The organism is Plasticicumulans acidivorans, from assembly GCF_003182095.1.
Lineage (GTDB): Bacteria > Pseudomonadota > Gammaproteobacteria > Competibacterales > Competibacteraceae > Plasticicumulans > Plasticicumulans acidivorans.
Window position 1 is genome coordinate 372,148 of record NZ_QGTJ01000002.1, and the last position, 113,469, is coordinate 485,616.

A 113,469-nucleotide genomic window follows, 5' to 3' on the forward strand; every position below is an offset into this window, starting at 1 on the left:
TCGGCCTTGCCGTTCGGATAGACGCGGGCAAGCAGCGGAATGACGCTCGACAGGGTGTCGAAATCGTCCCAGTTGACGTGGATGCCGGCGGCCCGGGCGATGGCGACCAGATGCAGCGTGTGATTGGTCGAGCCGCCGGTGGCGAGCAGACCGATGATGCCGTTGACGATCGCGCGCTCGTCGATGATGCGGCCGATCGGCAGGTACTCATCGCCCAGTGCAGTGAGGCCGACGACATGGCGCGCCGCCGCCGCGGTCAGCGCCTCGCGCAGCGCCGTGCCGGGGTTGACGAAGGCGCTGCCCGGCAGGTGCAGGCCCATGATTTCCATCAGCATCTGGTTGCTGTTGGCGGTGCCGTAGAAGGTGCAGGTACCGGGGCCGTGATAGGACTGCACCTCGGATTCCAGCAGCTCCTCGCGCGTCGCCAGCCCCTGCGTATAGAGGTTGCGCACGCGCGCCTTCTCGTCGTTCGGCAGGCCGCTGGTCATCGGCCCGGCTGGCACGAAGACCACCGGCAGATGACCGTAGTGCAGCGCACCGATCAGCAGCCCCGGCACGATCTTGTCGCAGACGCCGAGACACAGCGCGGCGTCGAACATGTCATGCGACAGCGCGATCGCCGTCGCCATGGCGATGACCTCGCGCGAAAACAGGCTCAGCTCCATGCCCGGCGCGCCCTGGGTGACACCATCGCACATCGCCGGCACGCCACCGGCGAACTGCGCCACCGCGCCGACCTCACGCGCTGCGGCTTTGATGATGGCCGGATACGTCTCCAGCGGCTGATGCGCAGAGAGCATGTCGTTGTAGGCGGAGACGATGGCGATATTCGGCACGGCATTCGCACGCAGTGCAGCCTTGTCGTCGGCCGGACAGGCAGCGAAACCATGAGCGAGATTGGTGCAGGCCAGATGCCCGCGTTTCGGGCCGCGTTCGGCGGCGGCATCGATCCGGGCCAGGTAGGCACTGCGGCTGGATGCGCTGCGTTCGCGGATGCGCTCGGTGACAGCGAGGATCTGGGCATGAACAGTCATGGCGGCTCCCGGCAATGAAGGCCTGAGATTGTAGTTAAACTACAAAACAGTGCAAATCCCCCTGTGCCCTGATGCCGGGCACCCCTGCATGGAGGGTATCAATACCGCCACCAATTGCTGATAACAAGGGGTTTTTACAGGCAAACCGCGGAGTGGCAACAACTACAGACTATATTGTAGTTTTGCTACATTCATGCCTACGCCACACAGCCTCGGGACACGCAAACGTGCAGACCACACAGCCCTTCGACATGGTGATCTTCGGCGGCACCGGCGATCTTGCGATGCGCAAGCTGCTGCCCGCCCTCTACCACCGCCACCGCGACGGTCAGCTCGCCGAGGACGGTCGCATCATCTGCCTCGCCCGCGACGAGCTCTCGCGGGAAGAATTCCTGGAGCGGGTGCGCGTGCGTTTGCACGAATACGTGCAGGCGCACTACGTCTCCAGCGAACAGTGGGAACAGTACGCCCGCCGCCTCGATTACCTGCGCCTGGACGCCATGCAGATCGAGGACTTCGCCCGCCTCGCCGGCTTCCTCGGCGACGACCCCGAGCGCGTGCGCGTGTTCTATCTGTCCACCGGGCCGAATCTGTTCAGCGCCATCTGCAAGGGCCTCGGCACCGGCGGCCTGGTCACGCCGGGCGCCCGTGTGGTGCTCGAAAAACCCCTCGGCACCGATCTGGAATCGGCGCGGCGCATCAATGCCGAGGTCGGAGCGGTGTTCGAGGAGCACCAGATCTATCGCATCGATCACTACCTCGGCAAAGAGACGGTGCAGAACCTGATGGCGCTGCGCTTCGGCAACTCGATCGTCGAACCGCTGTGGCGGCGCACCTGGGTCAGCCATGTGCAGATCACCGTCGCCGAAACCCTCGGCGTCGGCAGCCGCGGCGGCTTCTACGACAAGGCCGGGGCGATGCGTGACATGGTGCAGAACCACCTGCTGCAGCTGCTGTGCATCGTCGCCATGGAGCCGCCGGCGAGCACCGATCCCGACGCCATCCGCGACGAAAAACTCAAGATCCTGCGCTCACTGCGGCCGCTGTGCGGTGCCGAGGTCGCCCGCCACTCGGTGCGCGGCCAGTACCGTGCCGGCGCCGTCGGCGGCGAGCCGGTCAAAGGCTATCTGCAGGAGGATGGCATCGATCCCGACAGCCTGACCGAGACCTTCGTCGCGCTGCGTGCCGAGATCACCAACTGGCGCTGGGCCGGCACGCCGTTCTACCTGCGCACCGGCAAGCGCCTGCAGGAAAGCATCGCCGAGATCGTGCTCTACTTCCGCGACCTGCCGATGACGCTGTTCCCCTCGGCCTCGCACGAACCCAACCGCCTGGTGATCCGCCTGCAGCCCGACGAGGGCCTGCGCCTGGCACTGCTCGCCAAGCAGCCGGGCGACGAGATGCGCCTGCGCCCGGTGCAGCTCAATCTGGCGTTCGCCGAGACCTTCAAGGCACGGCGCATCGAGGCTTACGAACGGCTGCTCACCGATGTCATCCACGGCCGCCTGACGCTGTTCATGCGCCGTGACGAACTCGAAGCCGCCTGGATCTGGGTCGAGCCGATTCTCAAGGCTTGGGAGGCCAGCGGCGAGCTGCCCAAGTCCTACACTGCCGGCACCTGGGGGCCGGCGGCCTCCACCGCGCTGATCAGCCGCGACGGCTTCGCGTGGCATGAGGAAATCTGAGAGGGAATCTGCTGATGAGTGTCGAGCTTCACGCCTGCCCCGACCGCGCCGCCCTCGATGCGGCGCTGGCCGCCGAACTCGCGGCGCGCCTCGCCGCCGGCATCATGGCGCGCGGCAGCGCCAGCCTGGTGCTGTCCGGCGGACGCACGCCACTCGGCCTGTTCGCCGCGCTCGCCGCGCAGCCGCTCGACTGGTCACGCGTCTGGATCACGCTGGCCGACGAGCGCTGGGTGGCGGAATCACACGCCGACAGCAACGCCGCACTGCTGCGCACTCACCTGCTGCAGGGCGCTGCCGCCGCGGCCCACTTCGTCGCACTGTACGGCGGCGAGGCCACACCGGCACTGGGCCTTGCCGCCGCCAGCACGCGACTGAGCGCGCTGCCGCGCCCCTTCGATGCCGTCGTGCTCGGCATGGGCGATGACGGCCACACCGCCTCGCTGTTTCCCGATGCCGCCGAGCTGGCGGCGGCCCTCGCCAGCACCGCCCCGCTCGCCGCGGTGACGCCAACGCTGGCCCCGCACCCGCGCATCACGCTGACACCGGCGGCGCTGCTCGACAGCCGCCAGCTGTATCTGCACATCGCCGGTGCCGGTAAGCGCACACTCTTCGAGCGCGCCAGCCAGCCCGGCGCCGTTACAGAGTTGCCGGTTCGCCTCGCCCTGCAGCAGGATGGCGTCCCCTGCGCCGTATGGTGGGCACCATGAGTGCGGATGAATCCGCACCGGCGGCCCGCTACGCTACTGGCGCGCCCGTGGAGGACTCCTGCGCGATGCTGAGCCGGATCGAGACTCTCAAAGACCAGATGCGCCGCTCCGAGCGCAAGGTCGCCGACTGCGTGCTGGCCCGCCCGCACGAAGTCATCAACGACTCGATCGCCACCCTCGCCAGCAAAGCCGACGTCAGTGAGCCGACGGTGATGCGCTTCTGCCGCGCCATCGGCTGCAGCGGCTTCCAGGAATTCAAGCTCAAGCTGGCGCAGAGCCTGGTCAGCGGCGTGCCCTACGTGCACAGCGGCGTCGCGCCCGACGACGGTCCGCAGGAACTGATTACCAAGATCTTCGAAAGCGCCGCCGCCTCGCTGCTGCGCACGCGCTCGCAGCTCGATCCGCAACGCGTCGGCCAGGCCGTCGACCTGCTCAGCCACGTGCGCCGGCTGGAGATCTGGGGTCACGGCGCCTCGGGCATCGTCGCCCTCGACGCCCAGCACAAATTCTTCCGCCTCGGCCCGCCGGTGGTCGCCTACACCGATGCCCACATCCACGCGATGTCCGCGGCGCTGCTCGAACCCGGCGACGCGATCATCGCCGTCTCCCACTCCGGGCGCAGCAAGGAACTGGTCGCCAGCACCCGCCTGGCGCGTGAGTCCGGCGCCGCGGTGATCGCGATAACGGCCGCCGATTCGCCGCTGGCGCAGACCGCCACGGTGACGCTGTCACCGGCCGTCGAAGAAGACACCGGCTCTTATATCCCGATGAGTTCCCGCATCGTTGACCTGGCCATCATCGATGTGCTGGCCGTGGGCGTGGCGCTTCGCCGCGGCCCGGAACTCGCGCAACGCCTCGAAAAAACCAAGCGCATCCTGACGGAGAAACATTTGCTATGAACCCCACCCGGCACGCTGCATGGACTGCCCTCGCCGCTCACCGTGACGCCCTCGCCGACACCACGCTGCGCCAGCTTTTCGCTACCGACCCGGATCGCTTCACCCGCTGCTCGCTGGAAGCCGCCGGCCTGTTCCTCGACTACTCCAAGCAGCGCGTCACCATGGAGACGATGGCACTGCTGGTCAAACTGGCCCGCGAGGCCGGCGTCGAGGCCCACCGCGATGCGATGTTCCGTGGAGACCGCATCAACAACACCGAAAACCGCGCGGTCCTGCACACGGCCCTGCGCGCCGCCGCGCCGGTACAGGTCGACGGCCGCGACGTGCTCGGCGACGTCTTCGAAGTGCTGGCGCAGATGCGCGACTTCACCGGCCGCGTACGCGACGGCCTCTGGCGCGGCGCCAGCGATCAGCGTATCCGCGACGTCGTCAACATCGGCATCGGCGGCTCCGACCTCGGCCCGCTGATGGCCTGTGCCGCGCTCGAACCCTACGGCCACCCGGAGCTGCGCGCGCACTTCGTCTCCAACGTCGACGGCACGCATCTGGCGACCACGCTGTCGCGCCTCGACCCGGCGACCACGCTGTTCATCATCGCCTCGAAGACCTTCACTACACAGGAAACCCTGGCCAACGCCCACAGCGCCCGCGCCTGGCTGGTCGAGGCCCTCGGCGAGGCCGCCGTCGCCCGCCACTTCGTCGCCGTCTCGACCAACGCCGCCGAAGTGTCGAAGTTCGGCATCGACACCGCCAACATGTTCGGCTTCTGGGACTGGGTCGGCGGCCGCTACTCGCTGTGGTCGGCGATCGGCCTGTCGATCGCGCTCTACATCGGCATGGATCACTTCGAGGAGCTGCTGGCTGGCGCCCATGCTCTCGATGACCACTTCCGCCACGCGCCGCTCGACGCCAACCTGCCGGTGCTGCTGGCCCTGCTCGGCATCTGGAACGCCAACTTCCTCGGCGCCCACAGCCACGCGGTGATCCCCTACGACCAGTCGCTGCACCGCTTCCCGGCCTACCTGCAGCAGCTCGACATGGAGTCCAACGGCAAGAGCGTGATGCGCAACGGCGAGCCGGTCGGCTGCGCCACCGGGCCGATCATCTGGGGCGAGCCGGGCACCAACGGCCAGCACGCCTTCTTCCAGCTGATCCACCAGGGCACGCGGCTGATTCCGGTCGACTTCATCGCGCCGATCCACAGCCAGCACCCGCTCGGCCGCCACCACACACTGCTGCTCGCCAACTGCCTGGCGCAGAGCGAGGCGCTGATGCTCGGCAAGACCGAGGCCGAAGTCCGCACCGAACTGACGGCACAGGGCCTCAGGGGGGCGGCGCTGGAAGCGCTGGTGCCGCACAAGGTGTTCACCGGCAACCGGCCGAGCAACACCATCCTCTGCGAGCGCCTGACCCCGACCACACTCGGCGCGCTGATCGCGCTCTACGAGCACAAGGTCTTCGTGCAGGGCGTGATCTGGGGCCTCAACAGCTTCGACCAGTGGGGCGTGGAGCTTGGCAAGCAGCTCGCCAAAAAGCTCGAAGGCGAACTCGAAGGCGCCCCGCTGCAACCGCACGACGCCTCCACCAGCGGCCTGATCGCCCGCATCCGCGCCGCCCGCGGCTGAGCACGGCCTTACGGCGGGCAGCCAGTACCCGGTGCCCGCCGCGTTTTTCGACTCCGCGGCTCAGCCCAAAGCCTCCCCCGCCTCACCAAACAGCTCGATCAGCACGTCGGCCACGGCACGCACGCGTGGTGAGCGGCGCAGTTCGGCGTGCATGACCAGCCAGATCGGGCGGCGCGGGGCGGCGGGCAGGTTGGGGACGGCGTGCAGGCGGGGATCGTCGCGGGCGACGAAATGCGGCAGGGCGGCGAGGCCGAGCCCGGCGGCGGCGGCGTGGTGCAGCGTCGTCAGGTCGTTGCTGCGCAGGGCGAAGCGCCGCCCCTGGGCGATCGCCTCCAGCCACTGCTGCTGCGGGGCGTGGCGCAGGCTTTCGTCGTAACCGAGAAAGCAGCAGGCGGCCGGCTCGCAGCCCAGCCAGTCCGCCGTGCCGTAGAGGCCGAAGCCGAAGTCGCCGAGCTGGCGCAGGCGGCCGAGGCGCGGCACCAGGAAGTGACTGGCCAGCGTCGGCGGCGCCGACAGGCGCACGCTGCCGTTGAGCGTGGCGACGCCGAAGGCGGCGCGGGCGAACGCCAGCGCCTCATCCTCCAGCCGCTGCGCCTGCACGGCCAGCTGCTCGCCCTCGGCGGTGAGCTGCCAGCGCCGCGGCAGGCGATCGAACAGGCGCACGCCGAGCGTTTTTTCCAGCGCCTCGATGCGGCGGGCGACGGTGCTGTGCTCGACGGCCAGTTCGCGCGCGGTGCGCGTCAGGCTGCCGTGGCGCGCCAGTGCGGCGAAGTAGCGGACGTCTTCCCAGTGCAGCGGGCGTTCTGTGCTTTTTTGCACCATCAGAGCGAAGCTTTTGCGAATTTTCGTGCGCAGGATAACGCGCCAGCATGCTGACGTCCGCAACCGAGGAAGTCACCATGCACACCGATGCCGTCCGTCTCCATCACCCCGGCAGCGCCGAGGCGCTGCGCTTCGAGCGCGTCGAACTGCCGCCGCCGGCGGCCGGCGAGCTGCGTATCCGCCACACGGCCGCCGGCGTCAATTTCGTCGATATCTATCAGCGCAACGGCGACTACCCCCTGCCGGCGCTGCCGGTGACGCTCGGCGTCGAGGCGGCCGGCGTGGTCGAGGCGCTCGGCCCCGGCGTCAGCGGCTTTACGCCGGGTCAGCGTGTGGTCTGGGCCGGACCGCCGGTCGGCGGCTACGCCGGGGCGCGCAATCTGGCCGCCGCACGGGTCCTGCCGCTGCCCGACGGCGTCGACGACGCCGCTGCCGCCGGCGCGCTGCTGCGCGGTCTTACCGCGCACCTGCTGTTCGACGAGATCCGCCCGCTGCGCGCCGGCGACACGCTGCTGGTACACGCCGCGGCCGGCGGCCTCGGCCTGCTGCTGGTGCAATGGGCAAAGGCGCTCGGTGCGCGCGTCATCGGCACCGTCGGCAGCGCGGACAAGGCCGAGCTCGCCCGCGCCCACGGCCTCGACCACGCGATCCTCTATCAGCAGCAGGATTTCGTCACCGCGCTGCGTGAGCTGACCGACGGGCACGGCGTCGATTACGCGATCGACGGCATCGGCGGCGAAACGCTGCGGCGCACGCTCGACGTGGTGCGCCCGAACGGTCTGCTGGCCAGCATCGGCCAGGCCGGCGGCGCGCTGCCGGCGCTCGACATCGCCGAACTCAGCGCACCGCGCGCCCTCACCTTCGCCCGCCCCAGCGTGTTCCGCTACCTGAGCGACACCGGGCGCTATCGCGCGGCGGCCCAGGCGGTGCTCGAACGCCTGCGCAACGGCAGCCTGCGGGTCACGATCGGCGCAGAATATCCACTGGCCGAAGCCGCCGCCGCGCACCGCGCCCTGCAAGCCGGGCGCAGCCACGGCGCGATCCTGTTGCGGCCGTGAACACTCGGGAGGGCAGATCCATGCTGTTCCTGATCGTCCTGCGCTACATCCGCCCGCTGGCGGAAGTCGAAGAACAGCTGCCGGCGCACCGCGCCTACCTGCAGCGCCATTACGCGAGCGGCCACTTCCTGCTCTCGGGCCGGCAGGAGCCGCGCACCGGCGGCGTGATCCTGCTGCGCGCCGCCGATCGCGCCAGCGCCGAGCGCATCGTCGTCGCCGATCCGTTCATCGGCAGCGGCGTCGCCGAGGCCGAGCTGATCGAATGGGCGCCGTCGCTGCGCGCCGACGAGGTGCCGGCACACTGGGTGCCGGACGCCGGGCTCGGTGATCCGCGACCGGGCTGACGGCTCAGTCGTGGCTGATGCGGGTGCCGAGCAGGGCGAGGAACTGCGCCAGCCACGCCGGATGCGCCGGCCACGCCGGTGCCGTCACCAGATGGGCGTCGGTGACGGCGGCGTCGATGGCGATCTCGGCGTACTCGCCGCCGGCGAGCCTGACCTCGGCGGCGCAGGCCGGATAGGCCGACACCCGCTTGCCGCCGAGGATGCCCGCCGCCGCCAGCAGCTGGGCGCCGTGGCAGACCGCGGCGATCGGCTTGCGCGCGGCGTCGAACTCGCGCACCAGCGCCAGCACCTGCGGGTACATGCGCAGGTATTCCGGCGCCCGGCCGCCGGGGATCAGCAGCGCGTCGTAGTCGGCGGCCTTGACGTCGCTGAAGCTCGCATTCAGCGCGAAGCCGTGACCGGGCTTTTCGGTGTAGGTCTGGTCGCCTTCAAAGTCGTGGATCGCCGTCTTGATGCGCTCGCCGGCGGCTTTGTCGGGGCAAACCGCATGCACGGTGTGCCCGACGGTCAGTAATGTCTGAAACGGCACCATCGTTTCGTAGTCCTCGGCGAAGTCGCCGACGATCATCAGGATCTTCTTGCTCATCACGGGCTCCTGGCGGGTCTTCTGAGGTGGGCGGTGGCTGCGCACGCACAAGCAAGCGCTGCGTTCATCACAGTAGCGGCTCAGCGGCAGCACGCCAATCCTTCGGCTTCATGGTCTGACCAAAACATCCGACTTAAGTCATCGGAAAAACACCGTTGCAGCATCATGAAGTCATGTTTCTGTTGTGTGGACCGACCACGCATCGCCAGAAGCACCCCGCCGTGCGCGCAGTCAGCATGCCCGCCTCTGCGCCCGGCCCCGGCGGCCGGCACGGCGCCTTGTCAGCCGCCGGGGACAGACTGATGGCCGCTACCAACCCTTCAAGTACTGGTGTCTTGTGTCGTGCGGGCAGGCGCCTTATGTTCGCCTGCGTGCCGCGGCACGGCCGATGCACGCTTCCCCCCACCTGCCCCCGTCCAGCACGGGCAACCCGATCGCGAGGGAAACCAGCATGGCGACTGCGACGACCTACACCATCATCACCAACGGCGACCGTCTGATCTGGGACTGTCTGCCGGAACCGTGCACCAACGCCCAGATCTACGCCGCAGTGCACGAGGCGGAAAACCGCCACGGCGACATCGTCGATGAAGAGGAAATCATCATCGTCTACGGCTGCACGCTGACCGACGTCGTCGAACCCGGCGATGAAATCAGCTGGGCCGCCGATGCCGGCGCTTCGCGCCCGTTCGACGCCGACGGCCGCAGCTACCAGTACGCCGTCGTGCGCCGCTTCGTGCCGGCCTGAGCGGCGCAGGGCTGCGGGCCACACCCGGCGTGAGCATCGGCGCGCGTGCCAGGCCGCGCCGATTTTTTTCTTCCGCCATCCCACCTCAGGAGCCTGGCGATGCAGCGTCACAACCATACCCACGGCCAGATCTGCGCGGTCTGCGGCAAGACCTTCACCGCGCCTGAAGTCATCGCCGGCGCGCTGGTGCGCGAGCCGATCAGCACGCTGATCCAGGCCGAACACCCGGACTGGAATGCCGAGTCCTGGATCTGCCGCACCGACCTCGCCCGCTACCGCGCGCAGTACGTGCATTCGCTGCTGGAGTCGGAAAAAGGCGAGCTCACCGACCTCGAACAGGAAGTCCTGCACAGCCTGCAGGCGCATGAGCTGATTTCGGTGAACGTCGATGCCGAATTCGAACAGCACGCCAGTTTCGGCGAGCGTCTGGCCGATCGCATCGCCAGCTTCGGCGGCAGCTGGAGCTTTCTGATCCTGTTCACGCTGTTCATCTGCGTCTGGATCGCGATGAATTCGCTGGTGTTGTTCTGGCGCCCGCTCGATCCCTTCCCCTACATCCTGCTCAATCTGCTGCTGTCCTGCCTCGCAGCGGTACAGGCGCCGGTGATCATGATGAGTCAGAACCGGCAGGAGGCTAAGGATCGCGCCCGCGCCGAGCACGACTACCAGGTCAACCTCAAAGCCGAGCTGGAAATCCGCCACCTGCACGAAAAGGTCGACCACCTGCTGTCGCATCAGTGGGAGCGGCTGGTGCAGATCCAGGAAGTGCAGCTCGATCTGCTCACCGAGCTGCGCCGCACGCGCTGAAGCGTCGCAGCCGGCTGCCCGATCCCGGTGCAGCCCTCGACACGCCCCGTGGCCAGACTGCGGGCAAAAAAAAGCGGCCGGGGGGGAATGGCCGCTAAAGAATGGGTTATCTGCAACCCGAGGAGAGAGAACCATCCGGCAGAATGGCCCTGGGTTTAGATTGTAGGAAAACTACCATCTCAACAAGTAAAAAAATCCATTGCTCGCATCAGGTGTAGTAACACTACACCTGTTCACATCCAGCGAAAGGGTCAGCCGGCGGCGTGCAGCGCCAGCGCAGTGTCGAGCATGCGGTTGGAGAAGCCCCACTCGTTGTCGTACCAGGACAGCACCTTGACCAGTCGGCTGCCGCTGACACGCGTCTGCGTCGACTCGTAGATCGAGCTCGCCGGATTGTGGTTGAAGTCGATCGACACCAGCGGCTCGTCGTTGTAGGCGAGGATGCCGGCCAGCTCACCGGCAGAGGCTTCGCGCAGAATGGCGTTGATTTCGTCTTTGCTGGTATCACGCGCGGCGGTGAAGGTCAGATCGACCACCGAGACGTTGATCGTCGGCACACGCACGGCAAAGCCGTCGAGCCGTCCGGCCAGTTCCGGCAGCACCAGACCAACCGCGGCGGCGGCGCCGGTCTTGGTCGGGATCATCGACTGCGTCGCCGAGCGCGCGCGGCGCAGGTCGCTGTGGTAGACGTCGGTCAGCACCTGATCGTTGGTGTAGGAATGGATCGTGGTCATCAGACCGCGCTCGACACCGATCTTCTCATGCAGCGGCTTGACCAGTGGCGCCAGGCAGTTAGTGGTGCACGAGGCATTGGAAACGATGCGGTCGCTGGCCTTCAGCGTCTGGTGATTGACGCCGTAGACGATGGTCGCATCGACGCCCTCGCCGCCCGGCGCCGAGATCAGCACCTTGCCGGCACCGGCCTGCAGGTGCGCACCGGCCTTGGCGCCGCTGGTGAACAAGCCAGTGCATTCCATGACGACATCGACGCCCAGTTCGCCCCAGGGCAGCTCGGCCGGGTTGCGCATCGCCAGCACGCGGATGTGGTCACCGTTGACCACCAGATCGTCGCCGTCGATACCGACATCCGCCGCGAAACGCCCGTGCACGGTGTCATAACGCGTCAGGTGTGCATTGGTCTTGACGTCGCCAAGGTCGTTGATCGCGACGATTTCGATGTCGCAGCTGTCACGTCCACGCTCGTAGAGCGCGCGCAGTACGTTGCGGCCGATGCGTCCATACCCGTTGATGGCCACTCTGACGCTCATTTCTCACTCCTTCGCGTAATCGCGACACGACGTTTGATACAGAAGGATGCTGTAGTAGCACTACAGCGAGGTCAAGAAAACCACGGCTGTTGCAACCGCTTTTTTGTAGCTCAACTACAAACCATCAGGAGTCCACACATGCCCTATACCCTTGCCCTGATCGCCCACGACGGCCGCAAGCAGCAGATGCTCGAACTCGCCGCGCGCTGGCAGACCCTGCTCGCCAGCCAGCACCTGCTGGCCACCGCGACCACGGGACGTCTGCTTGGGGATGCAACCGGCCTGCCCATCGAGTGCCTGCTGAGCGGCCCGCACGGTGGCGACCTGCAGATCGGCGCCCGCATCGCCGCCGGCAGCGTCGATGCGGTGATCTTCCTGCGTGATCCGCTGACGGCTCAACCGCACGAGCCCGACATTAGCGCATTGCTCCGAGTCTGCGAGGTTCATGACGTACCGGTGGCAACCAATCTCTCCGGCGCCACCATCCTGCTCCGCGCCGTGGCGGAAAACGCTTTGCCGACACGGACTTGAGCCAGGGCGACAGCGACCGTGACAAGTTGTTGAAGTGCACGATTCAGCAAGACGGGCTGTGATGCAACTCACTAAACTGCAGCGACCAATTGTCCGGCACACTCAGGCCGCCGCCGCAGCCTCCCCGCCAGTACGGGAGCGTCCCACCACTGCCCCAGGGAACGTTCGATGCTCACGCCCAAACTGCACAGCATCCGTTTGAAACTCATCATTGTTCTGCTGCTGATCGGCACACTGCCGCTGATCGTTGCAGCCGGCTTCAGCCTGCGCGACGCCGGGCGCAGCCTGCAGAGCCTGGCCGATGAAGGTGAAAGCGCTTTACGCCAGCGCGTGCATAACAGTTTGCAGAGCGCTGCCGAGCTCAAGGCCAACGGGCTCGACAACTACATCGAGTCGCGCATCGCCGCGCTGAATGCGATCAGCAAGGTGCCGACGCTGATCGAGGCGATGCGTGCCCTGCCGGCCGCCGTCAGCGAACTGGTTGCGACCGATCGTGCCGATCCCGCCCAGGCGCAGGCCAGCGACGCCGCCTGGCGCAGCTTTTACAGCGGCGAACTGGCAACGGTCTGGCAGCAGCAGCGCGGCAGCGCGCCGCCTGCACAGGCCTGGATGAGCGCGGCGGACGATACCGCCCGCGTGCTGCAGGCCCACTACCTGGCGGCCAATCCCAAGCCCTATGGCGACAAGGCCGCCTGGGACGGCAACGGTGGCAGCCGCAGTTACGAGCGTCTGCATGACCGTCTGCAGCCGCTGGCACGCGAACTGGCACGCAATCTCGGCTTTGCCGATCTGTCCTTCATCGATCTGCGCGACGGCCGCGTCATCTACAGCCTCGGCAAGAGCGTGGCCTTCGGCACCTCGCTGACGCAGGGGCCGTTCGTCGATTCGCCGGCCGGCAAGGTGCTGGCCAAGCTGCTCGAACAGCGCGATCCGAACATCACGCTGATCAGCGACATCGGCGCCTATCAACCCGATTTCGGCCAGCCGGCGGCCTTTCTCGCCACCTACGTCACCGACGGCGACGCCTACGTCGGCGTGCTGCTGGCGCGCCTGCGCCTCGATCAGATCAGCGCGCTGATGGCCAACCGCACCGGCATGGGCGAAGGCGCGCAGACCTATCTGGTCGGCGCCGACGGCCTGCCGCGCTCCGACCTGCCGCTCAATACCGATTACACGGTGGCCCGCGCGCTGGCCGAGCCGCAGCGTCTGCGTCTGGACGCCGCGCCGATCAGCGCGGCGCTGCGTGGCGAAAGCGGCATCGCCGAGGCGAACGATCCGGCCGGCCAGCCGGCGATCTACGCCTACCGCCCGCTACGCATCGGTCCGCTGGTCAACTGGGCGCTGATCGCCGAGGCACAGCGTGACAGCGCGCTGGCCGCCATCAGCCGGATGCGGCATGAAGCCGCCGATGCCGAGTCCGCGAACCTGCACACCACGGCGCTGGTGTTCGGCCTGTCGGTGGTGGCGATCGTGCTGGTCGCCGTGCTGTTCGGCAACGCCATCGCCCGCCCGCTGCAGCGCACCGCGCAGGTGTTGAGCGCAGTCGCCGGCGGTGATCTGCGCCAGCATGTCGAGGTGAAATCGCGCGACGAAATCGGCCAGATGGCCGAGGCGCTCAACGACACCGTCAGCGGCATCCGCCAGGCGCTGAACGCCGAACAGGTCGACTGGAACGCCGTCGCCGAAGCACGCAACGAGGTCGGGCGCATCAGCGCGATGGTCGAGAACGCCCCGCTCGGCATGATCTACACCGACGCCCAGGAACTGAAAGTGCGCTACACCAACCCGGCGGCGCGCGCCATCTGCGAGCGTGTCTGCCATCCGTACCTCGGCGTGCCGCTGGAGATGGACGGCTTCCCGTTCCTGCAGCTGCATCCGCAGCCGGAGGTCATGCGCCAGGCGCTGAGCGCCGCCGGGCGCGAGACCCAGCACGAGCTGCTGTCGGTCGGCCCGGAATTCGTGCAGCAGAGCCTGGCAGCGGTGCGCAATGCCGGCGGCACGATCATCGGCTACGCGCTGACCCGCCAGATCGTCACCGAGCGCGTGGCCGCCGAGCGCGCCGCCGAAGCCGCCCATGCCCGCGAGCAGGCCGATGCGGCAGCGCTGCAGGGCAAGGTGCAGCACCTGCTCGGCAGCGTCGAGGTCGCCAGCCGCGGCGATCTCACCGTCGAGGTACCGGTGCGCGGCGGCGATGCCATCGGCCGCATCGGCGAAGGCCTCGCCGAGCTGCTCGGGCGCCTGCGCGGCAGCATCGGCACCATCGCCAACAACACCCACGAAGTCGCCAGCGCCGCCAGCCAGCTGATCCAGCTCAGCGCCCACATGGGCGATGACGCGCGCGAGGGCTCGTCGCAGACGCAGAATGCCGCCGGTCTCGCCGACCAGAGCAGTGCGCGCATGCAGAGCGTGGCCGCTGCCACCGAGGAAATGAGCGCCAGCATCCGCGAGATCGCGCGCAACTCCAGCGAGGCGCGCCTGGTCGCCGACGAGGCCGTGGCATCGGCGCAGAGCGCCACCGACATCATCCGCCGGCTGGCCGAGTCGAGCGCGCAGATCGGCACCGTGGTCAAGCTGATCAGCTCGATCGCCGAGCAGACCAATCTGCTGGCGCTCAACGCCACCATCGAGGCCGCCCGCGCCGGCGAGGCCGGCAAGGGCTTTGCCGTGGTCGCCAGCGAGGTCAAGGACCTCGCCAAGGAAACCGCCCGCGCCACCGACGAGATCACGCAGTCGATCGCCGCGATCCAGACCGACAGCGGCGCCGCGGCACAGGCGGTCGACTCGATCGCCGCGGTGATCGCCCGCATCAGCGAGATCCAGACCACCGTCGCCGCCGCCGTCGAGGAACAGACCGCGGTAACCGCCGACATCGCGCAGAGCGTCGGCCAGGCCAGTGCCGACACCGCGACCATCACCCGCGGCATGCAGACGCTCAACGACACCACCGGGCGCACCGCGCAAAGCAGCGGCGAGGTCCGTGCCGCCGCCGATCGCCTGGCGCAGATGGCTGATGAACTCGGCCGGCTGGTCGAGCAGTTCCGCTACCAGCCGCGCGGTGCGCACGCCGCCGCCTGAGCCGGCGGCTCAGCAGATGCGCGGCAGCTGCTCGCCGGCCAGCCAGTCGAGCACACGGCGACCGCCGAAGGCGGTCTCCAGCTCGATGAAGTGCTGGGCATCGCTGACGCACTCGCCGATCAGCGCCGCCTCGCGGCCGAGCGGATGTGCGCGCAGCGCCGCCAGCGCGGCGGCGGCCGCGGCCGCCGGCACGATCGCCACCAGCTTGCCCTCGTTGGCGACGTAGAGCGGATCGAGGCCGAGGAACTCGCAGGCGGCGCGCACCGGCTCGTGCAGCGGGATCGACGCCTCGCGCAGGCGCATACCGACGCCGGAGGCGCGGGCGATCTCGTTGAGCGTGGCGCCGAGGCCGCCGCGCGTCGGGTCGCGCAGCACGCGCACGCCGGGCACGGCGGCAATCAGCGCGGCGACCAGCCCGTGCAGCGCGGCGCTGTCGGAGACGATCGGCACATCGAAGTCCAGACCGTCGCGGCAGGCCATGATGGCGACGCCGTGGTCACCGAGCGTGCCGCTGAGCAGGATCGCGTCGCCGGGCCGCGCCCGCGCGCCGCCGGTGTCGATGCCCTCGGCGAGCATGCCGACGCCGGTGGTGGTGATGAACACCCCATCGCCCTTGCCGGCCTCGACGACTTTGGTGTCGCCGGTGACGATGCTGACGCCGGCAGCGCGCGCCGCCGCCGCCATCGATTCGACGATGCGGGCGAGGTCGGCCAGCGGCAACCCTTCTTCGAGGATGAAAGCGGCCGCCAGATACAGCGGCACGGCGCCGGCCATCGCCACGTCGTTGACGGTGCCGTGCACCGCCAGGCTGCCGATGTCGCCGCCGGGGAAGAACAGCGGCGAGACCACGTGGCTGTCGGTGGCCATCACCAGCCGCCCGGCCGGCGGCGGCAGCACCGCCTGATCGTTGAGCGCCTGCAGCGCCGGATTGGCGAAGGCGGCGACGAACAGCTCCTCGACCAGCTGCGTCATCGCCCGCCCGCCGCCGCCGTGGACCATCTCCACGCGGCCGCGCAGATCGAGCCGGCGCGCAAAGCCGTGGCTCATGAGTTCACGGTCGGCACATAGGAGAACAGTTCCGGCTGACGCTTGCGGTGCTCCTGCAGCCACAGCAGCGTCGCCGGCGTCTGCGACTCGGCGGCATGCCACAGCACCTCGCGCTGCACCGCGCTCGAACTGCGCAGGCAGCGGCCGATCAGCGCCCAGGCATCCCACTCGATGCCGACCAGCTTCTGGCGCAGGTCCGGCGGCACCGCGGCGAGCCCGTCGCACATCTGCAGCAGCAGGCGGCGTACCTCGGCGCGGGTGATGCGCGAGCGCAGCAGCGTCGCTTCGTCGAAGGATTCGGTGAGGATCAGGATGTCCTTGCCGGTCTGGTCGATGAGGCCCAGGAGGGCGGCGTAACCGATCATGCGGATTCTCCCTGTGTCGTGCGGTCGCGGAAGCGGCCATAGCTGTAGTGAGCGGCGCAAGCGCCTTCACTCGACACCATGCAAGAACCGAGCGGATTTTCCGGCGTGCACGCCGTGCCGAACACTTTGCAGTCCTGCGGCCGCCGCTGGCCACGCAGCACCGCCGCGCATTCGCAGGCTTTGTGGTCGCAAAGCACACGCTCCGACAGGGAAAAACGCACTTCGGCGTCGAAATCCGCCCATTGCGGCGCGATCGCCAGCGCGCTGTGCGCCAGCCGGCCGAGCCCGCGCCATTCGAAGTGCGCCCGCGGGGTGAACACCTCGGCGACCAACTGCTGCGCGCGCAGGTTGCCGTCGCGGCTGACGGCACGGGTGAATTCGTTCTCGACCTCGGCACGCCCGCTGTTGACCTGACGCACCAGCATCAGCACCGCCTGCAGCACGTCGAGCGGCTCGAAACCGGCGATCACCAGGGCCTTGGCGTGCGCCGCGGCGCAGGCTTCGTACGGCCGCGAACCGATCACCGTCGATACATGCGCCGGGCCGATGAAGCCGTCGAGGCGCACCGCCGCGTCCGGCGCGGCGAGGATCGCGGCGATCGCCGCCGGCGTCAGCACGTGATTGCAGAACACGCTGAAATTGCCCAGCCCTTCGGCACGGGCGCGGCGGATCGCCACCGCGGTCGGCGGCGTGGTGGTCTCGAAACCGATGGCGAAGAACACCACCTCGCGCTCGGGATGACGCCGCGCCAGCGCCAGCGCCTCATCGACCGCATAGACCATGCGCACGTCGGCACCGCGCGCCCGCGCCTTGAGCAGACTGTCGCCGGCGACCGGCACGCGCAGCATGTCGCCGTAGCTCGCCAGGATCAGCCGCGGACGCTCCGCCAGCTCGATCGCCATCTGCAGCCGCCCGCCCGGCAGCACACACACCGGGCAGCCCGGACCGTGGATCAGCTGCACGTTCGCCGGCAGCAGATCCTCCAGCCCGTAGCGGGCGATGGCATGGGTGTGGCCGCCGCAGAACTCCATGAAGCGGTACACGCGACCGCTGACAGCCGCGCGCGCGATCGCCGCCGCCAGGCCGCGGGCCAGCCCGCCGTCACGGAATTCGTCGACGTATTTCATGGCGCTGCCTTCGAAGCGGCACCGTCGATCAGGCCGGCCTCGGCGAACAGCGCCAGCGTCTTCGCCGCCTCGGCAGGATCGAGGCGATTGAGGGCATAGCCGACATGGACGATGACGTAGTCGTCGACGGCGACCCCCTCGACCAGCGCCAGCGAGATGCGCTTGCGCACGCCGCCAAGCTCGACGAGCGCTTCCTCGTCGGCCAGCAGTTCGATGACCCGTGCGGGAATGGCGAGACACATGGCGAGGCTCTCCGCAATCGACCAGGCGCTATTTACACTGCCGCAGTTGCGCCGCGGGCGAAACCATCGCGTGACGGCCGTCAGCAGCGCTGGCCCCCGCCGCGGAACGCCTCCCCCCGCAACCCGTCGCAACCGTCCCCGTACAAGAAGACCACAGCGCCGATCCCCACCAAGGACAGGAACCATGCAAGAAGACGACAGCTTTCGCAGCGAAAAACAGAAAATGCTGGCCGGCGAGCTCTACGACGCCTCGGACCTGGAACTGCAGGCCGACCTGACGGCGGCGATGGACTGGCTGGCGCACTACAACGTCGCCGCCTTCACGCAGACGCCGCAGGCGCGCCGCGCGCTGCTGCTCGAACACTTCGCGGCGGTCGGTGAACACACCGTGGTACGGCCACCGTTCTACTGCGACTACGGCTTCAACATCTGCCTCGGCGCCGGTGTGTTCCTCAATTTCAACTGCACCATCCTCGACGTCGCGCCGGTGACGATCGGTGATCTGACGCAGGTCGGCCCCGGCGTGCAGATCCTCACCGCCGACCACCCGCGCGACCCGGCCATGCGCCGCCGCGGCCTCGAATACGGCCGCCCGATCAGCATCGGCCAGAACGTCTGGATCGGCGGCGGGGCGATCATCCTGCCCGGCGTCACCATCGGTGACGACGCCATCATCGGCGCCGGCAGCGTGGTGACGCGCGATGTGCCGGGCGGCGCGACGGTGGCGGGCAATCCTGCCCGCCTGCGCGAGTCGATCCCGGCGCCCCAACTGCACCCGTCCTGAGACGCGGCGCTACACCGACACCAGCGTCTTGCTCAGGCGCCGGGCATTGGCCGAGGCGCGGCGCTCGATCGGCGCCAGCGCGTGGTCGACGATGGTGAACAGCGCATGGCTGATGTCCTCGCCAGCGGCGGTGACGGCATGCGGCTGCGGCCCGAGCCACCACCACGGCCGCAGCGCCAGACGCAGGCACTCCTGATGGTATTGCGCCATCAGCGCCAGCCAGCTCTCGTGGAAGGCATCGAGCTTTTCCATGCCCATGCGCTCGAACTCACGCTGATCGCGCCGCGAGGGCAGCGGACCGGCGGTCAGCATGCGCTCGACGCGGATGGCGACCACGGTGGGTACCGCAGACCACAGCGCCAGCAGGCGCGAATAAAGTTGGTGATAGTCACCGAAGCTATCGACTGCCATTGCAGACTCCGATAAGGCGTTGTTGTTGTTTGTGAAACACGGAGCCGTCCTACGTCTGCTGCAGACCCAGCCAGAGCTGCCCGAAGGCGAGGCCGCCGTCATTCGGCGGCAGCTCGCGCGCTTGCAGCAGGCGCAGGCCACGGGTTTCAAGGGATGCGTGCAGCGCATCGAGCAGCACGCGGTTGAGGCAAACGCCACCGGCCACCGCCACACAGCGGATACCGCTCGTCTGCACCGCCCATTCGATCCATTCAGCGAGCGCAGCGACTAGCGTCGCATGAAATACCGCCGCCGCGTGTGCAACATCCTGTCGAGCACACAGCCAGGCCAGCAGCGGACGCAGATCGAGCACTCCACCGGCGTGCGTCCAGCCACCGGCGAGCGCCGCTGCCGCGCCATGGCGGCGGGCGGCGGCTTCGAGGCGGATCGCCGCCTCGCCCTCGTAACTCATCGTCGCACACACGCCGAGCAGGCCGGCGGCGGCATCGAACAGCCGCCCGGCACTGCTGCTCGGCGGACAATGCACGCCGCGTGCGAGCAGCGCCGCGACGGTGCGTGCCGCCGGCTGCGCGGCAAAGCGCACGGCGATCTCATCCGTGCGGCCGAGCACATGCAGCGCTGCGGCCGCCATGCGCCAGGGCTCGCGCGCCGCGGCGTCGCCACCGGGCAGCGGCAGCGGCCGCAGATGGCCGAGACGCTGGCAGTGCACGCCCTCGACGCGCAGCAGCTCACCGCCCCAGGCGGCGCCGTCATCGCCCAACCCGAAGCCATCGAGCGCCAGACCGAGCGCCGGGCCGTCGTGACCGTGCTCGGCGAGCACCGCGGCAATGTGCGCATGGTGGTGCTGCACCGCGTACACGGGCAGGCCGTGCGCGGCGGCGAACTCCGCCGCGGCGCGGCTGGAGGCGAAATCCGGGTGGCGATCGCAGACCACGCGCGCCGGCTGCACGTCGAGGACAGCGAGCAGATGTTCGAGCGCCTGCCACTGTGCGCGCCGTGCCGCCACCGAGCCGAGATCGCCGATGTGCTGCGACAGCCAGGCACGATCGCCGCGACTGATGCCGATGCTGTTCTTCAGATCGGCACCGAAGGCCAGCGTCGCCGGCCCGGCGCGCGGCAGGCGCAGCGGTTGCGGCGCCCAGCCACGGGCACGGCGCACGCAGCTGAAGCCACCGCCATGCGCCAGCACGACGCTATCGTCGCAGCGGGCAAGAATGGCGCGATCGCTGCCGAGCACGGCATCGGCGATGCCGGCCAGCGCCGTCACCGCCTCGGCATCGTCGATCGGCAGCGGTTCACCACTGGCATTGGCCGAGGTGCACACCAGCAGCAGCGGCTGCGGCTGCGTGGTCCACGCCATGCCGGCCGGGCGGCCGGCGGCCTCATGGAACAGCAGCCAGTGCAGCGGCGCGGCCGGCAGCAGACAGCCGAGGCGGTCGAGCCCCGGCGCGATGCCCGCCAGCTCGACGCCGGCGCGCTGCCGGCAGAGCACGATCGGCCGTGACGGCGCTTCGAGCAGCTGCTGGCTGGCCACGTCGAGCTCGACGAGCCCGGCGAACGAGGCTGCGTTGGCCGCCAGCAGCGCGAAGGGTTTGGCCGGGCGCTGCTTGCGCCGGCGCAGCTCGGCGACCGCCGCGGCATTGCGCGCATCGCACAGCAGCTGGAAACCACCGACGCCTTTGATGGCGACGATGCGCCCGCCGCGCAGCAGCGCCAGCGTCTCGGCGAGCACGTCGGCGAGCGGTGCACCGAGTTCCGCGGCGCGTGCCCGCCACAGCAGCCGCGGCCCGCACTGCCCGCAGGCCAGCGGCTCGGCGTGGAAACGGCGGTCAGCCGGATCGGCGTACTCGGCGGCGCACTCGGCACAGGGCGGGAACGCCGCCAGCGCGGTGTTGGCGCGGTCGTAGGGCAGGCGCGCGACGATGCTGAAACGCGGCCCGCAGTGGCTGCAGTTGATGAAGGGATAACGCCAGCGCCGCGCCGCCGGATCGAACAGCTCGGCGAGGCAGTCGGCGCAGACGGCAACGTCGGCGGCGATGCCGGTATGCGCCGCGCCGACGCGGCTGGCGACGATGGCGAAGCCGCGCGCCGCGGCCTGCAGCGGCTGCTCGCTGCACTCGACGCGCTCGATGCGCGCCAGCGGCGGCGGCGTGCGCAGCTCGGCGCGAAACGCCGCGAGTGCGGCGCGTGTGCCCTGCACCTCGATCAGCACGCCGTCACCGTCGTTGCCGACCCAGCCGTCGAGGCCGTGCCGCTGCGCCAGCCGCCAGACGAACGGGCGCATGCCCACGCCCTGCACCTGGCCGCGCAGGCGCAGCCGCCAGCGGGCAGACTCGCTCGCACGGGCATCCGCGGGTGGCAGCGGCGCAACGGGCTCGGCCAGTGACTTCATAGCCTTGTCCGCGCGCCGCGCAGCCAGTCGAGCCAGGCGTCCATGCCGGCGCCGCTGCGCGCCGAGACGCGCAGCACCGGCGCCTGCGGATTGACCTGCGCCAGACAGTCGAGCGCGCGATCGAGATCGAAGTCGAGGTACGGCAGCAAGTCGCACTTGTTCAGCAGCACCAGCCCGGCGGCGGCGAAGATATCCGGGTATTTCAGCGGCTTGTCCTCGCCTTCGGTGACCGAGAAGATCACCACCTTGGCCGCCTCGCCGAGATCGAAGGCCGCCGGGCAGACCAGATTGCCGACGTTCTCGATGAACAGCACGCCGCCGCGCGCCAGCGGCAGTCGCGCCAGCGCCTGACCGACCATGTCAGCGTCGAGGTGACAGCCCTTGCCGGTGTTGATCTGCAGCGCCGGCACGCCGGTGGCGCGGATGCGCTCGGCGTCGTTGGCGGTCTGCTGGTCGCCCTCGATCACCGCCAGCGGGCATTCGTCACCGAGGCGGCGGATGGTTTCGCACAGCAGCGTGGTTTTGCCGGAGCCGGGGCTGGAGACCAGATTCAGCGCCAGCACACCGGCCTGCGCCAGCTGCGCGCGGTTGGCGGCAGCGAAGTCGTCATTCCTGGCGAGGACGTCGATTTCGAGCTGGAGCAGCCGGCTCTGCCCGACGCCGCCGACGTGCACGCCGGCGGCACCGCGGCCGAAATCGAGCGTGGCGGCGGCGGGCGGCGGCGCTTCACCGGCGGCGGACGGCGGACCGAGTCGCAGAGGCAGGCCGGTCGGGTCGAATGTGGCTGCGCCCGCCGGTCGCAGCGGCGAGCGCTGGATGACGAGACCGTCGATGCGGGTTTCTCCCGCGCCGCAGCCGCAGACCGTACACATGGCGCCTCAGTCGACCTCCAGGTCCTTGATGCGCAAGGTTTCGCCGCCGGCCAGTCGCAACCGGTGCCCCCCGCAAATCGGGCAGGGATCGTAGCGCTGGGCGAGCGTGCAATACATTGAGCAATCGCAACACCACATCGTGCCCGGCCGCTCGATGATGTCGAGACTCGCCCCCTCGGCCCGCGTGCCGCGGGTGGCGAGGTCGAAGGCAAAGCGCAGCGCCTGCAGCTCGACGCCGGCGAACGGTCCAACCTCCAGACGCACGCGGCGCACATGCACGACGTGGTGCGTGTGCGCCGCCTCTTCGATCGTGCGCACGATGCTCTGACATAAGGCCAGTTCGTGCATGCCGATCCGTCCCCCTGCTGCCGTCACGCCCGCGCGGCCGACGGCAGCCGCGGCGCCTCAGGCGCCGGCCAGCAGCCAGACGCCGGTCAGGCCCATCGTGGCACCGATCGCGCGCAATGCCAGGCTGCGCTGCTCACCGAGCGCCCGGCCGATGAAGATGCCGGCAACGTGCAGGCCGCCGGTGGTCAGCAGGAAGCCCGCGGCATAGGCCAGCGGCAACGCCGCCTGCGGCAGCTCGCCGCCGTGGGCGTGGCCGTGGCAGACCGCGAACAGCGCCACCAGCAGCGCCCCGGCCGCCACCGGCAGCCGCACCAGGAAGGTCAGCAGCGCGCCGAGCACCAGCACCGAGGCGCCGATGCCGGTTTCGACGTAAGGCAGCGACACACCGGCAAAACCCAGCGCCGCACCGACGGCCATCGCCGCCATGAACGCCAGCGGCATCGCCCAGACCTGCTTCGGCGCCGCCCAGGCCGACCACAGGCCGACGGCGAGCATCGCCAGCAGATGATCGAGCCCGCTCAGCGGATGGGCCAGACCGGCGAAGAACCCGGCGCCCTCGGCACCGAAAGTGTGGGCCTGCGCCAGCGGTGCGGCGGCCAGCAGCAGGAACAGCGAAACGGGCTTGCGCATGGGAAGTCTCCGGAAAGTGCGAAGGTGGCCTGCGCACTTTACCGGAGCCAGGCGGCGAGGGAATCGCCTGCGCCCGCCCGCGAGGTTCCTCAGCCCAGCTCCACCGGCACGAAGATGCGCGCGTCGCCGCGCTGGATCAGCAGGGCGACCTGCTTGCCGGCTTTTTCCAGCAGGCTGCGCAGTTCGCCGATGCTTTTCACCGCGTGGCCGTTGAGGGCGAGGATGACATCGCCCGGCTGTACGCCGGCGCGCTCGGCGGCGCCGCCGACCTGCTGCACCAGCAGGCCGCCGTCGAGATCGCTGTCACGCTGCTCCTGCGGCGACAGCGGGCGCACCGCAAGGCCGAGGCGGCCACCCTGCTCACCATCGTTGCTGGCGGTGTCGACTTCCTTGTCACTGAAGCTGCCGACGGTGGCGCTGAGTTTTTTCTCCTCGCCCTGGCGCACCACGGTCAGCGTCACCGAGCTGCCGGGGCGGGTGTCGGCGATGCGCGGCGGCAGGTCGTTGGAGCGCTCGACGGTCTGGCCGTCGAGCTCGGTGATGATGTCGCCGGCCTTGAGACCGGCCTTGTCGCCGGCGCTGCCGGGCTCGACCGAGCTGACCAGCGCGCCGTGCGGCGTTTTCAGGCCGAAGGCGGCGGCCAGCGGTGCCGATACGTCCTGGATCGCCACGCCGAGGCGGCCGCGGGTGACCTTGCCGTGATCGATGATCTGCTCGCCGACCTTCATCGCCACATCGATCGGGATGGCGAAGGAAATACCCTGATAGCCGCCGGAACGGCTGTAGATCTGCGAGTTGATGCCGATCACTTCGCCGTTGCCGTTGAACAGCGGGCCACCGGAGTTGCCGGGGTTGATCGGCACGTCGGTCTGCAGGAAGGGCACGTAGTTGTCCTGCGGCAGGCTGCGCGACTTGGCGCTGACGATGCCGGCGGAGACGCTGTTCTCGAAGCCGAACGGGCTGCCGATCGCCAGCACCCAGTCACCGACGCGGGTCTTGTTCGGGTCGCCGAGCTTGACCGTCGGCAGGTCTTTGGCGTCGATCTTGAGCACGGCGACATCGGTCGGCTTGTCGACGCCGAGCACCTTGGCTTTGAGCTCGCGGCGGTCGGTCAGGCGCACGGTGACGGTGTCGGCGTTATCGACGACGTGGGCGTTGGTGAGAATGATGCCGTCGCTGCGCACGATGAAGCCCGAACCCTCGCCGCGCATCGGCTGGCGGCGCAGCGGTGCCGGAATCTGGCCGAAGCGGCGCAGGAACTCGCGCAGCGGATCATCCGGCGCCATCTGGTCGAGCGGCGAGACGGTCTTCACCGTGCCTTCGACCTGCACGTTGACCACCGCCGGGCCGTACTGCTCGACCAGCGCGGCGAAGTCCGGCGTCGCCACCCGCTCGGCGCTCGGCGCGGCATCGCCGAAGGCGTGCGCGCTGCTGATCGGGTTGAGCGTCGGCGCCACACAGCCGGCGCCGAAGGCGGCCAGCAGCGCCAGCGCCAGCGTGCTGCGGCGCCACAGGGGGGATGATTTGACGGATGCGTTCATAGCGGCGGCCCTCCAAACTCATGCCGAAGTTTCGATGGCGCAAGCATTGCGCGGGCGGCAGCGGGCAGGCTTAGACGAGACTTAAGCGGACGCCCGCCGGCTGTGAGCGGGCGCGCTGCCGCCACCTCGCGGCTGGGCTAGCCTTCACCCACCCTGCCCGCAGCCGCGGGTTCGATGGAGAGCGGCAACATGCTGATCGACGTACTGCATCAGGTCCCCAAGGAAGGCTACGGCCAGTTCAATACCGCGACCTGCTGGCTGGCCAGCTACCGCATGCTCTACGCCTGGTGGCAGCGCGACGAGCGCTCGATCCCGACGCGGCTGGGCGGTGCCGGACTCGACTACAAAGCGCTGTGCCAGCGCGGCATCTACCCGGAGGAATGGCCGCGCGCCGGCGCCTCGCTCGGCCTGTGCGGCTGGGAGGGGCGGCTGGTGAAAGCCTGGGACGACGAGCAGATCGTCTACGCGCTCAAGGGCTACGGGCCGCTGTATTTCACCTGGGACTACGGCAGCTCCGGTCACGCCGTGGTGATCGTCGGCTTCGACGCGAAGATGAAGCAGTTTCGCGTGCACAACCCCTACAACCGCAGCGAGCCGGGCACCGTCGACATCGACTGGTTCACGCCGGATGCCTTCCGCGAGCGCCTGCATGCCGGGCGCTGGGCACTGCAGGCCTGCTACGAGAGCTGAGCCGGCGCGCGTTCGCTGGCCAGGCAGACCAGCGCACACAGCGGCAGCGCACAGCCGAGGGCCTGCGCGCCGCTCCAGCCGTAATGGGCGTAAACCCAGGCGCCGAGCGCCGAACCCAGCGCGCCGCCGCAGAAAAAGATCGAGATGAACAGGCCGTTGAGGCGCGCACGCAGCTCCGGGCGCGAGGCGAACAGCGCACGCTGGCCGAAGATCAGGCTGGCGGAAACACCGGCATCGAGCAGCACCGCGGTCGCCGTCAGCAGCGCCAGCGCCGCCGTGCCGCCGGGCGTCGCCGCCAGCGGCAGCAGGAAGGCGAGCGCGCCGGCAAGCATCGCCAGCGCCGAAGCACCGCGGCCGACGCCGCGGTCGGCCAGCCGCCCGGCCAGCGGCGCAGCGATCGCCCCGGCGACACCGGCCAGACCGAACCAGGCGATGCCCCACTGCGTCAGGCCGAACACCGGGCTGGCCAGATACAGCGGCGCCACGGTCCAGAACAGGCTGAAGGCGGCAAACAGGAAGAACTGGTAGCAGGCGCGCCGCTGCAGCAGGCGCTCATGCAGCAGCAATTCGCCGAGCGAGCGCAGCAGCGCGCCGTAGCTGTGCTGCGTCTGCGGCTGGCGCGCCGGCAGTGTGCGCCCGAGCAGCAGCGCCAGCAGTGCGATGGCCACCGCCGAACCGGTGAACACCGTATGCCAGCCCCAGCGGTTGGCGATCAGGCTCGACACCGGCCGCGCCAGCATAATGCCGAACAGCAGCCCGCTCATGACCTGGCCGACCACCCGCCCGCGCACCGCCAGCGGCGCCAGATGCGCGGCATACGGCACCAGCACCTGGGCGACGACGGCACCGAGGCCGATGGTGAAGGCCGCAGCGAGGAACTGCGCCGGCGTGCTGGCAAACGCCGCGGCGAGCAGCGCCAGCGCGGTCAGGCCGAGGCCGCAGAGCACCAGACGGCGGTTCTCCAGCAGATCGCCGAGCGGCACGATCAGCAGCAGGCCGAGGCCGTAGCCGATCTGCGTCAGCGTCACCACCAGCCCGGCGGCCTGTGCGCTCATGCCGATCGAGGCAGCGATCGGCCCGGCCAGCGGTTGCGCATAGTAGAGATTGGCAGCGATCAGGCCGCAGGCGGCAGCGAGCAGCAGCGTCAGCCAGGCCGGAATGACGGCTTCGGCCGCCGCGGGCGTGGCGGTATCGGACATGCGTAAAACTCCAGGTGCTAACGGGCCGACGGCGGTACCGGGCCACGGACCCGCAAGCTTGCCTCACGCGAGAGCCCAAGCGATGACGTGATCTAGATCACGCTGCAATGCAATTTCGCATGGTCGTCACCGGCAAATCAGGTTATCCAGCGAAGTGGTTTGCCCGGTCACGACCGTGCCGCTGCGAAGTGTCTGACTTCGGGCGCTGGTGGTGCACGGGTAAGCTGTTGTTCTTTTTTCCCTTCGATCCGCTCGCCGACCGCCCGGCGAGCGCTGCCTGCCGCCAAGCGCCTACGCACTTTCTCAAGGAGAACGACCCGTGGCCATTACATGGACTGCCACACTGGAAACCGGTATCGAGGTCATCGATGCCCAACACCGTCGCATCGTCGACTACATCAATGAGCTGGAAACCGCTCAGAACAGTCACGATCGCGGCGCCGTCGGCCACGTGCTCGACGAGCTGGTCGATTACACGGTATCGCATTTCGGTTTCGAGGAAAGTCTGCAGGAAGAAGCCGGCTACAAGTACGCCAAGCCGCACAAACGCGTGCACGATCTGTTCATCAAGCGCGTCGACGAATACGTCCAGCGCTACCGCGGCGGCGAGGACGTCGCCGCCGAAGTGCACGCGATGCTCAGCAACTGGTTGATCAATCACATCCAGCACGACGACGCCGACTATGTCAGCGCCGTCAAGGCCAACGTGCACCACCTCACCACCAACCACAAGGAAGGCGGCTGGCTGGCGCGCACGCTCAAGCGCTGGTTCCGCTAAGCAGCAGGGTTCACGCCCGGCGCGAACACCACCTGCACCAGCAGGCCGCCGCCGGGTGCATCGAGCAGCCTGACCTGCGCGCCGTGGCGCTCGGCCACCGCCCGCACGATCGACAGACCCAACCCGCTGCCCGGCTGCTCCTGGCCGGCGCGGCGATAGAAGCGGTCGAACACCCGCTCGCGCTCGTGCGGCGGAATCCCCGGGCCGTTGTCGACGACCTCGATGCAGGCGCCGCCACCGGCGGCGTGCACGGCAACATCGACGCGCCCGCCCTGCGGCGTGTAGCGCAGCGCGTTACCGATCAGATTGGCGAGCAGTAACCGCAACCCTTCGCGTTCACCATCGAGGCGCAGTGCCGTGTCCGCCGCGGTCATGCCGAGATCGATGCCGCGCGCCTCGGCGAGGCTGGCGTGGTCGGCGACGACTTCCGCGGCCAGCTCGGCGAGCACCAGGCGCTCACGCGGCGGCAGCGCGTCCGGCCCCTGTCGCGACAGCCCGAGCAGCTGTTCGACCAGATGCGTGGCGCGCGCGATGCCCTCGCGCAGCTCGGCCAGTGCCAGCGTGCGCGCCGCGGCATCGGGCGCGCGTTCGAGCAGTTGCACCTGCAGACTCAGCGCGGTCAGCGGGCTGCGCAGCTCGTGGGCGGCATCGGCGGTGAAGTCGCGCTGCCGGCGCAGCGCGGTGCCGAGGCGTTCGAGCAGGCCGTTCAGCGCGGTGACCAGCGGCAGCGCCTCGGCCGGCGCACCGCTGAGTTCGACCGGCTCCAGCGAGTCGGCCCGCCGCCGCGTCACCGCCGCCGCCAGCCGCCGCAGCGGCCGCAGCGCCCGCCCGGTCAGCCACCACACCAGCATGCCGAGCAGCGGCAGCATCAGCAGGAACGGCGCCAGCGTGCCGAAGGCCGCGCGCGCAGCCAGCGCCTCGCGCACCGCCAGCGGATGCGCGACCTGGATCGCCTGGTTCTGCAGCAGCAGGCCGTACACGCGCCAGCGCCCCTCGCGAGTTTCGACGGTGGCGAAACCGGCCTGCACGCGGCTCGGCGGATCGACATGCGGGCGCGAGTAGAACAGCCGCGCGCCGTTGCGATCCCAGACCTGGATGATGTAGTCGAAGTCCGGATCGGGCGCCGGCAGCTCGCTGGCCACGCCGATCGCCAGATCGCGCACCGACAGCGCCAGCTGGCGCAGGTCGTAATCGAACACCGCGCCGATCTCGGCCAGCGCGCTGCGGTAGGTGGCGTAGGCGCCGGCCAGCGAGCCGAGCAGCAGCACGCCGAGCAGCGCCACCAGCAGTTGCCGGCGCAGCGAGCTCATGGCTGCTTCGGCACGAACCAGCCGACCCCGCGCAGGTTGCGGATCGCCTCGGCGCCGAGCTTGCGGCGCAGCGCGTGGATGTGGACCTCGACGGCGTTGCTCTCGACGTCCTGCCCCCAGCCGTAGAGCTGCTCCTCCAGCCGCGCCCGCGACTGCGGCTTGCCCGGCTCGCGCAGCAGCGCGTGCAGCAGTTCGAATTCGCGCGCCGACAGCGTCACCGGCTCGCCGTCGCACCAGACCTCGTGCGTCGCCGGGTCGAGCTTCAGGCGGCCGTGTTCGAGCAGCGGCGTGCGCACCGGCGTCCCGCGGCGCAGCAGCGCGCGGATGCGCGCGGCCAGCTCGTCGAGCTCGAAGGGTTTGATGACGTAGTCATCGGCGCCGGCATCAAGCCCGGCGATGCGCTCGGCCAGCGCATCGCGCGCGGTGAGGATCAGCACCGGCAGCGTCTGCCCGCCGGCGCGCAGCCCGCGCAGCACCTCAAGGCCGTCCTTGTGTGGCAGGCCGAGGTCGAGCAGCAGCAGGTCATAGCCGGTCTCGGCCAGCGCGCGCTCGGCGGACAGGCCGTCGAGCACCCAGTCGACGGCATGGCCTTCGAGCTTGAGGCCCTGTTCGACGCTGCGACCGATCATGCGGTCGTCTTCCACCAGCAACAGGCGCATGGCCGCTCCGCAGGTTCATGCCAGGACGGCGAGCCTAGCATCCGCGCCCGGCGCGGCGGCCGTCAGTGGTCGATCAGTTCATCGTAGGGCGGCAGATTCAGCTGCGTGCGCGCAGCCAGCCGGTGGACCTGCCTGAGCGCCTCGGCGGCCTGCAGGCGGTCTTCGAGCCTCTGCAGCGCCTCGGCCTCGGCCTCCCCGCTGGCCGCCGCCTGGCGCAAGGGCGCAGACCTCGGCATCGATCGACTGGATGGCGATGAGCAGGGTTTGATGGCTGATCTCGGGCATCGTCGCCGCTCAGCCGGCGACCTCGACGCGGTTGCGGCCGGCCTGCTTGGCGCGGTTGAGGGCGCTGTCGGCGCGGGCGATGACGTCGGCCGGGGCGTCGACCGGGCGCAGCGGCGTGACGCCGAAACTCGCGTGCACCGGCGGCTGCGGCGACGTGAGCGGCTCGCTGGCCAGCGACACGCGGATGCGCTCGACGCACAGCGCCGCTTCGGCGACGCCGGTCTCCGGCATCAGCACGACGAATTCCTCGCCGCCGATGCGCGCGACCAGATCGCAGCGGCGGCTGCGGCCGACCAGGCGGCCGGCAAACTGGCGCAGCACGCGGTCACCGGCGCTGCTGCCGAAGCGCTCGTTGAGCAGGCTGAAGTGATCGATGTCGGCCAGGGCGATGCTGCAGCTGACGCCGTAGCGGCGGCTGCGCTCGACTTCGAGCTCCAGGCGCTCGTGGAACTGGCGGTGGTTGGCGACGCCGGTCAGTTCGTCGGTGCGCAGCAGCTGTTGCACGCGCTCCTCGCTCAGCGCCAGTTCGCGCCGCCGCTGCGCCAGCTCGGCATGGGCCGCACTGAGTTCGTCCTGCAGGGCATCGAGCTGGCGGGTGAGGCGCCCGCACTCGGCGGCATCGCGCTCGGCGAGCAGCAGCCAGCCGCCGTCGCCGGCGCGGCAGATGCGCCCCGGCAGCAAGCGCCCCGCCTCGCTGCGGCCGATCCGCAGCAGGCCGCCGTAGAGCTCGGCACCGACCTCGCCGGCGCCGCTCAGGAGCCCGCTCACCGCCGGCTGCAACAGCCAGGCGCCGAGGTTCGCCGGATCGGCCACGCCGCATTCAGCGAGCAATCGTTGCAGGGCGGCATTGGCGCGGCGCAGCGTGCCGGCGGCATCGACTTCGGCGAACAGCACACCCTGCAGTGGCTCCAGCAGCCCGGCCAGCAGTCCTTCGCATGCGCTGTGGGCACTCCGTTCGCTGCCCGGTCTTGGCTCCGCGTCACCGCTCATTGCCACCTCACCCGTACCGTTCAAGCCCAGAGTGTTGTGATTTCTAGCACACTTTTGCGTCAGCAAACCGCATCGTGGGATCAGCTTGCATACCAGAGCACGGCAAAGAAGTGGCAGACGCTGCCGCCGAGCACGCTGACGTGCCAGGCCGAGTGCCGGTACGGCCGTTCGTCGCGGAAGTAGAACCACAGGCCGCCGGTGTAGAGCAGGCCGCCGGCAAGCAGCCAGCCGAGGCCGGCGCTGGGGATGCGCTCGAACGCCAGACGGCCGAACACCAGCAGCAGCCAGCCCATCACCACATAGAGGCCGACGCCGAGCTGCTGGCTCAGCCGCCCGCCGAGCAGGCGCAGGGCGATGCCGAGCAGCGCCAGCCCCCAGATGATGCCGAACAGCGTCCAGCCCCAGGCGCCGTACAGCGGCCCGAGCGTGAACGGCGTGTAGGTGCCGGCGATCAGCAGGTAGATCGCGGCATGGTCGAGGCGGCAGAACACGCGCTTGGCGCGCGATTCGTGCAGCGCGTGGTAGCACGTCGAACAGACATAAAGCAGCAGTAGGGTGACGCCAAAGGCAACCGCTGCCACCACGCTGCGCGCGCCCTGGGCCGCGGCGGAGACGACCAGCACCGGCAGGGCGGCGATGCTGGCGACGACGCCGATGCCGTGCGTGACGGCATTGGCGATTTCTTCGCCGGCCGATTGCTGTCTGTTGCCCATGACATTGCCCTCGCTCCCGCTGCGTACTGGCTCAGACCACGGCGCGCATTCGGGTTCCGGCCGCTGCGCGGACATGTCAAGGGTAAACGTTCCGCGGCGAGGGTGGTCACACCGACATGGTTCCGCCCTCCCCGTCCGATGCTCGCGACCGAGAAGGAGTCCTCGCCATGACGTCCGATCCGTTCAAGACCCTGCGCCCGCTGGTCACCCGTGCCGGTACCGTCGGTCACTACCACAGCCTGCCGGCCTTCGCAGACACCGGCAGCGCGATCGCCCGCCTGCCGGTGTCGCTGCGCATCGTGCTCGAATCCCTGCTGCGCCACTGCGACGGCCGCCGGATCACCACCCACCACGTCCGCGAACTGGCCGCCTGGCACCCCAACGCGCCGCGCAGCAGCGAGATCCCGTTCACCGTCGCCCGCGTCGTGCTGCAGGACTTCACCGGCGTGCCGCTGCTCTGCGACCTGGCGGCGATGCGCGATGCCGCCGTCGCCCGCGGCGCGGCGGCCGAACTGATCGAGCCGCTGGTGCCGGTCGACCTGGTCGTCGACCACTCGGTGATGGTCGATTACTACCGCCGCCCCGATGCGCTGGCGCTCAATATGCAGCGCGAGTTCGAGCGCAACCGCGAGCGCTATGAATTCCTCAAGTGGGGCATGCAGGCCTTCGAGCGCTTCCGCGTGGTGCCGCCCGGCATCGGCATCGTCCATCAGGTCAACCTCGAATACCTCTGCCCCGGTCTGCAGCACCGCGACGGCCTGCTGTTCCCGGATACGCTGGTCGGCACCGACTCGCACACGACGATGATCAACGCCCTCGGCGTGGTCGGCTGGGGCGTCGGCGGCATCGAGGCCGAGGCGGCGATGCTCGGCCAGCCGGTGTATCTGCTGACGCCGGACGTGGTTGGCGTCGAGCTGAGCGGCACGCTGGCCGAAGGCGTCACCGCCACCGATCTGGTGCTCAGCGTCACCGAACGGCTGCGCGCCGAGAAGGTCGTCGGCCAGTTCGTCGAATTCTTCGGCGACGGTGCAGCCAGCCTGAGCGTCACCGACCGCGCGACCATCGCCAACATGGCGCCGGAGTACGGCGCGACGATGGGGTTTTTCCCGGTCGACGCCCGCACCGTCGAGTACCTGCGCCAGACCGGGCGCAGCGCCGAACAGGTCGAGACCTTCGAGGCCTACTGGCGCGCGCAGCAGCTGTTCGGCATGCCGCCGGCCGGTTCGATCGACTATTCGCGGGTCATCGTCATCGATCTCGACGCCATCGTGCCGAGCCTGGCCGGGCCGAAGCGCCCGCAGGACCGCATCCCGCTGCCGCAGATGCGCGAACGCTTCACGGCTGCGCTCGGCCACGCGCCGGCGGCGCCCGGCACGGCGCTGCGCGACGGTGACATCGTCATCGCCGCGATCACCTCCTGCACCAACACCTCCAACCCCGGCGTCATGCTCGCCGCCGGCCTGCTGGCGCAAAAGGCGGTGGCACGCGGCCTGCGCGTGGCGCCGCGGATCAAGACCTCGCTGGCACCGGGCTCGCGCGTGGTCACCGAATACCTGCAGCGCGCCGGCCTGCTCGAAGCGCTGGACGCACTCGGCTTCGGCCTCACCGCCTACGGCTGCACCACCTGCATCGGCAATGCCGGCGAGCTGGCGCCGGAGATCGCCGCGGCGATCACGCAGAACCAGCTCAGCGTCGCCGCGGTGCTGTCCGGCAACCGCAACTTCGAGGCGCGCATCCACCCGCTGGTCAAGGCCAACTTCCTCGCCTCGCCGCCGCTGGTGGTGGCCTTCGCGCTGGCCGGGCGCGTCGACATCGACCTGACGCACGAGCCGCTCGGCCTCGACGCCGCCGGCCAGCCGGTATACCTGCGCGAGCTGTGGCCGCACAGCGCGGAAATCGAAGCCGTCCGCCACTGGGCCAGCGACCCCGACACCTACCGCCGGCTCTACGCCGACTTCAGCGCCGACCAGCCGCTGTGGAACGCCATCGACGGCCGCGGCGGCGCCACCTACGCCTGGCGCGAGTCGAGCTACATCGCGCGGCCGCCGTTCTTCGATGAGTTCGCGGCGCAGCCGGCGCCGCGGCCGCCGATCCGCGGTGCACGCGCGCTGCTGCTGCTCGGCGATTCGGTGACCACCGACCACATCTCGCCGGCCGGCTCGTTCCGCGCCGAGTCGCCGGCCGGGCAATACCTGCAGGCGCGCGGCGTGGCGGCGGCGGACTTCAACAGCTACGGCTCGCGCCGCGGCAACCACGAAGTGATGCTGCGCGGCACCTTTGCCAACGTGCGCCTGCGCAACCGCATGCTGCCGCCGGCCGCCGACGGCTCGCCGGTCGAAGGCGGCTACACGCTGCTCGATGGCGTGCAGACCAGCGTCTACGAGGCGGCGATGGCCTACCGCGCGCGCGGCGTGCCGACCCTGGTGTTCGCCGGTGAGGAATACGGCACCGGCTCCAGCCGTGACTGGGCGGCGAAGGGCACGCAGCTGCTTGGCGTGCGCGCGGTGATCGCGCGCAGCTTCGAGCGCATCCACCGCTCGAACCTGGTCGGCATGGGCGTGCTGCCGCTGCAGTTCGCCGCCGGCGACAGCATCGAGTCACTCGGCCTCGACGGCAGCGAGACCTTCGACCTCGACCTGCCGGCCGAGCTGCGCCCGCAGCAGTCGCTGCGTCTGGTGATCCAGCGCGGCGGCCGCCGCTACGAGCTGATGCTGCGCAGCCGCCTCGATACGCCGGTCGAACTCGCCTACTTCCGTCACGGCGGCATCCTGCCGTACGTGCTGCGCCAGCTGCTCGCCGCGCCGGCGGCGAAGGAGGCACGAACATGAACACGCACGTCACTCCCCTGACCGATACCCGGCTGGAGCATGACAGCCTCGGCGATGTCGCCGTCGACGACGCACGGCTGTGGGGCGCGCAGACGCAGCGCTCGCTGGAGAACTTCCGCATTTCCAGCGAGCGCATGCCGGCCGAGATGATCCACGCGCTGGCGCTGGTCAAGCGCGCGGCGGCGGTCGCCAACCGCGAGCTCGGCGTGCTCGATGCCGAGCGCGCCGGTGCCATCGTCACCGCCGCCGAGGAGATCATCGCCGGCGGCCACGCCGCGGAGTTCCCGCTCAGCGTCTGGCAGACCGGCTCCGGCACGCAGACCAACATGAACCTCAACGAGGTCATCGCCAACCGTGCCAGCGAACTGCTCGGCGGCGGCCGCGGCCGGCTGCGCCGGGTGCACCCGAACGACCACGTCAACGCCGGCCAGTCCTCCAACGACGTGTTCCCGACGGCGATGAACGTCGCCGCCGTCGACGGCGTCGAGCGCCGCCTGCTGCCGGCGCTGCGCGCCCTGCGCGAGACGCTGGCGCGGCAGAGCCTGGCGGCGGCGAACATCGTCAAGATCGGCCGCACTCACCTGCAGGACGCCACGCCGCTGACGCTCGGCCAGGAAATCTCCGGCTGGGTGCAGCAGCTCGACCACGCCATCGATCACCTCGACGCCGCGCTGCCGCACGCCTGCGAGCTGGCACTCGGCGGCACCGCGGTCGGCACCGGCCTCAACACCCATCCGCGCTTCGCCGAGCTGGCCGCCGGCGAACTCGCCGCCTACACCGGGCTGCCGTTCTTCAGCGCGCCGAACAAGTTCGAGGCGCTCGCCGCGCACGATGCGCTGGTGCACCTGCACGGCGCGCTCAAGGGCCTGGCCTGCTCACTGCTGAAGATCGCCAACGACGTGCGCTGGCTGGCCAGCGGCCCGCGCTGCGGCCTCGGCGAGCTCAGGCTGCCGGAGAACGAACCCGGCAGCTCGATCATGCCGGGCAAGGTCAATCCGACGCAGTGCGAGATGCTGACGATGGTCTGCGTGCAGGTCATGGGCAACGACGCCGCGGTCGGCTTCGCCGGCGCGCAGGGCAACTTCCAGCTCAATGTGTTCAAGCCACTGATCGCCCACAACGTGCTGCAGAGCATCCGCCTGCTCGCCGACGGCATCACCAGCTTCGATGCCCACTGTGCCGCCGGCATGGAGCCGGAGCAGACGCGCATCGCCGAGCTGCTGGAACGCTCGCTGATGCTGGTGACAGCGCTGAGCCCGTACATCGGCTACGACGCCGCAGCGGCGATCGCACGCCGGGCACACCGCGAGGGACTGACGCTGCGCGAGGCGGCGCTGGCCAGCGGCGAAGTCAGCGCCGAGCAGTTCGCCGCCTGGGTGCGCCCGGAGCAGATGGTCGGCCCGACCGCCTGAGGCGGGCGCCTCAGATCGTCCCGCCGTCCCAGCCGGAATGATTCCGGCGCCGGTCCCGGCCGCTGCGGCGATCGGGCTTCTGCAGCTCGAAGCGCAGGGCGGCGCGGCGGTCGACACCGCTGCGCCGCTCACCGCAGCGGCGTTCGGCGACGGACTCGTAACGGCAGGAGCAGTGCGCGCGGTCGCAGCCGTGCAGCGGCAGCGCCGGCAGCGCCGCATCACCGGCATAGAGGGTGCCGGCCTGCTGCCGGGCAGCCTGACAGGCGGCAGGCGCGGGGATGATCCGCTTTGCGCAAAAGCCGGGGTCAGCCGCCGGCGCCGGCGGCGCGGCGCCCGCCAGCGGGCGCACCGCAACCTCTGCCGGCGACGGGCCGGCCAGCCCCAGCCGTGCCAGCAGGCGATGCCACAGGGAAACCTTGCGGGGGGACATATCGGATCGATCCGCAGCAGAGCCAGCGCTCCGGCCGACGATTCGGGACTCCTGCCGCGAGACTAGCGCCGCGCTCCGCGTAAAGCTTCAGGCCGGTGACGGCGGCGCAATCGTTTGCAGATTCCCCCGCCCGCACCGCGCCCTGCGGCAGCGCCCTCTGCCACGCCGGCACGCGGCATTGATCAACAAGGATTGACAGTCCCGTAGCCGGCACCGAGGCTTGATGGTCAGTGTTGCGTCCCCCCGGGCGGACATGGACGATTCATCAAGCACAGGGAGTAGCAAGGAATGAGTGCCTTTTTCTTCCAGCGCATCAACGACCACATCCAGTACCTCAACCGCCTGCAGCGTGCGCTCGACAAAGCCGAGGACTTCACCTGTTCGACCTGCCACGAGTGCAAGCTCGGCATCTGGTTCGACCAGGAGGGCAAGGATGAAGTCACCGCCTGCGGCATGGACCCGCAGGCTCTCGCCGAGCCGCATACGGCGTTCCACGACGCCTGCTTCCGCGCGCTCGAATGCCGCCATGCCGGCGACGCCGCCGGCGAGCGCGCCGCCATCACCGAGATGTACAAACACTCCAACACGCTGATCAATCTGCTGATGGAGCTCGACAAGGCCGGGCAGGCGAAGAAGTGACGAGCCGCTAGCCGGCGACCACGATCTCCACCCACGGCAGACGCCAGCGCGACAGGCGGCGGCGGCCGCGACTGGGTTCTTCTTCGTCCTCCTCCCGCCGCCAGACCAGCGCCAGCAGGCGTGCACGGATGATGTTCTCCAGCCGCGGCGCCCACTGCTGGCAGGCTTTCTTCGACAGGCGGGCCAGACGGCGGCCCTGAACGTCGAGCACGAAGATCTGCTCGCCGACGGCCTGCAGGCTGACGGCATCGCCCGGCTGCGCCGCGGCGAGCGCGGCGTGGATCGGCGCGCCGGCCGCGAAGTTGGCGGCATAGCTCAGGTAGAGATCCTCGAAGGTCAGCCGCTCGATGCGCCGATCGAGCACCGCCGGCGGCAGCTCGACGAGCGCTGGCGTGCGCTCCAGGCAATCCCCGGCGCGCAGCTCGACCAGCGCCGGCGCCAGAGCATCGGCGCGCGCGCACAGTGTCAGGCTGGCGCGCGCGCGCGTCATCGCCACGTAGTACAGCCGCCGCTCGGCCTCGGCATCGTGGTCTTCACCGCGCACCCGCCAGTCACCGAGCACGATGACGTGATCGAACTCCAGCCCCTTGGCCGAATGCGCACTGCCGAGATAGACACCGGCGCCGTGGCGCAGGCCGCGCCGCGCCTCGTCCAGCCACTGCGTGAGCGCATCGAGCAGCAGCGCGGCAGGGATGCCGGCCGGCGCGGCCGCCGGGTCGTCGTCAGCGCCGTCGACCGGCGCAGCACGCTCGGCCGCCAGCTCGGCGAACAATTCGACGAGGCCGGCGCGCCACGGCAGCGCGGCGGGCAGCGGCGCCACCAGCGCCTGCAGCTCGACCAGACCGAGGCCGGCGGCGCGCAGCCGATCGAGCAGATCGACGATCTCGCAGACCCGCCACGGTGACGGCAGCTCGTCTTTGCCGGCATTCCAGCGCAGCGGTATGCCGAGGTGATCGAGCGCGGCGCGCAGCGCCAGCAGTTCCTGACGGGTGCGGGCCAGCACCGCACAGCGCTCCCAGGCCAGCGCCGGATCGAGCCGGTGCAGGCGCTGCAGTTCGGCGGCGACGGCGCGCGCCTGCGCCCGGCCGTCGGCGACGCGCAGGATCTGCACCCGCCCCTGCGTCAGCGGATCACCGGCACCCCAGGCGCCGCCGGCGGCGGCACCGGCGCGGGCCTGATCGATGCGGATCGGCTGCGCGGTCTTCATGCGCTCGCGGTTGTGCGCGATCAGGCGGTTGGCGGCGGCGATGATGTGTGCGCTGGAGCGGTAGTTCTCGACCAGAAAATGCTGCTCGGCGGCATAGTCGGTGGCGAAGCGGCGGATGAATTCGACGCTGGCCTCGCGGAAGGCATAGATGTTCTGGTCGTCGTCGCCGACGGCAAGGATCGACAGCTTGTGCTCACCCTCGTCGAGCGTGCGCCCGGCCAGCGCCGAGATCAGCGCGTACTGCTGCGCGTCGATGTCCTGATATTCGTCGACGAGGATGTGCTGGTAGCCGGCCAGCAGACGCTCGCGCAGCTCGTCGCCGGCGGCGCCGATCAGTTCGCGCTCGCCGTTGAGCAGCGCGGTGGCCTCGCTGAGCAGCGCGCCGAAATCAATCTCCTCGCGCGCCTGGCCGTCGAGCGCGCGACCGCACAGCGCCAGCGCCAGGCCGTGGAAGGTGCGCACCGTCACCGCACGCGCCTCGCGGCCGATCAGCTGCAGCAGACGCCGGCGCAGGTCGAGCGCGGCGTGGTGGTTGTAGCAGAGCACCAGCACCGCCCGCGGCGGCACCCGCAGCACGCGCAGCAGGTACGCGACGCGGTGCACGACGACACGACTCTTGCCGGAGCCGGGGCCGGCGAGGATCAGCAGGTTGCGTTCGGCCGGCGCGGCGACGATGGCCTGCTGCAGCGGATTGCCGAGCGCTTCGACGATCTCGTAGAACGACTCCGGCGCGGTCGGCCGCTTCAGCTCCTGCTCACGGCCGGCGAAGTAGCGCCTGATGAAGCTCTTGCGCTCCATCTCGAAGTAATCGCGCAGCAGCGCCAGCGCGCGCTGCATTTCCTGCAGCGCCAGACGAGCGTATTCGGCCATCACGTGGATCTGCAGGATGCGCTCGCGGTAATGCTCGCCGAGCGGCGCGTAGTCGCCGGCACCGTAGCGGCGGCCGCGCGCCTCGGGCAGCACGCGCACGGTCATTGCGCTGCGAAATACCGCCAGCCCCTGCTGCAGCACGATGATGCGCTGCTCGTGCAGGTAGAGCAGCGCGCACTCGATCGCCGCCAGCGGATCGCGCAACTGCTGGCCGAGCAGCAGATCGGTCGCCACCACCGCGCGCAGGTCTTCGAGGCCGAATTCGACCAGCGTCTCGCCACTGCCGGGACCGTCGGCCACACGCCTGAGCAGGCAGTCGAGCAGCAGCGTGGCGATGCCGTGGCGCACGCTGGCGGTGGTGACGATGTTGTCCCAGCTGCGCCGCGGCCAGATCTGCAGGCGCTCGTGGCCGGCGGCGCGCAGCTTCAGGCTGGCGATCTGGCGCTCGGCGAGGCCGAGGCCGTCACGCGCCAGCGAGCCGAGCAGCTTGCGCAGCAGCTCGGTATCGCTGGGCAGTCCGGCATCGCACAGGCGCTGGTTGAGCAGGCGCAGCTCCAGCGGTTGCCAGCCGGCCTCGGCGGCATCGGGCGCCGCCTCGCGCAGCAGCTCGAGCAGTGCCCGCTCGATGCGGATAATCTGCTCCAGCCGCGCCTTGGCACCGAGCCGGCCGCCGCCGCCGCGCGGCTGCACCCAAGCGCTGAGCTGCAGGCCGGCGCGCAGCAGGCCGGCGCGCTGCATGTCATCGAGCAGGCGCAGGATCGGCTTCGGCGGCGTGCCGTCCTGCGGGCGCAGCGCCGGCAGCTGCGCCAGCTCGTCGGTGCTCAAGCCCTCGTCGGGCGCGCACTGCCACAGCGCCAGCAGCACCGCCTCCCAGCGCGCGATCTCGGCCTGCGGCAGCTTGAGCTGCGCCATCTTGTCGCGCGCTTCGAGCAGCGAGCGCACCAGCGGCACGCCCTGGAACACGCGGATGTGGTTCTCGTCGCGGCTGACGAAGCCGGCACGCTCCAGCCAGGCGATCGCCATGCGCACGCGGGTATCGGCGTCGCGCTCGTCGGCATCGAAGCTGAGGCCGAAGTCACCGACGTTGAGCAGCTCGCCGGCGGTGGTCACTACCGGCCGTTCCGGGTGCTTCTGCTGCAGCCGGCGCAGCGCGCGCAGGATGGCGACGATGTCGCCCTGGCGCAGCTCGCTGCGGGCGCTCTGCAGGAACTGACGCTCGACGTCGTCCTTGGCGAACAGCAGCACGCAGTCGGCATCGGCGCGATCACGGCCGGCGCGGCCGGCTTCCTGCAGGTAATTTTCCAGCGAGCCGGGCACGTCGGCATGCACCACCAGGCGCACGTTTTCCTTGTCGATGCCCATGCCGAAGGCGTTGGTGGCACAGATCACCTGCGTCTCACCGCGCAGGAAGGCCTCCTGGATCGCGCGCTTGCGCGGCGCCTCCAGCCCGGCATGAAAGGCTTGCGCCGCCCAGTCCTGCCCGGCGAGGAATTCGGCGGTCTGCTCGCTGTGCTTGCGCGTGGTGCAGTAGACCACCGCCGCCCCCTCGCGGGTGCCGAGGTGTTCGCGCAGCAGGCCGTCGATGCGCGGGTATTTCTCCGCCTCGCTGACCTCCTGCACGGCAAAGCGCAGGTTCGCGCGCTCGGTGCCACCGGGGAACAGCGCCAGCTCCGTGCTCAACTCGCGGCGGAAGTGCTCGCGGATTTCGTCGACCACCTCGGGCTTGGCGGTGGCGGTCAGCGCCAGCACCGGCGCGGCCTGCAGCGGGTGGCGGGTGTTGAATTCGCGGATGAAACGCGCGCAGTAGAGGTAATCGGTGCGGAAATCGTGCCCCCATTTCGCCAGGCAGTGCGCCTCGTCGAAGATCCACAGGCCGATCTCGCGGCTGGCCAGCACCTTGGCAAAGCCCGGGTTGCGGAATTGCTCGGGAGCGACGTAGAGCAGCGCGATGTCGCCGAGGCGCACGCGTTCGAGCAGCGCGCCGCGCTCCGGCGGCGTCAGCTCGCCGTAGAGCGCGCCGGCCAGCTCGGCGCCGAGGCGCCGGGTCAGGCCGTCGACCTGGTCTTTCATCAGCGCGCGCAGCGGCGAGACCACCACGCTGAGCGCGCCCCGGCGCTGGTAGAGCGCCAGCGCCGGCAGCTGGAAGCACAGCGACTTGCCGCCGCCGGTCGGCAGGATGCCGAGCAGCGAGCCGCCCGCCATCGCGTGGCTGACGATCGCCTGCTGCAGGCTGCTGCCGTCGGCGGCGGCCGGCTCGGCACGAAACGCGTCGTAGTCGAACCAGTGCTTGAGCTGCTCCTGCGGGGAATGCGCGCTGCGGCACCAGCGGCACTCCGGGTCGCGGCAGGGCTGGTCGCGCAGCCGGCGCACGATCTCGCCGAGCTGCGGAAAACGCAGGCGCAGCCACGGTGGCAGCACCGAGTTGCCGCCGGCGACGCGCAGCCAGGCAACCAGCCAGCCGAGCAGCGGCCGCTGCCGTGCATCGGCGAGCAGCGGCGCCGTCACCGCCAGCCACTGCTGACGGCAGACGCGGCCATCGAGCAGCTGGCGCAGCGCGGCGCGCACATCGCTCTGCGGGCAGGCACCGAGCTGCTGCCAGAGCGCGACGAAGGCCGCCGCCGAGGCGCCCTCGCGGCCCAGCTCGGCATCGCGGTAGACGTGATAGAGCAGATCGATCCAGGCGCTGTCGGCCCGCGCCTGCTCGGCGAGTGCGGCGTACTGCTCACGAAACAGCTGCGCCGACAGGCGGGCGTCGGCCAGCGGGTCGTTGGCCGCCGAGCGCACCAGTTTGTAGTCCTTGACCAGCGCGTGGTACGGGTTTTCCGGGTGCGCCAGCGGCGACAGGTACAGCGTGTCGAGCACCGGCAGCGCCAGCAGCGGATGCGCCGGCGCCAGCGCGCGCAGCAGCGGCAGATCGTGATCGAGCAGGTTGTGGCCGAGCAGCCAGCGCGCCTCGCGGCCGAACTCGGCCAGCGCCGCCAGCGCCTCGGCCTGATCGAAGCGCGCGCCGGCGCCGCCGCGGCGAAATTCCGCACCGCGCCACAGCGCACCGATCGCGAACAGCCGGCCGTCCGGGGTCGCCTCGAAATCCAGCCAGAGCGCGTCGTCGAGTAAGGGAAGCGTTTCCATACGCAGCATCCACAGGCGGGGAAATCGGCAATGATGTTTGAAGGTATGGACTGCCGTCACGCAAACGTCACGCGGACAGCTATAGTCGCGCCGCCCCGCCGCCGAGCCCGTTTACATGCAGTACGACAACCCCGACGACGTCTTCCGCCACCCGCCCGACGAACAGCCCTTCATCTACACCGGCGACGGCCGCCTGAGCCTGCAGTTCGACGCCGGCACCGTGCAGAGCCGCATGGACCCGAGCGCGCCCTACCGGCTCGAACTCGGCTACACGCGCACGATCATGGGTTTCCTGCTGTTCGTGCCGCAGCCGCGCCGCATCGGCCTGGTCGGACTCGGCGGCGGTTCGCTGGTCAAGTACTGCCACCGCTACCTGCCGCAGGCGCGCATCGAGGTCGCCGAGATCAACCCGGCGGTGATCGCGCTGCGCGACACCTTTCACATCCCCGCCGACGGCCCGCGCCTGCAGATCGTCTGCGCCGACGGCGCCGAATTCGTCGCCCTCGCCGAGCCCTTCGACGTGCTGCTGATCGACGGCTTCGATCTCGGCGGCGTGCCGCCGCAGCTGTGCAGCCAGCGCTTCTACGACGACTGCCGCGCCGCGCTCGGCGCCGACGGCGTGCTCGCCGTCAACTTCACCGGCGACGATCCGCGCATCGACATCTACTGCGAACGCCTGCGCCGCAGCTTCGACGGCCGCTTCAAGCGCATCCCGGCACAGGCATCGAGCAACCGCATCGTCTTCGCCGGCCGCCCCCTGCACTGCCCGCCGCAACGCCTGCGCGCCAGCGCCCGCGCGCTGGCCAGCCTCCATGAAGAGCTGGCGCTGGAACAGACCGTCAACGAACTGCTGACGGCGCAGCCGGATTAGTCAGAGCCCGGCCCTGCACGCGACAGGCGCCGGGCGTCAGACGCGTCGGCCCCGTGCCTGACAAGGCGCAGGCGTGAGGGAAAAGCCCGGTGAACGTAGCGGCGCGCGCCCGTTGGCCGGCGGCCGCGGCGCGCCAAAAACGCCCGCCGCGGCGGCCCGGCCGGTTTGTGCGGAGAACAGGCCGGCGTGAGGGGACACGCCGGCGTGGTTCAGGCAGCCCGCAGCCATACCGCGGTGTCGTGGAACACCGCGCCGCCGTTGGGGGCGGCAGGTTCGGCGCTGGTCAGGGCGTTGATGCCATGACCTTCGGGGAAGGCGGCGGCGGGCCACAGGCTTTCGACGATGACCACGCCGCGCTGCACGCCGGCGAAGGCCTGCACATGCAGGCTCAGGCTGGCGCGGCGGTTGCCGATGCGCAGCGCGGCGCCGTCGGCGATGCCGAGCGCGGCGCAGTCGTCCGGGTGGACGAAGGCGGTCGGCCGCCGCTGATGGCGCTGCGCCGAGGCCGTCTCGGTGAAGCTCGAATTGAGGAAGTGGCGCGCCGGCGCGGTGACCAGGCGGAACGGATGCTCGCGGTCAGTCGGGTCGGTCACCGCCCAGTGATCGGGCAGCGGCGGCATGTCGGCGCCGCGCGGGCCGAGCGCGGCCCAGTCGGGCGCGAAGCGGAAACGGCCATCGGCGTGGCCGAAGCCGTCGAGGAAATGCGCGGCGCGGAAATCGAGCGCGCAATCGAGGCCGCCGGCGGCGTGGATGGTGGCGGCATCCGGGCGGCCGGAGGCGGCCAGCGTGGCGTCGATCAGCGCCGGGGTGTCGAGCGCGAAGCCGGGGTGGTCGGCGCCGAGGCGCTCGGCGAGGCCGGCGAGCACGGCATGGTTCGGCCAGCACTCGGCGTAGGGCTCGATCACCGGCCGGGCAACCTGCAGGAAGGTGTGGCCGCCGGCCTGGTAGAGATCGTCGTGTTCGAGGAAGGTCGTCGCCGGCAGCAGCACGTCGGCATAGCGCGCGGTCTCGGTCATGAACTGCTCGTGCACGCAGAGGAACAGGTCCTCGCGCATCAGGCCGCGCCTGACCGCCAGCGAATCCGGGGCGACCAGCGCCGGATTGGTGTTCTGGATCAGCATCGCGCTGACCGGCGGGCCGCCGGCGAGTGCCTCGGCATCGCCGCAAAGCACCGCACCGATGCGCGACTGATCGAGCGCGCGCACGCCGCGGTCGAGGCGGTCAAGACCCTGGATCAGCGTGCGGTCGAGGCCGTAGATACCGCCCTGGCTGTAGAGCGCGCCGCCGCCGGGATGCTGCCAGGCGCCGCTGACCGCCGGCAGGCAACTCGCCGCGTGCATGCTGACGGCGCCGTTGCGCGAGCGGGTAAAGCCGTAGCCGAGGCGCAGGTAGGCGCGCGGCGTGCGCCCGTAGAGGCGGGCGAATTCGCGGATCTGCCCGGCGGGCACGCCACTGATCGCCTCGGCCCACTGCGGCGAACGCGCGGCGAAATGCGCCTCGATGGCCGGCGAAAAATCGGTAAAGCGCGCCAGATAGTCGCGATCGGCGAGGTTCTCGGCGAGCAGCACGTGGATCACCGCGCAGGCCAGCGCGGCGTCGGTGCCGGGACGCGGCATCAGGTGCAGATCGGCCTTGGCGGCGGTCGGTGTGCGGTAGGGGTCGATCACCACCAGCCGCGTGCCGCGCGTGCGCCGCGCCAGGGTGATGTGGTGCATCAGGTTGACCTGGGTGTGCACCGGGTTGCCGCCCCAGACCACCACCAGATCGGCCTCGTGGATCTCGCGGGCGTCGACGCCATGCTTGGCACCGGTGCCGGCCAGCCAGCCGGCGTCGGCGATGGCGCTGCAAAACGTGGAATGCTGGCGCGACCAGCCCATCACGTGGCGCAGCCGCTCGATACCATCGCGCTGCACCAGCCCCATGGTGCCGGCGTAAAAGAACGGCCAGACGCTCTCGGCGCCGTGGCGAGCCATCGCCGCGCGCAGGCGCTCGGCGGTGAGGTCGAGCGCGTCGTCCCAGCCGATGCGCTCGAAGCGGCCCTCGCCCTTGCCGCCGACGCGCCGCTGCGGATAGGCCAACCGTGCCGGGTGATGCACGCGCTCGGCATAGCGTGCGACTTTGGCGCAGACCGCGCCGGCGGTGTACGGGTGCTCGGCACCGCTAACCTTGCCGATGGTGCGGGCGTCGAGTTTCTCGACGCGCAGCGCGCAGGTCGACGGGCAGTCGTGCGGACAGACGGAAGGCAGTATTTCAGGCATGGCGGCAAGCGACGGCGGCGGGGGGAAGGGATGATGATGAACCGTCGCCGTGCGCCGGCGGAACCGCTCGTGCCAAGATGCGCTCCTGCGCCGAACAGCCAGCTTGACACTCTCCCCGCGCAGGCACGCCGGGCAAGGAACTCCACATCGTGACGCACGCTGCCATCACCGCCGCCGGCCCGCTGCCGGTCGGCATCCGCGCCGGCGGGCGCGATCTGCGCCTGGACTTTTTCCGCGGTCTGGCCCTGCTCTACATTTTTCTCGACCACGTACCGTCGAACGTCGTCGCCTGGCTGACGCTGCGCAACTACGGCTTCAGCGACGCCACCGAGATCTTCGTGTTCATCTCCGGCTACAGCGCCGCGCTCGCCTACGGCCGGCGCATGCAGGCGCACGGCTTTGTCTTCGGCACCGCCAGCGTGCTGCACCGCGCCTGGGAGATCTACATCGCGCACATCTTCCTGTTCGTGCTGTATTCGGCGCAGATCGCCTGGATCGGCACGCGCTTCCACAACCCGATGTTCGCTGAAGAAGCCAACCTGCTGCGTTTTCTCGATGACCCGCTGGCGAACTTCGTCGAAGCGCTGCTGCTGCGTTTCCGCCCGGCGAACATGGACGTGCTGCCGCTGTACATCGTGCTGCTGCTCGGCTTCGCGCCGGCGCTGTGGTGTCTGCTGCGCCGACCGTGGCTGACGCTGACGCTGTCGGCGGCGCTGTACCTGGCGGCCGGCCTCAACAACTGGAACCTGCCGGCCTATCCGCCCGGCAGCGCCTGGTACTTCAACCCGCTGTGCTGGCAGTTTCTGTTCCTGCTCGGCGCCGCCTGCGCGCTGTATCCGGCACTGCCGCACGCCATCGAGCGCCAGGCGCGCTGGCTGCAGCCGCTGGCGCTGGCGATGCTGATCTTCGCGCTGGCGGTCACTGCGACCTGGCACCTGCCGGAATACGCCGAGCTGATGCCGGAATGGCTGGCGCAGCTGATCTACCCGATCAGCAAGACCAATCTCGATCCGCTGCGACTGCTGCATTTTCTGGCACTGGCCTGGCTGGCCGGGCATTACGTCGACGCCGACGCGCGCTTCCTGCGCGGGCGCTGGGCAGCACCGCTGGTGCTGTGCGGGCGGCATTCGCTGCACGTGTTCTGCCTCGGCATCCTGCTGGCCTTTGCCGCGCACTTCTACCTCGTCGAATTCCACGGCGGCACGCTGGCCCAGCTCGGCGTCAGCGTCGCCGGAGCGGGCCTGATGCTGCTGCTGGCCCTGCTGATGGAGTGGTACCGCCAGGCACGGCAACCCCGTCGCATCCCGGAGACCAGCCATGCCCGCGAGGACTGATACCGTGCGCCCATGCTTTCGCCTGCTGGTCGTGCTCGGCCTGACGCTGATCGCAGCGCCGGTGCTGGCCGCTGACGACGCGGCGCCCGCCACCGAGCGCTGCGAGATTCCCGACGGGCTGGCGAGCAGCCGCTACGCCTTCGAGCACGTGCGCGCGGCGCGCCAGGCCAAGCGGCCGGTGGTGATCATCGCGCTCGGCACCGCCTCCACCGCCGGCACCGCCGGCCTCAGCTCGCGCACCATCGCCTACCCGGCGCGGCTGATCGAATGGCTGGAGCGGCGCTGGGGGCCGGGCTCGGTGCAGGTGGTCAACCTCGCCCATTCCGGCGAAACCGCGGCGCAGCAGCTGGAGCGGCTGCCGCAGGCGCTGGCGCAGTACCACGCCGACCTGCTGCTGTGGCAGACCGGCACCGTCGATGCGCTGCAGGGCGTCGATCTCGACCGCTTCGGCGACGCGCTGGAAGACGGCATCGACGCCGCCGAAGCCACCGCCACCGATGTGCTGCTGGTCGATCCGCAGTACGGCAGCCAGGCCTTCGCGCTGGCCGACGTCGACCCCTACCTCGCTTACCTGCGCCAGATCGCGCTGGCGCGCGGCGCCGGCCTGTTCCGCCGCTACGAACTGATGCACCTGTGGTTCGAGGCCGGCCTGCTCCAGCTGCGTCCCGAAGACGAAGAAGCCCAGCAGCGCAACGCCGCTTTCATCCACGACTGCCTCGGTCGCGCACTGGCCGGGATGATCGACGAGGCCTCGCAATGAGACAACGCCCGCCACGCCCCCACCCGCCGCGCCGCGCACCGCGCACCACCCGCCGCCGCGAGCTGATGCTCGCCGGCCTGTTTTCCACGCTGCTGGCACACAGCGCCAGCAGTCACGCCGCGGGCAGTGAACATTGCGTGCTGCCGGCGCAGCTGGTGCATGTCAGCGGTCACCTGCAGCGCACCCGCGCCCACCTGCAGCTGCATCAGCCGCTCGACATCATCGCCATCGGCTCTTCCTCGACCGAAGGCTACGGTGCCAGCTCGCCCGATCACAGCTACCCGGCGCAACTCGAACGCCTGCTGCGCAGCCGCCATCCCGACACCGCGATCCACGTCTTCAACCGCGGCCGCGGCGGCGAGATCGCAGCGCAGACGCTGGCCCGCTTCGGCCGCGATCTGCTGCCGTACCGACCGACGCTGGTGATCTGGCAGGTCGGCGCCAACGACGTGGTGCGCAACGTGCCGCTGGCGCAGTTCGCGGCGACGCTCGAACACGGCCTCGACCAGCTCGCGGCCGCCGGCTTCGAAGTCATGCTGATGCCGCCGCAGTACGCCCCGCAGACCGCCGCCGCCCGCCAGATCGACGCCTACATCGACTACCTCGAAGACCTCGCGCACCGCCGCGGCCTGCCGCTGATCGAGCGCTACCGCCTGATGCGCGACATCGCCAGACGCGACGCCAGCCTGCTGCGCGCAATGCTCACCCCCGACGGCATGCACCAGAACGACCTCGGCTACTACTGCCTGGCCGCACAGGTCGCCTACGCCATCGACGACCAGCTGCCGCCGAGCGGCGCGGCGCTGATCGTGCAATCGAAGGAAAGGGGCAAGTAAGCGCCCTTACGGGTAACGGCGCCCGCAGCGCCACGGTGCGGCAGGCGACGGCCGCGTGAACACCAGGCGGTCGTGCAGGCGAAACGGCTTGTCCATCCAGAACTCGATGTAGACGGGGGCGATGCGGTAGCCGGTCCAGTACGGCGGCCGCGGAATCTCACCGATGCCGAAGCGCGCCGCCTCGATGCCGACGGCCTTGACCAGCTCCATACGGCTGGCAAGCGGCCGCGACTGCTGGCTGGCCCAGGCGCCGATGCGGCTGGCGCGGGCGCGCGAGGCGAAATAGGCATCCGCCTCCGCATCCGCGACCAGCGACACCGGGCCACGGATGCGCACCTGGCGGCGCAGCGACTTCCAGTGCAGCACGGCCGCCGCCTGCATGTTGTCGGCCAGCTCCTGACCTTTCTGCGACTCGGTATTGCTATAAAAAACAAAGCCGTCGTGATCGAAACTCTTCAGCAGCACCATGCGCACGTCGGGCAGCCCCGAGGCGTCGCTGGTCGCCAGCGCCATCGCATTGGCATCGTTGATCTCCTTGCCTTCCGCCAGCGCCAGCCATTCGCCGAACATGGCGAACGGGTCGTCGCCCTTGATCGCGTCGTCATCGTGTTCAAAGGCTTTGTTCACGTCATCGTTTGTTGGATTCATTTTTTGCACCATGCCATCGGGCTGCATGAGCGGCATCGACCCTGCAGGTAAAAAAGCATACCGCTAACGCCCGCAGCCGGCGGATGCCCTGAGGCCGCCAGCCTTCAGCCGAGCCGGGTGCTGCTGCTCGTGATGCGGCCGGCTTCGAGCTGGTAGCGGCGCACCTGCGTCGCCGAGTCCTCGCACCAGAAATATTCGATCGGGCCGAACAACTCGCGCAGCTGCCTGGTATCGAACGACGCAGCCAGCAGCGGGAACACGCGCGGATCGTAGAAGCGCATGTAGTAGCTCCTCTGCCCCGGCCCCCGGATCAGCAGCAGGCGGCGGCAGTGGTCGCGCAGGGCACGCAGCCCGGCGCGGCTGGTCAGCAGCACGCCCCAGTGCTCACCCCAGTGATCGAACACCCGATCGCGCCACGCCGGCGCACTGTCGAGGCGCAGCAGGTACGGCGCGACGGCCGCCAGCTCCGCCACCAGCTCGCCGCGATACAGGCAGACGTATTCACCGGCGGCCGCGACCAGACGTTGCGGCAGCTCACCGACGACGGCACCGTCGAGCAGCGCATACAGCGCATGCCCGGACGGCGGCGTGCAGAAGCGGGCCAACTGGTCGCGACGGCGACCTACCGGCTCCCCGCGGGCAGACGCAGCGACATCCCTGTCCATGCAAGACTCCTCCGGCCGGGCTGGCTCACGCGGCGACGCCGCGGCAGGCCAGGGCCGGCAAACGCAATCTGGAAATCCCCGCCGCCGAGCGCCAGCGCAGGCAGGCATCGAAATCGCCGCGACGCGCATACAGCGCCAGATCCGTCGTCGCTCCCAGCGGATTGGCATCGAGCAAAACCGCACGCCAGCTTCCCGCCGGCGTCGGCAGGCAGGCGACATCGAACGCCAGCGCCGCCGGCGGCGCCGCGGCGATCAGCGCCGGCAGCAGCGAGGCACAAGCGCCGAGCAACGCCTCGGCATGGCTCTCCAGCTCGGCAAAGCAGGCACCATCGGCATGCAGGGCCTGACTGGCGCCGCACCAGACGCCGTCCTGCACGAAGCAGCGCAGCTCGGCCCAGTCCGGAAAATCGAGCCACCGGCGCACGACCAGCGCCAACGGCACATCGAACATCAGCGCCATGCGCAGATCGACCGCGCAGCGCAGTGAGCCGGTGACGATCTGCGCCAGCGCCTGTGCGGCACCGCCAACGCACAGCCCGTGCCGCTGCGCCTGCAATGAATCCTTGGGGCTGCGTGAACTCAGGCGCACGCAGCAGCGGCCACCGAGCTCGGCAATGGCGGTATCGAGCCAGCGGATGAGCCGCTGCAGGCGCTGCGCCGGCAGCGGCGCGAACCAATGTCCAAGCCCGCCGATCTGCGCACCCAGCGCCTGACACTCGGCCGTCGTCAACGCCAGCAAACGCATCTCCGGCGCGCGCTCGACCCACGCCACCGGCCAGGCATCGATGAAAGTCGCCCGCGCAGCATGAATGTCATACGGCGCCCGCCAGACAGCGCACGAATTCACGCCGGGTACACCCGTTTGACCCAGTCCTCCAGCGGCTCATCTTCATCAGGCTCTTCTCGCAAGGCCAGCAGGAATTCCACGAAGGAATCGGCGACATAGGCAATATTGCTGTCGTCAGGGATTTCTCCTTCATAAATATTCGCGTGACATCCATATCCCCAAAAGAAGATCTTACCAAAATTGCTCTCCCCGATACCAATCAGGAAAAGACTGCTGCCAGGATTACAAGCAAAGCACAAATAATCATTTGGGATATAGTTTTTGAAATCATTCCAGTTTTGCAGAAAATCAGCACCCAGATCTGAGTTAATAATTAACAGCTCTGACAAAATGACAGCCGGCCCGACAGATACCGCAACCGAGCCTGCAGGCCACTCGACCCTGACCCAAGCGGTACTCGTCTTCGGGATATCTATTGGCAATGGCAGACCACCATTCCACTTGAGATAATAGCTCCTCAATTGCGGTGGCAACCTGATATGTATCTGTGCTTCGAAAGCGCGCAGTTCTTCCTCGCTCAGAGGAGAGCCGTGCTCAATTACCTCATATTCCCTGCCATTCAGTACAAAATCCATTTCCTGACTCCTCCTGGAACGACGTTACCGGCCTCCATCCGCTGGCAGCCAATCACGGAAAATAGCGGCGCCTATCCTGGATACATCCGGTTGACCCAGTCCTCCAGCGGCTCATCTTCATCAGGCTCTTCTCGCAAGGCCAGCAGGAATTCCACGAAGGAATCGGCGACATAGGCAATATTGCTGTCGTCAGGGATTTCTCCTTCATAAATATTCGCGTGACATCCATATTCCCAAAAAAAGATCTTGCCAAAATTGCTCTCCCCGATACCAATCAGGAAAAGACTGCTGCCAGGATCACGGGAAAAGCATAAATAATCATCTGGAATATAATTTTTAAAAGTATTCAAAGCCTCCAGAAAATCTGAATGCGATTCAGAGTTAATGATGAATAATTTCGAAAAAATAACAGCGGGCCCGATAAGCTCCGCCGCCGATCCCACGGGCCACGTCACCTTGACCCAGACACTGCTATTCATCGGGATAGACGCTGGACTGGGAAGACCACCATTCCACCGCAGGTAATAACTTCTCAGCTGTGGCGGCAACCTGGTGTGAATCTGCGCTTCGAAGGTGCACAGTTCTTCCTCACTCAGAGGATGGCCGTGCCCAAGTACCTCATATTCCCTGCCATTCAGTACAAAGTCCATTTCCTGATCCATCCTGGAATACTGTTACCGACCACCATCCGCTGGCAGCCAATCATGAGAAATGACGGCGCTATTCTGGATACATTCGTTTGACCCAGTCCTCCAGCGGCTCATCGTTATTGGGCTCTTCTCGCATCAACAATAAAAACTCCGTCACCGAGCCCACAATAAAAGCAAGTTCCGTTTCTGTTCGACTATCATCACCATCAAGCCCTCCACCAAACTGCCTAGGCCAAAAAAAAATCTGCCCTAGGCTGCGCTCTTGTGTACTGATCAAAAAAAGACTACCCACTGGATCCTGTGAAAAACATAGATAACCTTTAGGAATATGCTTTTCATAAGCACTCCAAATACTAAAAAAATCTGTCTCTCCTTGCGCGTTTATAATAAAAAACTTACGCACACTCGTTGCCTGATCGAGATCGGCATTGAGTATTTTCACAGGCCATTGCAGTTTTACCCAGACACTAGATCCCTCCGGAAGATCGCTTGGACAGGCTAGTCCACCATTCCACTTGAGATAATAGCTCCTCAATTGCGGTGGCAGCCTGATATGTATCTGCGCTTCGAAGGCGCACAGTTCTTCCTCACTCAGAGGATGACCGTGCACAAGCACCTCATAATCTTTGCCATTCAGCACAAAATTCATTTTCCAATCCGTCCTGGAATACTGTTACCGACCACCATCCGCTGGCAGCCAATCACGGGAAATGACAGCGCCTATTCTGGATACATCCGTTTGACCCAATCCTCCAGCGGCTCATCTTCACCAGGCTCTTCTCGCAAGGCCAGCAGGAATTCCACGAAGGAATCGGCGACATAGGCAATATTGCTGTCGTCAGGGATTTCTCCTTCATAAATATTCGCGTGATATCCATATTCCCAAAAAAATATCTTGCCAAAATTGCTCTCCCCGATACCAATCAGGAAAAGACTGCTGCCAGGATCACAAGCGAAGCACAAATAATCATTTGGAATATAGTTTTTTAAATCATTCCAGTTTTGCAGAAAATCAGCACCCAGATCTGAGTTGATAATTAACAGCTCCGACAAAATGACAGCCGGCCCGACAGATACCGCAACCGAGCCTGCAGGCCACTCGACCCTGACCCAAGCGGTACTCGTCTTCGGGATATCTGTTGGCAATGGCAGACCACCATTCCACTTGAGATAATAGCTCCTCAATTGCGGTGGCAACCTGATATGTATCTGCGCTTCGAAAGCGCACAGTTCTTCCTCGCTCAGAGGAGAGCCGTGCTCAATTACCTCATATTCCCTGCCATTCAGCACAAAATCCATTTCCTGACCCCTCCTGGAACGACGTTACCGGCCTCCATCCGCTGGCAGCCAATCACGGAAAATAGCGGCGCCTATTCTGGATACATCCGTTTGACCCAGTCCTCCAGCGGCTCATCTTCACCGGGCTCTTCTCGCAAGGCCAACAGGAATTCCACAAAGGAATCGGCAACATAAGCAATGCCGCTGTCGTCGGGTGGGTGGCCTTCACAGCCCTCCGTCTGGTATCCGGGTCGCCAAAAAAATATACGGCCAAAATTATTGGGTGCGATACCGATCAGAAAAAGACTGCTGCCGGGGTTCCGCGCAAAGCACAAATAACTATCTGAAAAACAGCTTTTGAAATCATTCCAAGTTCTCAGAAAGTCTGTACCCAAATCTGAATTTATAATGAATAACCCAGATAAAATAACAGCCGGTCCTGTAGACGCCGCGGCTGCACCTACCAGCCACGTCACCTTGACCCAGACACCGCTATTCATCGGGATAGACGTTGGACTGGGAAGACCGCCATTCCACCGCAGGTAATAACTTCTCAGCTGTGGCGGCAACCTGGTGTGGATCTGCGCTTCGAAAACGCACAGTTCTTCCTCACTTAGAGGATGACCGTGCCCAAGCACCTCATAATCTGTTCCATTCAGCACAAAATCCATTTTCCAATCCATCCTGGAATACTGTTACCGACCACCATCCGCTGGCAGCCAATCACGGGAAATGACAGCGCCTATTCTGAATACATCCGTTTGACCCAGTCCTCCAGCGGCTCATCTTCACCAGGCTCTTCTCGCAAGGCCAGCAGGAATTCCACGAAGGAATCGGCGACATAGGCAATATTGCTGTCGTCAGGGATTTCTCCTTCATAAATATTCGCGTGACATCCATATTCCCAAAAAAAGATCTTGCCAAAATTGCTCTCCCCGATACCAATCAGGAAAAGACTGCTGCCAGGATCACGGGAAAAGCATAAATAATCATCTGGAATATAATTTTTAAAAGTATTCAAAGCCTCCAGAAAATCTGAATGCGATTCAGAGTTAATGATGAATAATTTCGAAAAAATAACAGCAGGCCCGATAAGCTCCGCCGCCGATCCCACGGGCCACGTCACCTTGACCCAGACACTGCTATTCATCGGGATAGACGTTGGACTGGGAAGACCACCATTCCACCGCAGGTAATAACTTCTCAACTGCGGCGGCAGCCTAGTACCTATCTGAGCTTCGAAAGCGCATAGTTCTTCCTCACTCAGAGGATGGCCGGCCCGAAGCACTTCATAATCTTTGCCATTCAGAACAAAGTCCATGATCGCCATCTCCTAAAACTGTGAACCACTACCATCAACGATACTGACACCACCTGTATGTGCAGCACCCGATATCGCTTTATTATGGACCTTTTCATTAACTAATATCATCGTGACACCATCCTCTTTATGATGCCATGTGTATTCTTCAGGAGCAGAATCTTTACTGCCGGGCCAATTTGAATCTCCAATCTTTTTCCGCATCGCATTACGCGCTTTTATAAAATCCGATTTATTACCAGCCATTTCGACCTCTACAATGCCCTCCTGATCGCCACTGCGATAAACCGATGGCGGATTACTGGTCGAAAAGTCGGGATAGCCCTCTTTGTAATCCAGCGATACATCACCGTCGTCGGACGTCCAGCGGGAATGCCCCTTCTCGCCGCTCCAGCTGCCAGTCTTTGGTAATTGCGAGCCGAAGCGGTTGCAACTGGCGCATTTGGCGTTACCGACATGGCGCTGGGCGGCTGCTTTGACGCGGCGGGCACGTTCGGCGGCGGCGGCCATGCGGCGCTGGGCGAAGCGGATCGCGGTGTCCTGATAATGGGCGACCTGTTCGGCGAGGGCTGCCGCCTGCCGCTCGATGGCGGCGATCGCCTTCGTGCTGCGAGCCACTTTGATCGGTTTGGCAACGGCATCGCCCAGGTAGGGGATGAAACTGACGCCGGAGAGGAATGCCCCGACCCAGTCCTGTTCCGCGACGCTCATCGCCAGCGAGATGGCATCGGAAGTCGGCGTCGGATCGACGATGCCGGCGGCATCGGCTGCAGTCTTCGCCAGTTCCCATTCGCGACTGCGCTGCAGCGCCGCCAGCTGCTGTTCCGCATCGGCGAGCGCTTGCGCCGTATCGTCTTCGATACGTCCGAGGTACTGCCCCACTGCACACCTCCTTGTGTGCCGATCGTGATCGAGTACGCGGGATCAGGACTCCGGACCGAGCCAGGCCTTGTGATCGTAGAAGGTCGGGTACGCCGCCCGCTCCCAGGCTTGCGTCAGCTCCGGCGTGTCGGCGAACAGCGCCTCCCAGCGCTCGGCAGCGGGACGGCTGCGGTCGTCGAGAATCGCGCGCAGCGTCGGTTCTTCATCGAAGTTCGGCGCGATCTCGAACATCAGGCCGACGAAGCCCATGACCTGCTCGTCGCTGTCGAAGCCGTGGCGGCGTGCGCGCGCGATCGCGGCGGCGATCATGTCCAGCATCAGGTGTTCGGGAATGCCGCGCATGGCGCCGGGCTGGGTATCGCAGAGGAAACGGTAGGTCTCCGCAATGAAGCCCTGCGGATCGCCCTGCAGCAGACGGTCGTACTGGTCCTGGTCGATGGTGATCATCGGGTCACTCCTCAGGTGTGTGCCATGCGGTGAAACCGCGGTTGCGCGGCCGTCACTGGCCGCAACGTTCACAAAACGGAATGCCAAAGCGCGCAGCGTCCAGCAGCACCCGCGCCTGCTGGCGCTGGCGCTCGGCGGCGGCGGGGCTGAGGCCGCCGTGCGCGGCTGGAGCGGCTTCGAGCGGCGGCTGTGCGGGTTGCGGGCTGCAACCGGGACCGCTGCCGGTACTGCCACCGCTGTTGAGCGCGATCGGTGCGCCATTGATGAAGACGCCACTCGGGCCGACCACGATCGAGGCGCCACCGGCCTTCAGCGTGATGCTGGCGCCGGCTTCGATGACGACGTGCGTCCCCGCCTGCAGCTGCAGAATCTGCCCGGCCTCGTAGGCCTGATCGGTGCCCGCTTTGACGTGGATGTCCTGACGCACGTCCAGCGACTCTCCACCGTCGATACGCGTCATCCGATCGCCGCCGACCTGCTGGTGTAGATCGCGCGCTACACGCTGGTAACGGTCGCGCTCGATGAGCACGTGCTGGTCGCGCAGGATGCGTTCGATGCGGTCGTTCTCGATGCGCAGGCGCAGGTCTTTCTGTGCATGCAGCCAGATTTCCTCGGCGCCGGTGCGGTCCTCGAAGCGCAGCTCGTTGGCACCGGCCGCCCCTGGCGTCGAGGCCGTGCGCAGGCCCGATTGCGTGGCGTGTTCGGGCAGGCTCCAGGGCGGGCGCAGATCGGCGTTGTAGACGCTGCCGGTCACCAGCGGCTGATCCGGATCGCCTTCGAGGAAGTCGACGATGACCTCATGGCCGATCCGCGGGATGAAGGTCGCCCCCCACTGCCGGCCGGCCCAGGACTGGGCGACGCGCAGCCAGCACGAGCTGTTTTCGTCGGCCTCACCTTCGCGATCCCAGTGAAAACGCACCTTGATCCGGGCGTGCTGGTCGGTCCAGATCTCCTCGCCGGGCGGACCGACGACGATGGCGGTCTGCGGCCCGGCGATGCGCGGCACGGGGGTCAGCCGGGGCGGCCGGAACGGCTCGTGCGCCGGCAGCGCTTCGAGCGTGACGCGAAATTCCGGCGCCTCCCCCGCCCCGGAACGATAGGCACCGCTGCTGAAGGCGTACTGCGCGGCCGCGACCAGATACTCGGCATTGGCCGTGGCCTCGGGGCAATTGCTCAGGCTGAACAGATCACCGCTGCCGAGGCCGCGCACATTGCCGGAAAAACGCCAGCCGTGGCGGCCGCTCTGCAGGGCCTCCAGCTGCAGGCGCGCCGCCCGCTCACCGCTGGCGCCGTCGCGGTGCGGGCTGGGGTAATCGTAGAGACCGAGTGCGCTCAGGTCATGGGCATCCGGGGCACGGCTGCGCGCAAGCAGCGTGGCGCGCGGTTTGAGGTAATCGAAGGCGTCGAGGCTGACGCAGCCGGTCGCCACGCGGTGGCTGGCCGACCAGTCGCTGAAATGCTCCTGCGCCCGCCGCTGCTCATTGCCCGGCGGGTAGTAAGGCAGCTGCGCGTAGCCGGCGACCGTGTGGTGCGCGGCGTAGGCGTCGGCGAGCAGCAGCACATGGCGGCCGTTTTCATGGCGGAAGAAGTAATAGATGCCCTCGGCTTCCAGCAGCCGGCAGATGAAGGCGAAGTCGGATTCGCGGTACTGCACGCAGTATTCGCGCGGCGCGTAGTCGGCGCTCAGGTGCAGTTCCAGATCACTGAAGCCGTGGTCGTCGAGCACCGTGCGCACGATCTCCGGCACGCTGCGCTGCTGGAAGATGCGGCAGTCGGCACTGCGCGTGAGAAACCACAGCCAGGGCCGCAGGACGATGCGGTAACCCGGCATGCCGCTATCCCACGCCGTCTGCACCAGCTCGGCGACGAACCCGTTGAACCAGCGCTGGCTGCCGTCCGCCCGCTCCAGGCGCACGCTCAGGTTGTGGCCGAGCAGTTGCCCGACGGCGATGTCGCGGCGGCTGGCGAGCACGTCGAGCACGTACTCGAACGGCGCCGAAAGCGCGTCGCGCCCCTCGAAGGCGCGCAACAGCAGCGCATCGTCGGGCAGCGGCGATTTGAGCGCCATCACCCGCTGCTGCTGGGTGGGTTGCCAGCTCATAGCGTGTCCTTACGCGGCCGGGAATCCCCCCGGCGTGACGCGCCACACTCCGGTGGCGCGGAGTCAGTCCTCAGCTCAGCGGCGCGAACAGGGCTTCCAGATCCTCATCGGCCAGCACACCGCTGCTTTCCCGCTCGCCGAGAATACCGTCGACCAGCGCACGTTTGCGCAGTTGCAGGTCACGGATTTTTTCTTCGACGGTGCCTTCGGTGTAGAGCTTGTAGACGAACACCGGCTTGTCCTGGCCGATGCGGTGGGCGCGGTCGCTGGCCTGATCCTCGGCGGCGGGGTTCCACCACGGGTCGTAGTGGATGACGGTGTCGGCGCTGGTCAGGTTGAGGCCGGTGCCGCCGGCCTTGAGGCTGATCAGGAACACCGGCACCTCGCCATTCTGGAAGCGGCGCACCGGCGTGTCGCGATCGTCGGTGGCGCCGGTGAGGATGACGTAGGGCAGGCCGAGCTTCTGCAGCTCCTTTTCGATCAGCGCGAGCATCTGCGTGAACTGCGAGAACACCAGCACGCGGCGCCCCTCGTCGACCAGCTCCGGCAGCATCTCGGTGAGCAGTTCGAGCTTGGCCGAGCCCTTGACCGCACGCGCGCTGCCGAGCTTGACCAGCCGCGGGTCGCAGCAGACCTGCCGCAGCTTGAGCAGCGCATCGAGGATGACGATATGGCTGCGCGCCAGGCCCTTGCTGGCGATTTCGGCGCGCACGCGCTCCTGCATCGCCAGGCGGATGCCCTCGTAGAGGTCACGCTGCGTGCCGGCCAGCTCGATGGTGCGCACGATCTCGGTCTTCGGCGGCAGGTCGGCGGCGACCTGCTCCTTGGTCCGGCGCAGCAGGAACGGGCCGACGCGGCGCGCCAGGCGCTCGCGGGTCGCGGCGTCGAGGTCTTTTTCGATCGGTTTGCGGAACAGGCGCTGGAACTGGCGGCTGTCGCCGAGCAGGCCCGGCAGCAGGAAATCGAACAGGCTCCACAGCTCGCCGAGGTGGTTTTCCATCGGCGTGCCGCTCAGGCACAGGCGGTGGCGTGCCTTCAGCGCGCGGGCGACCAGCCCGGCCTGTGCCGTCGGGTTCTTGATCGCCTGCGCCTCATCGAGGATCAGCAGGTGGTAGTCGTACTTGCCGAGCGCCTCGCGGTCGCGCGGCAGCAGCGCGTAGGTGGTGAGGATCAGGTCGTGCTGCGGAATGCTGGCGAAGTGCATCGAGCGCTCCGGCCCGCGCAGCGCCAGCACCCTCAGTCCCGGTGCAAAGCGCGCCGCCTCGGCGGCCCAGTTCGGCAGCAGGCTGGTCGGGGCGACGATCAGCGCCGGACGGTCGAGGCGACCGGCGGCATGCTCGCTGGCGAGGTGGGCGAGCGTCTGCACGGTCTTGCCGAGGCCCATGTCGTCGGCCAGCACACCGGCGAGCCCGGTGGCGCGCAGGAACTGCAGCCACTCCAGTCCCTGCTGCTGGTACGGGCGCAGCGTGGCGTGGAAGCCCGCCGGCAGCGCCAGCGGCTGCGGCCCGCTGCGCAGGCGCTCGGCCAGCTCGCGCAGATGCTGGCCGCCGTGCCAGTGCAGCGGCCGGCCGGTCAGCGCGGCTTCGAGTTCGGCGAGACGCCCGGCGTGGACGCGGCCGAGCGAGAACTCGCCGCGCAGGTTCAGCCCTTCACCGTCGTAGAGCTCGACCAGCACGCCGAGGATGGCGCGGATGCGCGCCGCCGGCACCGGCAGCAGGCGACCATCGGGCAGCGGCACCATCACCCGGCGCTCATCGCCGAGGCTCTCCAGCCAGTCGCGGCCGCTGCCGCCGGGCTGGCGGGCGATCAGCTCGACCAGGCAGGGCAGCAGATTGACACGCTGGCCCTGCACCTCGACGCCGAGCGCCAGGCCGAACCAGTCCTCGCCGGCGGCATCGTCGAGCTCGGCGAACCAGTCGTCGGCCTCGACCAGGTTGAAGCGGAAGCCGGGTTCGATGTCGACGGTCCAGCCGTCGGCGCGCAGCCGCGGCAGGGTGTCGAGGACGAATTCGCCCCAGCGGTCGGGATCGTGGAAGCCGTAATCGTGGCGGCATTCACGCGGCAGGCGGTCGCCGAGGGCGACGGTGCGCACCGGCACCAGGTCGGCGGCGCACAGCTGCTCCAGGCAGTCGTGCTCGAAGGCGCTGGCGCGCGGCAGGCGCTGCACCACACCGTCGACATAGCGGCTGATCTCGGTGGTGGCGTCATTGAGCGCGAGCCACTGCTCGCCATAGCCGAAGTCCAGGTGCGCGCCGTCGACCGGCACCGCCGCCGGCGTGCGCCCGGCGCGCGGCGCCGGCGGCGTGACCTCGCGGGTGTAGAGCCGCAGCCGCGGCTGCGGCCGGTGGCTGCGGGCGACGGCAACGGTGAGCTGCGGCGGCGGCGGCAGGCTCACGCCCGGCAGGTGACGCTCCAGCCAGGCGGTGACGCGCGGCAGCTCCTCGGCGGCCAGCGTCGGCGCAGTGGCGATCGCCGCCGCCAGCGACGGCGGCAGCGGCGTCTCCAGCGGGCCGGCGCTGCCGGCCTCGACATCGATGTACCACGGTGGCTCCAGCGCCAGCACCACGCTGCTCGCCGGTGCGCACACCAGCGCCAGACGGCTGCGGCCGCTGTCGTCGACGCACCATTGCGGCTGTGCCGGGCGCGGTGCACCGACGCTGAGCAGCGGGCCGGTCTCGTCGTGCCAGTGGCAGCGGCCGCTGGCGAGCAGGCGCGCCAGCAGCGCGGCACCGCGCTCGTCGCGCAGCGGCAGCGTGCGGGTGTAGGTGTCGCGGGTCAGCGCCAGCTCCCGCAGCAGCGGCAGATCATCGATCGCGAAGCGCGTGGTCGCGCCGGGCAGCAGCGCATCGCCGGGGTCGAGCTGGCGCGGCCGGCCATAGCCGCCCTTCTTCAGCGGCCGGGCGGCGACCACACGCACGCAGACCGGCTCCTCGGCACGCGCCGGCGGCTGCAGCAGGTAGAGCAGGCGTTCGTCGCCACCGGTGACCGGCGGCGGCAGCGCCGCCGCGGCCAGGCGTTCGAGCCAGGCGCCGAGCGCCGGCGACACCGGCGCCGAACCCAGCGGCAGCGCCGAGCCGTCGGCGAGGATCGGATCGCTGGCCTGGAACAGTTGCAGCAGCGCGGCGACGACATGCTTGCAGCCGCCGCCGAGCGGGCATTCACACTGCGCATCCAGCCGCTGTGCCTCGTCCCGACCGCTCAGGCGCAGGCGCACGGTGTAGCGCGGCGCGTAATTGCCGCGCACCTCGGCGCGCACGCCGCCGTCGCTGGTCGACTCCAGGCTGAAGACGCCGCCGGTACGAAACAGGGCCTCGCCGCGCACGATGGTCAGCGGGTCGAACCACAGGTTCAGATTCGGGCTTGAGGTGGTCTCGGTCATGGGGGCTCAAAGCAGGCGCAACAGGAGCATGCAGGTGGCGGTGCCGGCGGCGATGCTGGCGAGCGACTGGCGCCAGAGCAGATGCACGACAACGGTGACGACGACGCCGAGCAGCTGCGGCAGGCCGTGGTCCGGCGCGCCCGGATCGATGCCGCGCAGGCAGTAGAGCACCAGCACGCTCATCACCGCCGGCGGCAGGTAGCGGCCGAGAAAACGCAGCCACGCGGCTTCACGATATGCACTCAGCAGCCAGAACGGCGCCAGCCGCGTCAGCAGCGTGGCCACGCCCATCACCGCAACGGCGCCGAGCAGATAGGCGGTGTTCATGGATGCAGGCTCCGCGCGACCAGCAGGCCGGCCAGGGTCAATGCCAGCGATACCAGCAGGAATTGTGCCGGCGGCGCCAGCCACCAGCCGCACGCACCGGCGACCAGCGCCACCAGAAACGGCCAGGGCTCGCGCACCGCCCGCCATTGCTCGACCACCAGCACCACGAACAGCGCCGTCAGTGCGAAGTCGAGGCCGCGCGTGTCGACATCGAGCCAGCGCCCGGCGAGCGCGCCGAGCGTGCAGCCGAGCACCCACCAGAACTGGTTGAGTGCCGCAATCGCACAGTCGTAGCGCACGCGCTCGACGCCCGGCGGCGGTGCGGTGGCGGTCAGCAGCGACCAGGTTTCGTCGGTCAGGCTGAAAATCTGGTACCAGCGCCGCCAGCCGCGCGCCGGCACGCGTTCGAGCATGGCGAAGCCGTAGAACACGTGGCGCAGGTTGAGCAGCAGCGTGGCCAGAAAGATGTCGACCAGCGCGGTACCGGCGGCGAGCAGGCCGACGGCGAGGAACTGCGCCGAGCCGGCGAACACCACCAGCCCCATCAGCGTCGCCAGCCAGGCCGGCTGGCCGCTGTCGACCAGCAGCAGGCCGAAGGCCATGCCGAGTGGCACGTAACCGCAGGCGACCGGCAGACAGGCACGCAGGGCAGCAGCGAAAACAGGGGCGGACATAAACACTCGCGACGTCGCATCCAAACGCGCAAGGGTACCGGATGCCTTGTGCGAACGCTGCCCGCCCCGGCTTGATCCAGGTCAAGCCGCCGCCCCTTCGGCCGGGTCGTGTCAGGCTTTTCTGCCGCAGCGCGCCATCGTCGGCCCGCACCCGGCGGCGCGCGATGGCCGTACCCGCCGCCGCGGGCAGACCGGCCGCCGCCGCATGCGCGCCGGGCTAGCCAGCCGCACGGCGGCGCGCGACGATAAACACTTTTGCTGTGCACACCGCGTGAACCAGCGGGCCGGATACCGGCTCAAAGCCCCTTTCCACCCGGAGCGCCACGGCGCTCCGCCCTCTACCGATTATCGAGGAATTGCGTTGATGAACCCGCGCCTGCTCCTGCTCGCCGCCTGCCTGAGCCTGCCCACTGCCGCCTTTGCCGGCAGTACGATCGATGCCGCCATCGGCGGCGGCATCGGCGGGGCGGCCGGTGCCGCGATCGGCAACGAAGTCGGCGGCCGCAGTGGCGCCATCGTCGGGGGCGCCATCGGTGCCGGCGTCGGCGCCGCGATCACCACGCCGCAGCCACGCCACCAATCCGCCCCGCGCTATGCGCCACCGCCGCCGCGTCACCACGACAACGGCAGGCACAAAGGGCACTACAAGAAGCGCTATTACGACTGAGCCGGCGGCGCGGGCGGCGCGCTGACGTCGCCGCGCAGCCACTGGCCGAGCAGGTTCTGCATCACCGCCAGCAGCACCGGACCGATGAACACGCCGATCAGACCGAAGCTCAGCGCACCACCGAGCACGCCGAGGAAGATCAGCAGCATCGGCAGGCGCACGCCGCGGCCGATCAGCACCGGCTTGAGGATGTTGTCGATGGTGCCGACCACGCCGGCGCCCCAGATCACCAGGAAGATCGCCCAGCCGGTGTGGCCGCCGTCATAGAGCTGCCAGGCCAGCGGCGCCCACAGCAGCGCCGGCCCCATCGGCACGAAGGACAGGAAGAAGGTCAGGAAGCCGTAGAACAGCGCGCTGCCGGTACCGGCCAGCGCGAAGCCGAGCACGGCGAGCAGCGCCTGCGCCAGCGCGGTGCCGATCAGCCCGGCGACGACGCTGCGCACGGTGGCGGTGGCGACGGCGAGCAGCAGGCGCGTGCGCGAACCGGCGATCAGTTCGAGCAGACGGTGCAGGCGGGCGCTGTGGCTGGCTGCGTCACTCAGCACCACCCCCATCACCACCAGCGACAACGACAGTTCGAGCAGGCCGGCGCCGAGCTTGCGCAGCGCCACCAGCAGGAAATCGCGGGTCGGCCCGATCAGCTTGCGCAGCGCATCGACCAGCGCCGCCTGATCGTTGAGCAGCGTCTCCAGCCAGTCGTGCAGGTCCGGGCCGAACAGCGGCAGATCACGCAGCCAGTCCGGCGCGTGCGGCGGGCCGCTGGCCAGCCAGGTCTCGATGCGCCCCGACAGGCTGGCGAACTGGCTGACCAGACCGTCGCCGAACACGAACAGCGGCAGCAGCACCGCGCACAGCGGCAGCAGCGCGACGATCCACGCCGCCGCGCCCGCACCGACCCGCCGCGCCAGCCAGCGGTGCACCGGCGCCATCGACACGGCGAGGATCACCCCCCAGACGATCGCCGAAATGAAAGGCCATAAGGTCAGCGCGCAGCCGACCAGCAGCAGCACGAGCGCGCTCAGACCGAGCAGGCGCACGATCAGCGCGCGATCGATGACTCCGGTGGGTTCGTGCATCGGGCGTCTCCGTGGGATGGCTCGCGCAGCCTAGCAAAGCTTTGAAGAAAGCCGGGTTTCCCGACGCTGACGGCCCGATGCCTCGGCGGCTTGCAAACGCCCCGGGCCGGAGGCGCCCGCCCCGGCCAGCGAGCAATGCAGCCATCAGCGGAGCCGGTTCACGGATGATCCATCACCTCGATGAGGTTAAAAAACGGCAGCGCCAACAGCCGAGCCGGCCGGCCGCGCTGTGCCAACAACCAAACCGCGTTCGCCACCGGCGCCTGAGCCGCGCGGACTGGCCACCGGCAGCACCACCTGACGCGCTGTCCGAATTGGCACAGGCGCAGCCAGCCCGGGCCGCAGCCGCCAGCCGCAAAGCCACGCCGAGGCTATGAGCGGAAGCGCGCGAGCAGCCGGCGCAGCCACGATTGCCGGCGCGGCGGCCGACTCTGACGCCAGGCCGCGGCATCGGCGGCATCGGCGGCGACGTCGAAGGGTGTGTCCAACTCCTCGAAGTAAAAGCGGATCGCCGCGCGCCACTCGGCGGAGGCCTGCCAGCAGTCGAGATAGCGCGCCCGCTGCGCGGCATCCAGCGCCCGCCAGAACGGCCGCCACTGCGCATCGATCCACTGCTCCTCGGCCCCCTGCGTCGCCGGCAGTGCCTCGGGACGCAGCCGCGGGAAGGCGACCCACGGCGGCACGCAGGCGAAATCCTCGCGCCCGGCGCCGCCGTCAGTTTTCATCGAGGTGGTCGGCGATCCAGTCGAAGCCGAAATAGCCGGCGGTGCCGCCGACCAGGCCACCGATCGCCGCGGACACCACCGCGCCCGGGCCGGTTTCGATGCCGAGCAGCGCGCCGCCGGCGGCACCGAGCTTCATGCCGGCCCAGGCCGCTGCCCAGCCGCCGGCCTGGCGAATGCTCTCGGCGGCAATCGGCTTGATCGAGCCCTGATCGATGGATTTTTCCGTGGCGTGGGCGAGGTTCACCGCAGTCATCGCAAAGCCGACGATCTGCACGCCCTGCAGCACGCGGGTGGCGCCCATCGCCGCCGCGCCCTTGACCGCGCCGGGCGGCACATTGCCGCGCACCAGCGCTTCACGGTCGCTGCGCACCAGCTCGCTGATGGTCTGGATGCGCTTGCGGGCATCGACCGACTGCGTCTTCTGCGCGATGCGTTCGAGGTCGCTGACGATTTCTTCGGTCTCGTGCAGCGTGGCGCCGGCATCGATGGCTTTGTTGACGTCGATCCAGAATGGCTCGCCGGTAAAACGCGTGGCGCCCAGCGGCTTGCTCGACGTGGACAGGAACGGGCTCGGCTTCATGCCCAGCGCATGCCGCCCCGCCGGCAGCCTGGAGGCGGCGTCGGTCGGCTGGAAGCCGAAGCGCTCCGGGTTGGGGAACACCGCCAGCGGCCGGCCGAGCTGCTGCCCGGCCGCAGCCGCCATCTGCGGATTGACCAGCACCCGGCGCACCAGCTTGCGGCTGAGCGGATTGATCTCGTCGGCGAGCACGAACACGTAGGACACCAGCGGAATCCGCGCCTGACGGCTCACCTCCGAGCTGACGGCCGCGGTACTGATGAAGCGCTCCGGCTCACGCTGGCGGTTGCTCCCCTGCATCTCGTCGCGCAACTGCAGCACCTGGCCGACCAGCAGCGCATTGGGATTGGCCAGCAGATTGTCCTCGGCGATCAGACGCCACTTGGCGCCATCGCCGTAGTGCTTCCGGGCGATCAGCCACAGCGAATCCCCGGGTGCGACAACGTAACGCATGACGCTTCACCTCCCTGTCAGCCGGCTCAGCTCCGGCGCGCGCCCAGCACCACGCCCAGCGCCAGCAGGCTCTGCAGCAGATAGATCGAGGCGGCGATGCCGTGCAGACGGGCGAATTCGCCGCCGCTGCTGACGCCGGCGGCCTTCAGCGCCTCCATCGCCGGCTGCAGCCAGAACTCGCCGACGGCCACGAGCACGAGCATCGACAGCAGCAGCAGCGCGCGCCAGCGCCCGCCGCCGGCGCGCCAGCGCAGGCACTCGATCAGCGTGAGCACACCGCCGCCGAGCAGGCCGATCCAGGCGACCGCCCTGAACAGATGCCCGGCGACCAGACCGGCGAGCACGCGATCGGGAATCACCGAGAACAGCACCGGCGCGACCAGATAGCCCACCGTCCACATCGAACCGAACCACACGATCTGCAGCAGCCGCTCCAGCGCGCGCGCGGCGCGTCCTTCGACCATCTCTTGCATCTGCAATGTCCAGACGTTGAAAGCGCCGATGCTGGCACTGCCGCCACGGCAGCGGCAATAGCGCGGCCGGCGCTACGGGCCGGCGTCGATGCCTGCACGCTGACGCGCCGCCAGCGTCGCCACGTCGAACAGCGGTGCCGTCGGCTGCGCCAGTGCCAGCTCAAGGGCCGCACCGGCGCGCTCGCGCTGACGGGCGCTGCGCAGCGCGAAGCGGCAGGTCTCGGCATCGAGCGGGCGGCCGCACAGGTAACGCCGGCCGGCCTGGAAGCGGCGGCCGTTGCTCTGCCACCAAGCACTGAGCGCCGCCACGTCGGGCCACGGCAGATGGCTGTCGGCATCGAGCTGGATCTCGTCGGCGGCGGCTTCGGGCTCCTGCTGCGGCGGCGGATCGCTGAGGCCGGCGGGTTCGAGGTCGAGCCCGGTGATCCAGGCGATGCTCTCGGCGGCAAGGCGCGCATAGGGCGGCTCGGCGGCGCGCGCCAGCAGCCAGGGGATCATCTGCGGATCGCCAAGGTGGGCGCCGCCGCGGATCAGCACGCGCATCCAGCCCGGCTGGCCGTTGAGGCTGCGCAGCCAGTCGACCGCCTGCCGCGGCTCCAGCGCGCGCACCAGCAGGGCCAGTGCGCTGGCAGCGAAACCGCTGCCGGGACGGATGGCGCCAGCCAGCGCCGGCAGGGCCTCCGGCGCGCCCAGGCGCACCGCCGACCACGCCGCCCAGGCGCGCAGCGCCGGTTCGGCATGCGTCAGCCGGCCGAGCAGCTGCGGGCACAGATCGGTGCGACCGAGTTCGCCGGCGGCGCGGGCGGCGGCGGCGGCGAGCGTGAGATCCTCGGCGGCCAGCGCCGCGGCCAGCGCCGGCCCCGGGTCGGCGCGGTGGCGGGCATGGGCGGCGAGGCCGAGCCGGCGCCAGTCGGCCTGCGGCTGTTCGAGCAGCGGTCGCGCCCAGGGCTCGGCCCGGCGCCAGCTCACCCAGGCCAGCGCGTCTTCCAGTGCCTGCCGGCGCAGCGGGCCGCTGCCCGCTCCCGCGAAGGCCGCGCTCACCGCCTCGCGCCGGCCGCTTTCCAGCGCCAGCACCGCGGTGGTGAACAGCGCGCCGCCGGCCTCGCCCTGTGCCGCGGCGGCCTCGACGAAAGCCGTCGCGCTGGCGCCGGCGACGCTCAGGCCGTCGAGCTGCGCGCCGAGGCGTTCATCGAAGGCCAGCAGGTCGAACAGCCGGGTGTGCGGCAGCGCCAGCACGCGCGCGCGCTGCCGCCAGAGGAAGGCGGCATCGCCGGCCTGCCGCGCCAGCACCGCCGGCAGGAATTCGGGCTCGTCGTCGCAAGGCGCCATCACGTTGCCCGCAGCCACAGTGCCGCGCGCTCGCCGCTGTCGTTGCCGAGCGTCAGCAGCAGTTCGCCGCCGGGGGCATAGCCGCGGCGCGTGGCGGTGGCGGCAACCGTCGCCAGCAGCGCGCCGGCCGCGGCGCCGGTATCGCCGAGCAGTTCCGCCGGCAGCCACAGCGGCGGCAGCGGCGCGCCGTTGCTGCCGACGCGGCACAGCGCCATCACCGCCTCCTGCCGGCGCAGCGGCTCGCTGGCGAAATCCGCGAGCAGCAGCGCCGGCGCCGTCGCGCCGGCCTCGTCACGGGCCTGGCGGATGGCGGTGCTCAGACCCTCGGCACGCAGCGGTACGGCGTTGTCGGCCGCGGCGTTTTCGCGGCCGAAGCCGAGGCCGACCAGCGCCAGCGGCGCCGGCGCATCACTGAGGCCGAGCAGCAGCGCGGCGGCGGCCTCACCGGGGATGCAGGCGCCGCGCTGCTGCGGCGAAGCCAGCGCATTGGCGGCGGCGAGCGCGTCCAGCGTGCCGGTTTCGAGCAGGCTGTCGACGCCGACGACGAGCACCGCGCGACAGCCGCCGGCTTCCAGCAGCTGGCGGGCGCGGTGCAGCGCGATGGCGACGCCGACGCGCCCGCGCGGGATCAGCGCCGAAGCGGCGTGCGCCGGCAGTTTCAGTTCAGCCTGCAGCGCCGGCAGCAGCGCCGGCTCGACACAGGCGCCCGGACGGCCGCCCTCGGCGACGGCGAGCAGCAGCGGGATCGGCTGCTGCGCCAGCGCCGGCCAGCCGGCCAGGCATTCGCCGGCGGCGCGGGCGGCCAGCCGCAGCAGGCGGGCGGCGCCGCTGACGTGGCGGGCGAACGGCGCCTCGGCGACGAACACCGCGGCGCCGTTGGCGCCGAACGGACGGGCCTGCCAGCCCTCGATGCCGGCACGCAGCGCCGCGCAGCTGGCCTGCGCCGAACCACCCAGCGCGCTGACCAGACCGCAGCCGAGCAGCACCGGGGCGCTCATGGCTGCGGCTCCAGCAGCTCGCCGCGGCAGTCGACGGTGAGTTCGGCGATGTCCCCGGCGCCACGTGCCAGCGGCTGGCAGACGCGCCAGACCAGCGACAGCGTGCCGGCAACGGTGTCGATGGCGATGGTGTCGATCAGCGCGCGGCGCAGCTCGCGACTGCCGCGCGCCGGACGCAGGTTCAGTTCGACGGCGATGCGCGGCAGCAGGCAGCGGTAGCGGCCCGCCGGCGTCAGGTTCAGCAACTGGATCTCCTCGCCGCCCTGCGGATAGGGCATCTGCTGCTCGGGCGGTGCGCACTGGTGATAGCCGACGTCGAAGTCGCGCGGCGGCAGCGGAAACACCTCGCGCCGCCAGGTTTCGTCATAGGTGCCGGCGAGCGCCACGCGCGGCGCCCAGCCGCGACCGAGCGGGCCGAGCGCAAGCGGCGCCAGCAGCTCGCCGGGCGCGGTGATCGGCCGCTCCCAGTCCTCGGTGGCCGGCAACAGCTGATCGAGCAGGCGCAGCGGATCGCGCCCCGGCGCGCAGTAGCCGCGGCCGAGCGGGTTCTGCGCGCAAAAGGCCGGCGGCTCGCCGTCGGCCGCCGGATCGGCACCGCCGAAGGCAACCGTGTAGTCGCAACCGCGCTCGACGAAGGGTTCGGCGGCGGACGGCTGCAGGCTGCCATCGCCGGCGTGCTGCCAGCGGCGCTCGCCGCAGACAGCGAAGATGCGCCGCAGCGGTCCGCAGGCGACGCCGACCGCCACCCGCGCCGCCGGCTGGCCGCCCGGGGCGTGGGCGTGGGCGTGGATGATGAGGTCGCAGGCGCGCTTGCCGGGGGCGAAGTCGTGCTCGTAGCGCGGCACGCCGCGGCCGTGCTCGGCGCCCTCGCCGCTGCTGATGTCGGCGATCGCCGGCGGCATCTGCTGCGCGGCGAGGTGCAGCGTGCCGCCGCCCGGCGACAGGCGGAAAGTGCCGCGCACCACCGCCACCAGCACCGGGCGTCCATCCGGCTGGGTGACGACGGCACTGGCAGCGGCAAGAGGCGTGGGGTTGTGCAGTTCCATGGCAACCACGTCCGTGCGCGAGAGCGTTAGTTGATCTTCACCATGCCGCCCTTGAGCGTCAGCATGCCGCCGCCATCGACCTCGGCCGAAGCGCTGGCGCTGGCCTTGAGCGTGGCACTGGCGCTGATCTTGAGCTGCACGCCGCTGATCTCGATGGTGCCGTCGGACTTGAGCACGATCGACGCCGCGCCGGTGGTCAGCGAAATCTCGGTACCGGCGGTGATCGTCAGCTTCTGGCCGACGTCGAGCTTGTCGTTGGTGCCGACCTTGGTGCTGCGTTCGGTGCCGACGTCGAGTTTCTGCTTGGCCTTGATGGAGATGCTTTCGTTGTTGCCGACACTCTCGGTGCGATCGTTGCCGATGGTCACGGTCTCGTCGTGATCGACGTTCTTCTTGCGATCGTTGCCGACCCAGTGGGTTTCGTCGTGCTCGACCTCGATCATCTGGTCCTTTTCGGCATGGATCAGCAGATGCTCGGAGCCGGATTTGTCCTCCAGGCGGATCTCGTTGCAGTTGGCCGCCGCGCCGCCGGTGCTGGAGCGCGAGCGGATACCGCTCTGCGTGGCGTTGTCGGGCAGGCCGAAGGGCACGGTCTGCTCGCCGTTGTAGACACGGCCGACGATGATCGGCTGATCCGGGTCGCCTTCGAGGAAGTCGACGATGACCTCCTGACCGATGCGCGGGATCAGCATGCCGCCCCAGCCCTTGCCGGCCCAGGCCTGGGAGACGCGAATCCAGCAGGAGCTGTTCTCGTCGCGCTGGTCGTGGCGGTCCCAGTGGAAGTGCACTTTGACGCGGCCGTGCTGGTCGGTGTGGATTTCGGCGCCGCTCGGGCCGACGACGACGGCGGTCTGCGGCCCGGCGATGCGCCCGACCGGCGTCAGCGGCAGCGCGCGGAACGGTGCCTGCGCATCCTGCGTGCGCAGCGAAACGCCGAAATCGAAGCCGGCGCCGCCACCGCCGGAGTGGAAGTCATCGAGCTGCAGCGAGCAGTTCAGCGCGGTGATCAGGTATTCGATGTTCAGCGGCTCACGCGGGCAGCCGCTCAGCGTGAACAGCCCGCCGCAGCCCAGGCCGCGGGCATCGCCGCGGAACACCACCTCGGTGGCACGCGTGCGCAGCGCCTCCAGCGAGGTGCGGGCGTAGTGATCGCCGGCCCCGGTGTCGATGTAGGCGCCGGGGTAGCCGTAGCGGGCGAACTGCAGCGAGGAGGCCGGCGGCGTCGCCGTCGAGTTCGACAGCAGCGCCGCCGACGGCCGGGTGAAGTCGTAGTCGTTGAGCGTCAGCTTGGTCGACTGCACCTCCAGCGCCTGTGACCACTCCCAGAGGTGGTCGCGCTTGCGCCGGTTGTGCGCATCGGGCGGGAAATACGGCACCTCGGCGTAGCCATCCGCATTCTTGTGACCGGAGTAGTCGTCGGCCAGCACCATCACGTGGCGGCTGGCTTCATGGCGGAAGTAGTAGTAGATGCCTTCCTTTTCCATCAGCCGGCTGACGAAGTCGAAGTCGCTCTCGCAGTACTGCACGCAGTATTCGCGCGTGGCGTAGCTGCCGGCGAGCTTGTCCTCGAAATCGGCGAGGCCGTGTCCCTCGAAGACCTCCTTGATGATGTCGGGGACGGTCTTCTCCTGAAAGATGCGGCAGTCCGAGCAGTGCGTCAGCAGCCACAGCCAGGGCCGCAGCGTCGCCCGGTAGGTGGCCAGGCGGCCGTCGCCGCTGGTCTGGCCGAAACGGGCGACGATGCCGTGAAAGTAGCGCTCGCCGCCGGCCGGCAGCAGCACCTTGACCGCCAGCGACTGGCCGAGCACGGTCGCCGGATCGATGGAGAAATCCTCCGCGGCGAATTCCAGCTCGAAGGCGAACAAGCGCCCCAGCTCCTCGTGCGTCTCCATGCGCCGCAGCAGCAGTTTGTCGGTATCGAGCTGCGTGCAGCTGACCGTGACCGCCCGCTGCGCCTGCGTGATCGCCATCGTGTATCTCCCGAGCCAAGCCAGCGAATGACCGCGCGAGTGCCAAGAATAGAGCGACGGGCCGTCGCGCGTCTGCCGCTCAGCGCCGCGCGATGGCGAGCAGGCCCGACACCGGCAGGCCGGACTCGACGCGCAGCTGCACGATCTCCAGACGCAGCGGCCGCAGACCGGCGCCGCGCAGCACCGCCTCGACGTAATCGGCACGGTGGCTGTAGCGGCCGTTGACGTTGAGCCGGTGCGCCGCCTCGGCCTCGTGGCACTCGACGGTGAAGCCGAAGCAGCCGCCCGGTCGCAGCGCCTGCGCCGCCGCCGCGCACACCGCCTCCAGCGCGCCGAAATAGCACAGCGTGTCGGCGGCGGCGATCAGGTCCCAGGCGGCGCTGGCGGCCTGCAGATGGGCGCCAAGCTCGGCGGCGTCGAGCTGATCGTAGACGGCCTGCGCCGCGGCATGGGCGAGCATCTTCGGCGACAGGTCGACGCCGTGCAGCCTGCGCGCCCACGGCCGCAGCAGCGGGCCGCACAGGCCGGTGCCGCAGCCGGCATCGAGCACGTCGAGCGCGGCACGCGGCGGGCCGAGCACCAGGCTCAGCGCATCGGCCAGACACTCCGGTGCGCGGTAGTCGAGCCGCTCGCGCAGGTGCGCGTCGAAATGGTCGGCATAGCTGTCGAACAGGCCCTGCACGTAGGCGTCGGCGCAGCGCTCCGGTGCCGGCGCGCCGCCGCAGGCGGCGAGGCGCGCCTGCGCCAGCGGGTGCCCCGGTTCGAGCGCCAGCCAGCGCCGGTAGGCGGCGACGGCCTCGTCGAGGCGGCCGAGCCGGCTCAGCAGGTGACCGCGGGCGCGCACCGCGCCGAGGTGGCCGCCATCGAGCGCCAGCGCGTGTTCGCATTCGGCCAGCGCCGCCGCCCATTCGTGGCAGCGTTCGAGCAGGCTGGCGAGGTTGTAGTGGTCGTCGGCGCTGCTCGCTTCGAGTTCGAGCGCGTGGCGGTAGGCGGTAACGGCTTCGGCGATGCGGCCCTGCGCGCGCAGCACCACGCCGAGGTTGTTCCAGGCACCGACGTGCGCCGGCTGCGCGGCGAGGGCGGCGCGATATTCGTTCTCGGCCGCCTGCAGGCGACCCAGCGCCTGCAGCACGTTGCCGTGGTTGCTGCGCAGATCGGCATGCGCCGGCGCCAGTGCCACCGCCGCCGTCAGCGCCGCCAGTGCGCCGTCGGCATCACCGCGCTGGAAGCGCAGCAGACCGAGGAAGTGCAGCGCATCGACCTGCTGCGGGCTCTGCGTGAGGATCTGCAGGTAGACGCTCTCGGCGGCATCGAGCTCGCCGGCACGCTGCCAGCCGACTGCCATCTCCAGCGCCGCACCGACGCTCATCAGCTGTTCTGCATCGTCGTTCGCCATCGTCATGCCAGCTCCGGTGCACGCGCGAGCACGATCCAGCCATGCACCGGCTCGCCGAGTTCCTGACGCAGCACACCGGCTGCGAACTGGATGTCGACCAGGCCGGCGGCGGCCAGCGTGGCGCGCACGTAATCGGCGTGGTGGGCATAGCGACCGTGCGGGCGGATGGTGTAGCCGGCCGCCGGCGGCTCATCGAGACGCTCGACGCTGAAGGCGAGCAGGCCACCGGGGGCGAGCCCGATGCGCGCCGCCGCGGCGAAGCCTTCGAGCGCGCCGAAGTAGCACAGCGTGTCGGCGGAGACGATCAGACCGAAGTTGCCGGGATAGGCCGACAGGAACGCCGTCAGCTCGGCGGCGAACAGGTGATCGTAGCCGCCGCGGGCATCGGCCTTGCGCAGCATGCCGACCGACAGGTCGATGCCGATCAGCACCCGCGCATAGGGCTTGAGCCACGGCCCGCACAGCCCGGTGCCGCAACCGGCATCGACCACGGCGAGATCCCCACGGCCCTCACCGAGCGCGGCAGTGACGGCGGCACGCAGCAGCTCGGGGGCGTGGTAGTCGAGGTTTTGCAGCAGCACCTCGTCGAAACTGTCGGCGAAGCCGTCAAAAGTGCGGGCGACGTAGTCGTCGGCGGCACGTTCGGGCACGTCCTCGCCGGAGAGCGCGGCGAGCATGTGGCGGGCGATCGGGTTGTCGGCATCGAAGGCGATCCAGTCGCGGAACACCTGCGTCGCCGCCTCGCGCTCGCCGGCCATGTACAGCATGTAGCCAAGGTTGTAATGCGCCTGCGCATGGTGCGGATCGAGCTCGATCGCCCGCTGCAGCGCCTCGACGACGTCAGCCAGCGTGCCGCACTGGCGCAGCACGATACCGAGCTTGAAATAGGCGTCGGCGAAATCCGGGGCCAGCGCAGCGACACGGCGGTAGGCGTCGGCGGCAGCGGCGGCCTCGCCGCGCAGGCGCAGCATCACCGCCAGATTGTTCCAGGCGCCGACGTGCTCGTCGTCGTGTTCGAGCGCGCGGCGGTAGGCGGCCTCGGCCTGCTCGTGGCGGCCGCTTTCCTTGTGGATGTTGCCGAGGTTGACCCAGGCGTCGACGTATTCCGGTGCCTGCTGCAGCGCGCGCTCGATCAGCTCGACGGCCTCGTCGCTGCGCCCCTGCTGGTGGCGCAGCACGCCGAAAAAGTGCAGCGGGTCGGGGTGCTCGGGGTGATCCTCCAGCGCCGCGGCGTAGAGCGCAGCCGCCTCCTCGAAGCGACCTTCGCGATGCAGGCTCACGGCCAGCGCCAGCCCGCCTTCGGGCGGCGTGGCATCGGCACGGTTGAGGGATGTGGCTTCGATCATCGCAGGGCTCCGCAAAACAGGGGATTGCTGACAGTCAGTAGGCCGATGCCATCAGCCGGCGGCCATGCGCCCGGCGTCGGGCGGATCGTCGGTGCGGACATCCGGCAGCTCGGCTGCGAACATGCGCATGGGGCTCAGGGGCTGGGCAACGTCGGCGCGCAACGAAGATTCCGGCCAGTGACATCGCCGCGCGCGTCACCCGCCCGCGGCGGTAATCGTTGACAGGCAGGCCGCCGGACAGGCGAAGCCGATCGGTCCAGCGCTGCACACCCGATCGCCCGCCCTCTCGACCTCGCCACAGCCCGCCCACGCGCCGGCGCTCTGCGTCTCAGACCAGCAGCGACAGCGCCATGCCGGCCATGTTGCTCAGGCCGGCGTACAACAGCCCGAGCACCCAGCGCACGAAGGACAGCGTCAGCGAGGCGCCGGCGACGACGGTGCGGCCGAGGAAGCGGAAAATCGCCACGATCAGCGTGCCGACGTAGTTCGACACCTCGATCGACAGTTCCGCCCCCCTGCTCAGCAGCCAGGCGAGCTGGTCGAGCACGGTCATGCCGGCGGTCAGCACCGAGCCGAGGGTACCGATCAGCACGCTGCCGATCTTCTTCATCACCCAGGCCAGCGCCCGGCCGATCATGCGCAGCGTGCGCGCACCGAAAGGAATGATGCCGCTGCCGGCAGCGACTTCGTCGAGCCAGGACTGCACGCGTGCATCGTTGAGCTCGTCCCGGCAGCGGTGTTCGAGGCCGGCCCAGTCGTCCTGACCGACGCCGGGAATATAGCTGCCGGCCATCGAATGCGCGGCGACGCTGATCAGTCCGCCCTGGCCGTTGCCGAGCTGGTAGCCGCTGCTGTCGGCCGGTACGTGAAGGAACGGGAACAGCGGGATCTTCGGCACTGGATCGGCGTGATGGTGGACGCGGTGAATGTTCTCCGCACCGAGGCGCCGGCGCAGGCTGCGCGAAAAGGTCAGTGCTCCGGTACGCGGCGAGCCGAAGGTGTACAGGCGCACCGCACCGGCGCGGATGTTGGAGAAATAGTCGGCATTCAGGGTCGCCAGCGCCCCGCCGAGGCTGTGGCCGACGCAGTGGATCACCGACGGGTTGCGCCCGCGCAGGAACTCGGCGAGGTCGCCGGCAAAGGATTTCCAGACTTCATGGAAACCGGCGTGCACCGGATGGCCGCCGGGGCCGATCTGCATGCCGATGTTGAAGTTGCTGAGCCAGTCATAACCTCCTGCATTCACCGTACCGCGGGTCGCCACCAGGATCTCGCCCTGATGCTGCCCCTCACCCTCGGCGATATAGCCAAAGCCGCTCAAGCGCTTATAAACGATCAGCCCACCAGAGCGACCGCTGAGGCGAGAGTCTTCTTCAACGGTAAACATGCCCTCGCATCCCAGCAGATCACCACGCATACGCGCCTGGCCCACGGTTTGGTCAAACAGGCTGTAAACCCCCCTCGCAATCCCTGCCGCATGCTGTGGGCTCAACGAAGTCATAACTAATCTCCTTATCGGACAAATCCGTTCAGGCTCACTGCGGTTCGCAGATGCCGAATACCCCATCACGGTGGGCCGGCTCAGCTTCGAGCCTGCAGACCAGTGAGATGGGCCGGCCGCCCAGCTCGCCGTTTTCGGCATATTCGCCTTTATTGAACATCCAGGCTTGATAGGTCTTGCCTGCATGGTGGATCAAAATCGTCTGGCGGATGAACGGCTCGTGGGGCAGCAGTGACGCCAGCAGCGAACGGCGAAAAATGACCGGCAGACTGAAACTGCCCCGCGCATCGGTATGGGTTTCATCGACGCCGGTTTCACCATTGCTCTGCCAGGTGAAAGAGCGCTCGATCCTCGCCCCTTCGACCGGTTTGCCGTGATCGAGGACGACTCCGCTCAACGCCGAGAACAGACACAGATTTCCCATCGCTTGGGCCTCTTGAACGTGGAGCAAAAACAGCGCACTGGCAAAAGCGACCGCAAGCCCGCCCGCCCGCATCTCAGACATGATCGACTTTCACCGCGGATTTACCCTCACCTACAGCAGCGGAAAAGCCCTCGCACACCCGGCTTTCACGCGGCCACCGCAGGACTTCAGCAGACACGGCAAGCGCTGTCACAGCGCGCTCTGCGCGCAGAGACAGACCTCACTATCGCGCGCCAGCGCGGCGTCCAGATCACAGCGCAGTGAAATCGACCGGCCCTGCAGCTCGCCGTTTTTGTCGTAGTTGCGCTTGTCGAACGTCCACGCCCTGCAGCTCCGGCCATCGTGATGGATCAGGATGGTCTGCTCGACCATCGGCTCGTGCGGCAGCAGCGAACCGAGCAGCGAGGAGCGCGCGATTTCCGCAAACGCGAAACGCCCGCCGGCATCGGTCACCGCCGACTCGCTGCCGCGCTCATCCTTCCAATGCCAGAAGAACGAACGCTCGACGCGGCAGCCGGGCAGCGGTTTGCCCCGACGGGTGACGACGCCGTCGACGGCTGAAAACAGATACATCGGCCCCATGGCAAAAACTCCCTCGGAAACCAGCGCCAGGCTGAGGCACACGGCACGTGTGCGCTTGAGCCCAAGCGATCGATCCCTGTCCATCATCCACTGACTCCGACACGGCGCAGCCCCGGCAGGCGCCGTCCACCACACAGCGGCCGGCCGCCGGCAAACCAACGCAGGAGCCTCACCGCGCCCGTACGGTGCGTGTGGCGAGGTCGAGCGTGTAGTGGCGGTCGAGCTCGTCGACGATCTCCAGCGTGCGGCCATGCGGTCCCGCGCGCAGCGAGCGGATGTAGACGTCCTGCACGTCCTGCTCCAGCTGACCGTCGTAGGCGGTGGCATAGATGCGCAGCCGCCACAGCTCGCGGCCGCTGCGGGCATCGCAGGCGACGATGTAGCCGCCGGCCTGCTCGTCGCCAAAGTCGCGGGTATCGGCCGGTGCCTCGTAGCGCACGCCGTCGAGCGTGAGCGGGGCGACGCTGGGCGCGGCGACGCGCTTGCCGGCCGGCGCGTCGAGCCCCTCGGCCAGCGCCGCATGGCTCCCGGCGAGCAGCAACGCCACCAGCAGCGCCCGGCCGCGCCGGCTCATTTCTGCGTCACCGTGAGCGTCGCCAGATCGACGACAAAGTGCCGGCCGTTTTCATCGACCACTTTCAGCGTGCCATGCGGGCCGGCCTTGAGCTTTTCGATGAAGATGTCCTGCACGTCCTCTTCGAGCGTCGGGTCATAGTCGATCGCATAGATCTGCAACACCCATTGCCGGGCACCGCTGGCGGCGTCGAAGGCTTCGACGAGGCCGCCGTTCTGCGGCAGGCCGCGCTCGCGCCCCCAGTGCAGGGCCTCGAAACGCAGGCCGCCAATGGTGACCGGCGCCACCTCCGGCGGTCCGACCCGCTTCGGCTCCGGCATGCCCGGAGCGTTATCGTCATCGTTCATCATGGCCGTCTCCTCGACTGCACAGACTCATCTCACTTCAGCGTCTTCTTGCGATCCGACTTCGACAGGTAGCCAGCCAGATCGAGCGCGAAGTAGCCCCAGCTGTCGGCGTTGTCGATGGCCTTGGCATAGGGCAGCGTCGCTTTCGCCGGCTTCAGGCCGCTGCTGTCGTAGCGGTGATCGCGGGTGCTGACCTCGTGGTGGGAGAACTCATGGATGATGGTTTCAGCGCACAGCCACATCTTGCCGCTGTTGCCGGTCAGGCGCGTGAACGCCCCTTCCAGGTAGATCACCGGAAAGCCGCCGCCCTCGCCACCGCGGAAGGCCGCGCCGAAGTATTTGTTGCGCGTCGTGATCCAGTCGGCGTAATCGGCGAACACCAGCTTGTCGGAGGCGCAGGCCACCGCGATCTTCTTGAAGCCGTCGAGCAGCTTGGTACGCGCCTCGGTCAGCTGCGCGTCGCCGCTGTCCTCATCGAGGAACCAGCGCCGGATCACGTCATCGGTTTCGGCCTGCTTGCCGACCGCGCCGCTCAGCTTGGCCTTGGTGTCCTCGACGATCTTCAGTGCCACGGCGAGCGCCGAGGCCATCCAGCGCATCTCGGTGCTGGAGAAGATCTTGGTCTCGTGGTTGAGCTTCGGCTCCAGCGCCTTCGCATCACCGCTCAGCTCGTCGAAGATCCATTTCGTGTAGGCCTTCGGCGGTGCGTACACCCAGACGTTCTGCGCACCTTTCTTCACGATGTGATAGGTGTGACGCAGCATCTTCAGCGTCGCTGCCCGTTCGGCGAGCGTCCCGCTCGACACCGGATTCTGCGCCGCCTCGACGATCACCGCGCCGATCTTGTGGTTGTCGCTCTTGCATTTATCGCGCAAGCGCTTGCGGATCCTGTCGAGATCAGCGGCGCGATCCACGGCCAGGCCGCCGGCCGCGAACAGCGCCCGCGCCTGGCAGTCGGCGAACAGAAATGCCTGCCACTGGCTCTCGAATACCTGGTTTTCCAGCACGTCCCTGGCTTTGGTGTACGCCTCCGTGAACTTGTTCATGCCTACCCTCCCCATCCGCTCTGCAAATCCGGCACCTGCACCGGGTGGATTCAAGTTCAGACGTTCGGCCGCCGGGCGTACCCGAACACCCCACCATCAAAGACGGCGCCCATACGCTTCACGCCAGTCCCCCTGAAGGCGTAGCTGAAAGCGCCGGCAAGGACCAAGGCCCGGCGCACACGAGCGCGACAAGCTCAACAGACCGGCACCCGGCATCCAGCCCATGCCCGGCACCTGCGACGACGACAACGCACCCGCCGGCACGGGTCTTCAGTCGAAGGCGTAGCTGAAGTCGCTGTCGACCACCGAGACGTGCACCCGCGCGATCTGGCCGCCTTCCATCATCCGTTCGAGGAAGGCGCGGCTGATGTCGGGCAGCATGGTGTTGGTGAGGATGGCGTCGATCATGCGACCGCCCGATTCGAGCTCGGTACAGCGCGAGACGATCAGCTCGACGACGGCATCGTCGTACTCGAACGGCACCTTGTGGTGCTCCTCGATGCGCTTCTTGATGCGGCCGAGCTGCAGGCGGACGATCTTGCCGAGCATCTCGTCGGACAGCGGGTAGTACGGGATCGTCACCAGACGGCCGAGCAACGCCGGCGGGAACACCTTGAGCAGCGGCTCGCGCAGCGCCTTGGCGATGTCGTCGGGCTCGGGCATCAGCTCCGGGTCCTGGCACAGGCTCATCAGCAGATCGGTGCCGGCGTTGGTGGTGAGCAGGATCAGCGTGTTCTTGAAGTCGATGACGCGGCCTTCGCCATCCTCCATCCAGCCCTTGTCGAAGACCTGGAAGAAGATCTCGTGCACGTCCGGGTGCGCCTTCTCGACCTCGTCGAGCAGCACCACGGAATACGGCTTGCGCCGCACCGCCTCGGTGAGCACACCGCCTTCACCGTAGCCGACGTAGCCCGGAGGTGCGCCCTTGAGCGTGGAGACGGTGTGCGCCTCCTGGTACTCGCTCATATTGATGGTGATCAGGTTCTGCTCGCCGCCGTACAGCGCCTCGGCCAGCGCCAGCGCGGTCTCGGTCTTGCCGACGCCGGAGGTGCCGGCGAGCATGAACACGCCGATCGGCTTGTTCGGGTTGTCGAGGCCGGCACGCGAGGTCTGGATGCGCTTGGCGATCATGCGCATGGCGTGATCCTGACCGATGACGCGCTGGCCGAGGGTATCGGCGAGCTTGAGCACGGTTTCGATCTCGTTGCGTGCCATGCGCCCGACCGGAATACCGGTCCAGTCCTCGACGACGGTGGCGACCGCCTGGTAGTCGACCGTCGGCAGGATCAGCGGATGCTCGCCCTGCAGCGTCACGAGCTGCGTCTGCAGCGTCGCCAGCTGCTCGCGCAGCGCCGTGCTCTCGGCGTCGCTGAGCTGCGGTGCCGGTTCAGCGGCGGGCTCGCTGGCGCTGGCGTCGAGCGGCTCGATGTTGGCGCGCAGTTTGGCGCGGGTGTCGAGCAGTTCGTCGACCAGGGTTTTTTCCTCGCTCCAGCGCGTTTCCAGTGCCGCCAGCCGGCTGCGCTCGGCGTCGAGCAGTTCGGCGGCGGCGGTTTCGCGGGCGGCAGTGTCGAGGCCGATGGCCTTTTCACGGGCGATGATGCGCTGCTCGGTTTCCAGCGCGTCGATGCGCTTGCGACTGTCGTCGACCTCGGCCGGGGTGGCGTGCAGGCTGACGGCGACACGCGCGCAGGCGGTGTCGAGCAGGCTGACCGACTTGTCCGGCAGCTGCCGCGCCGGGATGTAGCGGTGCGAAAGCTTGACCGCCGCCTCCAGCGCCTCGTCGAGGATCTGCACCTTGTGGTGACCCTCCATCGTGCTGGCGACGCCGCGCATCATCAGCACCGCCTTGCGCTCGTCGGGCTCTTCGACGTGCACGCTCTGGAAACGGCGGGTCAGCGCCGGGTCCTTCTCGATGTATTTCTTGTACTCGGCCCAGGTGGTGGCGCCGATGGTGCGCAGCGTGCCGCGCGCCAGCGCCGGCTTGAGCAGGTTGGCGGCGTCGCCGGTGCCGGCGGCGCCACCGGCGCCGACCAGCGTGTGGGTTTCATCGACGAAGAGGATGATCGGCTTCGGGCTGGACTGGACTTCCTCGATCACCGAGCGCAGGCGCTGCTCGAACTCGCCCTTCATGCTGGCACCGGCCTGCAGCAGGCCGACGTCGAGTGCGCGCAGCGTCACCTCCTGCAGCGACGGCGGCACGTCGCCGCGGGCGATGCGCTGAGCGAAGCCCTCGACCACCGCGGTCTTGCCGACGCCGGCCTCGCCGACCAGGATCGGGTTGTTCTGCCGGCGGCGCATGAGGATGTCGACGACCTGGCGGATCTCCTCGTCGCGGCCGACGATCGGGTCCATCTTGCCGGCGCGCGCCTGCTCGGTGAGATCGGTGGTGAACTTGTGCAGCGCCTCCTGCTTGCCCATCTGCGCCGGCGCGATCGCGCCGCTGGCCTCGCCGGGCGCCGCACCACCGCCCATCTGGAAGCCGTCGGTCGCCGACTGGCCGTTTTCCGGCGAGCCGGTGACGTACTCCTCGAAGCGCTCGGTCAGCGCATCGGCCTTGAATTTGTCGAACTCGCGCGAAATGCCGAGCAGCGCGTTGCGCAGCGAGTTCGACTTGAGGATGCCGACCACCAGATAGCCGGTGCGCACCTGCGCCTCGCCGAACATCAGGCTGCCGTAGACCCAGCCGCGCTCGACCGCCTCCTCGACGTGCGAGGACAAATCGGTGATCGAAGTCGAGCCGCGCGGCAGGCGGTCAAGCGCCTCGGTCAGGTCCTTGACCAGCACCGAGGGATTGACGTTGAACTGCTTGACCAGGCGGTGCAGGTCGGAGTCCGGCAGCTGCAGGATCTGGTGGATCCAGTGCACCAGCTCGACGTAGGGATTGCCGCGCATCTTGCAAAAGACCGTGGCCGCCTCGATCGCCTTGTAGCCGAGGCTGTTGAGCTTGCCGAACAGTTTGACCCGACTGATTTCCGCCATGACATTCTCCGGGTGGGGTGACGGGCCACGGTCCGACGGCAGCCCGGCATGTTGTTCTAGAGGGCCTCAGGCCGCCGGACGCTCGCGTGGTGCCTGCAGGCGCAGATCATCCGGATCGCGCTGCAGCGGTGGCGCGCCGAGCCAGCTGGTCCAGCCGAGCCGGGTCGTACCGCCCAGGCGCAGCGCCGGCACCTCGGGACGGCTGAGGATCAGCTGCACGTCCCAGGCGAATTCATCACCGGCGTAGCTGCGCACCCAGGCGCGCAGACGCTGCAGGCTGATGCCGCCCGGCAGCAGACGCTCGTAGTCGGCCAGCGTCAGCGGGCCGAGCACGATGCGGAACTTGTGCTGGCGGTCCCACACCCGCGCGCCGATGCAGGCGGTGGTGCCGAGGCCGCCGGTCGCCGGCGATTCGCCGAGCCGGCACTGCCCGGCCGGTGGCAGCTCCAGCCAGTGACCGACGTGCTCCTCGATGCGCACCGGCAGGCCGAGATGATCGGCCAGGATCGCGCGCAGTCCGTCCGGGTGGCGCGCCGGCGCGCCGAGCAGGCCGGCGAAATGCAGCCGTGGCCGATGCCCGAGCACATCGCGGTTGCGCAGGGATTCATCGCCATAGCCGCACAGGCTGCCGACGTAGAGCGCGAAGCGATCCTGCTCGGGACGGTCCATGCTCACCGCCGGCTGGGCGTTGGCCCAGGCGCGGTAGAACAGCGCCATCAGCCGATGATGGAAAATGTCGGCGAAGCGGGAAAAAGTGTGGTCGTGCTGGTTGCGGATGCGCTCGCGGGCGTATTCGGTCAGGTGCAGCGGCAGCGGCCCGTGCGGACCGAACAGGCCGAAGCCGTAGCTCTGCAGCCGCGGCGGGCGCACACGGCGAAACTCGAAGCCGGCCAGCGTCGCCGGCGGAAAGATCACGAACGGCGGCTGCGACAGGCGCACTGGGTCCTCGGCGAGGCGGCTGGACTCACCGAGCCGCGGCCGCTCAGGAAAGGCGCATTCGATGCGCCGCAGGGCCTGCCAGAAATCGAAGTGATAGGGCTCGGCAGCCAGCGCGGTGAACAGCTCGACGGCCGCCGCGGGCAGCGCCGGCAGACCGGGCAGCGTCGCATCGGCAGCGTCCGCTGCACCGAGCGCCTGGTCCTCCTCGTCCGCCGTCACAGCAGCGCCCTCGCGCCCATGCGCACCGGCCAGCGCATGATCTCGCCACGCTCCAGCGTGCGTGTGACGGTCTCGGTGAAGCTGTTGATCGAGACGTAACGGGCGAGGAAGCGCTCCAGCACCGCGCCGAACAGGAACACGCCGGCGCCGCTGTAGGCGCCTTCATCGAAGTTGAGGGTCAGTGCCACGCCGCGGCCGAAGGCAATCGGCCCCGGCAGCGGAATGCGCCGCGTCACCGGCTCGGCCTGGATCGACAGCAGGCCGTCGACCTGCTTCTGCGCCGCCGGATCACTGGTATCGGCGTACAGGCGCAGCAGTTCACGCAGCGCCACCGCCCCCTGCTGCGGGTCGCTGTCGGCCAGCGTCAGGTAATTGAGCGACAGATGCGAGATCAGCCGCCAGGCGACGTCGTTCTCGGCCACGCTCGGGCGCGGCCGCGTCGGCCCGACCACACAGCGGATCGAGCCGACCGGCGCCCCGCTGTCGAGCGTGAAATCGGTACGCCCGGTGCCGAGCGGCATGGTCAGCGGCAAGTCGCGGTTGGTGCACAGCAGTTCGAGCGACAGCTGGCGCAGATCGTGGCGATACGGTGCCGCCTGCGCATCGACCAGCGCGATGAAGACTTCCTGGCCGATGTAGCCGGTGCGCGGCCCGCGCAGCCGGGCCTTCGCCGAGAGCATGCGCTTGCTGCGGCGCAGCGTGAAATACGCGCCGTCGGCGCTGCGGCGAATGCGGTCATGCGCACAGTAGAACGGCAGGAACGGCTGCTCGGCCTGCTCGCCGGTGCCATGCCCGGTGACGCGTTCGAGCGAATGCACTTCGAGGTCGAGCGGACGCGTGCGATCGGGCACGACGTGATATTCGGCGCTGCGATCGTTGAGGTGGATGCGATCGGCGCGCTTGGGGAACAGATTGATCGCCGGCGTGCAGAACAGCGCGAAATTGGCGGCTTTCAGCACACCTTCGAGCAGCGGATCGAGGCGGTCGAACAACACCAGTATTTCCAGCTCGCTGCCGCTGCAGCGGCGCACCACCGGGCCGAGGCCGCCGAGCTCGACGAACAGGAAACGCTGCGGAAAAGCGAAGTATTCACCGAGCAGGCGATAGCCCTGGAAGCTGCGCGGCGCGAGCGGCAGCAGCGCCTCGTCGTCATCGAAGCCGAGCGGCCGCAGCGACTCGCGGCCGAGCCACTGGAACCACGGCGCCGGACGCTCGGCCGGACGCGCCAGCACCTGCACGGCATTGCCGAGCAACTGCTCGTAGAGGCGAAACGGCAGCTGGTCGGCACCGCGCAGGTACAGCGGCAGCCGTTCCAGTGTCAGCTCCTCGAACTTCAGGCCGGCGGTAACGCGCAGGCGCAGGCGCAGGCCGGCGCGCGCGCGCGGCGCGCTGCTCGCCGCCGGTCCGAGCACGGCGGTGACGTTGCCGAAGTATTCGGCATCGGTCAGCTCCAGCGGCCACAGTGTCACCGGCTGTCCGCTGCGGTAATCGCAGGCGGTCGCCTCGTTCTTGCCGAGCACGCTCTTCAGGCTGGCGCCGCGGGCGACGGTAAAGCCCTTGGCCAGCCCGCCCTCGTTGAGATCGGGCTGCAGCTGCGCCACCAGCATCGACGGTGTCGGCGCCAGGTAATGCGGGTAGACCATTTCCAGCAGGTGCTGGGTGAACGCCGGGAACTCGGCGTCGAGTTTCATCTGCACCCGCGCACTGAGGAAGGCGCAGCCTTCGAGCAGGCGCTCAACGTAGGGGTCGGCGCATTCGAAGCCGGACAGGCTCAGGCGCGAGGCGATCTTGGGGAATTCTTCGGCGAATTCGCCGGCGGTCTCGCGCAGGTGCTGGAGTTCACGGTTGTAGTACTGCAGCAGGCGCGGGTCCACGCAGGCGCTCCTTAGCCATTCAGTGGTTCGATGCGAACATTACCGGATTCGAGGTCGAGCTCGGTCTTCAGCCACAGCCGCAGCGGCACCGGCTGCGCCCACAGCTCACCTTCGATCTCGAAACCGATCGCATTGTGGTTCATCTCGCTTTCACTGAGCACCGCCCGCACGCGCAGGCTCGCCGGCAGGATGCGCGGCTCGAAACGGCGGATGGTCTCGGTGAGCATGAGTTCGAGCTGGCCGATGTCGAGCCCGCTCGCGGTCATGCCGGAGAGGGCTGGCAGGCCGTAGTTGAGCACCGAGGAGGCGACCTGCGGGCAGCTGTCGAGATCGACGTCCGCACCGAGGCCGGTGCTGTTGAGCAGCCAGGCGAGATCGCGCAGGACACATTCGCGCAACTGCGACATCGACAGCACGCGGTTGTCGCGTGACTCCTTGCGCTGTTCAGGCGCGTCGTCGACGAGACGGTCGAGCAAGGCGGGCTGCAGGCGTTCCTGCGGCGTCAGTTCGGCCATGAGCGCGCCGGCTCAATCCGCCACGGCGTCAGCGGCCGGGGCGTCGAGCAGCAGCTCACGCAGGTCGAACAGCGCGACATCGGCCACGTCGGTGGCAAACACACGCTGGCCGTGACCGAGCAGCAGGCCTGAAGCGGTTTCACTCCATTCGGTGCGGCGTGCGAACTGCAACGCGGCCTCGGCGTTCTCGCTGCCGGGATAGCGGCTGGGAATCAGCGCGACGCTCTCACCGCCGTTGGCAAAGGTCAGCATCGCCGGCATCCAGATGAAGTCGCGCAGATCGGCCGGCGCCTCCTGGCGAATCGCCGTGAGACGCTCGAACGGAATCCAGTAGTAATTGCCATTGACGATGGCTTCGAGCACCGGGCCGAGACGACCGTCGCTATCGGCCACCCAAGCGAAGCGCTGGCCGTCGGCACTGCCGGGTGTGATCGGCGCCAGCTCGAAAGCCTGCTGCCGCAGCGCCTGTGCCCCCGCCGGATCGCTGGACTCGCGACTGAGCGCCTCGATCAGCAGCGCCAGCCACGGCATCGGCTCGCCGAACACCAGCGGCGCGCGCCGGCCGGCGAACACTTCGGCACGCAGCAGTTCGCAGCGCAGCGCCTCGCGATAGGTCTGCACCATTGGCAGCGCCTCGACGTCGAGCTGGCCGATGACCTGCAACTGCGCGACCGCCCGCGACCACTGCCCCTGCAACGCCAGCAACTGGAACAGCAGCGTGCGCAGCTTCCCGTCAGCGGGCGCTTTGCGCACACGCGCCTGCAGCTCGGTCAGGGCTTCCTGACCGCGGCCCTCGCGCAGCAACTCTTCGACACTCATTCCCGGCTCCTGGCGCTGCAGCAGACCGTCGCGACGGCCATCGGTCGCGACCGGAGCCCGCGCACGCACGCCGGCCTCCGGTCGCTATCCATCGCTTCATGGCAAGGGCACTCAGAACTTCGCGTTCTCCTCGATGTTCCACTTGAAGTCCTTCGCCGCTTCGCCGGCACCCTTGTCGGTCTGCTCGGTGTAGCTGAACGTGACCTTGGCGAAGTTCAGTGAAACGTTCTCGGTCAGGCGATCCTCGCCGCCGCTGCCGCCGGTGCTGACCGCGGTCACCATGATCTTTTCCATCTTGATCTTGATGTATTCGAGCGTCTGCCCGGCCTTGCCGCCCGCCTTGCGCACGACCAGCGTGGCATCGTCGATGTGCTCACCGGTGGCGCAGGCGTCCATCAGCGCATAGGAGGCCGAATCGACCCACTTGGTGACGGAGATGTCCTGCATGTTGACCTTGCCGGCACCGCCGCCGCCGCCGGTATGGAAGGTGCCGGACTGCGACATCCCCCAGCTCCAGGCCAGCACGTCGATCGACTTGCCGTAGGTCTTGTCCTTCGATTCACCTTTGATGTTCGCGCTGTCCGCGAACTTCAGAAACATGTCTACAGCCATGGATTCAACTCCTCAATCGCTCGTGAGCATTCAACAGCCCCGGCACGCCCGAGTGCCCTGGGGTCCCTCTCCAGAAAACGCCGCCGGTACGGTTTCACCGGCGGACCTGCTCAGCCACCCTTCGCCGAAGGCAGCTTCGAAACCAGGCGCAGCGACACGGTCAGCCCTTCGAGCTGGTAGTGCGGACGCAGGAAGAACTTCGAGGTGTAGTAGCCGGGATTGCCCTCGACTTCCTCGACGACGACCTCGGCGGCGGCCAGCGGCTTCTGCGCCTTGGTCTCTTCGGTGGAGCGCGACGGATCACCATCGACGTACTGCATGATCCATTTCTGCAGCCAGTTCTGCATGTCGCTGCGTTCCTTGAAGGAACCGAGCTTGTCGCGAACCATGCACTTGAGGTAGTGCGCAAAGCGGCAGGTCGCAAACAGGTACGGCAGACGCGCCGCCAGGTTGGCGTTGGCGGTGGCGTCGGGATCGTCGTACTCGGTGGGTTTTTGCAGCGACTGCGCACCGATGAAGGCGGCGAAATCGGTATTCTTCTTGTGGATCAGCGGCATGAAGCCGTTTTTCGCCAGCTCGGCCTCGCGCCGGTCGGAAATCGCGATCTCCGTCGGGCACTTCATGTCGACGCCGCCGTCATCGGTCGGGAAGCTGTGCGCCGGCAGACCCTCGACCGCACCGCCGGACTCGATGCCGCGGATACGCGAGCACCAGCCGTAGAGCTTGAACGAGCGGTTGATGTTGGTCGCCATCGCATAGGCCGAATTGGCCCAGGTGTACTTGCTGCTGTCAGCGCTTTCGGTGTCCTCTTCGAAGTCGAATTCATCGACCGGATTGGTGCGGGCACCGTAGGGCATGCGCGACAGGAAGCGCGGCATCGTCAGACCGATGTAGCGCGAATCCTCCGATTCACGCAGCGACTTCCACGCAGCGTACTCGGGCGTCTGGAAGATCTTGGTCAGGTCACGCGGGTTCGACAGCTCCTGCCAGGACTCCATCTGCATCACCGACGGCGACACGGCACTGATGAACGGTGCGTGGATCGCCGCCGAGACCTTGGCGATCTCGCCGAGCAGTTCGACGTCCGGGGCGGAATGGTCGAAGTAGTAATCGCCGACCAGGCAGCCGTAGGGCTCGCCGCCGAACTGACCGTACTCCTCCTCGTACATCTTCTTGAAGACCGGGCTCTGGTCCCAGGCCGTACCCTTGAACTTCTTCAGGGTCTTGTGCAGATCCTTCTTCGAGATGTTCATCACGCGGATCTTGAGCATCTCGTCGGTTTCGGTGTTGTTGACGAGGTGATGCAGGCCGCGCCACGCACTTTCGAGCTTCTGGAAATCCTCGTGGTGCATGATCAGGTTGATCTGCTCGGTGAGCTTGGCATCGATCGCGGCGATCATCGCTTCGATCGACTTCAGCGTGTCAGCGGAAATCAGCTTCGTCGCCCCGAGCGCCTGTTCGGCCAGGGTGCGTACGGCCGCCTCGACAGCCTCCTTGGCACGCTCGCTCTTCGGCTTGAATTCCTGCATCAGCAACGAGGCGAAATCGCTGCTCTCGGCGGTGGCGGTAGCGCCCTGCGCCTGTTCGCTTGCGGTATTGGTGTCAGCCATGGCGGAGCTCCTCGATCATTCCTGCGGGGCGGCGTCGCCGGCCGGTTTCGGTGCCGACGCCAGCGCCTGCAGCAGCGTCGGGTCCTGCAGCACCTTGCCGATCAGCTCCTCGGCCCCGGTCTTACCATCCATGTAAGTCAGCAGATTGGCGAGCTGTGTGCGCGCATCGAGCAGCTTGCTCAGCGCGTCGACCTTGCGGGCGACCGCCGCCGGCGAGAAGTCGTCCATGCTCTCGAAGGTGATGTCGACGCTGAGGTTGCCCTCGCCGGTCAAGGTGTTCGGGACAGCGAAAGCAGCACGCGGTTTCATCGCCTTCATGCGGCTGTCGAAGTTGTCGACGTCAATCTCCAGGAACTTGCGATCGGCAACCGGCGGCAGCGGTTCGGCCGGCTTGCCGGAGAGATCGGCCATGACCCCCATGACGAAGGGTAGCTGCACCTTCTTCTGAGCGCCGTAGAGTTCCACGTCGTACTCGATCTGCACGCGTGGTGCCCGGTTGCGGGCGATGAACTTCTGACTGCTGTCTGCCACGTGGGGTCTCCTTGCTGCAAGCGGGCCGCCGCGGCGCGCGGTGCGGCGGCAAAATGAGGGGGCGGGGTGTCTCAGTAGCCGTCGCCTTCGGCGTCGGGGTCGGGTCCCTTGATGGTCTCGATCTGGCTGAGACCGTCAGGCGCTAGATTGCGCATGATTTCGAGGAAATCCATCGTCACCAGCCGCCGTGCGCGCTGCAAAAGGATGGGAACCGGGCTCGAAGGCTCGTTGGCCTGGTAATACTCGCAGATGCGGTCGAGCATGCGGATGACATCGTCGCGATTGGCGATACGCCCCGGTGCGGCGACGGCCACCACGCCCGCCGCGGACGCCACGCCGTCCACCATCACGACCGCGTCTGCATCGCCGGCCGCGGTTTCGGCGCCGGCACCGAGACCGCGCTTGGCGAGGCGCTCGTCGAGCAGCTGGACACAAGATTTCACCAGCTGGCGCAACGGGTCGAAATCGATCGCACTGCCGACACCGACCTGTGCGGTCAGCCGCGATTCGAGCGCATTGATCAGATCCAGGGTCCCATGTGCGGCGGTCGCCGTCGCCATGAACACATCGACATCGATGTCCTGGAAAATTGCCTCGTAGAGATCGGCGGCAACCTCGGCGGTACCGGCCACGCCCTGCGTGTTGATCTGCCAGTCGCGCAGGGTGGCCATGCCCAGCGTGCGCGAACGCACCAGCGGCGTCTCCCGCAACTGTGCGAGAAAATCCTCGCTGATCAGGGTCGCCAGGACATTGACGCGCAGCGTCGGATCATTGTCATCGTCGGGGTCGAGGCGCGGATGCACCTCGTCCCACCAGCGATCGATCAGGCCATACAGCAGCTGCAGGCCGCCATGCAGGCCGTCCATGCCATCGAGTGCGAAACAGGCACGCGTCAGCGTCATCGCCACCCGCAGGTCTCGCGTGCGCGCAAACAGTTCCATTGCCTGCGTGCGCACCGCGCGCCAGTCCGGCGGTTCGGCCGGGAGGACGGAATCGCCCATCTGTCGCTCGGGTTGACCTTCGGCTAGACGCTCCAGCAGCTGGAAGCCGGCGTCGTATTCGAGGTCCTCACCGCAGGGGTCGTCGTCGCTCAGGGGAAGCAGCAGGGCATCGGGATCCACAGTCACTTGCAGGTCATCTCCAGGCACAGGCCGCGGGGCGACATCCTACCGGGCTGCCTCGGGGCGCAGTCAACTCCGAGCCACTTGCAGGTCAGATTAGCCGTCTGCCATGCAAACACCAGCGCGCAACGCCAATTGGCAGGCCGGGGGCGCTGGCATAGAGTTCGATGCCATTCGCCGGGGCGCGCCCCACGCGCCGGCACCGGATCACTGCCCAGGACATGGCCGATGCCGCTGAAGCTCAGTATCAACAGTTATCACAAGCTCACACCAGGCATCGTGAGCACGTACACGCTGGATGAGGGCCGGCGGCTGTCGATCGGCCGCGCCGCGGACAACGACTGGACGCTGCAGGACCCCGACCTGGTCATCTCCGGCCACCATTGCCACATCGACGCGCAGGGCGGTCAGTACCTGCTGACCGACACCAGTACCAACGGCGTGTTCATCGCCAGCGAGCGGGTCGGGCGCGGCCTCAGCCGTGCCCTCCGGCACGGTGACCTGATCACCATCGGCGACTATGAAATCTGCGTCGACATCGAGCCGCTCGGCGGCTTCGGCGCCCCGCCGGCAGTCGGAGCAGGGTTGGCGAACGACTCGCTGATTCCGCCCGGAGCCGATCCCTCCGACCCCTTCGGCCTGTTCGGCCCGACGCCCGGCGGCGGCAGCGGCGCCGCGTCGTCACCGCTGCCGTCACCGGGCACTCCCGCGTTTGCGGACACACCGTTTACTGCCGGCCCGGCACAACTGCTGCCGGACGATTTCGGTCTGTTCGATCTGCCGCCGGCAGCGCCGCAGCAAGCCGCTGCCATTGCGGATCACGTCCCCTCCGAGCAGCAGGCCTTCGTACCGCCGGCGGCCGCCATCCCCGACGACTGGGATGCCCTGTTCACCCCGGCCGCGGCCAAGCCCGACGCGGCGGATACGCCGGCCAAACCGGACGCCGTCGACGCCCAGCCGGCACCGCTCGCGGCCGCCGCATCACAACCGGCCGCCACCGAGGCCGAATCCGCTCCCTCGTCGACCGTCACGACTGCGGCGGCGGCACCGCCGGCCGACTGGGACGCCCTGTTCGCAACCCCGCCGACACCGGCCGAAGCCAACGAACCGCCGAGCCCGCCCGTACCGCCAGCGGCAAGCAGCAGCGGAGCGGACAAACCACCGCCGACCGGCATCGCCCTGCCGGTGCCGTCGGCACCGCCCAGCGGCGACGGCAGTCACACAGCTCCGCCCTCGCCACCACCGCCGCCACCGCGGCCGGTCAGCCAGACCTGGCATTCCGGCCCGCTGACGCCGGCCGCGGAGCACGCGGCACCGGCGGTATCGGTCGTGCCGCCGACCCCGCCCGCCCGCGCGACGGCGGACGGACTGCACGCCTTTCTCGACGGTGCTGGATTGGCCCACCTGCGCCTCGATGGCGCCGACGGCGAGTCCATGCTGCGTGAGATCGGCGCCAGTTACCGGCTGATGGTGCAGGGGCTGATCGACGTGCTGCGCGCGCGCGCCAGTCTCAAAAGCGAGTTCCGCATGAGCCAGACGATGATCCGGCCGGTCGAGAACAACCCGCTGAAATTCGCACCGAACGTCGAAGAGGCGATGGCACTGCTGCTGCGCCCGCAGGGCACCACCTACCTCGGCCCGGAAAAGGCCGTCGGCGAGGCCTTCGACGATCTGCGTGCGCACCAGCTCGCCGTCGTCGCCGGGCTGCAGGCGGCGCTCGGGCAGATGTTGCGTCGCTTCGATCCGGCAGCGCTCGAAGCACGCTTCGGTGGCGGTGGCGGTCTGTTCTCGGGCAATCGCAAAGCGCGCTGCTGGGAGCAGTTCCAAGCGCTGTACCAGGAAATCGCACACGAAGCCGAGGACGACTTCCAGGAACTGTTCGGCCGCGAATTCACGCGCGCCTACGAAGAGCAGATCGCCCGCCTGCGCCGCTGAGCCTGCTGCGGTCACGGCGCTGGCTCTACACTGACCCGGACCCCCGATCATCGAAGGAACGCTACGGAGTTGCCATGAAAGTCCGTCACGGCCTGCTCGCCCTGATCTGCCTCGCCGTCGCCGCCTGCGCCGGCGCCCCGCCTCCACCGCCGCCGGCGCGTGTGGTGGGCGACATCCAGGCCAGCGCCACGCTCAACCCGGCACCGAACGGGCAGGCGCTGCCGCTGCGCCTGCGCCTCTATGAGCTGCGCAGCCCCACGGCATTCCAGAACCGCGACTTCTTCTCGCTGTGGGACAAGGCCCAGGCGACATTGGGCGTGGATCTGGTCGGCACCGAGGAATACGTCGTGCAACCGGGTGCGACCCTGCACTTCGAGCGCCAGCTCGACGGGCAGACGCATCAGGTCGGCTTCATCGCCGCTTATCGCGACATCAACGGTGCGATCTGGCGCCAGGTGGTCGAGATACGGCCGAACACGACCCAGACCCTGAACGTGCAACTCGGCGCCAAGGCCCTCAGCGTCACGGCCTCGCGCTGAACACCGTCCACGGAGACGCTCGATGACATGGAACAGCAAGGTGGTGTGGTCGGAGGGCATGTTCCTGCGCCCGCAGCACTTTCAGCAGCAGGAGCGCTACCTCGACCGCGTGCTGCAGCAGCGCGCGGCAGCGCTTGCCGCCTATGGATGGGGTTTCACCGAACTGGCGCTCGACCGCCAGGCACTGGCGCTCGGACGCATTGCGATCCTCTCGGCGCGCGGCCTGCTGCCGGACGGCACGCCGTTCTTCATCCCCGATGATGACGTCGCGCCGCCGCCGCTGCTGGTGCCGGACGAGCTGCGCGACACGCTGGTGGTACTGGCGCTGCCGCTGCGCCGCCCGGGCCTGCGCGATACCGGCCGCGACGGCGAAGATGCGGCAATCGCCCGCTACCGCGCCGAAGTCAACGAGGTGCGCGACGACAACGCCGGCCTGGAGAGCATCGCGCCGCTCGAACTGGCGCGCAGCAACCTGCGCCTGCTGACGACCCGGCAGGACCTCGGCGAATACGCCTGCCTCGGCCTGTGCCGCGTCGTCGAGAAAAAGGCCGACCAGTCCGTGGTGCTCGACGAGCGCTACATCCCGCCGATGCTCGATGCGCTGGCGCAGCCGCTGCTCGCGGCAATGGTGCGCGAAGTCGAAGGGCTGCTGCACCAGCGCGGCGAGGCGCTGGCCGGGCGCGTCGTCGCCTCCGGGCGCGGCGGAGCAGCGGAGATCGCCGACTTCCTGCTGCTGCAGGTGGTCAACCGCCTGGAGCCGCTGTTCACCCATCTGGCGCGCCGCAGCCGCCTGCACCCGGAAGACTTCTACCGCGAGCTGCTGGGCATCGCCGGCGAGCTGGCGACCTTCACCCGCCGCGAGAAGCGGCCGCTGGAGTTCCCGGCCTACGATCACGACGACCTGAGTGCGAGCTTCGCGCCGGTGATCGCCGAGATCCGCCAGGCACTGAGCATGGTGCTCGAACAGACCGCGATCCCGATCCCGCTGCAGGAGCGCGGCTACGGCGTGCACGTCGGCGTGCTGGCCGACCGCAACCTGCTCGGCAAGGCGAGTTTCGTGCTCGCGGTACATGCCGACGTGCCCAACGACATCCTGCGCGCGCGCTTCCCGACCCAGGTCAAGATCGGCGCGGTCGAGAACATCCGCGATCTGGTCAACCGCCAGCTGCCGGGCATCGCGCTCAATCCGCTGCCGGTCGCGCCGCGACAGATTCCCTACCACGCCGGCGTGACCTACTTCGAACTGGATCCCGCCAGCGAACTCTGGAAGACGCTCGCCGCCTCGGGCGGCTTCGCCTTCCACGTCGCCGGTCAGTTCCCGGGGCTCGAAATGAGCTTCTGGGCGATCAGGAGCTGAAACCGCCATGGTCGACCCGAACGATCCCTTCGCCGGCCTGGCCGGCGACCCCGGTGACCGCACCGTCATCCGCCCGCGTCCGGGCGGGCGTCCCGCCGCCGGCCCGGCACCGACCAGCGCGCCACCGCCGCCGCCGCCATCGACGGCCGCCGTGGCCCCGCTCGAACTGCACGGCGGCGGCGTCAACCGTCTCGAACGGGCCGCGGCATCGCTGCTGGCGCTGGTGCCGGCGCTGCGCAACAGCCTGAACCATCCCGACCCGCTCGGCCTGCGCAACCGCCTGGCGCTGGAGATCCGCGCCGCCGAAACGCGCGCCCGCGACGACGGCGCCACACCCGAGCAGCTGTTCGCGATGCGCTACGTGCTCTGCAGCCTGCTCGATGAAACCGTGATGGCGACGCCGTGGGGCACGTCGAGCGGCTGGAGTGCACAGACGCTGCTGGTGCAGTTTCACAATGAAACCTGGGGCGGCGAGAAGGTCTTCCTGCTGCTCGACAAGATGCTGCAGGACCCGCGCAACAACCTCGACGTGCTGGAGCTGCTCTACGTGGTGCTGGCGCTGGGCTTCGAAGGCCGCTACCACGTGCTGCCGGACGGCCGCAATCAGCTCGAAGCGCTGCGCGAACGCCTCTATCGCACCATCCGCACCGTGCGCGGCGAGTTCGAGCGCGAACTGTCGGCGCACTGGCGCGCCGCCGAGGTCAAGCGCAACCCGCTGAGCCATTACGTACCGCTGTGGGCCCTCGGCGCACTCGCCGCCAGCCTGCTGCTCGGCCTGTACCTGTGGCTGCGCACCGACATCAACGCGCAGGCCGAGCCGGTCTACGCCAATCTGCACGCACTCGGCGACGACCTCGCCGCCAAGGTCACACGCCCGCTCGCCGCGCCGCCGCCGGTCGCCGTCACGCCGGCGCCGCCACCACCGAAGCCGGTGCCGCCAAAGCTGCGTGGCTTCCTCGAAAACGAGATTCGTCAGGGGCTGGTTGCAGTCGATGACCGCGACGACCGCAGCATCATCACCATCCACGGTGACGGCCTGTTCGCCTCGGCCTCGGCCTCGGTCAAGGAAAACTACCTGCCGCTGCTCGGACGCATCGCCGCCGAACTCAAGACCAAGGAGGGCGCCGTGCTGGTGACCGGTCACAGTGACAACCGGCCGATCCGCTCATTGCGTTTCGAATCGAACTGGAAACTGTCGCAGGCGCGCGCCGAGGCCGTGGTGCAGATCCTCGCCGCCGGCTCCGGCCAGCCCGACCGCTTCACCGCCGAGGGGCGTGCCGACACCGAACCGGTCGCCTCGAACGACACGGCCGACGGGCGGGCACGCAACCGCCGCGTCGAGATCACCCTGTTCGCCCCCGGCGTGCGCTGAGGAATCGCGATGAAGTCCTTTATCAAGAACTGGCTGGTGCCGCTGCTGGCGCTGGCCGCGATCGCGCTGCTGATCTGGTTCATCGGTCCGCTGCTCGCCATCGGAGAATGGCAGCCGCTGGACCCCGAGCTCAACCGCTGGATCCTCATCGCCGCCGTCGTGCTCGGCTGGGCGATCCGCCGCCTCGTCGCCGCACTCAGCCAGCGCAAGCATGAACGGGCGATGCTCGCCGGCGTCTCCGAAGCCAAGCCCGATCCGGCAGCACAGGCCAGCGCCGAAGAAGTCGCCACGCTCGGCCGCCGGCTCGAAGAAGCGCTCGGCGTGCTGAAGAAGGCCCGCCTCGGCGGTAAAGGCGAACAGCAGACGCTGTATCAGCTGCCCTGGTACATCCTCATCGGCCCGCCGGGCTCGGGCAAGACCACGGCGCTGGTCAACTGCGGGCTGAACTTCCCGCTCGCCGAGCAGTTCGGCAAGGGTGCGATCGGCGGTGTCGGCGGCACCCGCAACTGCGACTGGTGGTTCACCGACGAAGCGGTGCTGCTCGACACCGCCGGGCGCTACACCACGCAGGACAGCGATGCCGCCGTCGATCAGGCCGGCTGGCTGGGCTTTCTCGACCTGCTGAAAAAGCACCGCCGACGGCGGCCGATCAGCGGCGCGCTGATCGCGATTTCGGTGGCCGACCTGCTGACCGGCAGCGAGGCCGAGCGCAGCGCCCACGCCCGCGCCATCCGCGCCCGCGTCGAGGAGCTGCACCAGCGCCTCGGCATCCGCTTCCCGATCTACGTGCTGCTGACCAAGTCGGACCTGGTCGCCGGCTTCACCGAATTCTTCGACGATCTCGGCCGCGAGGAGCGCCAGCAGGTCTGGGGCATGACCTTCCCGCTGGCGACCGATCCCGGCAGCGATACGCCGCTCGCCGGCTTTGCCGGCGAATTCGACCAGCTCGAAGCACGGCTGTCGGCACGGCTGACCGAGCGCCTGCAGGCGGAACGCGACCCGGCACGGCGCGCGCTGCTCTATGGCTTCCCGAAGAACTTCCTGGCGCTGCGCGAGCTGCTCGGCAGCTTCCTCGATGAAGCCTTCCGCCCCAGCGCCTACGCCGAGCGCCCGCTGCTGCGCGGCGTCTACTTCACCAGCGGCACGCAGGAAGGCACGCCGATCGACCGGCTGATGGCCTCGATGGCCGGCGGCTTCGGCCTCGGCCGCCAGCAGCTGACGGCGTTTTCCGGCGGCGGCCGCAGTTACTTCCTGACCCGGCTGTTCCGCGAAACCATCTTCCCGGAGCAGGGCCTGGCCGGCACCAACCTCAAGCTCGAACGCCGCCGCGCCTGGCTGCAGCGCGGGGCCTGGGCCGCGGTCGCGCTGGTCACGCTGAGCATGGCCGGGCTGTGGGTCAACAGTTACCGCGCCAATCAGGCGTTGATCGCCGAAGTCGACGCCGACGTCACCCAGGTGCGGCAGAAGCTCGAAGCGCTGAGCGCCGAGCAGCGCGACGTGCTCTACACGCTGCCGCTGCTCGATGCGGTGCGCGCGCTGCCCGGCGGCTATGCCGAACGCAAGCAGGGCGCGCCGCTGACGATGGGCTTCGGCCTGTACCAGGGCGACATGCTCGGCAGCGAGGCGCAGCTGCTGTATCGCAAGCTGCTGCGCGGCGTGCTGCTGCCGCGACTGACCCTGCGCCTCGAAGCCCAGCTGCGTCAGCCCGGCGCGGCGCCGGACTTCCTCTACGAGGGCCTGAAGACCTACCTGATGCTGGAAGACCCGGATCATTACGATCCGGCGGCGATCAAGGCCTGGATCACCTTCGACTGGGACACCACGCTGCCGCGTGACGTCACCCAGGAGCAGCGCGCCGCGCTGCGCGCCCACCTCGATGCGTTGTTCGAGAAGCGCCCGCTGCCGCTGCCGCTGGCACTCGACCGCACGCTGATCGCGCAGGTGCGCGCGCAGCTGGTACGCCTGCCGATGGCCAAGCGCGTCTACAACCGCCTGCAGCGTGTTGCCCAGCAGAGCAATCTGCCGGAGCTGCGCATCGTCGATGCCGCCGGCCGTGACGCTTCACTGGTGCTGGTGCGCCGCAGCGGCAAACCGCTGACCGACGGTGTTCCCGGTTTCTGGACGCTGGCCGGCTACGATGGCCTGTTCCGCAAGTCCGGCACCGAGCTGGCGGCGCAGCTCGCTGCTGAAAGCTGGGTGCTCGGCGACGACGCCACGATCGCGCCGCAGGACGTGCCGCAGCTCGCCACCGACGTGCGCACGCTGTACCTGCGCGACTACCAGACCCAGTGGGAAAACATGCTCGCCGACGTCGGCGTCGTCAGCTTCGGCAACACGCAGCAGGCGCTCGACATCCTGCGCGTGCTTTCCGGCCCGAACTCGCCGCTGAAGAAATGGCTGGAGACCGTGGCGACGCAGACCAATCTGGTCGCCGCCGATGAAAAATCGGCCAGCGGCCTGGCGGCGAAGGCCGCCGACGGGGCGATCGACAAGCTCAAGCAGCAGCTCGGCAACCTGATCGGCCAGAGCGGCGTGGCCACGCCCAGCATCGCCCAGGCACCGCAGATCGACCCGGTGACCGCACGCTTCGCCGACATCGCCGCGCTGGTGGCCAAGGACCAGAGCGGCAGTGCGCCGATCGACCGCCTGCTGGCCAGTCTCAACAATCTGTTCGAGAAGATGAACACGCTGGCGACCACCAGCGGCGATGCGCTGATCAAGGATGCTGCCGCGCAGGTCGGACAGGCTGCCAGCCGGCTCAAGCTCGACGCCGACCGTGCACCGCCGGCGATCGGCGGCGCCCTGAAAGGCATGGCCGACGGTGCCTCCCAGTTGACGATGGGCGGCGTGCGCACGCAGCTCAACGCGATCTGGCAGTCGGAGGTCGTCGACTTCTACCGGGCCAGCCTCGCCGGCCGCTACCCGCTGTCGGCGCGCAGTTCACGGGAAGCGACGCTCGATGACTTCGGCCAGTTCTTCGGCCCCGGCGGACGCCTCGACAGCTTCTTCAAGACCTACCTCGCCAGTTACGTCGATCAGTCGACCAAGCCCTGGCGCTGGCAGCCGAACGCGCCGGAGAAGCTCGGCATTTCCGCCGGCGTGCTGGTGCAGTTCCAGAACGCCGACGCCATCCGCGAAGCCTTCTTCCGCCCCGGCGCGCAAACGCCGAGCGTGCGCCTGGAACTGCGCCCGATCACGATGGATGCCGAGATCACCCAGTTCCTGATCGACTTCGACGGCCAGCAGCTGAGCTACGACCACGGCCCGGTGCGTGCGGCGGCGATGCAGTGGCCGAGTCCGAACGGCATCGGCACGGTGCGCATCACCATCAATCCGCCGGGCCTGAGCGGACGTTCCGGCCTGACCTATGAAGGCACCTGGGGCCTGTTCCACATGCTCGACCAGCAGGGGTTGAGCCGCGGCAGCGAGCGCTTCACGCTCAATCTCGAAGTCGACGGCCGCAGCGCCAGCTTCGAGCTGCGCGCCGGCAGCGCCTTCAATCCGTTTCGCCTGCGCGAGCTGACCGCCTTCAGCCTGCCGGACCGCCTGTGATGGCAGCCGGCGTCTACGGCAAGCTGCCCAGTCGCGGCGACTTCGTCAGCCGCCGCCTGCCGCGCGAGTTCATCGAGCCCTGGGATGCCTGGCTGCAGGCCGGCATCGCCAGCAGTCGCACGCGGCTGGGCGAGCAGTGGCTGGAGCATTACCTGACCAGCCCGCTGTGGTGCTTCGCGCTCGGCGGCGGCGTCTGCGGTGCACAACCGGTGGCCGGTGTGCTGATGCCGAGCGTCGATCGCGTCGGCCGCTACTTCCCGCTGACGCTGGCGCAGCCGCTACCGCTGCGCAGCGATCTCGCCGCACTCGCCGGCGACGGCGTCGACTGGTTCGCCCGCCTGAGCGCGCTGGCGCTGCGGGCACTCGACGACGACTTCGACTTCAGCGCCCTCGACCAGGCGCTGGAAACCCTGCCAGCGCCGCCTGCGGCAGCCTCCGCGGCGCCGCGCGCCTGCGTGCAGCAGCTCGACAGCCCGAGCGCTGTGCAGGCGCTCGCCCGAGCCTGCCTGCCGGCTGACTGGCAGGGCGCGACGCTGTGGTGGAGCGAAGGCTCGGAAGCCGTCGCACCCTGCCGCCTGCTGTTGGCGGGACTGCCCGCAGCTGAACACTTTGCAACACTTTTCACCGGTGAATTCGCCGCAGCCGGCTATACGCTTCACACTGACGAACCGGCATATGTACCAAGTTTCAGGGACCCGTGATGACTGCCATGCAAGACCCCGCCGACCTCAGCGTCGAATCTGCGGCGCGCACCCATGTCGGCCTGGTACGCAAGATCAATGAGGACGCGATACTGGAGCTGCCGGCGCACGGCCTGTGGGCCGTCGCCGACGGCATGGGCGGCCATGCCGCCGGCGATTACGCCTCGCAGAGCGTGGTCGAGGCGCTGAAGCGCATCCTGCCGCCGGAGGGCATCGTCGATTTCGCCCGCGCGGTGCAGCACACGCTGCAGACAGTCAACGATCAGCTGCTGGAGGAAGCCGGCAAACGTTCGCGCGGCACCATCGGCGCCACCGTCGTCGTGCTGCTGGCGGCTGATGACGGTCTGGCCTGCCTGTGGGCCGGCGACAGCCGGCTCTACCAGCTACGCCGGGGGCAAATCGGCGCCGTCAGCCGCGATCACAGCTATGTGCAGGAACTGCTCGACGCCGGCGCCATCACGCCGGCGCAGGCCGAGCACCATCCGATGGGCAACGTCGTCACCCGCGCGGTCGGCGCCCACGAGCAGTTGCTGCTCGAAGCCCGACCGGTGCGCGTCGAGGCCGGCGACACGCTGCTGCTATGCAGCGACGGTCTGACCAAGACGATGAGCGATGAGGAAATCGGCGCGCTGCTGGCAGCACCGAACATCCACGAAGCGGCCGAAGCGCTGGTCGACCTCGCCCTGCAGCGCGGCGGGCCGGACAACATCAGCGTGGTCATCGTCCGCGTCAGCGAAACCGATCCGGCCGCGATTACGCGCCCGGTCTGGCCGGTCGGCTATTGAGCCGCCCGGCCAGGCGGCCGCCGGCGGCTCAGTTCTCCGCCAGCACCTTGCGCACGGTAAACGCACCCCGCAGATCGCCAGCGGCATAGCCGCGGGCGCGATCCTGCGGATACAACGCATCGATCTTCGCCGCGACCTCGGGCTTAAGATCGGCGCCGTGGCAGTTCAGGCACAGCTGCGCGGTCGGAATCGCCTTCATGTAGCGGAAGGTGCGCACGCCGTCTTCTTCGACGATGGCATGGGCTTCCAGCGTGTCGGCCGGCTCACCAGCCGCCTTGCGCGCATCGAACTGTTCGAGCATCGAACGCTCCCAGGCATCCGGTTCGTTGCCGGGATTGCGCACCTTGAGGCTGGTGCGCGCGACGTCGAGGCCGGACGCCGCCGAAGCCTGTGCAGCGATGCCGGGAGCCTTTTCGTTGCAGACGGCGATGCCGTTGACCGGGCCGCCGGCGGCGATCGCCTCACTCAGCGCGGTCTTCAGCTGGCCGCCGAAGGACTGCACCGCCGTACGGCTCTGGGCGACCAGCGCATCGGCCTCGTCGGCGGCAAAGGCCGGGGCGGCAATGAGGACGGCGCAGCACAGCAGGGAACGACGCAACATGGGTTCTCTCCTTGGAAGGACGCGGATGGCACGGGAATCACAGGGTCAGCGGGCGACTGCCGGGCAGTCGCTGAGCACGGCGGCATCAAGCCGGCTCATCGCCTGAAACTGACTGAGGAACACTTCACCGCTGAGATGTTCGAGCAGGCCCGACACCGCCAGGCGATCCATCACCGGCCCCTTCACTTCCGACAGGTGCAGGCGCAGGCCGCCGGTCTGCAGGCGCTCGTTGATGCGCTCCAGGCTCTCCAGCCCGCTGGCGTCGATGGTATTGACGCCGGGACACATGAGGATGACATCGGTCAGCAGCGGGCGCACCGCCACCAGCTCGCCGACCAGATCCTCCAGCCAGGCGGCATTGCAGAACACCAGACTGCCGTCGACGCGCACCGTCAGCACGCGCTCGCTCTCGATGACCTGATGGCGGCGCACGTTGCGGAAGTGTTCGGTGCCGGGCACGCGGCCGACGATGGCGAAGTGCGGCCGGCTGGCGCGCCAGAGGAAGTCGCCGACCGCGGTCAGCACGCCGGCGAGCAGGCCGGTCTCGACGCCGTAGATCAGTGTGAAGAGCGCGGTGACGGCGAGCGCGATGCCGTCGGCACGCGACACGCGCCAGATCTTGAGCGTGCCGCGTACGTCGATCAGCTTGACGATGGAGACGATGATCGTCGCCGCCAGCACCGCATGCGGTAGATCGTGGAAATACGGCGTCAGCCAGCCGAGCGTCGCCGCCACCAGCACGCCGGTGAACACACCGGCCAGCGGCGACACCGCCCCGGCGGCATAGCTCATCACCGTGCGCGACAGGCCGCCGGAGACCGGGTAGGCGCCGCTGCAGGCGGCAGCGAGGTTGGCCAGGCCGAGGCCGCGCAGCTCCTCGCTCGGATCGACGTTCTCACGCCGCCGGGCAGCGAAAGACTGGGCGACGGCGACCGATTCGATGAAGCCGATCAGCGTGATCATCAGCGCCGGCCAGAGCATCTCGCGCAGCAGCGCCGGATCGAGCGGCGGCACCGTGAACGGCGGCAGGCCGCGCGGAATGTCACCGACAACGCGCACGTCGCTCAGGCCGAAGACGCGCACAGCGACGATGCCGCCGATCACCGCCAGCACCGGCGACAGCCGCGCGAGCATGTCGGCCAGCGTCTCGCCGAGTCCGATACGGCGCAGCAGCGGCTTGAGCTTGCGCTCGGCCCACAGCAGAAACAGGATCGCCGCGATGCCGATCACCGTGGTCGCCGCATGCAGGGTGCCGAGATGCTGCCACAGGCCTTCGAGCAGCGGCGGCAGCGTCGCGCCATCGATCGGGATGCCGAAGATGTGCTTGAGCTGGCCGATGGCGATGATCAGCGCCGAGGCGCTCATCAGCCCGGAGATCACCGGGTGGCTCAGGAAATGCGCGATCGCGCCGAGACCGAGCGCCGCCATCGCCAGCGACATCAGGCCGACCATCAGGGCCAGCGTCAGTGCCACTGCAGTCGGTGGCAGGCCGCTGTGTGCGGCCAGCGGGCCGACCGCCGAGGCGGTCATCAGCGAGACGACGGCGACCGGGCCGACGGCGAGCACGCGGCTGCCACCGCACAGCGCATAGAGCAGCGGCGCCAGCAGGCCGGCGTAGAGGCCGGTATGCAGCGGCAGGTTGGCGAGCATCGCGTAGGCGAGGCTCTGCGGAATCAGCATGATGGTGACGATCACGCCGGCCAGCACGTCGGTGGCGAGATCGATGCGCCGATAATGGCGCCCCCAGCGCAGCCAGGGAAAATAGCGGGACCAGGCGATCGACACGCGGGCGCTCCTCGCGGCGGCGCTCAACCGAGCACGTTCAGCGGAATCTTCAGGTAGCGGGTACCGTTGGCCGCCGGCGGCGGCAGCTCGCCGGCCCGCATGTTGACCTGCAGCACGGCCAGCATCAGGTTCGGCAGCGTCAGCTCGGCATCGCGGCGGGTACGCTCGGCGACGAAGGATTCTTCATCGACACCGTCGTGGATATCGATATTGGCGGCACGCGACTCGCCGACGCTGCACACGGCGCTGAGCGCGCGGCCGGGCGGCGGATAGTCGTGGCACAGGTACAGGCGCGTCGCCGGCGGCAGCGCCAGCAGACGGCGCACCGAGCGGTACAGCGTGCGCGCCGAACCGCCGGGGAAATCGCAGCGCGCGGTGCCGACATCGGGCATGAAGATGATGTCGCCGACGAACACGCAGTCCTCGACGCGATAGGCCAGGCAGGCCGGCGTGTGGCCGGGCACGTGCCAGACCTCGATGCGCAGCGCGCCGAGCTCGATCACGTCGCCCTCGGCGAGCAGGCGGTCGAACTGCGAACCGTCAGTGCGGAAATCGGCTTCAGCGTCGTATAGCTGCCCGAACAAGGCCTGCACTTCACGCACATGTTCGCCGATGGCGGTGCGGCCGCCGAGCTCGCGCTTGAGGTAGGCCGCAGCGCTCATGTGGTCGGCATGGACGTGGGTATCGAGAATCCACTCGACGTGCAGCGCGTTGCGACGCACGTAGTCGATGATCGCATCCGCCGACTGCGTCGTCGTATGCGCATTGCGCGGATCGTAGTTGAGCACGGCATCGATGATCGCGCAGTGACCGTCCGCGGCAACCAGCACGTGCGAAAACGTGGCAGTGACTTCCTCGAAGAAGCTTTCGACGTGGACGGGCATGCGATCGACTCCTGCGGTCAACACCGCGTCAGTTGGGCATGCCAGTGAGTATATTCGGATATTCGAATATACTCAACAGCTATTAACTTATTCCAAAAAGTAATTAGTAACACGCCGATCAGGGAATACCGAGCAACTTGTGGGTCTGCAGACTAACCCGCCATTGCGGGTGCTCCCGGCAGTACTCGACACAGGCGGCGGTCGCGGCAAGGCGGTCGGCATCATCGAGCGGCTGCAGAAAGAAATGGCGGAAGTCGAGCCCGGCGAAGCATTCCGGCTGCGCCTGCGCCTCACGCTGCGGATAGACCAGCTTGAGTTCATCGCCACGGGTCAGCTGCAGCGGCGCACCGGCTTTCGGGCTGACGCAGATCCAGTCGAGGCCGGCGGGCGCGGGCTGCGTACCGTTGGTCTCGACAGCCACCTCGAAGCCGCGCGCGTGCAGGGCGGCAATCAGCTCGGCATCGAGCTGCAGCAGCGGCTCGCCACCGGTGCAGACGACGTAGGGACGTCCGCCGCCGCCCCACGGCCAGTGCATCGCGATCACCGCTGCCAGCTCGCGGGCACTGGCGAACTTGCCGCCGCCGTCACCGTCGACACCGACGAAATCGGTATCGCAGAAACGGCAGACCGCGCCGGCGCGATCGGCCTCGCGGCCGCTCCACAGATTGCAGCCGGCAAAACGGCAGAACACCGCCGCGCGCCCGGCCTGTGCGCCCTCGCCCTGCAGCGTGTAGAAGATCTCCTTGACCGCGTAGCTCATGATTTTCAGCCCGGCAGCGCCGGCGCCAGCCGGCCCCAACACAATGCGACACCGTTTCCGGGCGTCTCGAACAGATCGATGCGGTCGAGCATCGGCAGCGACTCGGCACACTGCGCACGAATCCAGCGCGCCAGATTCGCCGCATCAGCGCTCGGCAGGCCGTCGAGCCCGTCCAGCCGATGGTGATCGAGACGCGCGTAGACCGGCGTGAACAGACGTTTGACGTCGCCGAAGTCGACGGTCCAGCCCATCACCTCGTCGAGCGGCGCGGCAACGTGCAGGCGAATGCCGTAGCTGTGGCCGTGCAGACGGCCGCGCGGATCGTCCTCCGGCGCGGCCGGCAGGCGCAGCGCCGCCTCGAAACGCTGCTCCTTCCAGATGCGGAAATACTCGCCGTCGTACTGGCAGCCGGCACTGGCCGTCTCGAACACCGTCACCCATGACAGCTCCGGCAGCTCATCACGCAGCCGCCGCCAGATCCAGCGCGCCAGCACCTCGCTGGTTGGGCAGGCCAGCCCCGGCAGCTCGTTGAGGCAGGCGTGATCGAGCTCGGCGGCGAGCGGCGCCCAGACTTCGGCGAGGCGGTCCTGATCGACGCCCATGTCGGCCCCGCCCAGATCCTGATTGGCGTGCAGCACCACCTCGAAACCGTGGCCGTGCATGCGCCCGCACTGGTGTCCGGCCGGCACGTTCGGCAGAAAATGCGCCGCCTCGAAGCGAAACCGTCGCCAGACGTGGGCACTGCCGTCAGCGTCGAGGTCGACACCGGCATCCGGCGTCGAGCGCAGGCCGAGCGATTCGATGCCGGGCACGTCCAGCAGCCGACCGCCGATCCAGCGTGCCAGATTCTCGTCGGTCGGCACCGCGATCAGTTCGTTGAGGTAGGCGTAATCGAGCGGGGCAACCGCTGCGGCGAGGTGCGCGGCGAGGTTTTCGACACCAGCGCCGGCAAAGCCGGCCCAGTCCTCCGGCAGCCGGGCACGCACCCGCGCCGCATAGCTGTGGCCGTGCAGGCGACTGGCCGGATGCGTTGCCGGCAGCGTCGGGATACGGCAGGCCGCTTCGAACGGTGCACGGGCAACGGTGTACACACGCTCGCTCATAACCGCCCCTCGGCGCGCAGGCGCTCGATCAGCGGGTCCGGGATGCCGGCCTCGGCAAAACCGTTCGCCCGCAGCTCACAGGCCGGACAGACCCCGCAGGGCGGCTGCTGGCCGTTGTAGCAGGTGTGACTCCAGGCCAGCGCCGACAGCGCGCCGAATTCCTGGGCCATGCGCACGGTATCGGCCTTCGACTTGAACATCAGCGGGGTATGGATCGTCAGCTCGAATTCCATGCCGAGGCGCAACGCGGCCTGCAGTGCCTGAATGGTCTGCCAGCGACAGTCGGGATAGCCGGAGTAGTCGGTCTGGGCCACGCCGGTGACCAGCTCGCTGCACTGACGCTGATAGGCCAGCGCGGCAGCGAAACTGAGGAACACCAGATTGCGCCCCGGCACGAAGGTATTCGGCAGGCCGTTGGCCTGGACGCCGGGCTGTACCGCGATGTCCCCCGCAGTCAGCGCGTTGCCGCCGAGCGCGGCGAAGGTGTTGATCGGCAGCACGGTGTGCGGCACGCCGGCCATCGCGGCGATGTGCGCGGCGCATTCGAGCTCGATGCGATGGCGCTGACCGTAGTCGAAACTGACGGCCTCGACGGCCTCGGCACCGAACTGCGCAAGCGCCCAGTACAGGCAGGTCGTGGAGTCCTGGCCGCCGGAGAGGACAACGAGAGCACGGGAACGATTCGGCATGGCTGGCTCCTCGGAAAACGCGGCTAGATACGCCGATCATCCGCAGGATTCAAGCGCCTGCCCAGTCCTCCCGATGGCCGCGCGCGTCGGCGACGGGCGTACGCCAGGGCGCTGCCGGCAGCAGCACGTTCATCGCCAGCGGCAGGTGGTCGGAGTAGGTCTGATGCAGGACCTCGACACGCTCGATGGTGATCGACGGCGACACCAGGATGTGGTCGAGGGGACGACGCGGATTCCAGCTCGGAAAGGTCGGCAGCCAGTGGGCGTCCGGCAGACGCAGGCCGGTGCGCTCGCGCAGTGCACTCAGCTCCGGACTGCTGCCCTGACAGTTCAGATCGCCCATGACGATGACGTGACGGGCGTCGCCGATCAGATCGGCGACGAAATCCAGCTGCAGATGGCGGCCGCGCCGGCCGAGCGCGAGGTGCAGGATGTAGAGGTGCAGGGCATCGGCCCCTTCACCGAAGCGCAGCTGCATCAGACCGCGCCCCGGCAGCAGCCCAGGCAGACGATGCTGTGCCACCAGCGTCGGGCGAAAGCGCGTCAGCACGGCATTGGCATGCTGGCCGAGCACACCGAGGCGGCGGTTGGCTTCACCGTAGACGAAGGGAAAACCGCCGCGGCCGGCGAGATAGGCGGGCTGGTCGACGAAGCCGCTGCGCAGGCTGCCCTTGTCGACCTCCTGCAGGCCGACGATGTCAAAACCGGACAGCAGCTGGGCGATGTTGTCGAGGTTGTGCATGCGCGAGGGTACCGGCAGCACGTGTTTCCAGCTGCGTGTCAGGTACTCCGAGTACTTGCGGGTCGACAGCCCGGTCTGGATGTTGTAGCTGAGCAGCCGCAGGCGCTGATGGTCCGACGACACGCTGTACTCACTCCTTGATGCTCGCACCCGGCGGCCGCCACGAGGGGACGACCGGATGCGATGGCCTATGGCTTGGCAGCCGCCGCCTCGCGGGCGACCAGGAAGTCGATCAGTTCGACCAGCGCCTGCGGTGAGCCCGCCATGCCGATGTCACTGACGTACTTACCGGCGATGACAATCGCCGGCACGCCGGTGATGCGGTACTGCAGCACCTGCGACTTGCTCTTGCGCAGGCGGGTATCGACATCGAAGGAGTGCAGCGCTTTCAGGAACGCGTCACGATCGACACCCTGAGCCGCGACGACATCGGCCATCGCCTGCTCGTCGGTCGGGTTGCGGTGCTGCCGGTGGACCGCATCAAACAACGCCTGATGCGTCTTGTCGGTGACGCCGAGCACTTGCGTCGCGTAGTAGACACGGGCACCGAGCTCCCAGCTCGGCCCCAGCGCCGCCGGGATGCGCACGAAGTCCGCCTGCGCCGGCTTGTGCTGCAGCCACTCCTCGATCACCGGCTCCAGCCGATAGCAGTGCGGGCAGCCGTACCAGAACAGTTCGACGACCTCGACCTTGCCGGGCGGCGCCGAGGTTTCGACCGGCTTCTGCAGCACCAGATAGTGCTGGCCTTCAACGAAATCGGTGGCAGCCTGGGCAGCCAGCGCCGGCAACAGCGCCAGCACGGCCAGCAGCGCACGAATCAGCTTGAGCGGATGCATCATGAACGGGATTCCCGGGGTGATGGCACGCTCAGAGCGTGCCGTAAGAGTGCAGGCCGGACAGCCACATGTTGACACCGAGGAAGGCAAAAGCCGTCACCAGCAAACCGATGATCGACCACCACGCCATCGGCGCGCCACGCATGCCTTTGGTCAGGCGCAGGTGCAGCCAGGCGGCGTAGTTGAGCCAGACGATCAGCGCCCAGGTTTCCTTCGGGTCCCACGACCAGTAGCCGCCCCAGGCCTCGGCGGCCCACAGCGCACCAAGGATCGTCGCCAGCGTGAACGCGGCAAAACCGAGGGCGATCGCCTTGTACATCACGTCATCGAGCAGCGCGCAGGGGGGCAGCGCCGCCGCCACCGCACGCCAGCCGGCACGCTCGGCCTTGTCACGCAGCAACCAGGCGCAACCGAGCATCGCGGCAAGAGCGAACGAACCGTAGCCGATGAAGTTGGCCGGCACGTGGATCTTCATCCAGTAGCTCTGCAGCGCCGGCACCAGCGGCATGATGCGGTTGGCTTCGCGGTCGAAGGTGTACCAGAGCAGAAAGGCGATCGCCGCGGAAATCACCAGCAGCACGAAGGCCCCCATCTTGCGCGTACCGGTGCGGCGCTCGTGGTAGAGGTAGAGCAGCGCGGTCACCACCGCGAACAGGATGAACACCTCGTAGAGATTGCTGACCGGGATGTGGCCGATGTCGGTGCCCATCAGGTAAGACTCGCGCCAGCGCACCATCAGCCCGGTGATGCCGATCGTCGAGGCCGACCAGGTCAACGCCGAGGCCACGCGGCCGACGAAGGCCGACTGCGATACCGAATGCGCGATGTAGGTCAGCGTCGCCAGCACGAACAGCGCGCTCATCCACATGAAGGCTTCCTGACTGCCGAGCAGGTACTTGAGGAAGAAGTCGCGCTCCTGCGCGCCGAGGTCATTGCCATAGCGCCACAGCGCGAACAGCGACAAGCCGGCGACGGTCAGCGACAGGCCGCGCGCCGGCGGCCACTGCAGACCCCAGGCGATCAGCCCGAGCGCGCAGCCGGCGAGGATCGCCACTTCATACTCGTCCATGTACGCGCTGTAGCTCGCATACGCCCACAGCGAGCCGGCTACGACGAGCGCCGCCCACAACCAGTCGCGAAGGGTCAGGCGTTGCCAGAAACCTGGCGCCGCCAGATCGTCCAGCATGTGTTCGCGTGTCACCGCCATCGCGGATACCTCCGGTTCAGCAGGAAAAGACTCAGCGCTCGGGCGCTGCGGATTCCGCCAGTGGCGGGCCGAAACGGCGCGCGGCGGTACGGACAATTTCATCGAATTCTTTGGCGAAGGCGTCCTGATGGCGATTGCCGCTGCCGGCCAGGATCAGCTGCGTGCCAGCACCGTCGGCGGCGATCCACGCCCAGACGCGACGGTGCGAGGTATAGAACATCACGAACACGCCGAGCGTCAGCAGGGCGAAGCCGAGATAGACGATATTCTGGCCGCCGGCTTTCGTGATCTGCAAGCCAGAGGCTTGAAGCTGCTCGAAATTCGTCAGCTGCAGCCAGAACGGCGCACGGTAGCTGCCGAGCGCCGACAACGCATTCAGCGCATCGTTGAAGAAAGTCTCGTCGGCATCGGCGACGCCGTCTTCGGGCTTCAGCCCTTCCTCGCGCAGCACCTGGATGTAGACCTCGCCGAGGCTGCGGCGCAGCAGTTCGAGGAAGAAGCGCGAGGCTTCCTCAGCCTTGTCCGCCGGCACGCGGGCGCGCGTCTGCGCCACGATGGCATCGATCCCCTGGCGCAGGAACAGATCGACCAGACGCTCGCGCACCGTCGCCAGCTCTTCGGCATTGAGGCCGGGAGCGCTTTCGCCGGCGGCGGTGAACAGGGCATGCAGACGCGGCTGGTCATGCAGCAGCGCGACGAAGCGCAGGAAACGATCGGGCGAGAGCTTGGCGTCGGCCGGGATGTGCAGATAGCTGAACTCCTCGGCCGGCGAGCCGCGCACACCGGAGAGGAAGAAGCTGCGCCCGTCGAGGCGCATCGGCACCATGAAGTTCTGATACTCCTCGGCCTGACCGGTGGCATCACGCAGCCGGTAGGTGAAATTCGGCCCGAAGTTGCGCACCTTGCGCCCCGCCTCGCCATGCGCCTGCGGATCGTTCTGTTCGGATGCCGGCACCGGCAGGATGTTGTACAGGCGGAAGTCATCGAGTTCGAGCGTCAGCGGCCCCTGCGGGGTCTTCAGCGGGATCTTCTCGCCGACACGCCCCTGCAGCTGCGGCGCTTCGCCCTGCTGGCCGAGCAGCGGCTGCGCGCGCATCGTCAGCAGCGAGCCGCCGTCGCCGAAATCCGACTGGTAGATGGCATAGCCGCGGTACACCAGCGGATGGTTGACGCGGATCGTCGCCGGCAGCGGCTGCTGCAGATGATCCTCGTCGTGGATCAGCACGTCACTCTCGAAGGACTTCGGCTGGCCGGTCGGATAGAACTCGACGTTGAACTTCTTCAGCTCGATCGCGAACGGCAGTTCCTGAATGAAGAAGCCGTCGCGCAGGCGCAGGAACAGGAAATTCGTCGTCGTGCCTTCCGGCAGGCGCACATTGCCGCGGAAGGAGAAATTGTCGCTCGGCTGAAGCCGGCTGCTGTCCGGTACGTCGCGTGCCGGTACGTCGCGGGTTTCCAGACGGATCTCCCCGCGCCACTCACGCCACTTCAGCGGCAGGTTGCCGTCGAGCAGTCCGCCGATGCAGATGATGACGATCGCCAGATGGGCGAACAGATAGCCGCAGCGGTTCAGCCCGCCCTTCAGCCCCGCCAGCACGCGGTGGTCGCTGTGCTCCTTGAGACGGACCCGGTAACCGCGGGCGCCCAGCAGTTCGGAGACCGACTGCTGCACCTGCGCCGCCGTTTGCTCCGGCAACGCCCATTCGGCATGACTGTGAAACGCCCGCAGTGACTTCGCCTGCACCGTCGTACGGAAGTGGTTGATCTCCGCCAGCATGCCCGGCACGTGCCGCCACAGACAGACGCTGGTCGACAGCACCAGAAAGCCGAGGATGCAGAGAAACCACGGCGCGTCGTAGACGTCATACAACCCCAGCTTGCGGAACACATCGAACCAGAACGGCCCGAACTTGATGATGTAGTCCTGATAGGGCTGGTTCTGCTTGAGCACCGTCCCGATCACCGACGCAATCGCAACGACCACCAACAGCATGATCGCGAAATTCATCGAGCCGAGAAATTCGAACAGCTGGCTGCTGAGACGGCGGGGCGGGCGGGCGGGGGCGTCGGATCTCACGGAAACGCTCATATCGGGAGGCGTGGTGACCGGCGGTAGACACGGCCCCTCACGCAAGGTTCCACGACGGCGCGCGGATCGCGAGGCGGCACGGCGCCGGGACAAAATAAAGGGTGGCCACCGGGCCACCCTTGGCAATACATCAAGACGTACGGGCCGCAGGCCCGGCGCCGCTTACTGCAGACCCTGCACGTACGAGGCGACGGCCTTGATCTCGGCGTCGGACATCTTCGCCGCGACATTGCGCATCATCATGCCTGGATCGTTGGTACGCGATACCGAGCGGAACGTCATCAGCTGCAGCTCGACGTACTTGGCATGCTGACCGGCCAGCGCCGGGAACTTGGCACCCTCGTTACCCTTGCCGGTAACGCCGTGGCAGGCCATGCAGGCTGCAACGCCGGTTTCCAGGTTGCCGCCACGGAACACCGCCTGGCCGGCATTGGCCAGTGCCGGGTCGGTCTCACCCTTGCTCATCTGCTGGCTGGAGAAGTAGGCGGCCAGGTCCTGCATGTCCTGATCGGACAGCGGAGCGACCATGCCCGACATCGTCGCGTTGACACGCGCACCCGACTTGAAATCTGTGAGCTGCTTGTACAGGTAGCCGGCATTCTGCCCCGCGAGTTTCGGGAAGTCGGGGCTTACGCTGTTGCCATCGGCACTGTGACAGGCTGCGCACATCGCAGACTTCGCCTGGCCGGCCGCGGCATCGCCGGCAGCCCAAGCCAGCGAAGCGGAGCCGATGAGGGCGCTCGTCGCGGCGATCAAAAACAGCTTATTCATGTGGGACGACTCCTGTACCATGCTGGATTCGGCTTTTTGACCCTGGCGGCTGCAGCTTGGGCAAACTCTGCGCCGAGACGCTCTTTGGCGCACCGTCGACCGGCAATGTCGGTGGCAAAAAACAGCCGCGTTATATACCAGCTTCGCCCCTTCCCTTCAATCAGATTCCCGCGTTGAGACCGTGGTTTCCGCCAGCTCGACAAGGCAGGTTCGCGCCATGACAGACCGCTACCGGATGACCCGTTTTCTGAGCAGCGCCAACGAGCTGTCTCAGCTGCCGACGGACACCGGCCGTGAGATCGCGCTCGCCGGCCGCTCCAATGCCGGCAAGTCCAGTGCCCTGAACACCCTGACCGGCCAGAGCCGCCTGGCCCGCGTCAGCAAGACCCCCGGACGCACGCAGCTGATCAACCTGTTCACCGTCGATGAAAGCCATTGTCTCGTCGACCTGCCGGGTTACGGCTATGCACAGGTGCCGGAGGCGATCAAACGCCACTGGCAGAACGTGCTCGCCCGCTACCTCGAAACCCGCCAGGCCCTGGTCGGCCTGCTGCTGATGATGGACATCCGCCACCCCTTCAATCCGCTCGATCGGCAGATGCTCGAATGGACCCGCCATCGTGGTCTCGACACCCACGTGCTGCTGACCAAGTGCGACAAGCTCTCCCGTGGTCCGGCGCTGGCGACCCTGGCGGCGGTGCGGCGCGAGCTGGCGGCGGCTTTCCCCAATGCCAGCGCGCAGCTGTTTTCCTCGCTCGACCGCACCGGCCTGGCTGAAGCCCAGGCCCGTCTCGACGCCTGGTTCGGTTTCAGCGCCACACCACCGCATGCCTGAACGACCGCGCCTGCCGCGATAGCGCCGGGAGCAGGCGGATCATCCGCGCGCCGGCGCCCTTCCCTGCCCGCTCAGTCGACGGGGGTGTCGAGGTGCGGGTCGAGGGCCTGCTCCAGCAGGGCAGCGATACGCTGCAGGAACAGTGTGCCGAGACCCGGCCCGAAGCGCTGCACATCGCGCGCGCCGACCGCCAGCACGCCTTCCCACAGGCCGCCGTGCAACGGTACCAGCGCCGCCGAGGCCACGCCGGCATCGGCGAACAGCGCCTGCGCCAGCTCGGCTTCGAGCGGCCCGCACAGCGGCTTGGCCGCTTCCAGCAGGCCGCGCAGCGGGTCGAGATCGAGCGCGGAAACGAACACCCCGGGCACGGCACAGGTGCCAAGCGGCCGCGCCGCCAGACGCAGACTCACGGCATCGGCTTCGAACTCGTCGCGCAGGATGCGCGCGATGGCGAGCAGCAGCTCGTCGAGTTCACGGGTTTCGATCAGCGTCAGCGCCAGCTGGTGCATGCGTGACGACAGGCGATCGTTGGCGCGGGCGACGTCGATCAACTCGTGCAGACGCTGAAGCAGGGACAAATTGCGGCTGCGCAGCTGTGCCAGCTGACGCTCGATCAGCGAGGTCACACCCGCGCCGACCGCATGCGGAATCCGCAGCGACTCCAGCAGTTCGAGGTGGCGCAGAAAGAAGTCGGGATGTGCCGCCAGGTAGTCGGCGACCTGCGCCTCGTAAGCCGGATCGGCCGGCTGTGGTGAAACGGCGCTCATAGGACGATGCTCCCCTCGAAGACCCGCGTCGCCGGGCCGGTCATGAGGACCGGCGAAGCTTCACCGGCCCAGTCGATGCGCAGCGTGCCACCCGGCAGCTCGACCCGGACCTGCGCATCGAGCCAGCCCTGCAGCCGGCCAGCGACCACCGCCGCACAGGCACCGGTGCCGCAGGCGAGCGTTTCACCGGCGCCGCGCTCGAACACGCGCAGGCGGATGTGATCGCGCGCCAGCACCTGCATGAAGCCGACGTTGACCCGTGCCGGAAAGCGCGGATGGTGTTCGAGCGCCGGCCCCAGCGTGGCCACCGGTGCGGTGTCGACCGCGTCGACCCGCAGCACGCAGTGCGGATTGCCCATCGATACCGCGCCGATGCGGTAGTCGACGCCGTCGTGTTCGAGCGTGTAGGCCGCGGCCCGCTGCGGCGCGAGAAACGGGATCAGCGCCGGTTCGAGCTGCGGCACGCCCAT

105 protein-coding genes (2 of these 105 cut by a window edge) are annotated in these 113,469 nt (G+C 68.5%); 29 read left to right on the forward strand and 76 right to left on the reverse strand.

All coding sequences use genetic code 11. The annotated features are described in order from the left end of the window. A protein-coding gene (gene edd, locus C7443_RS04385; RefSeq protein WP_110017339.1) for a phosphogluconate dehydratase crosses the window boundary here: on the reverse strand, positions 1–1,034 show its 5' portion. 790 nt of this gene lie to the left of the window's left edge; 1,034 of the gene's 1,824 nt are visible here — the first part of the coding sequence; the start codon lies at positions 1,032–1,034; its stop codon lies off the left edge, out of view. A gap of 227 nt (positions 1,035–1,261) precedes the next feature. On the opposite strand from edd, the gene zwf reads away from it, so the two are divergent. The 4 genes from zwf (at position 1,262) to pgi (ending at position 5,950) form a co-directional block, all read left to right on the forward strand. Next, a complete protein-coding gene (zwf, locus tag C7443_RS04390) occupies positions 1,262–2,719 on the forward strand; it encodes a glucose-6-phosphate dehydrogenase (protein ID WP_110017340.1) in 1,458 nt (485 codons plus the stop codon). A gap of 14 nt (positions 2,720–2,733) precedes the next feature. Next, positions 2,734–3,426, forward strand: a complete 693-nt coding sequence (gene pgl, locus C7443_RS04395; RefSeq protein ID WP_110017341.1) for a 6-phosphogluconolactonase — start codon at positions 2,734–2,736, stop codon at positions 3,424–3,426. Positions 3,427–3,491: 65 nt separating this feature from the next. Continuing rightward, positions 3,492–4,325, forward strand: coding sequence for a transcriptional regulator HexR (gene hexR, locus C7443_RS04400; RefSeq protein WP_110017342.1), 834 nt, complete (start codon positions 3,492–3,494; stop codon positions 4,323–4,325). Beyond that, positions 4,322–5,950, forward strand: coding sequence for a glucose-6-phosphate isomerase (gene pgi / locus C7443_RS04405; RefSeq protein ID WP_110017343.1), 1,629 nt, complete (start codon positions 4,322–4,324; stop codon positions 5,948–5,950). The genes hexR and pgi overlap by 4 nt, the downstream gene beginning before the upstream one ends. 60 nt (positions 5,951–6,010) lie before the next feature. On the opposite strand, the gene C7443_RS04410 is transcribed toward pgi, so the two are convergent. Continuing rightward, on the reverse strand, positions 6,011–6,772 hold the full coding sequence (locus C7443_RS04410; RefSeq protein ID WP_110017344.1) for a LysR family transcriptional regulator: 762 nt from the start codon (positions 6,770–6,772) through the stop codon (positions 6,011–6,013). Positions 6,773–6,819: 47 nt separating this feature from the next. On the opposite strand from C7443_RS04410, the gene C7443_RS04415 reads away from it, so the two are divergent. Both C7443_RS04415 and C7443_RS04420 read left to right on the forward strand, forming a co-directional pair. After that, positions 6,820–7,830, forward strand: coding sequence for a quinone oxidoreductase family protein (locus C7443_RS04415; RefSeq protein WP_246004541.1), 1,011 nt, complete (start codon positions 6,820–6,822; stop codon positions 7,828–7,830). Positions 7,831–7,850: 20 nt separating this feature from the next. Then, positions 7,851–8,174 (forward strand): YciI family protein, encoded by a 324-nt coding sequence (locus C7443_RS04420; protein ID WP_110017345.1) that lies wholly within the window; start codon positions 7,851–7,853, stop codon positions 8,172–8,174. A 4-nt stretch (positions 8,175–8,178) separates the two neighbouring features. On the opposite strand, the gene C7443_RS04425 is transcribed toward C7443_RS04420, so the two are convergent. Then, a complete protein-coding gene (locus tag C7443_RS04425; protein ID WP_110017346.1) occupies positions 8,179–8,760 on the reverse strand; it encodes a DJ-1/PfpI family protein in 582 nt (193 codons plus the stop codon). Between the two features lie 451 nt (positions 8,761–9,211). Here C7443_RS04425 and C7443_RS04430 point away from each other — a divergent pair, with 451 nt between their 5' ends. After that, entirely contained in the window at positions 9,212–9,508 is a 297-nt protein-coding gene (locus tag C7443_RS04430; RefSeq protein WP_110017347.1) for a hypothetical protein, read from the forward strand. Positions 9,509–9,607: 99 nt separating this feature from the next. After that, positions 9,608–10,315, forward strand: a complete 708-nt coding sequence (locus tag C7443_RS04435) for a DUF1003 domain-containing protein (protein WP_110017348.1) — start codon at positions 9,608–9,610, stop codon at positions 10,313–10,315. Between the two features lie 251 nt (positions 10,316–10,566). On the opposite strand, the gene gap is transcribed toward C7443_RS04435, so the two are convergent. Further along, positions 10,567–11,583: a type I glyceraldehyde-3-phosphate dehydrogenase gene (gap, locus tag C7443_RS04440; protein WP_110017349.1), complete on the reverse strand. Its 1,017-nt coding sequence runs from the start codon at positions 11,581–11,583 to the stop codon at positions 10,567–10,569. Positions 11,584–11,721: 138 nt separating this feature from the next. Between gap and C7443_RS04445 the strand changes: the two genes are divergently transcribed. Both C7443_RS04445 and C7443_RS04450 read left to right on the forward strand, forming a co-directional pair. Next, complete coding sequence (locus tag C7443_RS04445) at positions 11,722–12,114, forward strand: methylglyoxal synthase (protein WP_110017350.1); 393 nt, start codon at positions 11,722–11,724, stop codon at positions 12,112–12,114. A 168-nt stretch (positions 12,115–12,282) separates the two neighbouring features. Next, the gene (locus tag C7443_RS04450; protein ID WP_110017351.1) at positions 12,283–15,189 is read left to right on the forward strand and encodes a methyl-accepting chemotaxis protein; all 2,907 of its coding nucleotides are present in this window, start codon (positions 12,283–12,285) and stop codon (positions 15,187–15,189) included. Positions 15,190–15,198: 9 nt separating this feature from the next. Here C7443_RS04450 and hypE read toward each other — a convergent pair whose 3' ends face one another. From hypE to C7443_RS04470, 4 genes are read right to left on the reverse strand one after another with little or no spacing between them, the layout of a single operon-like run. Further along, entirely contained in the window at positions 15,199–16,236 is a 1,038-nt protein-coding gene (gene hypE, locus C7443_RS04455) for a hydrogenase expression/formation protein HypE (RefSeq protein WP_110017352.1), read from the reverse strand. Next, positions 16,233–16,601: a hypothetical protein gene (locus C7443_RS04460; protein ID WP_110017353.1), complete on the reverse strand. Its 369-nt coding sequence runs from the start codon at positions 16,599–16,601 to the stop codon at positions 16,233–16,235. The genes hypE and C7443_RS04460 overlap by 4 nt, the downstream gene beginning before the upstream one ends. Beyond that, positions 16,598–17,728, reverse strand: coding sequence for a hydrogenase formation protein HypD (hypD, locus tag C7443_RS04465; RefSeq protein ID WP_110017354.1), 1,131 nt, complete (start codon positions 17,726–17,728; stop codon positions 16,598–16,600). The genes C7443_RS04460 and hypD overlap by 4 nt, the downstream gene beginning before the upstream one ends. Further along, entirely contained in the window at positions 17,725–17,970 is a 246-nt protein-coding gene (locus tag C7443_RS04470; protein WP_110017355.1) for a HypC/HybG/HupF family hydrogenase formation chaperone, read from the reverse strand. Before C7443_RS04470 ends, hypD begins: the two co-directional genes overlap by 4 nt. A 184-nt stretch (positions 17,971–18,154) precedes the next feature. Between C7443_RS04470 and C7443_RS04475 the strand changes: the two genes are divergently transcribed. Then, the gene (locus C7443_RS04475; RefSeq protein ID WP_110017356.1) at positions 18,155–18,754 is read left to right on the forward strand and encodes a sugar O-acetyltransferase; all 600 of its coding nucleotides are present in this window, start codon (positions 18,155–18,157) and stop codon (positions 18,752–18,754) included. Between the two features lie 9 nt (positions 18,755–18,763). On the opposite strand, the gene C7443_RS04480 is transcribed toward C7443_RS04475, so the two are convergent. The 6 genes from C7443_RS04480 to C7443_RS04505 form a co-directional block, all read right to left on the reverse strand. Next, positions 18,764–19,165 carry a polyhydroxyalkanoate granule-associated phasin gene (locus tag C7443_RS04480; RefSeq protein ID WP_110017357.1) on the reverse strand — a complete coding sequence of 134 codons (402 nt, stop codon included), beginning with the start codon at positions 19,163–19,165 and terminating at the stop codon, positions 18,764–18,766. A gap of 49 nt (positions 19,166–19,214) precedes the next feature. Further along, positions 19,215–21,557 (reverse strand): carbamoyltransferase HypF, encoded by a 2,343-nt coding sequence (gene hypF / locus C7443_RS04485; RefSeq protein ID WP_110017358.1) that lies wholly within the window; start codon positions 21,555–21,557, stop codon positions 19,215–19,217. Next, positions 21,554–22,429 carry a hydrogenase nickel incorporation protein HypB gene (gene hypB / locus C7443_RS04490; RefSeq protein WP_110017359.1) on the reverse strand — a complete coding sequence of 292 codons (876 nt, stop codon included), beginning with the start codon at positions 22,427–22,429 and terminating at the stop codon, positions 21,554–21,556. Before hypB ends, hypF begins: the two co-directional genes overlap by 4 nt. A gap of 6 nt (positions 22,430–22,435) precedes the next feature. Further along, positions 22,436–22,777, reverse strand: coding sequence for a hydrogenase maturation nickel metallochaperone HypA (gene hypA, locus C7443_RS04495; protein ID WP_110017360.1), 342 nt, complete (start codon positions 22,775–22,777; stop codon positions 22,436–22,438). A gap of 57 nt (positions 22,778–22,834) precedes the next feature. Then, complete coding sequence (locus C7443_RS04500) at positions 22,835–23,407, reverse strand: HupE/UreJ family protein (protein WP_110017361.1); 573 nt, start codon at positions 23,405–23,407, stop codon at positions 22,835–22,837. An 89-nt stretch (positions 23,408–23,496) separates the two neighbouring features. Then, on the reverse strand, positions 23,497–24,948 hold the full coding sequence (locus tag C7443_RS04505) for a DegQ family serine endoprotease (protein ID WP_110017362.1): 1,452 nt from the start codon (positions 24,946–24,948) through the stop codon (positions 23,497–23,499). Positions 24,949–25,137: 189 nt separating this feature from the next. Between C7443_RS04505 and C7443_RS04510 the strand changes: the two genes are divergently transcribed. After that, on the forward strand, positions 25,138–25,638 hold the full coding sequence (locus C7443_RS04510; RefSeq protein ID WP_170123490.1) for a papain-like cysteine protease family protein: 501 nt from the start codon (positions 25,138–25,140) through the stop codon (positions 25,636–25,638). On the opposite strand, the gene C7443_RS04515 is transcribed toward C7443_RS04510, so the two are convergent. Continuing rightward, on the reverse strand, positions 25,626–26,837 hold the full coding sequence (locus C7443_RS04515) for an MFS transporter (protein ID WP_110017364.1): 1,212 nt from the start codon (positions 26,835–26,837) through the stop codon (positions 25,626–25,628). The genes C7443_RS04510 and C7443_RS04515 overlap by 13 nt on opposite strands. A gap of 325 nt (positions 26,838–27,162) precedes the next feature. Between C7443_RS04515 and C7443_RS04520 the strand changes: the two genes are divergently transcribed. Continuing rightward, positions 27,163–27,615, forward strand: coding sequence for a bacteriohemerythrin (locus C7443_RS04520; protein ID WP_425467069.1), 453 nt, complete (start codon positions 27,163–27,165; stop codon positions 27,613–27,615). Here C7443_RS04520 and C7443_RS04525 read toward each other — a convergent pair. The 5 genes from C7443_RS04525 to trhA all read right to left on the reverse strand — a co-directional run bounded on the left by C7443_RS04525 (position 27,612) and on the right by trhA (position 31,572). Next, positions 27,612–28,925: an ATP-binding protein gene (locus C7443_RS04525; RefSeq protein WP_110017366.1), complete on the reverse strand. Its 1,314-nt coding sequence runs from the start codon at positions 28,923–28,925 to the stop codon at positions 27,612–27,614. The genes C7443_RS04520 and C7443_RS04525 overlap by 4 nt on opposite strands. Then, on the reverse strand, positions 28,922–29,584 hold the full coding sequence (locus tag C7443_RS04530; RefSeq protein WP_110017367.1) for a response regulator: 663 nt from the start codon (positions 29,582–29,584) through the stop codon (positions 28,922–28,924). Before C7443_RS04530 ends, C7443_RS04525 begins: the two co-directional genes overlap by 4 nt. A gap of 62 nt (positions 29,585–29,646) precedes the next feature. Next, the gene (locus tag C7443_RS20075) at positions 29,647–29,820 is read right to left on the reverse strand and encodes a hypothetical protein (RefSeq protein ID WP_170123491.1); all 174 of its coding nucleotides are present in this window, start codon (positions 29,818–29,820) and stop codon (positions 29,647–29,649) included. 58 nt (positions 29,821–29,878) lie between these two features. Next, positions 29,879–30,859 (reverse strand): GGDEF domain-containing protein, encoded by a 981-nt coding sequence (locus C7443_RS04535; RefSeq protein WP_110017368.1) that lies wholly within the window; start codon positions 30,857–30,859, stop codon positions 29,879–29,881. 80 nt (positions 30,860–30,939) lie between these two features. Beyond that, positions 30,940–31,572: a PAQR family membrane homeostasis protein TrhA gene (gene trhA / locus C7443_RS04540; protein WP_110017369.1), complete on the reverse strand. Its 633-nt coding sequence runs from the start codon at positions 31,570–31,572 to the stop codon at positions 30,940–30,942. 167 nt (positions 31,573–31,739) lie between these two features. Between trhA and acnA the strand changes: the two genes are divergently transcribed. Together acnA and fumC are read left to right on the forward strand one after the other, a co-directional pair. Then, complete coding sequence (gene acnA, locus C7443_RS04545; RefSeq protein ID WP_110017370.1) at positions 31,740–34,400, forward strand: aconitate hydratase AcnA; 2,661 nt, start codon at positions 31,740–31,742, stop codon at positions 34,398–34,400. 17 nt (positions 34,401–34,417) lie between these two features. Next, positions 34,418–35,812 carry a class II fumarate hydratase gene (fumC, locus tag C7443_RS04550; RefSeq protein ID WP_246004567.1) on the forward strand — a complete coding sequence of 465 codons (1,395 nt, stop codon included), beginning with the start codon at positions 34,418–34,420 and terminating at the stop codon, positions 35,810–35,812. Between the two features lie 10 nt (positions 35,813–35,822). Here the strand turns inward: fumC and C7443_RS20350 are convergent, their stop codons facing one another. Further along, on the reverse strand, positions 35,823–36,242 hold the full coding sequence (locus C7443_RS20350) for a hypothetical protein (protein WP_246004542.1): 420 nt from the start codon (positions 36,240–36,242) through the stop codon (positions 35,823–35,825). Between the two features lie 288 nt (positions 36,243–36,530). Here C7443_RS20350 and C7443_RS04560 point away from each other — a divergent pair, with 288 nt between their 5' ends. Continuing rightward, entirely contained in the window at positions 36,531–36,881 is a 351-nt protein-coding gene (locus C7443_RS04560) for a CZB domain-containing protein (RefSeq protein ID WP_110017372.1), read from the forward strand. A gap of 7 nt (positions 36,882–36,888) precedes the next feature. Here C7443_RS04560 and C7443_RS04565 read toward each other — a convergent pair whose 3' ends face one another. Continuing rightward, positions 36,889–42,087, reverse strand: coding sequence for a RecQ family ATP-dependent DNA helicase (locus tag C7443_RS04565; RefSeq protein WP_110017373.1), 5,199 nt, complete (start codon positions 42,085–42,087; stop codon positions 36,889–36,891). 115 nt (positions 42,088–42,202) lie between these two features. On the opposite strand from C7443_RS04565, the gene C7443_RS04570 reads away from it, so the two are divergent. Further along, positions 42,203–42,958, forward strand: a complete 756-nt coding sequence (locus C7443_RS04570) for a spermine/spermidine synthase domain-containing protein (protein WP_110017374.1) — start codon at positions 42,203–42,205, stop codon at positions 42,956–42,958. A 209-nt stretch (positions 42,959–43,167) separates the two neighbouring features. Here C7443_RS04570 and C7443_RS04575 read toward each other — a convergent pair whose 3' ends face one another. Further along, a complete protein-coding gene (locus tag C7443_RS04575) occupies positions 43,168–45,216 on the reverse strand; it encodes a molybdopterin oxidoreductase family protein (protein WP_110017375.1) in 2,049 nt (682 codons plus the stop codon). A gap of 149 nt (positions 45,217–45,365) precedes the next feature. Here C7443_RS04575 and C7443_RS04580 point away from each other — a divergent pair, with 149 nt between their 5' ends. The 3 genes from C7443_RS04580 to C7443_RS04590 are packed head-to-tail and all read left to right on the forward strand — an operon-like array spanning position 45,366 to position 48,146. Beyond that, a complete protein-coding gene (locus tag C7443_RS04580) occupies positions 45,366–46,550 on the forward strand; it encodes an OpgC family protein (protein WP_246004543.1) in 1,185 nt (394 codons plus the stop codon). Continuing rightward, the gene (locus tag C7443_RS04585; RefSeq protein ID WP_110017376.1) at positions 46,534–47,310 is read left to right on the forward strand and encodes an SGNH/GDSL hydrolase family protein; all 777 of its coding nucleotides are present in this window, start codon (positions 46,534–46,536) and stop codon (positions 47,308–47,310) included. The genes C7443_RS04580 and C7443_RS04585 overlap by 17 nt, the downstream gene beginning before the upstream one ends. Next, positions 47,307–48,146, forward strand: a complete 840-nt coding sequence (locus tag C7443_RS04590; RefSeq protein ID WP_110017377.1) for an SGNH/GDSL hydrolase family protein — start codon at positions 47,307–47,309, stop codon at positions 48,144–48,146. Before C7443_RS04585 ends, C7443_RS04590 begins: the two co-directional genes overlap by 4 nt. Positions 48,147–48,152: 6 nt before the next feature. Here C7443_RS04590 and pdxH read toward each other — a convergent pair whose 3' ends face one another. The 15 genes from pdxH to C7443_RS04665 all read right to left on the reverse strand — a co-directional run bounded on the left by pdxH (position 48,153) and on the right by C7443_RS04665 (position 61,940). Then, positions 48,153–48,794: a pyridoxamine 5'-phosphate oxidase gene (gene pdxH, locus C7443_RS04595; RefSeq protein ID WP_110017585.1), complete on the reverse strand. Its 642-nt coding sequence runs from the start codon at positions 48,792–48,794 to the stop codon at positions 48,153–48,155. Positions 48,795–48,898: 104 nt separating this feature from the next. Beyond that, complete coding sequence (locus C7443_RS04600; RefSeq protein ID WP_170123492.1) at positions 48,899–49,459, reverse strand: DUF4123 domain-containing protein; 561 nt, start codon at positions 49,457–49,459, stop codon at positions 48,899–48,901. A 25-nt stretch (positions 49,460–49,484) separates the two neighbouring features. After that, positions 49,485–50,306 (reverse strand): cell division cycle protein 123 family protein, encoded by an 822-nt coding sequence (locus C7443_RS04605; RefSeq protein ID WP_110017379.1) that lies wholly within the window; start codon positions 50,304–50,306, stop codon positions 49,485–49,487. After that, entirely contained in the window at positions 50,303–50,881 is a 579-nt protein-coding gene (locus C7443_RS04610; RefSeq protein WP_110017380.1) for an SMI1/KNR4 family protein, read from the reverse strand. Before C7443_RS04610 ends, C7443_RS04605 begins: the two co-directional genes overlap by 4 nt. 71 nt (positions 50,882–50,952) lie before the next feature. Beyond that, positions 50,953–51,531: an SMI1/KNR4 family protein gene (locus tag C7443_RS04615; protein ID WP_170123493.1), complete on the reverse strand. Its 579-nt coding sequence runs from the start codon at positions 51,529–51,531 to the stop codon at positions 50,953–50,955. 70 nt (positions 51,532–51,601) lie between these two features. Continuing rightward, positions 51,602–52,180: an SMI1/KNR4 family protein gene (locus C7443_RS04620; RefSeq protein ID WP_110017382.1), complete on the reverse strand. Its 579-nt coding sequence runs from the start codon at positions 52,178–52,180 to the stop codon at positions 51,602–51,604. Between the two features lie 71 nt (positions 52,181–52,251). Continuing rightward, positions 52,252–52,830, reverse strand: a complete 579-nt coding sequence (locus tag C7443_RS04625; protein WP_110017383.1) for an SMI1/KNR4 family protein — start codon at positions 52,828–52,830, stop codon at positions 52,252–52,254. Positions 52,831–52,901: 71 nt separating this feature from the next. Further along, a complete protein-coding gene (locus tag C7443_RS04630; protein ID WP_170123494.1) occupies positions 52,902–53,480 on the reverse strand; it encodes an SMI1/KNR4 family protein in 579 nt (192 codons plus the stop codon). Positions 53,481–53,551: 71 nt separating this feature from the next. Further along, positions 53,552–54,130 carry an SMI1/KNR4 family protein gene (locus tag C7443_RS04635; RefSeq protein WP_170123495.1) on the reverse strand — a complete coding sequence of 193 codons (579 nt, stop codon included), beginning with the start codon at positions 54,128–54,130 and terminating at the stop codon, positions 53,552–53,554. Between the two features lie 12 nt (positions 54,131–54,142). Beyond that, on the reverse strand, positions 54,143–55,012 hold the full coding sequence (locus tag C7443_RS04640) for an HNH endonuclease (RefSeq protein WP_110017386.1): 870 nt from the start codon (positions 55,010–55,012) through the stop codon (positions 54,143–54,145). Between the two features lie 42 nt (positions 55,013–55,054). Next, complete coding sequence (locus C7443_RS04645) at positions 55,055–55,459, reverse strand: hypothetical protein (protein WP_110017387.1); 405 nt, start codon at positions 55,457–55,459, stop codon at positions 55,055–55,057. A 52-nt stretch (positions 55,460–55,511) separates the two neighbouring features. Next, the gene (locus C7443_RS04650) at positions 55,512–57,560 is read right to left on the reverse strand and encodes a type VI secretion system Vgr family protein (protein ID WP_110017388.1); all 2,049 of its coding nucleotides are present in this window, start codon (positions 57,558–57,560) and stop codon (positions 55,512–55,514) included. 70 nt (positions 57,561–57,630) lie between these two features. Then, the gene (locus C7443_RS04655) at positions 57,631–60,939 is read right to left on the reverse strand and encodes a DEAD/DEAH box helicase (RefSeq protein ID WP_110017389.1); all 3,309 of its coding nucleotides are present in this window, start codon (positions 60,937–60,939) and stop codon (positions 57,631–57,633) included. Between the two features lie 6 nt (positions 60,940–60,945). Next, entirely contained in the window at positions 60,946–61,266 is a 321-nt protein-coding gene (locus tag C7443_RS04660) for a branched-chain amino acid transporter permease (protein WP_110017390.1), read from the reverse strand. Continuing rightward, complete coding sequence (locus C7443_RS04665) at positions 61,263–61,940, reverse strand: AzlC family ABC transporter permease (protein WP_110017391.1); 678 nt, start codon at positions 61,938–61,940, stop codon at positions 61,263–61,265. The genes C7443_RS04660 and C7443_RS04665 overlap by 4 nt, the downstream gene beginning before the upstream one ends. 364 nt (positions 61,941–62,304) lie before the next feature. Here C7443_RS04665 and C7443_RS04670 point away from each other — a divergent pair, with 364 nt between their 5' ends. Beyond that, complete coding sequence (locus C7443_RS04670; RefSeq protein WP_110017392.1) at positions 62,305–62,607, forward strand: hypothetical protein; 303 nt, start codon at positions 62,305–62,307, stop codon at positions 62,605–62,607. Here the strand turns inward: C7443_RS04670 and C7443_RS04675 are convergent. The 25 genes from C7443_RS04675 to tssA form a co-directional block, all read right to left on the reverse strand. Further along, complete coding sequence (locus tag C7443_RS04675) at positions 62,598–63,683, reverse strand: AI-2E family transporter (protein WP_110017393.1); 1,086 nt, start codon at positions 63,681–63,683, stop codon at positions 62,598–62,600. The genes C7443_RS04670 and C7443_RS04675 overlap by 10 nt on opposite strands. 371 nt (positions 63,684–64,054) lie before the next feature. Beyond that, positions 64,055–64,408 carry a hypothetical protein gene (locus C7443_RS04680; protein ID WP_110017394.1) on the reverse strand — a complete coding sequence of 118 codons (354 nt, stop codon included), beginning with the start codon at positions 64,406–64,408 and terminating at the stop codon, positions 64,055–64,057. Beyond that, positions 64,398–65,438, reverse strand: coding sequence for a LysM peptidoglycan-binding domain-containing protein (locus C7443_RS04685; protein ID WP_110017395.1), 1,041 nt, complete (start codon positions 65,436–65,438; stop codon positions 64,398–64,400). The genes C7443_RS04680 and C7443_RS04685 overlap by 11 nt, the downstream gene beginning before the upstream one ends. A 26-nt stretch (positions 65,439–65,464) precedes the next feature. Further along, positions 65,465–65,902 (reverse strand): DUF4149 domain-containing protein, encoded by a 438-nt coding sequence (locus tag C7443_RS04690; protein WP_246004544.1) that lies wholly within the window; start codon positions 65,900–65,902, stop codon positions 65,465–65,467. Between the two features lie 81 nt (positions 65,903–65,983). Next, positions 65,984–67,240, reverse strand: coding sequence for a TIGR02270 family protein (locus C7443_RS04695; RefSeq protein WP_146213232.1), 1,257 nt, complete (start codon positions 67,238–67,240; stop codon positions 65,984–65,986). After that, complete coding sequence (locus C7443_RS04700; protein ID WP_110017398.1) at positions 67,240–68,238, reverse strand: hypothetical protein; 999 nt, start codon at positions 68,236–68,238, stop codon at positions 67,240–67,242. The genes C7443_RS04695 and C7443_RS04700 overlap by 1 nt, the downstream gene beginning before the upstream one ends. Beyond that, on the reverse strand, positions 68,235–69,284 hold the full coding sequence (locus C7443_RS04705) for a DUF2169 family type VI secretion system accessory protein (RefSeq protein ID WP_110017399.1): 1,050 nt from the start codon (positions 69,282–69,284) through the stop codon (positions 68,235–68,237). The genes C7443_RS04700 and C7443_RS04705 overlap by 4 nt, the downstream gene beginning before the upstream one ends. Before the next feature lie 26 nt (positions 69,285–69,310). Beyond that, positions 69,311–71,254 carry a type VI secretion system Vgr family protein gene (locus C7443_RS04710; RefSeq protein WP_110017400.1) on the reverse strand — a complete coding sequence of 648 codons (1,944 nt, stop codon included), beginning with the start codon at positions 71,252–71,254 and terminating at the stop codon, positions 69,311–69,313. Between the two features lie 79 nt (positions 71,255–71,333). Beyond that, positions 71,334–72,656 carry a tetratricopeptide repeat protein gene (locus C7443_RS04715; protein WP_110017401.1) on the reverse strand — a complete coding sequence of 441 codons (1,323 nt, stop codon included), beginning with the start codon at positions 72,654–72,656 and terminating at the stop codon, positions 71,334–71,336. Continuing rightward, positions 72,653–73,996 carry a tetratricopeptide repeat protein gene (locus tag C7443_RS04720; RefSeq protein ID WP_110017402.1) on the reverse strand — a complete coding sequence of 448 codons (1,344 nt, stop codon included), beginning with the start codon at positions 73,994–73,996 and terminating at the stop codon, positions 72,653–72,655. The genes C7443_RS04715 and C7443_RS04720 overlap by 4 nt, the downstream gene beginning before the upstream one ends. Before the next feature lie 328 nt (positions 73,997–74,324). Continuing rightward, a complete protein-coding gene (locus C7443_RS04725) occupies positions 74,325–75,383 on the reverse strand; it encodes a lipase family protein (RefSeq protein ID WP_246004545.1) in 1,059 nt (352 codons plus the stop codon). Between the two features lie 148 nt (positions 75,384–75,531). Further along, a complete protein-coding gene (locus tag C7443_RS04730) occupies positions 75,532–76,002 on the reverse strand; it encodes a DUF6795 domain-containing protein (protein WP_246004546.1) in 471 nt (156 codons plus the stop codon). Positions 76,003–76,110: 108 nt separating this feature from the next. Then, complete coding sequence (locus tag C7443_RS04735; RefSeq protein WP_110017405.1) at positions 76,111–76,503, reverse strand: DUF6795 domain-containing protein; 393 nt, start codon at positions 76,501–76,503, stop codon at positions 76,111–76,113. A 169-nt stretch (positions 76,504–76,672) separates the two neighbouring features. Then, positions 76,673–77,077, reverse strand: a complete 405-nt coding sequence (locus C7443_RS04740; RefSeq protein WP_110017406.1) for a hypothetical protein — start codon at positions 77,075–77,077, stop codon at positions 76,673–76,675. Continuing rightward, a complete protein-coding gene (locus C7443_RS04745) occupies positions 77,074–77,424 on the reverse strand; it encodes a hypothetical protein (protein WP_246004547.1) in 351 nt (116 codons plus the stop codon). The genes C7443_RS04740 and C7443_RS04745 overlap by 4 nt, the downstream gene beginning before the upstream one ends. Positions 77,425–77,456: 32 nt before the next feature. After that, on the reverse strand, positions 77,457–78,470 hold the full coding sequence (locus C7443_RS04750; protein WP_110017407.1) for a M35 family metallo-endopeptidase: 1,014 nt from the start codon (positions 78,468–78,470) through the stop codon (positions 77,457–77,459). A gap of 270 nt (positions 78,471–78,740) precedes the next feature. Beyond that, positions 78,741–81,449 (reverse strand): type VI secretion system ATPase TssH, encoded by a 2,709-nt coding sequence (gene tssH / locus C7443_RS04755; RefSeq protein ID WP_110017408.1) that lies wholly within the window; start codon positions 81,447–81,449, stop codon positions 78,741–78,743. A 66-nt stretch (positions 81,450–81,515) separates the two neighbouring features. After that, a complete protein-coding gene (tssG, locus tag C7443_RS04760) occupies positions 81,516–82,607 on the reverse strand; it encodes a type VI secretion system baseplate subunit TssG (protein WP_246004548.1) in 1,092 nt (363 codons plus the stop codon). Beyond that, positions 82,604–84,481 (reverse strand): type VI secretion system baseplate subunit TssF, encoded by a 1,878-nt coding sequence (tssF, locus tag C7443_RS04765; RefSeq protein ID WP_110017409.1) that lies wholly within the window; start codon positions 84,479–84,481, stop codon positions 82,604–82,606. The genes tssG and tssF overlap by 4 nt, the downstream gene beginning before the upstream one ends. Positions 84,482–84,492: 11 nt before the next feature. Then, entirely contained in the window at positions 84,493–84,996 is a 504-nt protein-coding gene (gene tssE / locus C7443_RS04770) for a type VI secretion system baseplate subunit TssE (RefSeq protein ID WP_110017410.1), read from the reverse strand. Positions 84,997–85,008: 12 nt separating this feature from the next. Continuing rightward, the gene (locus C7443_RS04775) at positions 85,009–85,815 is read right to left on the reverse strand and encodes a type VI secretion system accessory protein TagJ (protein WP_110017588.1); all 807 of its coding nucleotides are present in this window, start codon (positions 85,813–85,815) and stop codon (positions 85,009–85,011) included. Between the two features lie 111 nt (positions 85,816–85,926). Next, positions 85,927–86,427 (reverse strand): Hcp family type VI secretion system effector, encoded by a 501-nt coding sequence (locus C7443_RS04780; RefSeq protein ID WP_110017411.1) that lies wholly within the window; start codon positions 86,425–86,427, stop codon positions 85,927–85,929. Between the two features lie 110 nt (positions 86,428–86,537). After that, positions 86,538–88,037 (reverse strand): type VI secretion system contractile sheath large subunit, encoded by a 1,500-nt coding sequence (tssC, locus tag C7443_RS04785; RefSeq protein WP_110017412.1) that lies wholly within the window; start codon positions 88,035–88,037, stop codon positions 86,538–86,540. Positions 88,038–88,052: 15 nt separating this feature from the next. Then, entirely contained in the window at positions 88,053–88,568 is a 516-nt protein-coding gene (tssB, locus tag C7443_RS04790) for a type VI secretion system contractile sheath small subunit (protein ID WP_110017413.1), read from the reverse strand. A gap of 71 nt (positions 88,569–88,639) precedes the next feature. Further along, positions 88,640–89,695 carry a type VI secretion system protein TssA gene (tssA, locus tag C7443_RS04795; RefSeq protein ID WP_246004549.1) on the reverse strand — a complete coding sequence of 352 codons (1,056 nt, stop codon included), beginning with the start codon at positions 89,693–89,695 and terminating at the stop codon, positions 88,640–88,642. A gap of 222 nt (positions 89,696–89,917) precedes the next feature. Between tssA and tagH the strand changes: the two genes are divergently transcribed. The 7 genes from tagH to C7443_RS04830 all read left to right on the forward strand — a co-directional run bounded on the left by tagH (position 89,918) and on the right by C7443_RS04830 (position 99,930). Further along, on the forward strand, positions 89,918–91,624 hold the full coding sequence (gene tagH / locus C7443_RS04800; protein ID WP_110017414.1) for a type VI secretion system-associated FHA domain protein TagH: 1,707 nt from the start codon (positions 89,918–89,920) through the stop codon (positions 91,622–91,624). A gap of 74 nt (positions 91,625–91,698) precedes the next feature. Then, a complete protein-coding gene (gene tssJ / locus C7443_RS04805) occupies positions 91,699–92,163 on the forward strand; it encodes a type VI secretion system lipoprotein TssJ (protein WP_110017415.1) in 465 nt (154 codons plus the stop codon). A 22-nt stretch (positions 92,164–92,185) separates the two neighbouring features. Continuing rightward, a complete protein-coding gene (gene tssK, locus C7443_RS04810; protein ID WP_110017416.1) occupies positions 92,186–93,520 on the forward strand; it encodes a type VI secretion system baseplate subunit TssK in 1,335 nt (444 codons plus the stop codon). Positions 93,521–93,527: 7 nt separating this feature from the next. Next, positions 93,528–94,892, forward strand: a complete 1,365-nt coding sequence (locus tag C7443_RS04815; RefSeq protein WP_110017417.1) for a DotU family type VI secretion system protein — start codon at positions 93,528–93,530, stop codon at positions 94,890–94,892. Positions 94,893–94,901: 9 nt separating this feature from the next. Then, positions 94,902–98,444: a type VI secretion system membrane subunit TssM gene (gene tssM, locus C7443_RS04820; RefSeq protein WP_110017418.1), complete on the forward strand. Its 3,543-nt coding sequence runs from the start codon at positions 94,902–94,904 to the stop codon at positions 98,442–98,444. Beyond that, complete coding sequence (tagF, locus tag C7443_RS04825) at positions 98,444–99,145, forward strand: type VI secretion system-associated protein TagF (RefSeq protein ID WP_246004550.1); 702 nt, start codon at positions 98,444–98,446, stop codon at positions 99,143–99,145. The genes tssM and tagF overlap by 1 nt, the downstream gene beginning before the upstream one ends. Then, complete coding sequence (locus tag C7443_RS04830; RefSeq protein WP_281279374.1) at positions 99,145–99,930, forward strand: PP2C family protein-serine/threonine phosphatase; 786 nt, start codon at positions 99,145–99,147, stop codon at positions 99,928–99,930. Before tagF ends, C7443_RS04830 begins: the two co-directional genes overlap by 1 nt. A 28-nt stretch (positions 99,931–99,958) precedes the next feature. On the opposite strand, the gene C7443_RS04835 is transcribed toward C7443_RS04830, so the two are convergent. The 11 genes from C7443_RS04835 to C7443_RS04885 form a co-directional block, all read right to left on the reverse strand. Further along, positions 99,959–100,531 (reverse strand): Tll0287-like domain-containing protein, encoded by a 573-nt coding sequence (locus C7443_RS04835; protein WP_110017420.1) that lies wholly within the window; start codon positions 100,529–100,531, stop codon positions 99,959–99,961. Positions 100,532–100,576: 45 nt separating this feature from the next. After that, entirely contained in the window at positions 100,577–102,316 is a 1,740-nt protein-coding gene (locus tag C7443_RS04840) for a SulP family inorganic anion transporter (RefSeq protein ID WP_110017421.1), read from the reverse strand. Between the two features lie 23 nt (positions 102,317–102,339). Further along, the gene (locus C7443_RS04845) at positions 102,340–103,200 is read right to left on the reverse strand and encodes an MBL fold metallo-hydrolase (RefSeq protein WP_110017422.1); all 861 of its coding nucleotides are present in this window, start codon (positions 103,198–103,200) and stop codon (positions 102,340–102,342) included. A 118-nt stretch (positions 103,201–103,318) separates the two neighbouring features. Then, entirely contained in the window at positions 103,319–103,960 is a 642-nt protein-coding gene (gene queE / locus C7443_RS04850; protein WP_110017591.1) for a 7-carboxy-7-deazaguanine synthase, read from the reverse strand. A gap of 5 nt (positions 103,961–103,965) precedes the next feature. After that, positions 103,966–105,063: a 6-carboxytetrahydropterin synthase gene (locus C7443_RS04855; protein WP_110017423.1), complete on the reverse strand. Its 1,098-nt coding sequence runs from the start codon at positions 105,061–105,063 to the stop codon at positions 103,966–103,968. Continuing rightward, positions 105,060–105,752 carry a 7-cyano-7-deazaguanine synthase QueC gene (gene queC / locus C7443_RS04860; protein ID WP_110017424.1) on the reverse strand — a complete coding sequence of 231 codons (693 nt, stop codon included), beginning with the start codon at positions 105,750–105,752 and terminating at the stop codon, positions 105,060–105,062. Before queC ends, C7443_RS04855 begins: the two co-directional genes overlap by 4 nt. Positions 105,753–105,801: 49 nt before the next feature. Continuing rightward, on the reverse strand, positions 105,802–106,617 hold the full coding sequence (locus C7443_RS04865; protein WP_246004551.1) for an endonuclease/exonuclease/phosphatase family protein: 816 nt from the start codon (positions 106,615–106,617) through the stop codon (positions 105,802–105,804). Positions 106,618–106,682: 65 nt separating this feature from the next. After that, entirely contained in the window at positions 106,683–107,333 is a 651-nt protein-coding gene (locus tag C7443_RS04870; protein WP_110017426.1) for a thiol:disulfide interchange protein DsbA/DsbL, read from the reverse strand. Between the two features lie 28 nt (positions 107,334–107,361). Continuing rightward, positions 107,362–108,537: a c-type cytochrome biogenesis protein CcsB gene (gene ccsB / locus C7443_RS04875; protein ID WP_110017427.1), complete on the reverse strand. Its 1,176-nt coding sequence runs from the start codon at positions 108,535–108,537 to the stop codon at positions 107,362–107,364. Positions 108,538–108,568: 31 nt separating this feature from the next. After that, positions 108,569–110,614, reverse strand: coding sequence for a cytochrome c biogenesis protein ResB (locus tag C7443_RS04880; protein ID WP_246004552.1), 2,046 nt, complete (start codon positions 110,612–110,614; stop codon positions 108,569–108,571). 174 nt (positions 110,615–110,788) lie between these two features. After that, positions 110,789–111,397 carry a c-type cytochrome gene (locus C7443_RS04885; protein WP_110017429.1) on the reverse strand — a complete coding sequence of 203 codons (609 nt, stop codon included), beginning with the start codon at positions 111,395–111,397 and terminating at the stop codon, positions 110,789–110,791. 217 nt (positions 111,398–111,614) lie between these two features. Between C7443_RS04885 and yihA the strand changes: the two genes are divergently transcribed. Beyond that, the gene (gene yihA / locus C7443_RS04890) at positions 111,615–112,232 is read left to right on the forward strand and encodes a ribosome biogenesis GTP-binding protein YihA/YsxC (protein ID WP_110017430.1); all 618 of its coding nucleotides are present in this window, start codon (positions 111,615–111,617) and stop codon (positions 112,230–112,232) included. Between the two features lie 71 nt (positions 112,233–112,303). Here the strand turns inward: yihA and C7443_RS04895 are convergent, their stop codons facing one another. Beyond that, complete coding sequence (locus C7443_RS04895; RefSeq protein ID WP_110017431.1) at positions 112,304–112,999, reverse strand: DUF484 family protein; 696 nt, start codon at positions 112,997–112,999, stop codon at positions 112,304–112,306. Continuing rightward, on the reverse strand, positions 112,996–113,469 hold the 3' portion of the coding sequence (gene dapF / locus C7443_RS20355) for a diaminopimelate epimerase (RefSeq protein WP_246004553.1). Its footprint extends 354 nt past the window's final position; 474 of the gene's 828 nt are visible here — the last part of the coding sequence; its start codon lies off the right edge, out of view; it ends in the stop codon at positions 112,996–112,998. Before dapF ends, C7443_RS04895 begins: the two co-directional genes overlap by 4 nt.

Coding starts and splice junctions, on each gene's coding strand:
- trhA (WP_110017369.1), bottom strand. CDS start 31,572: ATGGGCAACAGACAGCAATCGGCCGGCGAAGAAATCGCCAATGCCGTC.
- C7443_RS04870 (WP_110017426.1), bottom strand. CDS start 107,333: ATGATGCATCCGCTCAAGCTGATTCGTGCGCTGCTGGCCGTGCTGGCG.
- C7443_RS04505 (WP_110017362.1), bottom strand. CDS start 24,948: ATGAACGCATCCGTCAAATCATCCCCCCTGTGGCGCCGCAGCACGCTG.
- hypA (WP_110017360.1), bottom strand. CDS start 22,777: ATGCACGAACTGGCCTTATGTCAGAGCATCGTGCGCACGATCGAAGAG.
- C7443_RS04585 (WP_110017376.1), top strand. CDS start 46,534: ATGCCCGCGAGGACTGATACCGTGCGCCCATGCTTTCGCCTGCTGGTC.
- C7443_RS04645 (WP_110017387.1), bottom strand. CDS start 55,459: ATGATCACCATCGACCAGGACCAGTACGACCGTCTGCTGCAGGGCGAT.
- C7443_RS04675 (WP_110017393.1), bottom strand. CDS start 63,683: ATGCACGAACCCACCGGAGTCATCGATCGCGCGCTGATCGTGCGCCTG.
- C7443_RS04625 (WP_110017383.1), bottom strand. CDS start 52,830: ATGGATTTTGTGCTGAATGGCAGGGAATATGAGGTAATTGAGCACGGC.
- C7443_RS04620 (WP_110017382.1), bottom strand. CDS start 52,180: ATGAATTTTGTGCTGAATGGCAAAGATTATGAGGTGCTTGTGCACGGT.
- C7443_RS04600 (WP_170123492.1), bottom strand. CDS start 49,459: ATGGACAGGGATGTCGCTGCGTCTGCCCGCGGGGAGCCGGTAGGTCGC.
- tssE (WP_110017410.1), bottom strand. CDS start 84,996: ATGGCCGAACTGACGCCGCAGGAACGCCTGCAGCCCGCCTTGCTCGAC.
- C7443_RS04815 (WP_110017417.1), top strand. CDS start 93,528: ATGGTCGACCCGAACGATCCCTTCGCCGGCCTGGCCGGCGACCCCGGT.
- gap (WP_110017349.1), bottom strand. CDS start 11,583: ATGAGCGTCAGAGTGGCCATCAACGGGTATGGACGCATCGGCCGCAAC.
- C7443_RS04570 (WP_110017374.1), top strand. CDS start 42,203: ATGCAGTACGACAACCCCGACGACGTCTTCCGCCACCCGCCCGACGAA.
- C7443_RS04750 (WP_110017407.1), bottom strand. CDS start 78,470: ATGAACAAGTTCACGGAGGCGTACACCAAAGCCAGGGACGTGCTGGAA.
- C7443_RS04830 (WP_281279374.1), top strand. CDS start 99,145: ATGACTGCCATGCAAGACCCCGCCGACCTCAGCGTCGAATCTGCGGCG.
- C7443_RS04470 (WP_110017355.1), bottom strand. CDS start 17,970: ATGTGTCTCGCCATTCCCGCACGGGTCATCGAACTGCTGGCCGACGAG.
- C7443_RS04630 (WP_170123494.1), bottom strand. CDS start 53,480: ATGGATTTTGTGCTGAATGGAACAGATTATGAGGTGCTTGGGCACGGT.
- C7443_RS04740 (WP_110017406.1), bottom strand. CDS start 77,077: ATGAGCCGGCGCGGCCGGGCGCTGCTGGTGGCGTTGCTGCTCGCCGGG.
- pgl (WP_110017341.1), top strand. CDS start 2,734: ATGAGTGTCGAGCTTCACGCCTGCCCCGACCGCGCCGCCCTCGATGCG.
- tssM (WP_110017418.1), top strand. CDS start 94,902: ATGAAGTCCTTTATCAAGAACTGGCTGGTGCCGCTGCTGGCGCTGGCC.
- C7443_RS04655 (WP_110017389.1), bottom strand. CDS start 60,939: ATGACCGAGACCACCTCAAGCCCGAATCTGAACCTGTGGTTCGACCCG.
- C7443_RS04500 (WP_110017361.1), bottom strand. CDS start 23,407: ATGCGCAAGCCCGTTTCGCTGTTCCTGCTGCTGGCCGCCGCACCGCTG.
- hypD (WP_110017354.1), bottom strand. CDS start 17,728: ATGAAATACGTCGACGAATTCCGTGACGGCGGGCTGGCCCGCGGCCTG.
- C7443_RS20075 (WP_170123491.1), bottom strand. CDS start 29,820: ATGCCGAGGTCTGCGCCCTTGCGCCAGGCGGCGGCCAGCGGGGAGGCC.
- C7443_RS04685 (WP_110017395.1), bottom strand. CDS start 65,438: ATGCGTTACGTTGTCGCACCCGGGGATTCGCTGTGGCTGATCGCCCGG.
- tssK (WP_110017416.1), top strand. CDS start 92,186: ATGACATGGAACAGCAAGGTGGTGTGGTCGGAGGGCATGTTCCTGCGC.
- hypB (WP_110017359.1), bottom strand. CDS start 22,429: ATGTGTACGGTCTGCGGCTGCGGCGCGGGAGAAACCCGCATCGACGGT.
- C7443_RS04535 (WP_110017368.1), bottom strand. CDS start 30,859: ATGAGCGGTGACGCGGAGCCAAGACCGGGCAGCGAACGGAGTGCCCAC.
- C7443_RS04635 (WP_170123495.1), bottom strand. CDS start 54,130: ATGGACTTTGTTCTGAATGGCAAAGATTATGAAGTGCTTCGGGCCGGC.
- hexR (WP_110017342.1), top strand. CDS start 3,492: ATGCTGAGCCGGATCGAGACTCTCAAAGACCAGATGCGCCGCTCCGAG.
- ccsB (WP_110017427.1), bottom strand. CDS start 108,537: ATGGCGGTGACACGCGAACACATGCTGGACGATCTGGCGGCGCCAGGT.
- C7443_RS04730 (WP_246004546.1), bottom strand. CDS start 76,002: ATGTCTGAGATGCGGGCGGGCGGGCTTGCGGTCGCTTTTGCCAGTGCG.
- C7443_RS04525 (WP_110017366.1), bottom strand. CDS start 28,925: ATGAGCTCGCTGCGCCGGCAACTGCTGGTGGCGCTGCTCGGCGTGCTG.
- C7443_RS04735 (WP_110017405.1), bottom strand. CDS start 76,503: ATGGGGCCGATGTATCTGTTTTCAGCCGTCGACGGCGTCGTCACCCGT.
- queC (WP_110017424.1), bottom strand. CDS start 105,752: ATGCCGAATCGTTCCCGTGCTCTCGTTGTCCTCTCCGGCGGCCAGGAC.
- C7443_RS04780 (WP_110017411.1), bottom strand. CDS start 86,427: ATGGCTGTAGACATGTTTCTGAAGTTCGCGGACAGCGCGAACATCAAA.
- pdxH (WP_110017585.1), bottom strand. CDS start 48,794: ATGAATCCAACAAACGATGACGTGAACAAAGCCTTTGAACACGATGAC.
- pgi (WP_110017343.1), top strand. CDS start 4,322: ATGAACCCCACCCGGCACGCTGCATGGACTGCCCTCGCCGCTCACCGT.
- tagF (WP_246004550.1), top strand. CDS start 98,444: ATGGCAGCCGGCGTCTACGGCAAGCTGCCCAGTCGCGGCGACTTCGTC.
- C7443_RS04480 (WP_110017357.1), bottom strand. CDS start 19,165: ATGGCAGTCGATAGCTTCGGTGACTATCACCAACTTTATTCGCGCCTG.
- C7443_RS04460 (WP_110017353.1), bottom strand. CDS start 16,601: ATGATCGGTTACGCCGCCCTCCTGGGCCTCATCGACCAGACCGGCAAG.
- tssH (WP_110017408.1), bottom strand. CDS start 81,449: ATGGCGGAAATCAGTCGGGTCAAACTGTTCGGCAAGCTCAACAGCCTC.
- C7443_RS04690 (WP_246004544.1), bottom strand. CDS start 65,902: ATGGTCGAAGGACGCGCCGCGCGCGCGCTGGAGCGGCTGCTGCAGATC.
- C7443_RS04650 (WP_110017388.1), bottom strand. CDS start 57,560: ATGAGCTGGCAACCCACCCAGCAGCAGCGGGTGATGGCGCTCAAATCG.
- C7443_RS04530 (WP_110017367.1), bottom strand. CDS start 29,584: ATGCGCCTGTTGCTGGTGGAAGACGACCGCATGATCGGTCGCAGCGTC.
- hypE (WP_110017352.1), bottom strand. CDS start 16,236: ATGAGCCACGGCTTTGCGCGCCGGCTCGATCTGCGCGGCCGCGTGGAG.
- C7443_RS04775 (WP_110017588.1), bottom strand. CDS start 85,815: ATGAGTGTCGAAGAGTTGCTGCGCGAGGGCCGCGGTCAGGAAGCCCTG.
- queE (WP_110017591.1), bottom strand. CDS start 103,960: ATGAGCTACGCGGTCAAGGAGATCTTCTACACGCTGCAGGGCGAGGGC.
- C7443_RS04665 (WP_110017391.1), bottom strand. CDS start 61,940: ATGTCCGCCCCTGTTTTCGCTGCTGCCCTGCGTGCCTGTCTGCCGGTC.
- tagH (WP_110017414.1), top strand. CDS start 89,918: ATGCCGCTGAAGCTCAGTATCAACAGTTATCACAAGCTCACACCAGGC.
- C7443_RS04430 (WP_110017347.1), top strand. CDS start 9,212: ATGGCGACTGCGACGACCTACACCATCATCACCAACGGCGACCGTCTG.
- C7443_RS04835 (WP_110017420.1), bottom strand. CDS start 100,531: ATGTTGCGTCGTTCCCTGCTGTGCTGCGCCGTCCTCATTGCCGCCCCG.
- C7443_RS04615 (WP_170123493.1), bottom strand. CDS start 51,531: ATGGACTTTGTACTGAATGGCAGGGAATATGAGGTACTTGGGCACGGC.
- C7443_RS04715 (WP_110017401.1), bottom strand. CDS start 72,656: ATGACGATGGCGAACGACGATGCAGAACAGCTGATGAGCGTCGGTGCG.
- C7443_RS04425 (WP_110017346.1), bottom strand. CDS start 8,760: ATGAGCAAGAAGATCCTGATGATCGTCGGCGACTTCGCCGAGGACTAC.
- C7443_RS04725 (WP_246004545.1), bottom strand. CDS start 75,383: ATGTTTACCGTTGAAGAAGACTCTCGCCTCAGCGGTCGCTCTGGTGGG.
- tssJ (WP_110017415.1), top strand. CDS start 91,699: ATGAAAGTCCGTCACGGCCTGCTCGCCCTGATCTGCCTCGCCGTCGCC.
- yihA (WP_110017430.1), top strand. CDS start 111,615: ATGACAGACCGCTACCGGATGACCCGTTTTCTGAGCAGCGCCAACGAG.
- C7443_RS04745 (WP_246004547.1), bottom strand. CDS start 77,424: ATGAACGATGACGATAACGCTCCGGGCATGCCGGAGCCGAAGCGGGTC.
- acnA (WP_110017370.1), top strand. CDS start 31,740: ATGACGTCCGATCCGTTCAAGACCCTGCGCCCGCTGGTCACCCGTGCC.
- C7443_RS04450 (WP_110017351.1), top strand. CDS start 12,283: ATGCTCACGCCCAAACTGCACAGCATCCGTTTGAAACTCATCATTGTT.
- C7443_RS04695 (WP_146213232.1), bottom strand. CDS start 67,240: ATGGCGCCTTGCGACGACGAGCCCGAATTCCTGCCGGCGGTGCTGGCG.
- C7443_RS04705 (WP_110017399.1), bottom strand. CDS start 69,284: ATGGAACTGCACAACCCCACGCCTCTTGCCGCTGCCAGTGCCGTCGTC.
- C7443_RS04610 (WP_110017380.1), bottom strand. CDS start 50,881: ATGGATTTTGTACTGAATGGCAGGGAATATGAGGTAATTGAGCACGGC.
- C7443_RS04660 (WP_110017390.1), bottom strand. CDS start 61,266: ATGAACACCGCCTATCTGCTCGGCGCCGTTGCGGTGATGGGCGTGGCC.
- C7443_RS04855 (WP_110017423.1), bottom strand. CDS start 105,063: ATGAGCGAGCGTGTGTACACCGTTGCCCGTGCACCGTTCGAAGCGGCC.
- C7443_RS04410 (WP_110017344.1), bottom strand. CDS start 6,772: ATGGTGCAAAAAAGCACAGAACGCCCGCTGCACTGGGAAGACGTCCGC.
- C7443_RS04680 (WP_110017394.1), bottom strand. CDS start 64,408: ATGAAAACTGACGGCGGCGCCGGGCGCGAGGATTTCGCCTGCGTGCCG.
- C7443_RS04885 (WP_110017429.1), bottom strand. CDS start 111,397: ATGAATAAGCTGTTTTTGATCGCCGCGACGAGCGCCCTCATCGGCTCC.
- C7443_RS04575 (WP_110017375.1), bottom strand. CDS start 45,216: ATGCCTGAAATACTGCCTTCCGTCTGTCCGCACGACTGCCCGTCGACC.
- C7443_RS04420 (WP_110017345.1), top strand. CDS start 7,851: ATGCTGTTCCTGATCGTCCTGCGCTACATCCGCCCGCTGGCGGAAGTC.
- C7443_RS04445 (WP_110017350.1), top strand. CDS start 11,722: ATGCCCTATACCCTTGCCCTGATCGCCCACGACGGCCGCAAGCAGCAG.
- C7443_RS04710 (WP_110017400.1), bottom strand. CDS start 71,254: ATGGCGATCACGCAGGCGCAGCGGGCGGTCACGGTCAGCTGCACGCAG.
- C7443_RS04560 (WP_110017372.1), top strand. CDS start 36,531: ATGAGTGCCTTTTTCTTCCAGCGCATCAACGACCACATCCAGTACCTC.
- C7443_RS04515 (WP_110017364.1), bottom strand. CDS start 26,837: ATGTCCGATACCGCCACGCCCGCGGCGGCCGAAGCCGTCATTCCGGCC.
- C7443_RS20350 (WP_246004542.1), bottom strand. CDS start 36,242: ATGTCCCCCCGCAAGGTTTCCCTGTGGCATCGCCTGCTGGCACGGCTG.
- C7443_RS04720 (WP_110017402.1), bottom strand. CDS start 73,996: ATGATCGAAGCCACATCCCTCAACCGTGCCGATGCCACGCCGCCCGAA.
- tssC (WP_110017412.1), bottom strand. CDS start 88,037: ATGGCTGACACCAATACCGCAAGCGAACAGGCGCAGGGCGCTACCGCC.
- hypF (WP_110017358.1), bottom strand. CDS start 21,557: ATGAAGTCACTGGCCGAGCCCGTTGCGCCGCTGCCACCCGCGGATGCC.
- C7443_RS04475 (WP_110017356.1), top strand. CDS start 18,155: ATGCAAGAAGACGACAGCTTTCGCAGCGAAAAACAGAAAATGCTGGCC.
- C7443_RS04895 (WP_110017431.1), bottom strand. CDS start 112,999: ATGAGCGCCGTTTCACCACAGCCGGCCGATCCGGCTTACGAGGCGCAG.
- C7443_RS04565 (WP_110017373.1), bottom strand. CDS start 42,087: ATGGAAACGCTTCCCTTACTCGACGACGCGCTCTGGCTGGATTTCGAG.
- C7443_RS04435 (WP_110017348.1), top strand. CDS start 9,608: ATGCAGCGTCACAACCATACCCACGGCCAGATCTGCGCGGTCTGCGGC.
- C7443_RS04670 (WP_110017392.1), top strand. CDS start 62,305: ATGAACCCGCGCCTGCTCCTGCTCGCCGCCTGCCTGAGCCTGCCCACT.
- C7443_RS04510 (WP_170123490.1), top strand. CDS start 25,138: ATGCTGATCGACGTACTGCATCAGGTCCCCAAGGAAGGCTACGGCCAG.
- C7443_RS04845 (WP_110017422.1), bottom strand. CDS start 103,200: ATGCCCGTCCACGTCGAAAGCTTCTTCGAGGAAGTCACTGCCACGTTT.
- C7443_RS04700 (WP_110017398.1), bottom strand. CDS start 68,238: ATGAGCGCCCCGGTGCTGCTCGGCTGCGGTCTGGTCAGCGCGCTGGGT.
- C7443_RS04415 (WP_246004541.1), top strand. CDS start 6,820: ATGCTGACGTCCGCAACCGAGGAAGTCACCATGCACACCGATGCCGTC.
- C7443_RS04590 (WP_110017377.1), top strand. CDS start 47,307: ATGAGACAACGCCCGCCACGCCCCCACCCGCCGCGCCGCGCACCGCGC.